Source organism: Martelella limonii (assembly GCF_013344475.1).
Classification (GTDB): domain Bacteria; phylum Pseudomonadota; class Alphaproteobacteria; order Rhizobiales; family Rhizobiaceae; genus Martelella; species Martelella limonii.
Window position 1 is genome coordinate 144,408 of record NZ_JABUOU010000005.1, and the last position, 112,854, is coordinate 257,261.

General features: G+C 63.9%; 107 protein-coding genes (2 of these 107 running past the window's edge). 56 read left to right on the forward strand and 51 right to left on the reverse strand.

Annotated elements, in window-relative coordinates; all coding sequences use genetic code 11:
• The 4 genes from HPQ62_RS12615 to HPQ62_RS12630 form a co-directional block, all read left to right on the forward strand.
• On the forward strand, positions 1 to 484 hold the 3' portion of the coding sequence (locus tag HPQ62_RS12615; protein ID WP_174802914.1) for a DUF1403 family protein. 464 nt of this gene lie to the left of the window's left edge; the window shows 484 of its 948 coding nt (coding positions 465–948); the start codon falls outside the window, past its left edge; its stop codon occupies positions 482 to 484.
• 2 nt (positions 485 to 486) lie between these two features.
• Entirely contained in the window at positions 487 to 1,167 is a 681-nt protein-coding gene (gene scpB, locus HPQ62_RS12620) for an SMC-Scp complex subunit ScpB (RefSeq protein WP_174802915.1), read from the forward strand.
• A gap of 297 nt (positions 1,168 to 1,464) precedes the next feature.
• Positions 1,465 to 3,180: a thiamine pyrophosphate-binding protein gene (locus tag HPQ62_RS12625; protein ID WP_174802916.1), complete on the forward strand. Its 1,716-nt coding sequence runs from the start codon at positions 1,465 to 1,467 to the stop codon at positions 3,178 to 3,180.
• Between the two features lie 68 nt (positions 3,181 to 3,248).
• Positions 3,249 to 4,100 carry an IclR family transcriptional regulator gene (locus HPQ62_RS12630; RefSeq protein ID WP_174802917.1) on the forward strand — a complete coding sequence of 284 codons (852 nt, stop codon included), beginning with the start codon at positions 3,249 to 3,251 and terminating at the stop codon, positions 4,098 to 4,100.
• A gap of 24 nt (positions 4,101 to 4,124) precedes the next feature.
• On the opposite strand, the gene HPQ62_RS12635 is transcribed toward HPQ62_RS12630, so the two are convergent.
• Together HPQ62_RS12635 and HPQ62_RS12640 are read right to left on the reverse strand one after the other, a co-directional pair.
• Positions 4,125 to 4,340 (reverse strand): helix-turn-helix domain-containing protein, encoded by a 216-nt coding sequence (locus HPQ62_RS12635; RefSeq protein WP_174802918.1) that lies wholly within the window; start codon positions 4,338 to 4,340, stop codon positions 4,125 to 4,127.
• 3 nt (positions 4,341 to 4,343) lie between these two features.
• Positions 4,344 to 4,850, reverse strand: a complete 507-nt coding sequence (locus HPQ62_RS12640) for a DUF2975 domain-containing protein (RefSeq protein ID WP_174802919.1) — start codon at positions 4,848 to 4,850, stop codon at positions 4,344 to 4,346.
• A gap of 118 nt (positions 4,851 to 4,968) precedes the next feature.
• Between HPQ62_RS12640 and HPQ62_RS12645 the strand changes: the two genes are divergently transcribed.
• Positions 4,969 to 5,535, forward strand: coding sequence for a hypothetical protein (locus HPQ62_RS12645; protein WP_174802920.1), 567 nt, complete (start codon positions 4,969 to 4,971; stop codon positions 5,533 to 5,535).
• Between the two features lie 3 nt (positions 5,536 to 5,538).
• On the opposite strand, the gene HPQ62_RS12650 is transcribed toward HPQ62_RS12645, so the two are convergent.
• The 3 genes from HPQ62_RS12650 to HPQ62_RS12660 form a co-directional block, all read right to left on the reverse strand.
• On the reverse strand, positions 5,539 to 7,023 hold the full coding sequence (locus HPQ62_RS12650) for a tripartite tricarboxylate transporter permease (RefSeq protein ID WP_174802921.1): 1,485 nt from the start codon (positions 7,021 to 7,023) through the stop codon (positions 5,539 to 5,541).
• Between the two features lie 30 nt (positions 7,024 to 7,053).
• A complete protein-coding gene (locus HPQ62_RS12655; protein WP_174802922.1) occupies positions 7,054 to 7,542 on the reverse strand; it encodes a tripartite tricarboxylate transporter TctB family protein in 489 nt (162 codons plus the stop codon).
• A gap of 89 nt (positions 7,543 to 7,631) precedes the next feature.
• Complete coding sequence (locus HPQ62_RS12660; RefSeq protein ID WP_174802923.1) at positions 7,632 to 8,600, reverse strand: Bug family tripartite tricarboxylate transporter substrate binding protein; 969 nt, start codon at positions 8,598 to 8,600, stop codon at positions 7,632 to 7,634.
• Between the two features lie 152 nt (positions 8,601 to 8,752).
• Between HPQ62_RS12660 and HPQ62_RS12665 the strand changes: the two genes are divergently transcribed.
• Together HPQ62_RS12665 and HPQ62_RS12670 are read left to right on the forward strand one after the other, a co-directional pair.
• Entirely contained in the window at positions 8,753 to 9,520 is a 768-nt protein-coding gene (locus HPQ62_RS12665) for an SDR family NAD(P)-dependent oxidoreductase (protein WP_174802924.1), read from the forward strand.
• Positions 9,517 to 10,422 carry an NAD-dependent epimerase/dehydratase family protein gene (locus HPQ62_RS12670; protein ID WP_174802925.1) on the forward strand — a complete coding sequence of 302 codons (906 nt, stop codon included), beginning with the start codon at positions 9,517 to 9,519 and terminating at the stop codon, positions 10,420 to 10,422. The genes HPQ62_RS12665 and HPQ62_RS12670 overlap by 4 nt, the downstream gene beginning before the upstream one ends.
• A gap of 22 nt (positions 10,423 to 10,444) precedes the next feature.
• On the opposite strand, the gene HPQ62_RS12675 is transcribed toward HPQ62_RS12670, so the two are convergent.
• Entirely contained in the window at positions 10,445 to 11,314 is an 870-nt protein-coding gene (locus HPQ62_RS12675) for a DMT family transporter (protein WP_174802926.1), read from the reverse strand.
• 146 nt (positions 11,315 to 11,460) lie between these two features.
• Positions 11,461 to 11,850: a DUF983 domain-containing protein gene (locus HPQ62_RS12680; RefSeq protein ID WP_174802927.1), complete on the reverse strand. Its 390-nt coding sequence runs from the start codon at positions 11,848 to 11,850 to the stop codon at positions 11,461 to 11,463.
• 302 nt (positions 11,851 to 12,152) lie between these two features.
• Between HPQ62_RS12680 and HPQ62_RS12685 the strand changes: the two genes are divergently transcribed.
• The 12 genes from HPQ62_RS12685 to trpA all read left to right on the forward strand — a co-directional run bounded on the left by HPQ62_RS12685 (position 12,153) and on the right by trpA (position 25,319).
• On the forward strand, positions 12,153 to 13,529 hold the full coding sequence (locus HPQ62_RS12685) for an aminotransferase-like domain-containing protein (RefSeq protein WP_174802928.1): 1,377 nt from the start codon (positions 12,153 to 12,155) through the stop codon (positions 13,527 to 13,529).
• Between the two features lie 217 nt (positions 13,530 to 13,746).
• Entirely contained in the window at positions 13,747 to 14,244 is a 498-nt protein-coding gene (locus HPQ62_RS12690) for a flavin reductase family protein (protein ID WP_174802929.1), read from the forward strand.
• A 27-nt stretch (positions 14,245 to 14,271) separates the two neighbouring features.
• Entirely contained in the window at positions 14,272 to 15,051 is a 780-nt protein-coding gene (locus HPQ62_RS12695) for an SDR family oxidoreductase (RefSeq protein ID WP_174802930.1), read from the forward strand.
• A 32-nt stretch (positions 15,052 to 15,083) separates the two neighbouring features.
• Positions 15,084 to 16,313 carry a styrene monooxygenase/indole monooxygenase family protein gene (locus HPQ62_RS12700; protein ID WP_174803030.1) on the forward strand — a complete coding sequence of 410 codons (1,230 nt, stop codon included), beginning with the start codon at positions 15,084 to 15,086 and terminating at the stop codon, positions 16,311 to 16,313.
• A gap of 177 nt (positions 16,314 to 16,490) precedes the next feature.
• Positions 16,491 to 17,438: an AraC family transcriptional regulator gene (locus tag HPQ62_RS12705; protein WP_174802931.1), complete on the forward strand. Its 948-nt coding sequence runs from the start codon at positions 16,491 to 16,493 to the stop codon at positions 17,436 to 17,438.
• 152 nt (positions 17,439 to 17,590) lie between these two features.
• On the forward strand, positions 17,591 to 18,364 hold the full coding sequence (locus HPQ62_RS12710; protein ID WP_174802932.1) for a tryptophan synthase subunit alpha: 774 nt from the start codon (positions 17,591 to 17,593) through the stop codon (positions 18,362 to 18,364).
• Complete coding sequence (locus tag HPQ62_RS12715) at positions 18,357 to 19,832, forward strand: xylulokinase (RefSeq protein WP_174802933.1); 1,476 nt, start codon at positions 18,357 to 18,359, stop codon at positions 19,830 to 19,832. The genes HPQ62_RS12710 and HPQ62_RS12715 overlap by 8 nt, the downstream gene beginning before the upstream one ends.
• Before the next feature lie 42 nt (positions 19,833 to 19,874).
• Positions 19,875 to 20,792, forward strand: coding sequence for a sugar ABC transporter substrate-binding protein (locus HPQ62_RS12720; RefSeq protein WP_174802934.1), 918 nt, complete (start codon positions 19,875 to 19,877; stop codon positions 20,790 to 20,792).
• Positions 20,793 to 20,868: 76 nt separating this feature from the next.
• A complete protein-coding gene (locus HPQ62_RS12725; RefSeq protein WP_174802935.1) occupies positions 20,869 to 22,383 on the forward strand; it encodes a sugar ABC transporter ATP-binding protein in 1,515 nt (504 codons plus the stop codon).
• Positions 22,380 to 23,306, forward strand: a complete 927-nt coding sequence (locus HPQ62_RS12730) for an ABC transporter permease (RefSeq protein ID WP_174802936.1) — start codon at positions 22,380 to 22,382, stop codon at positions 23,304 to 23,306. Before HPQ62_RS12725 ends, HPQ62_RS12730 begins: the two co-directional genes overlap by 4 nt.
• A gap of 2 nt (positions 23,307 to 23,308) precedes the next feature.
• Complete coding sequence (gene trpB, locus HPQ62_RS12735; protein ID WP_206678069.1) at positions 23,309 to 24,496, forward strand: tryptophan synthase subunit beta; 1,188 nt, start codon at positions 23,309 to 23,311, stop codon at positions 24,494 to 24,496.
• A gap of 1 nt (position 24,497) precedes the next feature.
• Positions 24,498 to 25,319 (forward strand): tryptophan synthase subunit alpha, encoded by an 822-nt coding sequence (gene trpA, locus HPQ62_RS12740; protein ID WP_174802938.1) that lies wholly within the window; start codon positions 24,498 to 24,500, stop codon positions 25,317 to 25,319.
• 46 nt (positions 25,320 to 25,365) lie between these two features.
• Here the strand turns inward: trpA and HPQ62_RS12745 are convergent, their stop codons facing one another.
• From HPQ62_RS12745 to HPQ62_RS12770, 6 genes are all read right to left on the reverse strand, one after another.
• On the reverse strand, positions 25,366 to 27,291 hold the full coding sequence (locus tag HPQ62_RS12745; RefSeq protein WP_174802939.1) for a 3-hydroxyacyl-CoA dehydrogenase NAD-binding domain-containing protein: 1,926 nt from the start codon (positions 27,289 to 27,291) through the stop codon (positions 25,366 to 25,368).
• Between the two features lies 1 nt (position 27,292).
• A complete protein-coding gene (locus HPQ62_RS12750) occupies positions 27,293 to 27,994 on the reverse strand; it encodes an ABC transporter ATP-binding protein (RefSeq protein ID WP_174802940.1) in 702 nt (233 codons plus the stop codon).
• Positions 27,981 to 28,766, reverse strand: coding sequence for an ABC transporter ATP-binding protein (locus HPQ62_RS12755; RefSeq protein ID WP_174802941.1), 786 nt, complete (start codon positions 28,764 to 28,766; stop codon positions 27,981 to 27,983). The genes HPQ62_RS12750 and HPQ62_RS12755 overlap by 14 nt, the downstream gene beginning before the upstream one ends.
• A complete protein-coding gene (locus tag HPQ62_RS12760; protein WP_174802942.1) occupies positions 28,763 to 29,719 on the reverse strand; it encodes a branched-chain amino acid ABC transporter permease in 957 nt (318 codons plus the stop codon). Before HPQ62_RS12760 ends, HPQ62_RS12755 begins: the two co-directional genes overlap by 4 nt.
• 4 nt (positions 29,720 to 29,723) lie before the next feature.
• Positions 29,724 to 30,596 (reverse strand): branched-chain amino acid ABC transporter permease, encoded by an 873-nt coding sequence (locus HPQ62_RS12765; RefSeq protein ID WP_174802943.1) that lies wholly within the window; start codon positions 30,594 to 30,596, stop codon positions 29,724 to 29,726.
• Positions 30,597 to 30,695: 99 nt separating this feature from the next.
• Complete coding sequence (locus HPQ62_RS12770) at positions 30,696 to 31,838, reverse strand: ABC transporter substrate-binding protein (protein WP_174802944.1); 1,143 nt, start codon at positions 31,836 to 31,838, stop codon at positions 30,696 to 30,698.
• A gap of 290 nt (positions 31,839 to 32,128) precedes the next feature.
• Between HPQ62_RS12770 and paaG the strand changes: the two genes are divergently transcribed.
• From paaG to HPQ62_RS12790, 4 genes are all read left to right on the forward strand, one after another.
• Complete coding sequence (paaG, locus tag HPQ62_RS12775) at positions 32,129 to 32,923, forward strand: 2-(1,2-epoxy-1,2-dihydrophenyl)acetyl-CoA isomerase PaaG (protein WP_174802945.1); 795 nt, start codon at positions 32,129 to 32,131, stop codon at positions 32,921 to 32,923.
• Positions 32,924 to 32,925: 2 nt separating this feature from the next.
• Entirely contained in the window at positions 32,926 to 33,372 is a 447-nt protein-coding gene (gene paaI, locus HPQ62_RS12780) for a hydroxyphenylacetyl-CoA thioesterase PaaI (protein WP_206678070.1), read from the forward strand.
• A 31-nt stretch (positions 33,373 to 33,403) separates the two neighbouring features.
• Positions 33,404 to 34,720, forward strand: a complete 1,317-nt coding sequence (gene paaK, locus HPQ62_RS12785) for a phenylacetate--CoA ligase PaaK (protein ID WP_174802946.1) — start codon at positions 33,404 to 33,406, stop codon at positions 34,718 to 34,720.
• Positions 34,721 to 34,934: 214 nt separating this feature from the next.
• A complete protein-coding gene (locus HPQ62_RS12790) occupies positions 34,935 to 35,534 on the forward strand; it encodes a TetR/AcrR family transcriptional regulator (RefSeq protein WP_174802947.1) in 600 nt (199 codons plus the stop codon).
• Between the two features lie 331 nt (positions 35,535 to 35,865).
• On the opposite strand, the gene paaZ is transcribed toward HPQ62_RS12790, so the two are convergent.
• The 10 genes from paaZ to HPQ62_RS12840 form a co-directional block, all read right to left on the reverse strand.
• Positions 35,866 to 37,938, reverse strand: coding sequence for a phenylacetic acid degradation bifunctional protein PaaZ (gene paaZ, locus HPQ62_RS12795; protein WP_174802948.1), 2,073 nt, complete (start codon positions 37,936 to 37,938; stop codon positions 35,866 to 35,868).
• Between the two features lie 75 nt (positions 37,939 to 38,013).
• Complete coding sequence (locus tag HPQ62_RS12800) at positions 38,014 to 38,778, reverse strand: Phenylacetic acid catabolic protein (protein WP_174802949.1); 765 nt, start codon at positions 38,776 to 38,778, stop codon at positions 38,014 to 38,016.
• Positions 38,768 to 39,844, reverse strand: a complete 1,077-nt coding sequence (gene paaE, locus HPQ62_RS12805; RefSeq protein ID WP_174802950.1) for a 1,2-phenylacetyl-CoA epoxidase subunit PaaE — start codon at positions 39,842 to 39,844, stop codon at positions 38,768 to 38,770. Before paaE ends, HPQ62_RS12800 begins: the two co-directional genes overlap by 11 nt.
• Positions 39,845 to 39,857: 13 nt before the next feature.
• Positions 39,858 to 40,391, reverse strand: a complete 534-nt coding sequence (gene paaD, locus HPQ62_RS12810) for a 1,2-phenylacetyl-CoA epoxidase subunit PaaD (RefSeq protein WP_174802951.1) — start codon at positions 40,389 to 40,391, stop codon at positions 39,858 to 39,860.
• On the reverse strand, positions 40,385 to 41,104 hold the full coding sequence (gene paaC / locus HPQ62_RS12815) for a 1,2-phenylacetyl-CoA epoxidase subunit PaaC (protein WP_244629686.1): 720 nt from the start codon (positions 41,102 to 41,104) through the stop codon (positions 40,385 to 40,387). Before paaC ends, paaD begins: the two co-directional genes overlap by 7 nt.
• A 110-nt stretch (positions 41,105 to 41,214) precedes the next feature.
• Complete coding sequence (gene paaB / locus HPQ62_RS12820; protein ID WP_174802953.1) at positions 41,215 to 41,499, reverse strand: 1,2-phenylacetyl-CoA epoxidase subunit PaaB; 285 nt, start codon at positions 41,497 to 41,499, stop codon at positions 41,215 to 41,217.
• A 27-nt stretch (positions 41,500 to 41,526) separates the two neighbouring features.
• Entirely contained in the window at positions 41,527 to 42,519 is a 993-nt protein-coding gene (paaA, locus tag HPQ62_RS12825) for a 1,2-phenylacetyl-CoA epoxidase subunit PaaA (RefSeq protein WP_174802954.1), read from the reverse strand.
• A gap of 193 nt (positions 42,520 to 42,712) precedes the next feature.
• The gene (locus tag HPQ62_RS12830) at positions 42,713 to 43,588 is read right to left on the reverse strand and encodes a PaaX family transcriptional regulator C-terminal domain-containing protein (protein WP_174802955.1); all 876 of its coding nucleotides are present in this window, start codon (positions 43,586 to 43,588) and stop codon (positions 42,713 to 42,715) included.
• Between the two features lie 145 nt (positions 43,589 to 43,733).
• Positions 43,734 to 44,033, reverse strand: coding sequence for a HigA family addiction module antitoxin (locus HPQ62_RS12835; RefSeq protein ID WP_174802956.1), 300 nt, complete (start codon positions 44,031 to 44,033; stop codon positions 43,734 to 43,736).
• A gap of 14 nt (positions 44,034 to 44,047) precedes the next feature.
• On the reverse strand, positions 44,048 to 44,323 hold the full coding sequence (locus tag HPQ62_RS12840) for a type II toxin-antitoxin system RelE/ParE family toxin (RefSeq protein WP_174802957.1): 276 nt from the start codon (positions 44,321 to 44,323) through the stop codon (positions 44,048 to 44,050).
• 304 nt (positions 44,324 to 44,627) lie between these two features.
• Here HPQ62_RS12840 and HPQ62_RS21095 point away from each other — a divergent pair, with 304 nt between their 5' ends.
• Entirely contained in the window at positions 44,628 to 45,791 is a 1,164-nt protein-coding gene (locus tag HPQ62_RS21095; protein ID WP_342343708.1) for an alpha/beta hydrolase, read from the forward strand.
• Positions 45,792 to 45,871: 80 nt separating this feature from the next.
• Entirely contained in the window at positions 45,872 to 46,825 is a 954-nt protein-coding gene (locus tag HPQ62_RS12850; protein ID WP_244629672.1) for a 2-hydroxyacid dehydrogenase, read from the forward strand.
• 2 nt (positions 46,826 to 46,827) lie between these two features.
• Here HPQ62_RS12850 and HPQ62_RS12855 read toward each other — a convergent pair whose 3' ends face one another.
• Complete coding sequence (locus HPQ62_RS12855) at positions 46,828 to 48,513, reverse strand: thiamine pyrophosphate-requiring protein (protein ID WP_174802958.1); 1,686 nt, start codon at positions 48,511 to 48,513, stop codon at positions 46,828 to 46,830.
• 224 nt (positions 48,514 to 48,737) lie between these two features.
• On the opposite strand from HPQ62_RS12855, the gene HPQ62_RS12860 reads away from it, so the two are divergent.
• Complete coding sequence (locus tag HPQ62_RS12860; protein WP_174802959.1) at positions 48,738 to 49,688, forward strand: TAXI family TRAP transporter solute-binding subunit; 951 nt, start codon at positions 48,738 to 48,740, stop codon at positions 49,686 to 49,688.
• 83 nt (positions 49,689 to 49,771) lie between these two features.
• On the opposite strand, the gene HPQ62_RS12865 is transcribed toward HPQ62_RS12860, so the two are convergent.
• Genes HPQ62_RS12865 through HPQ62_RS12890 form a run of 6 tightly spaced genes read right to left on the reverse strand, consistent with a single transcriptional unit; the run spans position 49,772 to position 56,309 of the window.
• Entirely contained in the window at positions 49,772 to 51,688 is a 1,917-nt protein-coding gene (locus HPQ62_RS12865) for a TRAP transporter permease (protein ID WP_174802960.1), read from the reverse strand.
• A 59-nt stretch (positions 51,689 to 51,747) separates the two neighbouring features.
• Entirely contained in the window at positions 51,748 to 52,932 is a 1,185-nt protein-coding gene (locus HPQ62_RS12870; RefSeq protein ID WP_174802961.1) for an ABC transporter substrate-binding protein, read from the reverse strand.
• A 31-nt stretch (positions 52,933 to 52,963) separates the two neighbouring features.
• Positions 52,964 to 53,698 carry an ABC transporter ATP-binding protein gene (locus tag HPQ62_RS12875; RefSeq protein WP_174802962.1) on the reverse strand — a complete coding sequence of 245 codons (735 nt, stop codon included), beginning with the start codon at positions 53,696 to 53,698 and terminating at the stop codon, positions 52,964 to 52,966.
• Entirely contained in the window at positions 53,691 to 54,470 is a 780-nt protein-coding gene (locus tag HPQ62_RS12880) for an ABC transporter ATP-binding protein (RefSeq protein ID WP_174802963.1), read from the reverse strand. The genes HPQ62_RS12875 and HPQ62_RS12880 overlap by 8 nt, the downstream gene beginning before the upstream one ends.
• Complete coding sequence (locus tag HPQ62_RS12885) at positions 54,467 to 55,390, reverse strand: ABC transporter permease subunit (protein WP_174802964.1); 924 nt, start codon at positions 55,388 to 55,390, stop codon at positions 54,467 to 54,469. Before HPQ62_RS12885 ends, HPQ62_RS12880 begins: the two co-directional genes overlap by 4 nt.
• 1 nt (position 55,391) lies before the next feature.
• Positions 55,392 to 56,309, reverse strand: a complete 918-nt coding sequence (locus tag HPQ62_RS12890; RefSeq protein ID WP_174802965.1) for a branched-chain amino acid ABC transporter permease — start codon at positions 56,307 to 56,309, stop codon at positions 55,392 to 55,394.
• A gap of 307 nt (positions 56,310 to 56,616) precedes the next feature.
• Between HPQ62_RS12890 and HPQ62_RS12895 the strand changes: the two genes are divergently transcribed.
• The 7 genes from HPQ62_RS12895 to HPQ62_RS12925 are packed head-to-tail and all read left to right on the forward strand — an operon-like array spanning position 56,617 to position 63,470.
• Positions 56,617 to 57,819 carry an FAD-dependent oxidoreductase gene (locus tag HPQ62_RS12895; protein WP_174802966.1) on the forward strand — a complete coding sequence of 401 codons (1,203 nt, stop codon included), beginning with the start codon at positions 56,617 to 56,619 and terminating at the stop codon, positions 57,817 to 57,819.
• A 30-nt stretch (positions 57,820 to 57,849) separates the two neighbouring features.
• On the forward strand, positions 57,850 to 58,596 hold the full coding sequence (locus tag HPQ62_RS12900; RefSeq protein WP_174802967.1) for a maleate cis-trans isomerase family protein: 747 nt from the start codon (positions 57,850 to 57,852) through the stop codon (positions 58,594 to 58,596).
• Positions 58,597 to 58,606: 10 nt separating this feature from the next.
• Entirely contained in the window at positions 58,607 to 59,518 is a 912-nt protein-coding gene (locus HPQ62_RS12905) for a polysaccharide deacetylase family protein (RefSeq protein WP_174802968.1), read from the forward strand.
• Positions 59,515 to 60,231: a GntR family transcriptional regulator gene (locus HPQ62_RS12910; protein ID WP_174802969.1), complete on the forward strand. Its 717-nt coding sequence runs from the start codon at positions 59,515 to 59,517 to the stop codon at positions 60,229 to 60,231. Before HPQ62_RS12905 ends, HPQ62_RS12910 begins: the two co-directional genes overlap by 4 nt.
• 28 nt (positions 60,232 to 60,259) lie before the next feature.
• Positions 60,260 to 61,768 carry an aldehyde dehydrogenase family protein gene (locus HPQ62_RS12915; protein ID WP_206678071.1) on the forward strand — a complete coding sequence of 503 codons (1,509 nt, stop codon included), beginning with the start codon at positions 60,260 to 60,262 and terminating at the stop codon, positions 61,766 to 61,768.
• Positions 61,765 to 62,586: an SDR family NAD(P)-dependent oxidoreductase gene (locus HPQ62_RS12920; RefSeq protein ID WP_174802971.1), complete on the forward strand. Its 822-nt coding sequence runs from the start codon at positions 61,765 to 61,767 to the stop codon at positions 62,584 to 62,586. Before HPQ62_RS12915 ends, HPQ62_RS12920 begins: the two co-directional genes overlap by 4 nt.
• Positions 62,583 to 63,470, forward strand: coding sequence for an MBL fold metallo-hydrolase (locus HPQ62_RS12925; protein ID WP_206678072.1), 888 nt, complete (start codon positions 62,583 to 62,585; stop codon positions 63,468 to 63,470). The genes HPQ62_RS12920 and HPQ62_RS12925 overlap by 4 nt, the downstream gene beginning before the upstream one ends.
• A gap of 2 nt (positions 63,471 to 63,472) precedes the next feature.
• On the opposite strand, the gene HPQ62_RS12930 is transcribed toward HPQ62_RS12925, so the two are convergent.
• The gene (locus HPQ62_RS12930) at positions 63,473 to 64,243 is read right to left on the reverse strand and encodes a GntR family transcriptional regulator (protein WP_174802972.1); all 771 of its coding nucleotides are present in this window, start codon (positions 64,241 to 64,243) and stop codon (positions 63,473 to 63,475) included.
• Between the two features lie 154 nt (positions 64,244 to 64,397).
• Here HPQ62_RS12930 and HPQ62_RS12935 point away from each other — a divergent pair, with 154 nt between their 5' ends.
• The 3 genes from HPQ62_RS12935 (at position 64,398) to HPQ62_RS12945 (ending at position 66,893) form a co-directional block, all read left to right on the forward strand.
• On the forward strand, positions 64,398 to 65,126 hold the full coding sequence (locus HPQ62_RS12935; RefSeq protein WP_174802973.1) for a maleate cis-trans isomerase family protein: 729 nt from the start codon (positions 64,398 to 64,400) through the stop codon (positions 65,124 to 65,126).
• Positions 65,127 to 65,183: 57 nt separating this feature from the next.
• A complete protein-coding gene (locus HPQ62_RS12940; RefSeq protein WP_174802974.1) occupies positions 65,184 to 66,044 on the forward strand; it encodes an isocitrate lyase/PEP mutase family protein in 861 nt (286 codons plus the stop codon).
• Positions 66,045 to 66,167: 123 nt separating this feature from the next.
• Positions 66,168 to 66,893 (forward strand): SDR family NAD(P)-dependent oxidoreductase, encoded by a 726-nt coding sequence (locus HPQ62_RS12945; protein ID WP_174802975.1) that lies wholly within the window; start codon positions 66,168 to 66,170, stop codon positions 66,891 to 66,893.
• A 146-nt stretch (positions 66,894 to 67,039) separates the two neighbouring features.
• On the opposite strand, the gene HPQ62_RS12950 is transcribed toward HPQ62_RS12945, so the two are convergent.
• Genes HPQ62_RS12950 through HPQ62_RS12960 form a run of 3 tightly spaced genes read right to left on the reverse strand, consistent with a single transcriptional unit; the run spans position 67,040 to position 70,744 of the window.
• On the reverse strand, positions 67,040 to 68,023 hold the full coding sequence (locus tag HPQ62_RS12950; RefSeq protein ID WP_174802976.1) for an ABC transporter permease: 984 nt from the start codon (positions 68,021 to 68,023) through the stop codon (positions 67,040 to 67,042).
• Positions 68,016 to 69,632, reverse strand: coding sequence for a sugar ABC transporter ATP-binding protein (locus HPQ62_RS12955; RefSeq protein ID WP_174802977.1), 1,617 nt, complete (start codon positions 69,630 to 69,632; stop codon positions 68,016 to 68,018). The genes HPQ62_RS12950 and HPQ62_RS12955 overlap by 8 nt, the downstream gene beginning before the upstream one ends.
• 5 nt (positions 69,633 to 69,637) lie before the next feature.
• The gene (locus tag HPQ62_RS12960) at positions 69,638 to 70,744 is read right to left on the reverse strand and encodes a sugar ABC transporter substrate-binding protein (protein WP_174802978.1); all 1,107 of its coding nucleotides are present in this window, start codon (positions 70,742 to 70,744) and stop codon (positions 69,638 to 69,640) included.
• Between the two features lie 222 nt (positions 70,745 to 70,966).
• Here HPQ62_RS12960 and HPQ62_RS12965 point away from each other — a divergent pair, with 222 nt between their 5' ends.
• Complete coding sequence (locus HPQ62_RS12965) at positions 70,967 to 71,998, forward strand: LacI family DNA-binding transcriptional regulator (RefSeq protein ID WP_174802979.1); 1,032 nt, start codon at positions 70,967 to 70,969, stop codon at positions 71,996 to 71,998.
• A 97-nt stretch (positions 71,999 to 72,095) separates the two neighbouring features.
• On the opposite strand, the gene HPQ62_RS12970 is transcribed toward HPQ62_RS12965, so the two are convergent.
• Both HPQ62_RS12970 and HPQ62_RS12975 read right to left on the reverse strand, forming a co-directional pair.
• Positions 72,096 to 73,868 (reverse strand): hydantoinase B/oxoprolinase family protein, encoded by a 1,773-nt coding sequence (locus HPQ62_RS12970; RefSeq protein ID WP_174802980.1) that lies wholly within the window; start codon positions 73,866 to 73,868, stop codon positions 72,096 to 72,098.
• A 3-nt stretch (positions 73,869 to 73,871) separates the two neighbouring features.
• Positions 73,872 to 75,929 (reverse strand): hydantoinase/oxoprolinase family protein, encoded by a 2,058-nt coding sequence (locus tag HPQ62_RS12975; protein ID WP_174802981.1) that lies wholly within the window; start codon positions 75,927 to 75,929, stop codon positions 73,872 to 73,874.
• A gap of 160 nt (positions 75,930 to 76,089) precedes the next feature.
• Here HPQ62_RS12975 and leuC point away from each other — a divergent pair, with 160 nt between their 5' ends.
• From leuC to HPQ62_RS13000, 5 genes are all read left to right on the forward strand, one after another.
• On the forward strand, positions 76,090 to 77,493 hold the full coding sequence (gene leuC, locus HPQ62_RS12980; RefSeq protein WP_174802982.1) for a 3-isopropylmalate dehydratase large subunit: 1,404 nt from the start codon (positions 76,090 to 76,092) through the stop codon (positions 77,491 to 77,493).
• A 3-nt stretch (positions 77,494 to 77,496) separates the two neighbouring features.
• Positions 77,497 to 78,138: a 3-isopropylmalate dehydratase small subunit gene (gene leuD, locus HPQ62_RS12985; RefSeq protein ID WP_244629673.1), complete on the forward strand. Its 642-nt coding sequence runs from the start codon at positions 77,497 to 77,499 to the stop codon at positions 78,136 to 78,138.
• 15 nt (positions 78,139 to 78,153) lie between these two features.
• Positions 78,154 to 79,029: an isocitrate lyase/PEP mutase family protein gene (locus HPQ62_RS12990; RefSeq protein ID WP_174802983.1), complete on the forward strand. Its 876-nt coding sequence runs from the start codon at positions 78,154 to 78,156 to the stop codon at positions 79,027 to 79,029.
• Entirely contained in the window at positions 79,022 to 79,657 is a 636-nt protein-coding gene (locus HPQ62_RS12995; protein ID WP_174802984.1) for an isochorismatase family protein, read from the forward strand. The genes HPQ62_RS12990 and HPQ62_RS12995 overlap by 8 nt, the downstream gene beginning before the upstream one ends.
• A 63-nt stretch (positions 79,658 to 79,720) precedes the next feature.
• A complete protein-coding gene (locus HPQ62_RS13000) occupies positions 79,721 to 80,848 on the forward strand; it encodes a zinc-dependent alcohol dehydrogenase family protein (RefSeq protein ID WP_174802985.1) in 1,128 nt (375 codons plus the stop codon).
• Positions 80,849 to 80,864: 16 nt separating this feature from the next.
• On the opposite strand, the gene HPQ62_RS13005 is transcribed toward HPQ62_RS13000, so the two are convergent.
• The 7 genes from HPQ62_RS13005 to HPQ62_RS13035 form a co-directional block, all read right to left on the reverse strand.
• The gene (locus HPQ62_RS13005; RefSeq protein WP_174802986.1) at positions 80,865 to 81,353 is read right to left on the reverse strand and encodes a MarR family winged helix-turn-helix transcriptional regulator; all 489 of its coding nucleotides are present in this window, start codon (positions 81,351 to 81,353) and stop codon (positions 80,865 to 80,867) included.
• A gap of 101 nt (positions 81,354 to 81,454) precedes the next feature.
• The gene (locus HPQ62_RS13010; protein WP_174802987.1) at positions 81,455 to 82,765 is read right to left on the reverse strand and encodes a TRAP transporter large permease; all 1,311 of its coding nucleotides are present in this window, start codon (positions 82,763 to 82,765) and stop codon (positions 81,455 to 81,457) included.
• The gene (locus HPQ62_RS13015; protein ID WP_174802988.1) at positions 82,762 to 83,277 is read right to left on the reverse strand and encodes a TRAP transporter small permease; all 516 of its coding nucleotides are present in this window, start codon (positions 83,275 to 83,277) and stop codon (positions 82,762 to 82,764) included. Before HPQ62_RS13015 ends, HPQ62_RS13010 begins: the two co-directional genes overlap by 4 nt.
• Entirely contained in the window at positions 83,274 to 84,278 is a 1,005-nt protein-coding gene (locus tag HPQ62_RS13020) for a TRAP transporter substrate-binding protein (RefSeq protein ID WP_174802989.1), read from the reverse strand. The genes HPQ62_RS13015 and HPQ62_RS13020 overlap by 4 nt, the downstream gene beginning before the upstream one ends.
• The gene (maiA, locus tag HPQ62_RS13025; protein ID WP_174803036.1) at positions 84,275 to 84,949 is read right to left on the reverse strand and encodes a maleylacetoacetate isomerase; all 675 of its coding nucleotides are present in this window, start codon (positions 84,947 to 84,949) and stop codon (positions 84,275 to 84,277) included. Before maiA ends, HPQ62_RS13020 begins: the two co-directional genes overlap by 4 nt.
• 2 nt (positions 84,950 to 84,951) lie before the next feature.
• Entirely contained in the window at positions 84,952 to 86,169 is a 1,218-nt protein-coding gene (fahA, locus tag HPQ62_RS13030) for a fumarylacetoacetase (RefSeq protein ID WP_244629675.1), read from the reverse strand.
• Between the two features lie 131 nt (positions 86,170 to 86,300).
• On the reverse strand, positions 86,301 to 87,041 hold the full coding sequence (locus HPQ62_RS13035; protein WP_174802990.1) for a helix-turn-helix transcriptional regulator: 741 nt from the start codon (positions 87,039 to 87,041) through the stop codon (positions 86,301 to 86,303).
• 120 nt (positions 87,042 to 87,161) lie between these two features.
• On the opposite strand from HPQ62_RS13035, the gene HPQ62_RS13040 reads away from it, so the two are divergent.
• Genes HPQ62_RS13040 through HPQ62_RS13050 form a run of 3 tightly spaced genes read left to right on the forward strand, consistent with a single transcriptional unit; the run spans position 87,162 to position 89,928 of the window.
• Positions 87,162 to 88,121, forward strand: a complete 960-nt coding sequence (locus HPQ62_RS13040) for an MBL fold metallo-hydrolase (RefSeq protein WP_174802991.1) — start codon at positions 87,162 to 87,164, stop codon at positions 88,119 to 88,121.
• A 32-nt stretch (positions 88,122 to 88,153) separates the two neighbouring features.
• A complete protein-coding gene (locus HPQ62_RS13045) occupies positions 88,154 to 89,731 on the forward strand; it encodes an FAD-dependent oxidoreductase (RefSeq protein ID WP_174802992.1) in 1,578 nt (525 codons plus the stop codon).
• Positions 89,719 to 89,928, forward strand: a complete 210-nt coding sequence (locus HPQ62_RS13050; protein WP_174802993.1) for a DUF2783 domain-containing protein — start codon at positions 89,719 to 89,721, stop codon at positions 89,926 to 89,928. Before HPQ62_RS13045 ends, HPQ62_RS13050 begins: the two co-directional genes overlap by 13 nt.
• 49 nt (positions 89,929 to 89,977) lie before the next feature.
• Here HPQ62_RS13050 and HPQ62_RS13055 read toward each other — a convergent pair whose 3' ends face one another.
• Entirely contained in the window at positions 89,978 to 90,409 is a 432-nt protein-coding gene (locus HPQ62_RS13055) for a MarR family winged helix-turn-helix transcriptional regulator (RefSeq protein WP_174802994.1), read from the reverse strand.
• A gap of 144 nt (positions 90,410 to 90,553) precedes the next feature.
• Here HPQ62_RS13055 and hmgA point away from each other — a divergent pair, with 144 nt between their 5' ends.
• The 6 genes from hmgA (at position 90,554) to HPQ62_RS13085 (ending at position 101,109) form a co-directional block, all read left to right on the forward strand.
• Complete coding sequence (hmgA, locus tag HPQ62_RS13060; RefSeq protein ID WP_174802995.1) at positions 90,554 to 91,933, forward strand: homogentisate 1,2-dioxygenase; 1,380 nt, start codon at positions 90,554 to 90,556, stop codon at positions 91,931 to 91,933.
• A gap of 358 nt (positions 91,934 to 92,291) precedes the next feature.
• Complete coding sequence (wecB, locus tag HPQ62_RS13065; protein WP_174802996.1) at positions 92,292 to 93,437, forward strand: non-hydrolyzing UDP-N-acetylglucosamine 2-epimerase; 1,146 nt, start codon at positions 92,292 to 92,294, stop codon at positions 93,435 to 93,437.
• Positions 93,438 to 93,486: 49 nt separating this feature from the next.
• The gene (locus HPQ62_RS13070) at positions 93,487 to 95,721 is read left to right on the forward strand and encodes a cellulose biosynthesis cyclic di-GMP-binding regulatory protein BcsB (RefSeq protein ID WP_174802997.1); all 2,235 of its coding nucleotides are present in this window, start codon (positions 93,487 to 93,489) and stop codon (positions 95,719 to 95,721) included.
• A gap of 14 nt (positions 95,722 to 95,735) precedes the next feature.
• Complete coding sequence (locus tag HPQ62_RS13075; RefSeq protein ID WP_174802998.1) at positions 95,736 to 97,904, forward strand: glycosyl transferase family protein; 2,169 nt, start codon at positions 95,736 to 95,738, stop codon at positions 97,902 to 97,904.
• Positions 97,904 to 100,249, forward strand: a complete 2,346-nt coding sequence (locus HPQ62_RS13080; RefSeq protein ID WP_174802999.1) for an NfrA family protein — start codon at positions 97,904 to 97,906, stop codon at positions 100,247 to 100,249. Before HPQ62_RS13075 ends, HPQ62_RS13080 begins: the two co-directional genes overlap by 1 nt.
• A complete protein-coding gene (locus HPQ62_RS13085; RefSeq protein WP_206678073.1) occupies positions 100,219 to 101,109 on the forward strand; it encodes an alpha-amylase family protein in 891 nt (296 codons plus the stop codon). The genes HPQ62_RS13080 and HPQ62_RS13085 overlap by 31 nt, the downstream gene beginning before the upstream one ends.
• 33 nt (positions 101,110 to 101,142) lie before the next feature.
• On the opposite strand, the gene HPQ62_RS13090 is transcribed toward HPQ62_RS13085, so the two are convergent.
• Positions 101,143 to 102,777, reverse strand: coding sequence for an LTA synthase family protein (locus HPQ62_RS13090; protein WP_174803000.1), 1,635 nt, complete (start codon positions 102,775 to 102,777; stop codon positions 101,143 to 101,145).
• A 55-nt stretch (positions 102,778 to 102,832) separates the two neighbouring features.
• Here HPQ62_RS13090 and HPQ62_RS13095 point away from each other — a divergent pair, with 55 nt between their 5' ends.
• Positions 102,833 to 103,750, forward strand: coding sequence for a lysylphosphatidylglycerol synthase transmembrane domain-containing protein (locus tag HPQ62_RS13095; RefSeq protein ID WP_244629677.1), 918 nt, complete (start codon positions 102,833 to 102,835; stop codon positions 103,748 to 103,750).
• Here the strand turns inward: HPQ62_RS13095 and HPQ62_RS13100 are convergent.
• Together HPQ62_RS13100 and ribA are read right to left on the reverse strand one after the other, a co-directional pair.
• Complete coding sequence (locus HPQ62_RS13100; protein WP_174803001.1) at positions 103,735 to 104,544, reverse strand: CDP-alcohol phosphatidyltransferase family protein; 810 nt, start codon at positions 104,542 to 104,544, stop codon at positions 103,735 to 103,737. The genes HPQ62_RS13095 and HPQ62_RS13100 overlap by 16 nt on opposite strands.
• Before the next feature lie 6 nt (positions 104,545 to 104,550).
• Positions 104,551 to 105,657, reverse strand: coding sequence for a GTP cyclohydrolase II RibA (gene ribA / locus HPQ62_RS13105; protein ID WP_174803002.1), 1,107 nt, complete (start codon positions 105,655 to 105,657; stop codon positions 104,551 to 104,553).
• Between the two features lie 310 nt (positions 105,658 to 105,967).
• Between ribA and HPQ62_RS13110 the strand changes: the two genes are divergently transcribed.
• The 4 genes from HPQ62_RS13110 to HPQ62_RS13125 are packed head-to-tail and all read left to right on the forward strand — an operon-like array spanning position 105,968 to position 109,115.
• Entirely contained in the window at positions 105,968 to 106,882 is a 915-nt protein-coding gene (locus HPQ62_RS13110; protein ID WP_244629678.1) for a zinc-dependent alcohol dehydrogenase, read from the forward strand.
• Positions 106,883 to 106,894: 12 nt separating this feature from the next.
• Complete coding sequence (locus HPQ62_RS13115) at positions 106,895 to 107,293, forward strand: 6-pyruvoyl trahydropterin synthase family protein (RefSeq protein WP_174803004.1); 399 nt, start codon at positions 106,895 to 106,897, stop codon at positions 107,291 to 107,293.
• Positions 107,290 to 108,324, forward strand: coding sequence for a glycosyltransferase family 4 protein (locus HPQ62_RS13120; protein ID WP_174803005.1), 1,035 nt, complete (start codon positions 107,290 to 107,292; stop codon positions 108,322 to 108,324). The genes HPQ62_RS13115 and HPQ62_RS13120 overlap by 4 nt, the downstream gene beginning before the upstream one ends.
• Positions 108,324 to 109,115: a class I SAM-dependent methyltransferase gene (locus HPQ62_RS13125; protein ID WP_244629679.1), complete on the forward strand. Its 792-nt coding sequence runs from the start codon at positions 108,324 to 108,326 to the stop codon at positions 109,113 to 109,115. Before HPQ62_RS13120 ends, HPQ62_RS13125 begins: the two co-directional genes overlap by 1 nt.
• Here HPQ62_RS13125 and HPQ62_RS13130 read toward each other — a convergent pair.
• The 4 genes from HPQ62_RS13130 to HPQ62_RS13145 form a co-directional block, all read right to left on the reverse strand.
• Positions 109,104 to 109,856 (reverse strand): RibD family protein, encoded by a 753-nt coding sequence (locus tag HPQ62_RS13130; RefSeq protein WP_174803007.1) that lies wholly within the window; start codon positions 109,854 to 109,856, stop codon positions 109,104 to 109,106. The two genes, HPQ62_RS13125 and HPQ62_RS13130, sit on opposite strands and share 12 nt — an antisense overlap.
• A gap of 3 nt (positions 109,857 to 109,859) precedes the next feature.
• Entirely contained in the window at positions 109,860 to 110,417 is a 558-nt protein-coding gene (locus HPQ62_RS13135) for a cytochrome b (RefSeq protein ID WP_244629680.1), read from the reverse strand.
• A gap of 197 nt (positions 110,418 to 110,614) precedes the next feature.
• Positions 110,615 to 111,265: a response regulator gene (locus tag HPQ62_RS13140; protein WP_174803009.1), complete on the reverse strand. Its 651-nt coding sequence runs from the start codon at positions 111,263 to 111,265 to the stop codon at positions 110,615 to 110,617.
• A protein-coding gene (locus HPQ62_RS13145) for an ATP-binding protein (protein ID WP_342343709.1) crosses the window boundary here: on the reverse strand, positions 111,262 to 112,854 show its 3' portion. The gene runs 555 nt beyond the window's last position; 1,593 of the gene's 2,148 nt are visible here — the last part of the coding sequence; its start codon lies beyond the right edge, outside the window; the stop codon is at positions 111,262 to 111,264. Before HPQ62_RS13145 ends, HPQ62_RS13140 begins: the two co-directional genes overlap by 4 nt.

Here is a 112,854-nt window from a genome sequence, read left to right on the forward strand (position 1 = left end):
GGTGGCGGAGCTCGTCACCGGCGTTCTGGCGGTCCGCCCGGACTGTGAGCCGCTCGCCTGGGCGATGGCCGATATGCTGATCGCCGCAAGGCTCAAATGGGACCGGCCCGTGCCGATGATGATGGCTGAGCGCTTCAGCCCCGCCTTCAGGACCATCGGCGGAAGGGGACGCGTGAGCGCCGGGGAGGCGGGCTTTCCTCGCGCGGTCTGCCTCGCGCTTGCAGAGGGCGCGGCGGCTGCGATCGGCGCGGCAGAGGCGGTGGCGCGGCGTGCCGACATCCTGGTCAGCGTCGCGCCGAAGGTCAGGACAAGGGGAGCCCGGCCCGTCATCGAAAGGCTGCTCTCGGAAGATGCGATGCCGGCAAGCGCGCCGGGCAGCAACCTGTCGCGCTGGGCGGCAACGCGGCTGTTCGAACGGCTTGAAAGCTTCAATGCCGTCAGTGAGCTGTCGGGCCGTTCCTCCTTCCGCATCTACGGGCTTTGACGATGGCCGGTTCATCAGCACCGCGCGGCAGAAAGCGCGCCGAAAAGGACGGCGAGCGTCTCTTTGACAGGGAGCTCGAGGCCCTTCCGCCCGAACTGCGCTGGCGCGAATGGATGATGCGGGCCGAGGCGGTGATCTTCGCCTCTGCCGAGCCTGTAACCCGCGACATGCTGGCGCGCGTGGTCGGCAAGGATTGCAGCATCGACCTCCTGATAGAGGATTTGCGGCTGGAACTTGCCGGCCGGCCCTACGAGCTGGTCTCGGTCGCCGGCGGATGGCAGCATCGCAGCCGTCCCGCTTATGCCGACGCGATCCGCGCCTCCGCCGCGCCGACGCGGGGTGTCCGCGCAGCGCTCTCGGAATTCGAGATGATGGTGCTGATGGCGGTCGGCTATTACCAGCCCATCACCCGCGCAGACCTTGGCAGGATCTTCGGCAAGGAGGTCAGCCGCGACACGATCGCGGCTGTGCGCAGCGCGGGTTTCATCGCCTCCGGTCCCCGCAGTCCGACGCCGGGCGCGCCCTACACCTATGTCACCACCCGGCATTTTCTATCGACCTTCGGCATGGAAACCCTGCGCGATCTGCCCGATATCGAAGCGCTGGAAGACGCCGGCCTTCTCGGCCCGGAACCGCTGCTGGACGATCCCTTTGCCGCGGACGCGGAAGCGGACGAAGAATAGGTGAGAGGCCGGGCTCGGCGTTTTGTCCGGATGCCGGTGTTGCGGCGCGGCCGCCGGTTCCCAATCACAGCGCCCTCTCGCCGTTCCGTTTGAGCACCGCCGCAGGTCGCCGTGCCGCCTTCCATCACCTTCATTGATCGTAATTGCCAGCTCAGGAAGGCTTGGGCGGGGATTGCTATGCGCAGAAATTAATGCGCACAGCAATACAAAATTGCGCTTGGCAGAATTAAATGGTTGTCCTAATGTCGCCTTCCGGGAGAGCACGCAGCGTTACCGGCTGCGACGGGAGGACACGCGATGAAAACCAATGAAGGTGTGATCAAGACGTTTATCGAGGCCGGGATCAAGCGCGGCTTCACGCTGCCGGGGCTCGGCATCACATGGTCCCTGCCGGCCTTTTTCGATCGAAAGGACGAATTCGAGCTGGTGCTCGCGCGTTCGGAGCAGTCGGCATCGGTGATGGCGCAGGTGGCGGGCAAGCTCACCGGAAAGCCCGGCCTGCTGATGGCGCAGGGGCCGTTTTCGACGACGACCGGCGCGTTCGGTATTCTGGAAGCCTATTTCTCGTCCACGCCCATGGTCGTTCTTACCGACACCTCCTGCTATGACGGCTTTGCCCAGTACGGCGTCTACCAGACCATGACCGGCGATTATGGCGCGGGCGATGCATTCGCCGTCCTGAAGACCATGACCAAATACGCAACCTATGCCACGACGCCCGCCGAGGCGATCTACGGCACCCAGCTTGCGGTGAAACACGCGATGACGCCGCGCCAGGGACCGGCAGCGGTTGTGATGCGCACCAATATCATTCGCGAAGAGGTGCCGGATCATCCGCGCGCGAAACTCTATCCGACAGAGGGTTATCTGCGCTCGACGCCGATGAAGCCCGATGGCGACGCGCTGCATGCGATTGTCGAGGCGCTGAAGAAGGCCGCGCGCCCCGTGATCATCGCCGGCAACGGCGTCTATATGAGCCGTTCGGGCGAGATGCTCTCGCGTTTTGCCAATCGCGAGGGGATCGCGGTCGCCTCGAGCTATCACGGCAAGGGCGTGATCGACGAAACCACACCGGTTGCCGTCGGCATGATGGGCAATTGGGCGGCGAAATCGGCCAACCGCATGGTTCAGGCCGCCGACGTCATCCTCGTTCTCGGCTGCAGCCTTGGCCCGGAATATACCCGCTTTCGGGACGAAAAGATGATGCGCCCGGGCGATCAGACGATCATCCAGGTCGATCTCGATCCGCTGAACGCCGGCTGGGTGGTGCCCGTTGACATGGCGGTGACGGCGGATGCCGCCGATGTGATCCGCTATCTGCTCGATGCCGAAGCGGGCGTTGATGCCGCCACGGCCAAGGCCCGCAAGGATTTCATCGGCAAGGTCAAGGCCGACAACCGTTACGGTGACCTGCCGCATTACAAGACCCGCCCCGGCACGGTGCATTACGCCGATATCATGCGTGGTCTCGACGGCTTCCTGACGGCGGATGATCTGCTGACGCTCGATGCCGGCACCAACCGGATCTGGGCAACCTCGTCGCTGCCGCTCAGAACGCCGCACCAGCTCGTGGCACCTGGCGGCATTGGCGGCATGGGCTGGTCGACGCCCGCCGCCACCGGCGCCAAGATCACCTGCCCGGAAAAACGGGTCACCGGCGTGATTGGCGATGGCGGTTTCGTCATGACGATGGACGCCATCGCCACGGCTGCCGAGCACAATCTCGATGTCGTCTATGTCGTTGCCAACAATGCCGGCCTCGGCATGGTGCGCGACAATCTCGGCAACAAGGCGATCGGCGTCAATTTCGCCGATCATGACTTTGCCAAGGTGGCCGAAGGCCTTGGCGGGTCCGGGATTACCGTGACGGAGGCCGACCAGATGGGCGATGCGCTCCGCGCCGCCCATGATCGCGGCGGCCCGGTCGTCATCGACGTCAAGGTCGATCCCGCCGCCAGCCACCGCGATTGCTCGGACTATGATGACCTGCCGGATCCTGCCGCGCTCAAATAGGAATTTTGTCCTCGCAGCCGCCTTCAAATCCAATGACAAGCGGGGTCTGATTGGGCTAAAAAAGGAATATGAGTGAGCATGATGATATCAATGAGCAGCCGGTGCGCCGGCGCGGCCGTCCGCGACAGGATATCGGGGCGGCAGCCCTGAACGAGGAGCGGCCCTTCGTCAGTTCGCTGGCGCGGGGCCTTTCGATTCTCCGTGCCTTCCGGGCGGAGGACAAGGTGCTCGGCACCCAGGCGCTTGCCGAGCGGACGGGCCTGCACAAGACCACCGTTTCACGCCTGCTCGGCACGCTGACAAAGCTCGGCTATCTGCGCTACATGCCGGAATACGGCAAGTATGCCGTTTCCAATCAGGTTCTGACCCTCGGCTATGCCGCGATCGGCCGGTTCGGGTTCGGAGAGCTTGTGCGCTCGCATATGGACCAGATTGCCGCGGAAGGCGATTGCGCCGTGGCGCTGTCGGTGCGCGACGGGCCGGACATGATGTTTGTCGAACTGGTGCGCCGGCCGACGGCGGTTGCGCTCAACCTCAATGTCGGCTCGCGCATTCCGCTTGCCGAAAGCGCCCCCGGACGGGCCTATCTGTTCGCCATGGGCGAAGACGAACGGGCGGATGCCTTCGCGCTGCTTGCCGATCTCCACGGCAAGGCCTGGGAGGCGGACAAGCGGCCCGCGCTGGAAGAGGCGCTGTCGCGGATGTCCGGCAATGGCTATTCGGATTCCTTCGGCGAGTGGAAGGCGGGGCACAATGCGGTCGGCGTGGTGCTGCGCGCGCCGATGACCGGCGACATCTACACGCTGAGCGTCGGCGGCAATGCCCGCAACCTGCCGCCGGAAAAGCTGAAATCGGTGCATCTGCCGATGCTGATGAAGGCCGCACAGGAAATCTCTGCCCTTTCCGTCAGCAATTTCTAGCGTGACGTCCCGCGCCTGACAGGATCAGCCGGTTTCTTCCGGCTGATACTCCAGAAGGTCGCCCGGCTGGCAGTCGAGCGCTTCGCAGATCTTCTCCAGCGTCTCGAACCGGACGCCCTTGACCTTGCCCGATCTGAGCAGGGAGATGTTCTGTTCGGTGATACCCACATGTTCGGCGAGCGTCTTGGCGCGCATCTTGCGGCACGCGAGCATGACATCGAGATTGACAATGATGGCCATGGTTCAGACGAACCGCTCATAGTCTTCGTTGATCGTGGTGGCGAGCACCATCACATGCCCCATCACGAACAGGAAGCCCGCAAGCAGGAACAGCATCAGCTGGTTGCTGCCGATCGCGATCGATATCGCACGGGCGCCGGGCGGATTGGCAAGCGTTGCAAGAAGCGTCGCGACAGGTGGAAGCGCGAGGCCCGCAATCGCGCCGGTGAGCGCGATCATGCCGGCCCGGCGCAGAAGCAGGGCGACGTCGGTTGAAAACGGATCGGCCCGCTCGAGCCGGTCGAAAAGCTGCCAGCCGGTCTGCAGCCCATACAGCACCAGGCCCGCGATGAGCGCTGCGATTGTAGCAAGCGCAAGGGCTGTCGCCGGCGTCAGGGTCACGGCTCTGGAAAGGTCAAGCGCTTCATGAAGCCAGATGGCCGCCAGCTCCGGATCAATCAGCGCTGTGAAAGCGGCATAGCCGACGCCTGCGACGACGCCGGCCTGTATCAGCCGCGTCAGTAACTTCATGCGCTTACACAGCCGGACGAGGGCGGGAGAATTTTTCGATGTCATTGCGAGGCCTCTTGCTTGACGATATAAAATTAATGTAAAACAATAATAAATAAACGTCAATCATGAGGTTCTCATGTATCGCTTTTGCAAGGCAGCCTGTTTCCTCGCTCTTCTTCTGCCGGTCGCCTGTTCCACGTTGGGAGACCCTTCCGAAGCCGTCAGGGCGCAATCGCCCCTCAGTGCCGACCCGCATGCGCTGCTCGTGGCGCTCACGAAACCCGCAGCCCTAGCCGTCGGTGATGGCGATCTCGCCCTTGCCCTCAGCTGGGCCGTACCCGGACGGAGCCTGATGCAAGAACAGGCCGGGCTCGAAGTCGCGCGCCGCATCGATGTCGCGCCCGGGCGGGACACGGTCGCGCTCGTGCTTGCGCCTGACGATGCGGACAGCATGTCCGCGCTGCTTGCAGAGATCCGGGATGACAGGCAGGCGGGCGTTGAGGGCAAGGGCGCGTTTTCGGTTTCATTCACGGCGCGCTGCGTTGAGGGCGGCGCGGACCTTTCCGATATGGCAGTGGATGTCACCCTGATGCTCAGGCCGGACGAACCGCCGATCGCGCTGATGAAGGGCGCCCCGTTCGGCGCGCTTCTCGCAGCCCGCGGCATTGACCGCCTGCCGGATTGCGCCGCCCTGAAGGGCTGAGGCTCAGCGCCTCATGCGGGCGCGCGCGGTGCGGATCAGCGGCCAGAAGAGTGTCAGCAGGGTGATCGCAAACAGCACCGCCGCGATCGGACGTTCGAAAAAGGCCCAGATATTGCCCTGGGTGAGGATCAGTCCCTGTCGCAGCGACATTTCGATCGTTGGCTGCAGCACCATGCCGATGACGATTGGAGCGACCGGGAAGCGGAAATGGCGCAGCACGACGCCGACCACGCCGGCGATGAACGCCACCCAGACATCGAACGGATTGCCGTTGACGCCGTAAGCGCCGACCGTGGCGATGATCAGGATCAGCCCGATCAGGATCGGCTCGGGAATGCGCAGCACGCGGGTAAACAGCGAAGCGCCGAGCGCGCCGATCGCAAACATCACCAGGTTGACGATGATCAGGCAGAAGAAGATCGCATAGATCAGGTCGAGATGGTTGGCGAAAAGCTGTGGTCCCGGCGCGATCCCCTGGATCACCAGCGCGCCGAGCATCACGGCGGTCACCGGATCGCCGGGAATGCCGAGCGAGAGCGTCGGCACCAGCGCCGAGCCTGTCACGGCATTGTTGGCGCTTTCGCAGGCCACCAGCCCGTCGGGCTCCCCATGACCGAAATTGTCGCGCCGCTTGGAGGCGCGGCGGGCTTCCGAATAGGCGATGAAGGCCGCGGTTGCAGCGCCCGTGCCGGGCAGCGCACCGACGAAGGAGCCGATCAGCGATCCCCTCAGCAGCATGCCGATGCGGCTTTTCCAGGCGGAGAACGGCGGCATCCGGAAACCCACGCGCATCTGTTCGGGCGGCGGACCGTCGCGGTCGAGCGTCAGCACCCGCAGGAACATCTCCGAAAATGCGAACAGGCCGACGATCACCGGGATCAGGCCGATGCCGGCGGAAAGCTGGAAATTGTCGAAGGTGAAGCGCAGATCGCCGGTGACCGGGTCATTGCCGACGGTGGCGAGCAGCACGCCGAAGGCGCCGGCGGTCAGGCCTTTCAGCAGGTTGCCGGAAGAAACGCCGGCGATGCAGGTCATCGCAAACAGGCCAAGCGCGAAATACTCGATCGGCGTGAATTGCAGGGAGAGGGCGGCAAGGGAAGGCCCGGCCAGCATGAACACCATCACCGAAAACAGGCCGCCGATGGTGGAGGCGGTGGTAACCCAGCCGATGGCGAGATCGGCTTCTCCGCGCTGGGCCATCGGAAAGCCCTCGATCGCGGTTGCCGCCGATTGCGGGGTTCCGGGCGTGTTCAGCACGATCGCCGTGATGGAGCCGCCATAGACCGAGCCGCAATAGACGCCGAGCATCAGCGCGATCGCCGGTATCTGCGGCATGGAGAAGGTGAAGGGCAGGACCATGGTGAGCCCGATCACCGAGCCGAGACCCGGCAGGACGCCGACGATGACGCCGACCAGCGTGCCCGCGAAGATGGCAAGCAGTGTCAGCGGCGTTGCGATCTGGCTTGCTGCTGTGAGGATAAGATCCATGAATGCGTCCCGCTCAACGATGTTTCAGCGTCACCACGGCCAGGAAAAGCCCGGCAGCAGGATCAGGAAAACCCGCTCGAACAGGAACCAGACGGCCAGCGAATAGCCGACCGCAACGGCGCCAAGCAGGAGGAAATCGCGCCGGCCCAGAATGAATGGGACGGCAAGGGCAAAGATCATGCTCGACCATAGGAAGCCGATCACCGGCATCAAGGCGCAATAGACCGCCGTTGCCGCCATCAGGGCCAGCATGCGAAGCGAAGGCCTCAGCGCCGGCAGCTCCGAGCCGCCATGCCGGGCGCCGGGCAGAAGCGCGATCAGGAGCGCCAGCAGAACCGCCATGATGCCAAGGACGAAGCGCGGAAAGAAGAACGGCCCGCGTCCCTGGCTTGCCTTTGCAAAAGCGCTGATTTCTTCGAAGGTCTGGATGAAAAAGACCAGCACGACGAGGACGAGCGCGCCGATCACGGCCGCCTCGCTCAGCCGCGCGGCCCGCGAAACCTGTCTCTCCTCGGTCATGCTTCCTCCAGGCTATCTTCGACCGCTTCCACAGTTGCCCTGGTCGGCCAAGGCGCCGGCGGCCGTCATGAACGGCCGCCGCAGTGCCATCAGTTCGCCAGAAGCCCTGCCTTTTCAAGCAGTTTGCGGTTGATGTCGTATGTCTCGCGAACGAAGGCTTCGAACTCGGCCGCACCCATGTATGCGGTTGGCTGGTTGAGAGACTTCATCCGGTCCTGATAGACGTCGGATTCGTTGGCGGCCTTGCAGGCGGCTTCGAGCTTTTCGACGGTTGCGGCATCCGTGCCCGCAGGGGCGACAAGGCCACCCCAGATCGGGAAGTCGAGATCATAGCCCTGTTCGGCGGCGGTTGCGAGATCCGGTTCCGATTCCAGCTTTTCATCGAGCAGCGCCAGAGACTTGATCTGCTCCTTGTTGCTGTTGAGGAAGGAAATCTGCGGAATGAACAGGTCTGCCGTGCCATCGAGCAGCGCCTTGAGCGCCGGGCCGTCGCCATCGACGGGCAGATATTTCATCTCGATCCCTGCCGCATCGGCAAGCGCGAGGCCTGCGATATGCGGAATGGAGCCGATCGCCTGCACAGCAAAGGTCAGCTCGCCCGGATGGGCCTTGGCATAGGTCACCAGCTCTTCGAGATTGTTGAATTCGGAATCGGCCTTCACGACGATCGCGGTCGAGGACGAATAGGCAAGGCAGATATAGGCAAAGCTGTCGATATCGTAGGGAAGCTTGCGCAGGTGCGGCTGGGTCGTCAATGGTCCGACGGGCGCCATGCCGATGGTTGTGCCATTGGGCCGCGCGCGTGCCACTTCACCGACGCCGATGGTGCCGCCGGCCCCGGCCGTGTTCTTGACCGCGACATCGGCGCCGAGCGAAGCCGACATGCCGCTCTGCATCGCGCGCGTCGTGATATCGGTCGATCCGCCGGCCGCAAACGGCACGACGATGGTGACCGGCCGGTTGGACTGCGCCGCGGCGCTTCCTGCCAGGGCCATGCCGGCCGCAGCGACCGCCAAGGCGGATATGAGGCGGCCTTTGGCCCACCGTGTTGAATGCATCATCAATCTCCTCCCAAATCTTGATGTTTTCCCGCCGGAGCGGCTTCGCAAAACAGGTTGGCATCCCCATCAAAGTTTTGCATAGTGGTATTATGTGCCATTTTTAATTAGCGTCAATCCCTCAATCAGAGGTTAGTCTTTCGGGAGGAATTATGGAACGTTTCAGGGGCAGGAGGGCATTGGTTACCGGTGCTGCCGATGGGCTGGGCGCGGCGATTGCAGCGCGGCTGGCAGCCGAAGGTGCCACTATCGCGATCATCGACCGCAGCGAGGAGGCGATCGAGAAGGCGCGGCAGAGCCCCGAACTCTCGGGTCACACCTTCATTGCCGGCGACCTGACTGATGGTGCTGACATCGCCCGCATGATGGAAGCGCTTGCCGGCCAGAACCTCACCTTCGACATTCTCATCAACAATGCCGGGGGATCGCTGCACACGCCGAAGGCCTTTCTTGAGGAAAACGACGAGGACTGGGACCGCGTCATGGCCCTGAATGTCACGGCGGCGGTGCGCGTCAGCCGCCATGTTCTGCCGGGCATGATCGAGCGCGGCTATGGCCGCGTGGTCAATCTGGGCTCGAAGGCCGGGCGCTATGGCAGCCTTTTTACCGGCGCCAATTATGTGGCCGCCAAGGGCGCGATCCAGTCCATGACGCTGCAGATGGCGCAGGAATTCGGCCCGCTCGGGATCACCTGCAATGCGGTCTGCCCGGGCGCGATCCTGACGCCGCGCGTCGAGCGGCTCCTTTCCGAAAGGATGACACCCGAGGAACGGCAAAAGGCGTTGGAGAGCATTCCGGTGCGCCGCAACGGCCGGGTGGAAGATGTGGCGGCGGCTGTCGCCTTCCTTGCCTCCGAGGAAGCGGGCTTCGTCACGGGCCAGCTTCTGGACGTCAATGGCGGGCAGGGAATGGCGTCATGAGCGCGATCCTGAAACCGCGCGCGCCGCTCAAGGTGCTGGTCACCGGCGGCTCTGGTTTTCTCGGCCGCGCCCTGACATCCGCCCTTGTCTGGCGCGGCGACCATGTTGTCGTGCTGGATCTCGGCCTGCCGGACGCTTCAGGCCGCGTGGACGGCGCGCATTACGTGGAAGGGGATATCCGCGACGGCGAAAGGCTTGAAACCGTCGTCGGGGAGCATCGCATCGATGCCATCCTTCATCTTGCAGCGCTTGTCATTCCAGCCTGCCGCGCAAACCCCGTGCTGGGCGCTGAGGTCAATGTCATCGGTCACATCAACATTCTCGAGGCGGCCTTGAAGGCCGGGATATCGCGGGTGGTCTATGCCAGTTCCCTCGCCGCACGTCCGCGCGCGCCGCTCAATTCGCCCGCCAATCTCTATGGGGTCTACAAGCATTGCTGCGAGGACATAGCCAAGGTCTACTACCTTGATCATGGCCTTGCGACGATCGGACTGAGGCCGAATGTAGTCTATGGTCCCGGAAGGATCAGCGGCGAGACGGCTGCGATCACCATGGCCATGAAGGCCGCAGCACATGGCGAACCCTTCGAGATCCCGTTTTCGGGCCGGATGTGTTTCCAGCATATCGATGAGGTGGTGGAGATCTTCACGCGGGCGCTCGATGCCAGTCCCTCAGGGCCGATCGCGAGCGATCTGACGACAGAGATCGCCTCCACGAGCGATGTGGTCCAGGCGATCAGGGCGTGCGTTCCGGAAGCGCGCGTGTCCGTGGCCGACAGCGCGCGCGCGGTTCCGGACCAGATGGACAATGCCGCGCTCAGCGCGCTCCTCGGCCAATGGCCAGCCGTCTCGCTGCTGGAGGGCACGCGCCGGACCATAGCCGCCTTCAGGCAAGAGGCCTGACCTGCCGCCTCGCCATCCGGCTTCATGTTAGCGGCGGCTGCCTGCGCTCGCGCAGCACGACAATGCCGCTTGCGACGATGATCGCGCTGCCGAGAAGCGAGAGCGCATCGGGGCGTTCGCCGAGCACGAGCACGCCGAGAACGAGCGCAAAAAGCAGGCGGGAATAGCGGAACGGCGAAACGCTTGCGATCCGTCCGGTCCGCATCGCAAGCGTCAGTCCGCAATAGCCCAGCATTCCAAACAGCAGCGCGGCGGCAAGAAAGCCCCATGTGACGGGATCTTGCGGCGCGCTGGCGCCACCGGAAAAGACGAGCAGGACGGCGCCCGCAAGCGCAAGCATGCTGAAGCCCAGCACGCCGATCTGCGCCGTGGTCATCGAAACCGGCGCTGCGCGCGTGGCGAGATCGCGGCCGGCAAAGCCGATCGTGCCAAGGACAGCGAAGATCGCGCTTGCGCGAAAGCCCTCAAGTCCGGGACGCAGGATCAGCAAGACCCCGATGAAGCCGGCGAGGATCGACAGCCATTTGCGGGTGGTCACGGTCTCCGAGAAAAACAGGATCGCGCCGAACGCCACGATTGCGGGGGCAGCCTGCAGGATCGCGGAGGCATTGGAAAGCGGCGTCAGGGCAAGCGCAAGGGCGTAAAACAGTCTGCCGCCGATTTCGAACACCGAGCGCAGCAGCATCAGTTTCGAGAAGATCGCCGGGTGCAGTGCCGGCTGGCCCCTGAGCCTTGCAAAAAGCGCGAAGACAAGCGCTCCGGCCAGTCCGTATAGAACAACGGCCTCGCCAACCGGGATGTCGGTCGCAGCCTGCTTGACCGCCAGATCCTCGAGCGCAAATGCCCCCATGCCGAATGTCATGTAGATGGCGCCCCGTGCTTCGGCGGACATGTGATCCGGGAACGCTAAGCGTCGGGCTCTGTGGGTTGCCATCAATCATCCCTGTGTGTCGGCGGAAAGCGCGCCTGCTGCAGCCCTTATCGGCGAGACCTGCGAGAATGTACACCATCAGTTATGCAAGACCGCGCGGCAGGCTCTCACTCCCCGCGCTTCACCAGCTTTCCCTCTTCGGCCTTGTGGTGAAACTGGCTTGCGACCAGCCACCCTTTCAGCGGCCGCAACAGTGGCACGCAGGACAGGAAGACCACCGGCGTGGAGACCACCAGGTGGAACCAGAATGGCGGCTGGAAGGTGATCTCCGCCCAGACGGCGAAGAATACGGAGGGAACGCAGCCGAAGCAGATCACGAAGAATGCAGGACCATCGGCCGGATCGGCGAAATCATATTCGAGCCCGCAAACGTCGCAACGCGGCGCGAGCTTGAGGAAACTCGAGAAGAGCTTGCCCTTGCCGCAGCGCGGGCACTTGCCGCGGATGCCGACGCGCCAGGGTTCAAGCCGGGGCCATTCTTCGTCACTGCTGGTCATTCCTGATCTTCTTTCGCGCTGGGCCTTTCTCCGTCCGGCAGCGGACGTTTCATCACGCGTCAAGTCCGGGGGCGAAGGTAGCCATACAATTTCCGTTTATTTAGTGCATATAGCCATACATTGCAATGATGTCTGGGTCGTGCGCTGCTTTAAAAAAACAGCATGAAACTGAGGGTGGAAATCAGATTCCGCCTTGAGTTTGCGATGCATCCGGTGAATACACGGGGATAGATACCCTGTTCGCTTTACAGATTTATCCGTACGCCATAGATATTGTATGTTTCAAAGTGAAGGCTGAACACATGTGGACACCGAGGCTGAGCGACGGCGCGAAGATGAAATATCTCGGCATTGTCGATGCGCTCGAAGCGGATATCCAGTCGGGCCGGGTGTCGCGCGGCGACCGGCTTCCCGCGCAGCGCGCCATTGCCGAGGCGCTGGACGTTGATCTCACCACCGTGACCCGGGCCTTCAACGAGGCCCGCCGGCGGGGCCTCGTCTCGGCGCAGGCCGGGCGGGGCACCTTCATTGCCGATGCCCCGCGGTCAGGGGTCGCCGGTCCCCAGAACCTGCTGATAGACCTCAGCATGAACATTCCGCCGCAGCCGCAGGATGCGGATCTGCAGCGGCTCATTCCCGATACGCTGAGAGACATTCTGGCAAGCCCGACCGGCATGCTGCACCTTCACTACCAGGAAAGCACGGGCGCCGAGCCGGACAGGGTCGCTGCCGTGCGCTGGCTCGGGGGCCGGATCGAGGGGCTGTCGCCCGAACGTCTCGTCGTCAGCGCCGGCGCCCAGTCCGCCCTATTTGCGATATCGGATCTGCTGCTTCGAAGGGGCGACGTCGTTGCCGCAGGGGCCATGACCTATCCGGGCCTGAAGGCGGTGGCGATCCAGAAGGGGCTTGCGATCGCGCCCCTCGCCATGGATGCCGACGGGATCTTGCCGGACGCCTTCGAAAAGGCCTGCCGCGACCGCAGCGTCAAGATGCTCTATGTGATCCCCAGCATCGACAATCCGACCACGGCGACGCTGCCGGAGGCGCGCCGGAGGGCGCTTGCCGATATCGCCCGGCGGCATGATGTCGTCATTGTCGAGGACGACCCCTACGCCGTGCTGCTGCCCGAGCCGGCCGTGACGCTTGCTGCGCTTGCGCCCGACATCACCTGGCACATCGCCACGCTTTCGAAATGCGTGACGCCGGCGCTTCGGGTTGCTTATGTTGCAGCCCCTTCCGCCCATGCGGCGCGCGCGCTTGCAAGCGTCCTGCGCGCAACCATGCTGATGGCGCCGCCGCTGATGTCGGCGCTCGCCAGCCGGTTTATCGCAACCGGCAGGCTTGATGCGATCGCGGCATCGATCCGGGGTGAGAACAGGGCACGCCAGGCGATTGCCGCGAAGATCCTCGGCCCGATGGACTATGCCGCAGATCCGAACGGGCACCACCTCTGGCTCAGCCTGCCTGCCCACTGGCGCGCCGCAGATCTCGCCGAACATGCCGACAGGGCGGGCGTATCGATCGTGCCTGCGCTTGCCTTCGCAACGCTTGCCCATCCCGCCGAGGCGGTGCGGATATCGCTCGGCGTCGCACCCGATCGCGAGGTGCTGGAGGAGGGGCTCTGCCTGCTCGCCGGCCTTATTGCACAACCCCTTCCGGGCACCCGCGCGGTCGTCTGAGCGCTCTTTCATTGCAAGCCCGGCTGTGCGGCCGATCGCGGCCATGCGCGTCGGCCCGTCCTTCCCGCACCTCCTTCGAAATCCCGCGAATACCAGGATCACCTGCCGAAAACGGACAATGCGCTGCGCAATCCGGATTGCGGATCGTCAAGTTCGGCTCATGATTGGTTTAAACATAAAGGAATGGGAAACCCATTCGCAATCGTGGGAACAAGATATGGAAAGCGCTCCTTTCCGCGACGGCATGCGACGACTTGCCGGCGGTGTCACCATCATCACATCCATCGATGCCGAGGGCCGGCGCTGCGGCATCACGGCCACTGCGGTCTGTTCGCTGTCAGCCGATCCGCCGGCGCTGATTGCCTGCGTCAACCGCGAGACATCGATCGCCGCCGTCGTCGAGCAGCGCGGGGTCTTTGCCGTCAATGTGCTCGCCACGGCCCAGCAGGCGGTTGCGGAAACCTTTGCCGGCCGCACCGGCCATGCCCGCGAGGAGCGGTTTTCGGTCGGCGACTGGATTGAGGCTGCAACGGGCGCGCCGGTTCTCGCGGGCGCTGCCGTCAGCTTCGATTGCCGCCTTGCCGAGCTGCACTGTTTTGCCACGCACATGATCCTGATCGGCAGCGTTGTCGAAACCCGCTGCGCCACGGCCGGCACGCCGCCGCTGATCTATGGCGACGGCGCGTTTCTGACGACCTGTCCGGCCGCGGCCTGAACTCATCTATAAAAAGGGGAATTCCTGATGAAGGGACTTGAAGGAAAGACGGCGATCATCTCCGGCGGCGCAACGCTGATCGGGCAGGGTGTTGCCGAGGTGCTGAAGGGTTACGGCGTCAGCGTCGTGATCGCAGACATCAATGCGGAGGCGGGCGAGAAGGCAGCCTCTGCCGCCGGTGCGCGGTTCATTGCCACCGACATCACCAGCGACGAACAGATCGCACATCTCGTTGAAGAGACCGTCAAGGCCACCGGACGGCTCGATTTCCTCGTCAACGTTGCCTGCACCTATCTCGATGAAGGCGCCGAGACGACCCGCACGGACTGGCTCAAGGCGCTCGATGTCAACATTGTCGGCTCCGTCATGCTGATGCAGGCCGCCCGCAAGCACCTTGCCGAAAACAAGGGCGCGATCGTCAATTTCGGCTCGATCTCGGCGCGCGTCGCCCAGACCGGGCGCTGGGTCTATCCGGTGTCCAAGGCCGCGATCCTCCAGCTGACCCGCAACCAGGCGATGGATCTTGCGCCGGAAGGCATCCGCGTCAACGCCGTGTCTCCCGGCTGGACCTGGTCCAACATCATGGCGGAACTCACCCATGACACCCGCGCCAAGGCCGACAGCGTCGCCAAGCCGTTCCACCTCCTGGGTCGCACCGGCAGCCCGGACGAGGTCGGCGAGGCCGTGGCCTTCCTGCTCTCCGACAGCGCCCGCTTCATCACCGGCACGGATATCCGCGTCGATGGTGGCTACACGGCCATGGGCCCGGAACAGGCCGCACCCGCCATCCCGCTGCTGATGGACTGAGAAACGACACCAACGAAAAGGGGAATGACATGATGAGACATTTCACAATCATCGGCGGCGGCCAGTCCGGCCTGCAGCTTGGCATCGGCCTCCTGAAGGCAGGTCACAAGGTGCGCATCGTCCAGAACCGCACCGGCGAGGAGATCGAAAAGGGCAAGGTGCTTTCCAGCCAGTGCATGTTCGATCAGGCGCTCCAGAACGAGCGCGATCTCGGCATCAACTTCTGGGAAAGCGAATGTCCGACGGTCGATTCGATCAACTTCACGGTCCCCTCGCCCGAGGTTGCCGGTGACAAGGCGATCGACTGGAACGGCAAGCTCGACAAGCCCGCCCAGAGCGTCGATCAGCGCGTCAAGGTTCCGCGCTGGATGAAGGAGTTTGCAAAGCTCGGCGGCGAGATGGTCATCCACGATGCCAGCATCGAGGATCTGGAAGCCTATCAGCAGGAAAGCGACCTCGTCATCGTTGCCGCCGGCAAGGGCGAGATCGCCCGCATGTTCGAGCGCGATGCAGAGCGCTCTCCCTTCGACCGACCCCAGCGCGCGCTGGCGCTCACCTATGTCACCGGCATGGAAGCGCGCCCCGATCACTCGGCCGTCAGCTTCAATCTCATCCCGACGGTCGGCGAATATTTCACCTTCCCGGCCCTGTCTGTCACGGGCCCCTGCGATATCATGGTGTTCGAAGGCATTCCCGGCGGTCCGATGGATTGCTGGAAGGATGTGAAGGGCCCGGAAGAGCATCTGGCGAAGTCGAAATGGATCCTCGACACCTTCCTGCCCTGGGAAGCGGAACGCTGCAAGGATGTCGCGCTGACCGACGACAACGGCATTCTTGCCGGCGCGTTCCCGCCCACGGTGCGCAAGCCCGTCGGCCGGCTGCCCTCCGGCGCGATCGTGCTCGGCATGGCGGATGCCGTCTGCCTCAACGACCCGATCACCGGCCAGGGATCGAACAATGCGTCCAAGGCCGCGAAATGCTACCTCGATGCCATTCTCGCCCATGGCGACAAGGAATTCGATGAAGCCTTCATGGTCTCAACCTTCGAGGCCTACTGGGCCTATGCACAGTTCGTCGTCGGCTGGACCAATGCGCTGCTTTCGCCGCCGCCGCCGCATGTGCTGAACATCATGAGGTCCGCCCAGGCCTATCCGGAGCTTGCCAAGCGCATCGCCAACGGGTTCAACGATCCGCGCGATTTCTTCCCCTGGTTTGCCGTGCCGGAAGAGGCCGATGCCTATCTGGCGAAGCTCGCCGCCTGATGAGCGAGCCGAGGGGCGGGCAAAGGCGCGCCCCTCGGCCATTCGGACCGCCCTTCAGGTCCGGCGGCCGCGCTTTTTAAAGGCGTTTGCCACGATTGCCCGAAACCGGGCTTGATGGCAGAAATTCTTAGCATATCCTTGGGAGAGGGCAGGGATGGGCCCTTGCGGGAGACAAACATGGCGGGTCCTGAACATCATGTCAGCTACAGGTCGAGCGATCCGCTCGATGCCGAGCACTACATGTCCCGCTCGTTTTGCGAACACCGTCTCGAAGTCTATACCGGCCGCAAGGTCAGCTTTCTCCACAATGCGCTGAAAACGGCAAACGGCGCCTTCAACCGTCTCGAATATGGTGCGGAGGTGGAAGTCAGCGCGCCGGGCTTCGAGCAATTCTACATGCTCGAAATGCCGCTTTCAGGCGGCGTCCGCCTCGATTTCGGCACATCGGAAATCATATCGACGCCGGGGCAGGCGCTGCTGCTGTCGCCGGGGCCGCGGTTCCGCTCGCGCTGGCATGCCGAAACCCGCCAGTGGATGCTGCAGATAGACCGGGTGCGGCTCGAACAGCGCATCGCACGGCTGACCCATGGCGCAAGCCGGCAGACGCCGATCTTCGATCCGGTGATCGACCTCAAGACCGCTCACGGCAAGCAGTTCGTCGAGGCGTTTCAGCTTCTGGCCTCGAATGTCGCCGAAGGCGACGAACCGCTGCGGGAAGGCGTCACCGACCGGATCATCGATCTGATTCTTGCCAATATTCCCTTCATGAATGGCGGGACCGTGGTGCCAGACCGGCTGGCCGCCTCGCCCCGGCATGTCAAGCGGGTGATGGACGCATTCCATGCCCGCTTTGCCGAACGGCTGTCGATGACGGAGATCGCATCCGAAACGGGCGTTTCCGAGCGCGCGCTCTACGAGGGCTTTCAGCGCCACTATCAGAGGACGCCGTTTGAAATGCTGACGCGGGTGCGGATGGACGAAGCGCGCCGGCTGATCGTCGATGAAGGCGTTACAGCCGGGGAGGCCGCGCGCCGCGTCGGCATCAGGCATCTCGGCCGTTTTTCCGCGAGCTACCGCGAGATCTTCGGTGTTCTGCCGTCGGAAGACCGCAACAGCCGGCACTGAGGCGCGCTGCCTATCCACATCCTGCATAAATCCGTCATCGACCGGCCTCGAAGCGCTCTCCCGGGATGACAATCCCATGACATTGCAGCATGTTTGCCTCTCCCGCAGGCCCGGCAGGCCTTGCGGCCCATGCAGACTGAGGCAGATTTGAAATGGATACTGGCGTGAAGGCGGATGCGATCGAACGATCTGCGTTGCCGACAACACCACTACTGAGTTGCTATTTCCCGCTCGGCGATGAGCGGGTTCCGGTGGAGCTTCTGGATGTCTATGCCGGTGAAGGCGTCGACATCATCGAAATCGGCATGGCTTCGCCCGATCCCTATCTCGATGGCGCCGATGTCCGGGCCTCGATGGCGCGTGCCGACCGCGCCCATTGGCGGGCCGATCTCGATGCCGTTCTGAACCGCCTCGCCGGCTACCGCAACCCGCCGCGCGCGCTTCTCATGACCTATGCCGATGCCGCCCATCCGGGCCTTGCCGCGCCGGATCTCTGGCGCGGGCTCGACAGCCTGCTGGTCGTCGCAGAACCCGGTGATGCAATGGCGAAGCGCCTCGAACAGCAGGCCGAAGCCCACGGTGTCCCGATATCGCCGTTCCTGGCGCTGCCGCTGGGAGACGATGCCCTTGCCCGGGCGCGGGCGGCGGGCTTCTACATCATGCTGCAGGCACATGACGGCCCGACCGGCCCGCGCGCCACGCTTGACCCCGCCAATCAGGGCCGGATCGCGAGGCTGCGCGAAGCGGGAGCGACAGCGCCGATCCTGCTTGGCTTCGGCATTTCCAGCGGGGCGCAGGCCCGCGCGGCGATGGCGCTCGGCGCCGATGGTGTGATCGTCGGGTCCAAGGTTCTGCAAAAAGCCCTTGAGGGCCGCGCCGCGCTTTCGACCCTTCTTTCCGATCTGAGGAGCGGTCTCGATGCGTGATGATGCCTATGTGATCGGCTTCGATATCGGGTCCACCGCCGTCAAGGCCGGGCTGTTCACGCTCGGCGGCGATGTGATCGATCACTGGAGCCGCAACTATCCGACGGAACGTCCGGGCCCCGGCATCGTCGAACAGAACCCGCAGCACTGGATCGATGGCGTCAACGATGCGATTGACGGGCTCCTTCAGGGCCGCGATCCCGACCGCGTTGCAGCCGTCGGGCTGTGCAGCCAGGTCAATACCGATGTGTTCGTGGATGCCGCCGGCGAGCCGCTGGCGCCCGCCATCGTTTGGCAGGATGTGCGCGCCGCCCGCGAGGCCGAGGCGCTTGACCGCTCGATTTCGCCGGAAGACAAGAAAGCCTGGTGGGGCGCTGAAATGCCGATCGGCGCAAGCCATGTGCTTGCCAAGATGATGTGGTTCCGCAAGCACCATCCGGCGCTTTACGACAGGACCCGCTACGTCCTTTCGCCCAAGGATTATTGCCTGCTGAAGCTGACGGGGAGGGCGGTTGCCGATCCGATCGCCGCCTTCGGTCATGTGGGTCTCGATCTCAGCTACATCGATCCGCTGATCGCCCGCGTGGAGGGTGCCGCCGAACGCCTGCCGCCGCTCGGCTTCTTTACCGATATCGCAGGCGAGATGCAGCTTGGCAGCCATGCCCGTCGCGTTCCGGTCGTGGTCGGCACGATGGATGCCTGGGGCAATCTTTTCGGCTGCGGCGTGTTTCGCCCCGGACAGGGCATGTATGTCTCCGGCACCAGCGAGATCCTGGCCCTTGCAGGCCAAAGGCGCATCGGCGCGCCGGGCGTCGTCACCTTCGCGACCGTCGACGATCTGGTCGTCAATGCCGGCCCGACCCAGAGCGGCGCGGATTCGCTCAGATGGTGGAGCCGAACCGTCGGTGTCGAACCGGGCGATGTCGCAGCCCTTGCCGCCAAGGCGGACCGCGACGGCCGGCCGGTGCTTTTCCTGCCGCATCTCGAAGGCGAGCGCGCGCCGCTCTGGGATGCCGATATCAGGGGCTCCTTCATCGGGCTCGACAGCCGTACGGCCGGGCCGGAATTTGCGCTCGCCGTTCTGGAGGGCGTTGCCCTTTCCGCACGGCAATTGTTTCATGCGCTCACCGATGCCGCAGGTTTCAAGCCCGACTGGCTGCTTTATGGCGGCGGCGGCGCGCGCTCCGATCTCTGGAGCCAGATCCGTGCGGATTGCCTTGGCGTTGCCCTGCACCGCTTCTCCTACAATGATGTCGGCTGCCTTGGCGCAGGCATCATGGCGGCCGTCGGCGTTGGTGCCTTCTCCACCATCGCCGAGGCCGTTCCGGCGATGACGTCGGTGCAGACGGTGTTCGAACCGGATCCGAAGCGCGCGAAGCGCTATGATCGCATGTTCGACGCCTATCTGAAGGCGATCGAAGCACTGAAGCCGATCGGAATCATAGAGACGGGCGACCCGCTCCGCTAACGGGTCACGCATGACAATCAAACAAGGAAGAGGAACAGTAGAATGAACATGATCAAGACCACACTGGCAGGTTTCGCGCTGGCGCTTGCCGGCTCGACCGCGGCACTTGCGACCGACGTCACCATCCTGACGCCCTATATCAGCTCGATCCCGACCAACGAGATGGCGCAGAGCTTCAAGGCGGAAGGCGAAAAGCGCGGCTGGGATGTCACCATCATCGACACCCGCAATGATTTCGGCCAGCTTGCCTCGCGCATGGAAGACACGGTCAACGCCAAGACCGATGCGATCGTGCTGATCTCCACCGATCCGGCCCAGGTCGGCGACCAGGTCGCCATGGCCGCTGAAGCCGGCATTCCGGTGATCTCGCTCGATGGTTCCAAGAACGAGAATGTCGACGTCAACATTACCTCGAACAATTTCGAGCTCGGCACCCAGCTTTCAAAAGCGCTGTTTGAGGCGATGGGCGGCAAGGGCAATATCGTCAAGTTCTACCACTCCGCCCATCCGGGCGTGCACCAGCGCGAACTCGGCCTCGACGCCACGCTGAAGGATTATCCCGACATCAAGGTGATCGCCGATCACTTCGTCAAGGTCCCCGGTCCCGTCGATGATGGCCGCATCGCCATGGAAAACATCCTGCGCCAGTATGGCGATCAGATCGACGGCGTCTGGGCGGCCTTCGACGATCCGGGCATCGGCGCGGAACTCGCCACCGAATCCGAACTGCCGGATTCCAAACTGATCATCATGGGCATTGACGGCAACGCCCAGGCGATCGACATGATCAAGTCCTGCACCCATTACAAGGGCACGTTCCGCCAGGACTTCCCCGGCATGGCGACCGCCGGTGCGGAACAGCTTGAGAAGATCCTCGATGGCGGCGCTGCCGACAGCGACGAGATCTATGTACCGGCCGTGCTGATCACGCCGGAATCGCTCGGCGTGACCTGCCCCTGAGGCATCGCTCCGGCCGGCCGCTTCCCGTTCCGGGGGCCGGCCGGCTCCGTCTTTCACCTTCTGCAGGACGACATCCATGTTGCTGAGCATCAAGGCGCTCGAGAAGCGCTTCAGCGGTGCGCGCGCGCTCGACGGCGCGTCCCTCGACGTAGAGGCTGGCTCCGTACACGGCCTTCTCGGCGAAAACGGCGCCGGAAAATCGACGCTGATCAAGACGCTGTCCGGGCTGCTGACCCCCGACGCCGGCGAAATCCGGATCGATGGCCAGGCCGTGACGATCGAAAGCGTGCGCCATGCCGAAGCGCTCGGCTTCCGCTTCATCCATCAGGAACTGAGCCTGGTGCCGCACTTCAATGCCGTCGAGAATGCGTTTGTCGGCAGGCATTATCCGAAGCGAGGTCCGTTCATCGACCGCCGCGCCATGGCCGAAGAAATCGCCGAGACCGCGCGCGACATCGCGCCGGACCTGCCGCTGGATGTTCCCGCGGCGCGGCTGACGACCGGCCAGAAACAGTTGGTCGAGATCATCCGCGCGCTGATCGGCGCCCCGGCGCGGCTGGTCGTGATGGACGAGCCGACGGCCTCGCTTTCGGATGGCGAGGCGCGCAGGCTCTACAAGGCCGTCAAGCGTCTCTCGGAGCGCGGCGTTGCCGTGATCTTCATTTCCCACCGGCTCGACGAGGTCATGGAGATCTGCGACCGGTTCACCGTTCTGAGAAACGGCGCGACCGCAGGCTCCGGCGCGATTTCCGAGATCGACAGGGCGGGTCTGGTGCGGCTGATGTCCGGCCGCGACGAGGTGCGGCTTGCGCAGCGGCCTTCGGAGGCCGGGAGCCCGGTCGTATTGCAGGTCCGCGAACTGCCCTTCGGCACCCATGGCTCGCAGGTAAACTTCGATATCAAGGCCGGTGAAATTCTGGGGCTTTACGGCCTTGTCGGCGCCGGCCGGTCCTCGCTGATGAAGATCGTCTGGGGCGCGACCTCCCATGACCGGGGCGAGATCACCCTTGACGGAAAAAGGCTCAAGCCCGGCCGGATCGGAGACCGGATTGCCGCAGGCGGCGCCTATGTTCCCGAAGACCGCCGCCACGAGGGCCTGATCACCAGCCGGTCGATCGCGGAAAATCTTGCCATCGCCCATCTCGCCTCCGTCCGCCCCGCCGCCCGTATCCCCTGGACCAGCGTCGCCGCGCTCAAGCGCCGCGCCGAAGAGGTGAAGGCGGCGCTTTCGGTCAAGATGGGCTCGCCCTTCGCCAGGCCGCTCACGCTTTCGGGCGGCAACCAGCAGAAGCTTCTGTTCGGCCGCTGGTTCGGCCGGCCGATCCGCCTTCTCATCCTCGATGAGCCGACGCGCGGCGTCGATGTCGGCGCCAAGGCCGAGATCCATGCGGTCGCCCGCCGTTTCGCCGATGAAGGCGCTGCGGTTCTGATGACCACATCCGACATGGATGAACTTCTCCAGCTTTCGTCGCGCGTCCTGGTGCTCGCCGGCGGCGAGGTGACCGCCACGCTTTCGGGCGAAGCGCTCACGCCGCCCGCCATCATCGATGCCGCATTTCAACATCAGTCACGGAAAGACCCCGCAGCATGACCGGTCTCGTCAGACGTTACGGCACGCTTGCCGCACTTGTCATCATCATCATCGCCTTCTCGATTGCCTCGCCCGAGGCGTTCGGCTCGGCCAACAACCTGATCAACATCACCCAGCAGATGACGCTGCTTGCGATCGTCGCCATCGGCGCGACCGTGGTGATGGCCGTCGGCGAATTCGACCTTTCCACCGCCTCGATCGTGTCCTTCGGCGGCATTCTGGTGGTCGTGCTGTTCAAGCTCGGCGTGCCTGCGCCGCTCGCCTGCCTGATCGTGCTGGCTGCGGCTTCGGTCTTCGGCGCCGTCTCCGGCTTCGTGGTGGCGCGGTTCGAGGTGCTGTCCTTCATCGCGACGCTCGCCGTCGGCACCATCATCGGCGGCATTACCTTCTGGCTCAGCGAGGGCGCGACGCTGTTCGGCGACATTCCCGCAGGCTTCCGCGATATCGGCCGAGGCCGCACTTTGGGCCTGCCGACGCTGACCTGGTGGCTGATCGGCATTGCCATCGTCGCCTGGCTGATCCTTGACAAGTTCGAGGTCGGCCGCAGGCTTTACGCGATCGGCGGCAACCGCGAGGCCGCCCGGCTTGCAGGCGTCCGGATCGTTTCCAACACCATGTTCGCCTTCATCGTTTCTGCGGTCTTCTCGGCGCTGGTCGGCATTCTGCTGACGGCCCGCATCGGCTCGGCGGGGCCGACCGGCGGCGGCGGCTATCTGCTGTCGGCCTATGCGGCGGTGTTTCTCGGCATGACAGCCTTTCGCGAAGGCGAGGCCAACGTGCCCGGCACGCTGGTGGGGGCGGCGATCATCGCGGTGATCGGCAACGGGCTGACGATCCTCGGCGTTTCGACCTTCCTTCAGGATATCATCACCGGCACCATCATTCTCGCCGCCGTTCTGGTGCGCCGCGTGGGAAGGGCATGAGCATGTCCGGCATCACGGAAGCACCGTCCCGCGCAGGCCGCTACGGCTCGTTTGGCGGCCAGTTCGTCGCCCCCGTCCTCCTGCCGGTGCTCGATCGGCTGGAGGCGGCCTACCGCAAGGCCTGGGCAGATCCGGCCTTTCATGCGGAGCTGAATGTCCTGCTGAACCGCTTCGTCGGCCGTCCGACCCCGCTTTTCGACGTGCCGGCCTATCTCGAGCGCAGCAGCGGCGCGCGGATCGTGCTGAAGCGCGACGACCTGACCTTCAACGGCGGCAATTATGCCAATTCCGCCGTCGGCCAGTGCCTGCTCGCCCGCCGCATGGGACTTTCCGCCGTCGTCACCGACACCGGCTCCGGGCAGAACGGCATTGCCGCCGCTGCCGCCGCCGCACGGTTTTCGATGCGCTGCACGATCTACATGGGCGCCCGCGATGCCGCGGCCCAGCCTGCAGCGGTCAAGAAGATGCGGCTCTTCGGCGCGCGCCTCGAAATCGTTGACGATGCCGACCGGGCGCTGAGTGCAGCCACCAGCGCCGCGATCCGCCACTGGATGGGCCATTCCGACACCGATGCCTATCTCGCCGGCGCGCCGATCGGCCCGCACCCCTTTCCGGAAATGGTGGCGGCCTTCCAGTCGGTCATCGGCAAGGAAGCCCGGCTTCAGTTGATCGAGGGCGGCATCTTTCCGGCGGCGCTGTTTTCCGCTGTCGGCGGCGGATCGTCGACCATCGGCCTGTTTTCAGCCTTCGTCAGCGATCCCGCGATCCGGTTGATCGCGGTGGAGGCCGCAGGCGCCGGTGGCGAAGGCTCTGTCGGCTCGGCGCGCCTCACCTACGGGCAGCGCGGCATTTTCCACGGCGCCGAAACACTGGTCCTTTCCGATGCGGAGGGGCAGATCCTGCCCGCCGCCTCGATCGCGCCAGGGCTTGCCTATCCGGGATCCGCGCCGCAGCTCGCCGATCTCGTGTCACGCGGCCGCATTGAAACCATGCGGATTACGGATGCGGAAGCGCAGAAGGCGGTGCGGCGGCTTGCCGAAAGCGAGGGCGTGCTGCTCTGCCTGGAGGCGGGCCATGCGCTTGCAGCCGCCGCCAAGGTTGCCCGCACCATGGAGCCGGACGAAACGGTGGTGGTGATGGCGCCGTCATCGGGCGACAAGGATATCGATATTCTCTGGCAGGATGACTGACATGGCAGACAGGACCAACCGCATCGATGCATTGTTCGACCGGCTGAAGAAACAGGGCCGCAAGGCGTTTGCGACCTTCACCGTGGGTGGCGATCCGACCCATGATGAAAGCCTCGCACGGCTGAAGGCCTTCGTGTCGTCCGGCATCGACCTGATCGAGATCGGCTATCCCTTTTCAGATCCGATCCTCGACGGCGCAACCATCCAGAAGGCCAACCGGCGGGCTATGGCGGCGGGCGGCAATCTCTCCGGCACGTTCGAGCTCTGCAGCACCTTCCGCAAGGACGACGACGAAACGCCGCTGGTGCTGATGGGCTATGCCAATCCGATCATCGCGCTCGGGGTCGATCGCTTTGCCGAGAAGGCGGCAGAAGCCGGGATCGACGGCATCATTGCCGCCGACCTGCCGCTGCGCGAGGCGGACGCCCTCATTGAGGCGCTGCACCGGCACGGGCTCTACATGATCCCGCTTGCCGCCCCGACGCTCGATGCCGCCGATTTCGCGGTGACGCGTCCGGGCCTTGGCGGTTTTCTCTATTGCATCCCGGTGGTCGGCCCGACGGGCGGCCCGTCCGCCCCGCAAGCCGCGATTGCCGAGGCCGTCGAGCGCTGCAGGCGGCAGAGCAAGCTGCCGGTAATGGTGGGCTTCGGGGTCAAGACGCCGGAAATGGCCGCTGGCGTGGCAAGCGTCGCCGATGGCGTGATCGTTGCCACCGCGCTGATCGATGTCTTCGACACGCTGCGCCAGCAATATCCGGACGGCGGAAAACGGATGGAAGAGCACATGGCGGAGACGATCGAAACCTTCCGGATCGCAATCTGAAAAATGACAGGCCGGCGCGCTCAATCAGCCGCGCCGGCCTCTGCCATCAGCTGGCAAACATCGGGCCGCCCCTGTGGCGAGGAAAGCCATAGCCGTGGATCTTGACGAGGTCGATGTCCTCCGGCTTTGCGGCGATGCCTTCGGCAAGGATCGCCCGGCCTTCATCCGCCATGGCGGCGATCAGGTGATCGGCAATGGCCGTGCGGTCAAGGGCGTCGCTGGCCTCGATCCGGGGCTGCAGCAACGCGGCAACCTCCGATGAGACGACAGGCTTGCGCTCGCCCTCACGGTAATCATACCAGCCGCCGCCGGTCTTCTGACCCTTTCGGCCCGCGCGCACCAGAATGTCGCCGAGCGTTTCCGGCACGTCCTGACCCTCGCTACGCGCGCCTTCGCGCTGCAGGTAGGCAATATCGAGGCCGCTGAGATCCTGGGTTTCGAACGGGCCCATCTTGAAGCCATAGTCGCGCATCGCACCGTCGATCTCGGCGATCGCAACGCCGCGCCTTACCAGTTGCTCGGCCTCCGCCCGGTAGCGCTTCAGGATCCGGTTGCCGATGAAGCCCTCGCAGATGCCGGAGGTCACCGGTATCTTGCCGAGCGCGCGGGCGAGCTGGAACCCGGTTGCGAGCACATCGTCTGCCGTTTCCGGCACGGGAATGATCTCGAGAAGCTTCATCACATGGGCGGGCGAGAAGAAATGCAGCCCGATGAAGCGTTCGGGATGGGAGAGCCCTTCGGCAATCCGGCGCGGATCGAGATAGGAGGTGTTGGTCGCCAGCACCGCATCCGCCCGGCAGACACGGTCGAGTTCGGCGAAGACGGCGCGCTTGACGGCGATCTCCTCGAACACCGCCTCGATCACCAGATCGCAAGCTGAAAGCGCCTGATAGTCGGTGGTGCCGGCAAGGCCTTCCAGCAGAAAGGCCTGCTTCGCCGCGGTGAGCTTTCCGCGCCGGACAGCACCCGCAAGCACCGCCTCGATCGCGGACAGGCCGCGCGCGACCGCCGCCTCGTCCCGCTCGATCAGCGTGAGCGGATAGCCCGCCATTAGCGCCGCAGCCCCGATGCCGGTGCCCATCGTGCCGCCGCCGACAATGCCGATCGATTTCAACGGCCGGGGCTCGACAGTCTTGAGCGCCGCCGGTCGGGCCGCACTGCGTTCGGCAAAGAACACATGGCGCAGTGCCGCCGCCTCATCGGACGCCCTCAGCTCCAGAAACAGTCCGCGCTCGTTCAGCATTGCCGCATCGAACGGATTTTCGGTCGCAAAGCGGATCGAAGAAAGCGCTGCAAGCGGCGCGCGGTAGCCGGGTTTCGCCTTATCCTTTTCTGCCTCCGACCAGAAGGCTTCGTCGATCGCGGCAATCGGTCGCGCGCTGGTCTTTGCCGGCAAGGGCTGTTGCAGCGCCTTTTCGGCAAATGCCACCGCTTCGGCAACGAGATCGCCCTCGACGATCGCATCGATCAGTCCTGCTTCAAGCGCCTTTCGCGCGCCCAGCGGCCTGCCGCCGACAGCAAGCTTCACCGCGGTTTCGACGCCCGCCAGTCTTGGCGTGCGGCAGGTGCCGCCAGCGCCCGGAATGATGCCGAGCGTCACCTCCGGCAATCCAACCGCAGCACTTTCCAGCGCAATCCTGAACCGGCATCCCATCGCCACCTCGAAGCCGCCGCCAAGCGCGGTTCCGTGAATGGCCGCGATCCAGGGCTTTTCGGCATTCTCGATCCGGGCGATCACGTCCGGCAGATGCGGCTCGAGCGGGGGAAGGTCGAATTCGCGCACATCCGCCCCGGCAATAAAGGTCCGGCCGGCGCAGGCAAGCACCACGGCCTTGACCGCATCGTCGCGATCGAGCGCATCGGCGGCTGAAAGAAGTGCGGCCCGCATGGCCTGCGACAGCGCGTTGACGGGCGGATTGTCGACCATGACGACGGCGATTTCGCCGCGACGGGTAATTTCGATCTCGTTCATGTCATATTCCCAGATAGGCTTCCCGGACCTGCGGATCGGCAATCAGGTTTGCCGCTGGTCCTTCCATGGCGATGCGGCCTGTCTCCATCACATAGCCGCGATCGGCGATCTTCAGCGCGCCGAAGGCGTTCTGTTCCACCAGAAGCACCGTGACGTCCCGCGCCTTCAGCGCCTTCACGACCTCGAAGATCTGGGCGACCAGAAGCGGTGCAAGGCCCATGGAGGGTTCGTCCAGCAGCAGGCAGGAGGGGCGGCCCATCAGTGCGCGGGCAATCGCGAGCATCTGCTGCTGGCCGCCGGAAAGGCCGCCTGCGACCAGATTGCGCTTCTCGCGCAGGATCGGAAACATCTCGTAGGCGTCTTCCATATCGCGGTCGACGCGGTCGTCGGAAAACAGGAAGGCGCCGAGCCGGAGGTTTTCCTCGACCGACAGATTGGTGAAGATCTGCCGGCCCTCGGGCGATTGGGCAAGGCCAAGTTTCAGCCGCCTGTAGGCCGGGACCGCCGTCATCACCGAACCGCGAAAGATGATCTCGCCGTCGGTGACCGGCTGCAGGCCGGACAGGCATTTGAGCAGCGTCGTCTTGCCTGCGCCATTGGCGCCGACCACCGTCACGATCTCGCCGGAGCGGACTTCAAGGTCGATGCCGTGCAGCACCTCGATCCGGCCATAGGCAGAGCGCAGCCCCTTAACCGTCAGCATCGGCGGCCTCCTCCTGTTCCGCGCCCAGATAGGCGGCAATCACCGCCTTGTTGCGGGCAACGTCCTCCGGACTGCCCTCGGCGATCTTCTCGCCGTGATCGAGCACCACGATATGGTTGGAAATCCGCATCACCATCTTCATGTCATGCTCGACCAGAAGGATTGCGATGCCCGATTTGGCAAGCTCGGCAATCAGCCGGTCGATTTCCTCGGTTTCGACCGCATTGCAGCCTGCCGCCGGTTCGTCGAGCAGCAGAACCCGGGGCGAGACGGCGAGCGCGCGGGCAATTTCCAGCCGTTTCAGCGCGCCATAGGAAAGATTTCCTGCCTGGCGCTCGGCGGCTTTGGCAAGACCCACCCGTTCGAGCAGCGAAAGCGCACCGGCGCGGGCTGCCGCAGAGCGCCGCTTTGAGCCCGGCAGGGCCAGCAGGTCTGCGAGAAGCGGTCCCTTTTCCTGAAGGTGAAATCCGGCGATGACATTCTCGAGCACTGACATTTCCTGAAAGATCTGCAGGTTCTGGAAGGTGCGGGTCAGGCCGAGCCGCGCCAGACGGTCGGGATTTGCGGCCGTGATGTCGCGCCCGTCGAGCATCACCTTGCCCGATCCCGGCAGATAGACGCCGGAGATCATGTTGAAGAGCGTCGTCTTGCCGGCGCCGTTCGGACCGATCACCGAAACGATCTCGCCGGCGCTGGCGGAAAAGCTGACATCGTTGACGGCCTTGAGGCCGCCGAAGGCAATGCCGAGGCCATGGACTTCGAGCAGGCTCATTCGTCCCTCCCTTTCAGCCTTGCGGCGATCGACGGCAGCAGGCCGCGCGGCAGGAAGATCATCACTGAAATCATGATCGCGCCGAGCACGAGCTGTTCGTATTCGGCAAAGACCGTCAGCACCTGCGGCAGAAGCGTCAGGATCGCGGCTCCCAGCATCGCGCCGAGGATCGAGCCGACGCCGCCAAGCACGGCCATCGACACCATCTCGATCGAATGCATGAAGCCCGCGACATCCGGCGTGATGAAACCGTTCTGGAGCGCGAGCAGCGAGCCCGCGACCGAGGCGTAGACGGCAGAGATGACGAAGGCCTGCAGCTTGACCCGGGCGACATCGATGCCGACCGTGCGGGCCGCCACTTCCGAACCATGGAGCGCGCGCATGGCCCGGCCCGTCGGGCTCGATGCCAGATTGAGGGCAATCCAGACGCCGATGACGAGCACGATGCCGCAGAACCCGTACCAGAACTCGCCGCCGGAGATCTTCCAGCCCAGGTCGCGCAGAAGTCCCCTGAGGCCGATATCCGGGACGGCCATGCCATCCGGCCCGCCGGTGAACTGGCGCTCATTGGTAAGCGCAAGCGTCACCAGAATGCCGAAACCGAGCGTTGCCACCGCCAGATAATAGCCCTTGAGCTTCAGGATCGGCCGGCCGATCAGCGCCGCCACGCCGCCGGAAATGACCGCGCCGAGAATGGCGGCAAGGGCCGGGTGCAGGCCCAGATATTCCGGCGCAAGCGCACAGCTATAGGCGCCGATGCCGGCAAACCCCGCATGGCCGAGCGAGATCTGCCCGGCATAACCGATCAGGATCACGAGCCCGATCACCGACAGGGCGTTGACGAAGATCAGCGCGCCGACGCGGTAGTAATAGCCGGAGGGAAAGAATACCGGCAGCACCGCGACAAGGGCGATGACGATCGCGATCTGGATCCACTTGGAACGTGTTGTCATCGCCTCACACCCTCTCGGTCGACTTGGCGCCGAACAGGCCCTGGGGCATGACGAACAGAACGGCGAGGATGACGACGAAGGCCACGGCCTCCTTGTATTGCGAGGAGATATAGCCCGCCGTCAGCGCTTCCATCAGGCCGAGCGCGATACCGCCGACAAGGGCGCCCTTGGGATTGCCCATGCCGCCGAGCATGGCGGCCGCAAAGCCCTTCAGCGCGAGCGCCACGCCAACATCATAGCTGACGAGCGTGATCGGCGTGATCAGGACGCCAGCAAGGGCCGCGATCGCGGCAGAAAGCGAGAACGACAGCGTCATCACCCAGTTGGTGTTGATGCCGACGAGCTGGGAGGCGAGCCGGTTGTTGGCAACAGCCAGCACGGCCTTGCCGGTCAGCGTCTTGGTGAAGAACGCCCAGAGCCCGAGAAACACCATGACCGCGCCACCGATCACCCAGAGGCTCTGCGGCAGGATGGTTGCGCCAAGCACATGGATCGGATCGTCGCCGGAAAAGGCGGGAAAGCGGTGGAGCTGCTTGTCGAAGACGAGCTGCGAAACGCCGCGGATGAAGATCGAGGCGCCGATGGTGATGATCACCAGCGAGACCACGGGCGCCCCGCGCGCCGGCTCGATTGCAAGCTTGTTGAGCGCAACGCCGGCGGCGGCCGTGATCACGATCGCGAGCAGCCCCGCAAGCGGCAGGGGAAGGCCCGCGGCATAGGTGAAGGCGGTGATCATGCCGCCCAGCATGACGAATTCCCCTTGCGCGAAATTCACCACATCGGAGGCGTTGTAGATGATCGTGAAGCCGAGCGCGACCAGCGCGTAGACCGCGCCGACGGTAATGCCCGACAGGATGAATTGCATCAATGCGTCCATGGAAGGGTCCCGAACGGTGACAACCAGCAAAAGGGTGCGGAGCCTCAGGCGCCCGCGCGATCAGCACCCCGCGCCAGGGACGCGGGGTGCCGTTCGTCATCAGTCGATCGATTTCCAGCCGCCATTGTCGATTTCGAGCATGCGGAAGGCGGAAAGGTCGAGGCCGAGATGGTTGTCGGGGCCCATGGTATAGACGCCGGTGGTACCGACGAGGCCATCGGTTGCCTCCAGCGCGTCGCGGATCGCATCCGGATCTTCGCCGCCGGCCTGTTCCATGGCGCTCATCATCAGCAGGAAGGCGTCATTGGCATAGCCGCCGAAGGTCGAGACGTTCTGGCCGTATTTGTCCTCATAGGCGGACTTGTAGGTCATGACCACGTCGCGCTGCACATCGTCTTCCGGCAGGATGTCGGCGATCAGGAGCGCGGTGCCCGGCAGGCGCACGCCCTGGGCAGCATCCGCTCCGACAAGCTCGATGAAGCTGTCGGAGGCGACGCCATGGCTCTGGTAGAAGGGCAGGTCGATGCCGAGCTGGCTGGCATTGCGGGTGACGATCGCCGGGCCCTGGCCGAAGCCGGGGTTGAGGATCGCCTGAACGCCCTCGGTGTTCTTGATCTTGGTCAGCTGCGGCGTCATGTCGGCGTCGCCCGGACCGTAAATCTCGTCAGCCAGAATCTCGATGCCGTAATCGCCCGCAACATCCTTGCACTGGGCCTGCATCGAAGCGCCGAAGCCGTCCGTGCCGGAAATCATGCCGACCTTGGTGATGCCGTTCTTCTTCATGTTGTCGAAGATCTTCTCGCAGGCCATGCGGTCGGTGTGCGGGGTCTTGAACACATATTCCTTGACCGGATCGACGATCTGGATCGCGCCGGCAAGCGAGATGAAGGGAATGCCTTCCTCTTCGGCCACGGCGAGGATCGACATCGACGTGCCGGTGGTGGTGCCGCCGATGATGGCCACCACTTCGTCATCCTCGGTCAGGCGGGTGGCGAAGGTGCGCGCCTTGTTGGGGTCGCCGCCATCGTCATAAAGGGTGAGGACGATTTCCTCGCCATTGATGCCGCCCTTGGCGTTAACCTCTTCGACCAGCATCTCGATGGTCTTGGCTTCCGGGTCGCCGAGAAAAGCGGCCGGGCCGGTCGCAGAAAGGCTGGCGCCGAGGCGGATTTCCGCGCTGGCACCCGTTGCCACGCCAAGCGTGGCAACAATCGCCAGAGCCGTTGTCGACATGAATTTCATTTGGATTCTCCTCCCTGATTTATCCAAACACGCTGCCTGAAAGGCCTCCCTCCACGCCGGCCCGCAGGCCTTCGGCATGGCGGTAGCCAGACGCGGCGAATTCCTTGAGGGGTGATGCGGACAAGCGTGTGCAAAGGGCGATAACGCCCACCGCCAGCGCTGAATGCGCAGCGGTTGCACAGGTCCTTCGGCACTCCTCCCAAATTCCGGTTAGTATTATTGACCGACCGGACGGTTTATGCAACAACAATTATCAGCCGCACTCGAGGAGGGTGCTGCGGGAGGCAAGAATGACTGATACCGAAAGCGTGCGCGCCGAGGTGGCGGATGGCGTTTTGACGCTGACCCTCAACCGGCCCGAAAAACTGAATTCCTTCAATGTCGACATGCACGAGGCGCTGCGCCGCGGCGTCGAGCGCGCCCATGAGGATGACGCCATCCGCGCGGTGCTGCTGACGGGCGCTGGCCGCGCGTTCTGCGCCGGTCAGGACCTCGGCGATCGCGACCCCCGCAAGGCAACCGAAAAGCCCGATCTCGGCGAAACGCTCGACACCTGGTACAATCCGACGCTGCGGCTGATCCGCGCGCTCGAAAAGCCGGTGATCTGCGCCGTCAACGGCGTGGCGGCCGGCGCCGGCGCCAACCTTGCGCTTGCCTGCGACATCGTTCTGGCGGCCCGCTCGGCGAAGTTCATCCAGGCATTCTCCAAGATCGGGCTCGTTCCCGATGCCGGCGGCAGCTGGTCGCTTGCCCGCGCGCTCGGCGAGCCGCGCGCCAAGGCCCTTGCCATGACCGCCGAACCGCTGATGGCCGAACAGGCGGCCGAATGGGGTCTGATCTGGAAAGCGGTCGATGACGCGGACCTGATGGCAGAGGCAAGCAGTCTCGCCGCCCGGTTTGCCAGCGGCCCCACCAAGGGCCTCGGCCTCACCAAACGGCTGATCCAGGCTGCCTCCGACAATGATTTTTCGACCCAGCTCGACATGGAGCGCGACCTGCAGCGCGAGGCCGGCCGCAGCGACGACTATGCCGAGGGCGTGACCGCGTTTCTCGAAAAGCGCGCGCCCGTCTTTTCGGGTCGATAGCCATGGCCCGGCAGATCGAAGACATGAGCGCCCAGGAACTGGCAGAGGCCTGCGCCACCGCCATGTGGGAGGGCGACAATGCCTCGCAGCGGCTCGGCATGACGATCGAGCATATCGCGCCCGGCGAGGCGCGGCTTTCGATGACGCTGACGGATGCGATGACAAACGGCCATGGCAATGCCCATGGCGGCTACCTGTTCACGCTCGCCGACAGCGCCTTCGCCTTTGCCTGCAACACCTACAACCAGCTGACCGTCGCCCAGCACTGCGCCATCACCTTCATCGCGCCCGGCAGGCTTGGCGACAGGCTGACGGCCGAGGCCCGCGAGATTTCGCGCACCGGCCGGTCCGGCATCTACGACATTACCGTGGCCAGGGAGGACGGAACCGTGATTGCCGCGTTCCGCGGCCACGCACGCACCGTCAAAGGCACACTGCTGTCGTCCTAGACGAAGCGCGCCGTTTTCGAGGAGGAAAATCATGAACGCCCTTCACAGTCTGAAACCGTCCCGCGAGATCCTCGACCCCATCGAGGTTGCAAGCCGCGACGAGATCTCCGGCCTGCAGCAGAAGCGCATGGCCTGGTCGCTCGCCCATGCCTATGAAAACTCGCCCTTCTATCGCAAGCGCTTCGATGAGGCGGGCGTCCATCCCGGCGATTTCCGCACGCTGTCCGATCTTGCGAAATTCCCGTTCACGCTCAAGACCGACCTGCGCGATACCTATCCTTTCGGCATGTTCGCGGTTCCGCGCGAAAAGCTGGTCCGCATTCACGCATCGTCCGGAACGACCGGCCGGCCGACCGTCGTCGGCTATACCAAGAACGATATCGATGTCTGGGCCGATGTCATGGCCCGCTCGATCCGGGCTTCGGGCGGCCGCGCCGGCGATATCTGTCATGTTGCCTATGGCTACGGGCTCTTTACCGGCGGCCTCGGCGCCCACTATGGGGCAGAACGTCTCGGCTGCACCGTGGTGCCGATTTCGGGCGGCATGACCGAGCGCCAGGTCACGCTGATTTCCGACTTCCAGCCGCAGATCATCATGGTGACGCCGTCCTACATGCTCTCGATCCTCGACGAGTTCCGCCGCCAGGGCATCGACCCGCGCAAGAGTTCGCTGAAGGTTGGCATCTTCGGCGCGGAACCCTGGACCAATGCGATGCGCGGCGAGATCGAGGAAGCCTTCGACATGCATGCCGTCGACATTTACGGCCTGTCGGAAATCATGGGGCCGGGTGTCGCCAATGAATGCGTGGAAACCAAGGACGGGCTCCATGTCTGGGAAGATCATTTCTATCCGGAAATCATCGATCCCGTGACCGGCGAAGTCCTGCCCGATGGCGAGATGGGCGAACTGGTGTTCACCACGCTGACCAAGGAAGGTCTGCCGATGGTGCGCTACCGCACCCGCGACCTCACCCGCATCCTGCCCGGCACGGCGCGCTCGATGCGCCGGATCGAGAAGATCACCGGCCGTTCCGACGACATGATCATCCTGCGCGGCGTCAACGTGTTTCCGACCCAGATCGAGGAGATGATCCTGAAATGCGCCGGCCTCAGCCCGCATTTCCAGATCGAGCTCAGCCGCAAGGACCGGATGGACGTGATGACCGTCCATGTCGAATGCGCGCCTGACCATGCGTCCGAAGAGGCGCGGGCCGCCTCGTCGCGCGAGCTTGCCCATCACATCAAGTCGGTGGTCGGCGTCTCGACGCGGATCGAGGTGCGTGATCCCGAAAGCGTTGCCCGCTCGGAAGGCAAGGCCAAACGCGTGGTCGACAACCGGCCAAAATAAAATCACCGGTCGGTTGGTCAATCGGCTGACCGGTGCTAGAGCATGTCGCAAAAGGGCGGATACACCGCTCGCCCGCGGCGATGCGCAAGGCATGAGAACGGAGCGTCTCGCGGAAACGCGGAACGCTCGGAGAAAGGGCGCGGTCGCGATGCTGACCGCCCCGATAGACAGAAACCGGCAGTTGGAGCAGGGCCTTCGGGCGCGTTGAAGCAGTATGGCGAGAACACGGGCCAATGATTTCGAGGAAAAGCGGCATGGCCTGCTGCTGAACGCCGCCCATGTCTTCGCCACACAGGGGATGGAAAAGGCCTCGATGTCGCAGATCGCGCGCGAGGCGGGCGTCTCCAAGGCGCTGCTCTACCATTACTACCCGTCCAAGGAGGCGCTGATCTTTGCGATCATCGCTTCCCATCTGGAAGCGCTCGATGCAGCGCTTGCGGAAGCCGACGATCCGACGCTCGACCACAAGCCTCGGCTTCAGAAACTGGTAATGACGGTGCTCAACGAATATCGCGGCGCCGACGACCAGCACAAGGTGCAGCTCAACGCAGCCCCCGCACTGTCCGAGGATCAGAAACGCCAGATCCGGGCGCTGGAGCGCAGCATCATCGGGCGTTTCTCGGCGATCATCCGCGACATCCATCCCGAGCTCGACCGTCCCGAGCGCCCGCTCCTGATGCCGGTCACCATGTCGCTGTTTGGCATGCTGAACTGGGTCTATATGTGGTTTCGCGAAGGCGGCGCCATCACACGCGAGGATTACGGCGTGATGGCAACGACCCTGCTGCTCGAAGGCGTCAAGGCGGTCCGATGACCGCATCCAGTTTGCTGACGAAGCTAGCAGGCCCGACGGTCATCGTCCCCGGACAAAGGACCTATCCAATACGGTTAGGCGTCGGGCGAAGATTGACATAAAACAGTGGCTTGAATCGCCTGGATGCTCGGATCAAGTCCGAGCATGACGCATCGGGCGGGGTTGGCGTAGGTGACAATCTCAGCGGCCGTGGCTTTGTCAGCCGCCTGAAGGCGGCCGGATAACCGCCCCTATCCGCCGGCCGCCTTGCGCTCTTGAGGAGCGCACCGTCACAGTGCGCGCGCTGCTCTCCAAAGTCCCGTGCGCCTGCGGCGCGGCACATATCGAGACATCAGCCCGAAGTCGCATCCTCAGCCGGCGGCCAGGTCTTGGCCACCATGGTCAGCACGTCGTATTGCGCGACGACCTCGTCCTTCTGGTTGGTCACGCGGCAATCCCAGCGCACCTCGCCATGGCCGGCATTTTCGCGCGGGTTGATCGCCTTGCAGGTCAGCCGCACCCTCAGGCTGTCGCCGAAATAGACCGGCGTGAGGAAGCGCAGATTGTCGACGCCGTAATTGGCAAGGACCGGACCCGGATCCGGATCGACGAAAAGGCCGGCGGCAAAGGACGCGATCAGATAGCCGTGGGCGACCCTATCTTCGAAGAACGGATTGGCCTTGGCCGCATCGCTGTCCATATGGGCGTAGAAGGTGTCGCCGGTAAATTCGGCGAAATGCTCGACATCCTCGCGGGTGATGGTGCGGGAAGCGGTCTCGACCTGATCCCCGATCCTGAGCTCTTCCAGCGACTTGCGGAAGGGGTGCCGGTCGTGCCGTGCGGCAGCGCCATCCACCCATTCGCCGGTGATGGCCGACAGCATGTCCGGCGTGCCCTGCACGGCGGTGCGCTGCATGAAATGCTTGACGCCGCGCATGCCCCCCATTTCCTCGCCGCCGCCGGCGCGGCCGGGGCCGCCATGGATGAGCGGCGCCAGCGGCGATCCGTGGCCGGTGGAAGACTTGGCGGAGCCGCGATTGCCGATCATCACGCGGCCATGATAGGCGGCAAGACCGGTGACGATCTCGGCCGCCACCGCGCCGTCATTGGTAAAGAGCGACGACACCAGCGACCCCTTGCCGCGCTCGGCAAGCGCCACGGCCTCTTCCGGCGTGTCATAGGCCATCACGGTTGCAACCGGTCCGAAGGCTTCGACGGCATGGACCGCTTCGGCATCGAACGGGTTAGCGCAGCGCAGCAGCACCGGGCTCATGAACGCGCCCTTTTCCGCATCGCCGGATACCAGCGACACATGGTCGGGATCGCCATGGACGATCTCGCCCTCGGCGGCAAGGGCCGCGATCTTCTCGCGCACGCCATCGCGCTCCCCGAGCGAGACCAGCGCGCCCATGCGGGTGTTCTGATCTTCCGGCAGGCCGATCGCGGCCTTTGAAAGCCGCGCCGACAGAGCCTCGACAACGGCCTGCTCATGCGCCTTCGGCACGAAGATACGGCGGATGGCGGTGCATTTCTGCCCGGCCTTGGAGGTCATCTCATTGGCGGCCTCGCGGATGAAGAGGTCGAATTCCGGCGTGCCCGGACCGGCATCCGGGCCGAGGATCGCCGCATTCAGGCTGTCGGCTTCCATGTTGAAGCGCACGGCATTGTTGACGACAGCCTTGTGGGTCTTCAGCTTGCGGCCGGTTTCGGCCGAGCCCGTGAATGTCACGATATCCTGACCGGTGACGTGGTCGAGCAGATCGCCGGCGCTGCCGCAGACGAGCTGCAGCGCGCCATCCGGCAACAGCCCGGTCTCGATCATCGCGCGGGTGACGCGTTCGGTGAGATAGGCGGTCTGCGAGGCGGGCTTCACCAGGCAGGGCATGCCCGCAATCAGCGCAGGGGCGATCTTCTCCAGCATGCCCCAGACGGGAAAGTTGAAGGCGTTGATGTGGATCGCCACGCCCTTCATCGGCGTCAGGATATGGCGCGCGACGAAGCTGCCATCCTTCGACAGCGGCTCGACCTCGCCTTCGGAGAGTACCTTTGTGTTCGGCAGTTCGCGCCGCGCCCTTGAGGCAAAGGTGAGCAGCGTGCCGATCCCGCCTTCTATGTCGACCCAGCCGTCGCGCCGCGTGGCGCCCGTCCAGGCATTCTCGGCATAGAATTCCTCCTTGCGCTCCATCAGCGCCATGCCGACCGCCTTCAGCATCAGCGCGCGCTCGTGGATCGTCATCGCCCGCAGCGCCCTGCCGCCCTTGTCGCGGCCATAGGCAAGCGCATCCTCGAAATCGAGCCCTTCGGCGCCGATGAAGGCAATGGTCTTGCCGGTTGCAGCATGGGCGAGCGGCTTGCCGGCGCCCGTTCCGGTTTGCCAGCTGCCGAGCAAGAAGCTTTCGACGCGGCGTGCTACCGTCTCAGTCATGGAAATGGTCCTTCCTGTCAGGCCTGCCGGTCGGATGACGCGGGGCAAGCCTCGATCTTGATCGGAAATCGATCGTCAGTGCGGTGCCTGAAGCCCGCATTCGTCGAGCACACGCTTTGCGGCCTCGCGCCAGCGCGTTCTCAGCACCTCGTTTTCGGTGTGGCGGAGCCCGAAGCGTTGCAACCGTGCAAACCGGTCGGAAACGGCGGGGCCGAAGGTCTCGGCCACCCGCGGGTACCAGTAGGCGACATCGGCCAAGACATCGGCGCGGGCCTCGTCGTTGTCGCAGAGCGCGTTCAGCCCCTCGACACCGAGTTCCATATGCCGGCGCTCGCGCGGCAGCACCGCGCGGATCACCTCGGCATAGGGCGCGTAGGAGGCGCCTGACATCTCCTCGAGCTGGATCACGGTCGCAATACCCATCAGCACATTCATCACCACCGCATCCATCCAGTCCTCGAGCGGATAGTGGAAGACGGAAAGGCGCATGTCGCCGCCCATGCGGCGCGGATCGACAAGCTGGTCGCGCGACAGCCGGGAGGACCAGCTATGGGCCCGGTTGTAGAGCGCGACATCGGTTCCGAAATCGGCCATCAGCGCCAGCACGCGCTCGGCGTGGTCGGCCTTTTCGAGCACGATGCGGCTAGCCGCGATCCGCTCGGAAATGCCGGGCGCCCAGTTGATCGCGGCCGCAAAGCCCGCGGAACCCGCAAGCTCGCTGTCGACGAAGGACGACATCATCCGCATCAGCTCCGCGCGGTAGAGCGCCGGCGCATTGTCGGGCGAGGACAGCTTGCCGCCTTCCGCCAGATAATCGGTGATCGACATGTCACTCGTCATAGCTGATCACCACCTTGTCGGAGAGCGGCAGGCACTGGCAGGAGAGCACATAGCCGGCCGTGACCTCGTAATCCTCGAGCGCATGATTGGTGATCATCTCGACCTCGCCCTCGATCACCTTCGCCCGGCAGGTCGAGCAGATGCCGCCCTTGCAGGAATAGGGGGCGTCGATATCGTGCGCGAGCGCCGCATCGAGCACCGCCGTGCCGTCGCGCGCCATGGTGAAGGAGCGGGTCGTGCCGTCGAGCTTGACCTGGATCTCGGCACGATCGCCGCTGCTTGCGGCGGCACTCGATACCGTCTTCTGCCGGGCCCGGCCGGGCTGGGAAGAGGCGAACAGTTCGAACTTGATCTGGTCGTCGTTCATGCCGTGCTTCTTCAGCGCCCCGGCAATGGTCAGCATCATCGGTTCCGGCCCGCAGATGAAGGCGGTGTCGATGGAGGCGATATCGATCCAGAGCCTGAAGAAGGTTTCCAGCTTCTCCTCGTCGATCCGGCCGGTGAAGAGATCGATCTCCTGGCTGTCGGATTCCAGCACATGGATCACCGAAAGCCGGCCGAGGTGAAGGTTCTTCAGATCCTCCAGCTCCTCGCGGAACATGATCGAGGCAATGTGGCGGTTGGCGTAGATCAGGGTGAAGCGCGACTGCGGTTCGCGCGCCAGCACGGTCTTGACGATCGACAGCAGCGGCGTGATGCCGGAGCCGCCGGCAAAGCCCAGATAGTCGCGGCTTGCGGCGGGATCGAGCGCGGTGAAGAACTTGCCCATCGGCGCCATCGCTTCCAGCACGTCGCCGGGCTTCAGTTCGTCATTGGCAAAGGTCGAAAAGGCGCCGCCCTCGACGCGCTTGACGCCGACCTTGATCAGGCCCTCGTCGAGGCCCGCGCAGATCGAATAGGACCGGCGCACCTCCTCGCCGTCGAACTTGCGGCGGAAGGTCAGATACTGACCCTGGGTAAAGCCGAATGCGCCCGCATCCTCGTCGCGGGGCTTCAGCGTCAGGACGACCGCATCGCGCGTTTCGCGGCGGATGTCGGTTACTTCCAGCGGATGAAACCGTGCCATCTGATACTCCTCCTCAGATACACTTGAAATAATCGAATGGCTCAAGACAGTCCCGGCAGCGATAGGATGCCTTGCAGGGGGTCGAGCCGAACTGGGATACTCTTTCGGTCTTGCCGGAGCCGCAGCGCGGGCATGCGATGACGAGATTGGAACCGCCGGCAAGCCGGTTCGCGCGCGCCATCAGCCGCCCGTCGGCCGCCGTTCCGTCGATCGGCGGGGCAATGCCATATTCCCTGAGCCTTTCGCGGGCCTCCGCCGACAGGAAGTCGGTGGTCCAGGGCGGCGACAGCTGCTGCTCGATCCGGAAATCGGCGATGCCCTTTTCGAGAAGCTTGGCCTCGATATCGAGATTGATCATCGAGACCGCCGGACAGCCCGAATAGGTCGGCGTGACCGTTACCACGAGGGTTTCGCCCTGGTGGCGTACCTTGCGCACGATCCCGAGCTCGGTGATCGAGATCACCGGGATTTCGGGATCCGGCACTTCGGAAAGCCAGGCCATCACCGTTTCCGGTTCCGGCAACAGGGCGGCCTCGGCGCTCACCATTCCGCTCCCGGATAGGCGCGCTGCAGAAACTGCATCTCCGCCAGAATGAAGCCCAGATGCTCGGTATGGCGCCCGGTTCTCCCGCCAAGATGCGCATAATCGCTCTCCGGCCGCTTAAGGGTTGCTTCCGACAGAACCGATGCAACGGTGCGGTCCCATTCCGTTCGCAGCGTCTCGGGGGAGGGCGCAATGCCGGCCTCAGTAATCGCGCGGTCGCAATCATCGGCGACGAACATCTCGCCCGCATAGGACCAGAGATAGTCGAGCGCTGCCTGCATGCGCCGGTGGCTTTCGTCGCTGCCGTCGCCAAGCCGGATCACCAGATCGGCGGAGCGTTCGATGTGATAGGCGGCCTCCTTGACGGCCTTGGCCGCGATCTCGGCGATGCGCGGGCTTTTCGAAGCCGTCAGCTTCTGCAACAGCGCGAAATGCCAGGCATCGAACAGGAACTGTCGCATCACGGTCACGGCCATGTCGCCCTTCGGCAGTTCGACGAGCAGCAGATTGCGGAAGCCTGCGGCATCGCGCAGATAGGCAAGGTCATCGGCGCTACGGCCCTTGCCCTCGACCTCGCCGGCAAGGCCGAGCCACATCTGGGTATGGCCGATGAGATCGAGCGCGGTGTTGGCAACCGCGATATCCTCTTCCAGCACCGGCGCGTGGCCGCACCATTCCGACATGCGATGGCCGAGCACCAGCGTGGTGTCGCCCATGCGACAGAGCCATTCGAACAAAGCGGGGCGAAGGGTCGCGTCTTCGATCAGCGGGTCGGAGGACGCGGTTTCCACAATCGGCGCGATGGTGTCGCTGGTTCCGGCGCTCATCACATATGCCCCACTTCGTCGGGAATATCGAAGAAGGTCGGATGGCGGTATGCCTTGCTTTCGGCAGGGTCGAACAGCGGTCCCTTTTCGGACGGCGAGGAGGCGGTGATATCGTTCGACTTCACCACCCAGATCGACACGCCCTCCTTGCGGCGGGTGTACACATCGCGCGCGTGGCGGATCGCCATTTCGGCATCCGGCGCGTGCAGGCTGCCGACATGGCGGTGGTTGAGGCCATGCTGTCCCCTGATGAAGACTTCATAGAGCGGCCATTCCTTGGACATGCTCTCCTCCCTTGAAAAGCTTTCTGATTATTCTGCGGCGGCGAGCGGAGCCCGGCGCGCCCGTTTTTCGGCATAGGCATTGAGGCCGTCGCGAAACCATGCGCCATCGTCCCAGGCCTTGCGGCGGGCGGCGATGCGTTCGCGGTTGCAGGGGCCATTGCCCTTCAGCACCTCGAAGAACTCCGTCCAGTCGGGCTCGGAGAAATCATAGCCGCCCTTTTCCTCGTTCCAGGCGAGCTTGTCGTCGGGAATGGTGAGGCCGAGATACTCCGCCTGCGGCACGGTCTGATCGACGAATTTCTGGCGCAACTCGTCATTGGTGTTCATCTTGATCTTCCACGCCATCGACTGCGCCGAGTGGACGCTGTCCTTGTCGGATGGGCCGAACATCATCAGCGAGGGGAACCAGAAGCGGTTCAGCGCATCCTGCGCCATCGCCTTCTGCTCCGGCGTGCCGGAGGCCATCTTCATCATCACCGCGAAGCCCTGGCGCTGGTGGAAGCTTTCTTCCTTGCAGATCCGGATCATCGCCCGCGAATACGGGCCGAAGGATGTGCGCTGCAGCGGAACCTGGTTCATGATCGCCGCGCCATCGACCAGCCAGCCGACCGCGCCCATATCCGCCCAGGTGAGCGTCGGGTAATTGAAGATGGAGGAATATTTCATCCGTCCGTCGTGGAGTTTTTCGATGAGCTCGTCGCGCGAGACGCCGAGCGTTTCGGCGGCGGAATAGAGGTAGAGACCGTGGCCGGCCTCGTCCTGAACCTTTGCAAGCAGGATCGCCTTGCGCTCCAGCGTCGGCGCGCGGGTGATCCAGTTGCCTTCGGGCAACTGGCCGACGATTTCGGAATGGGCATGCTGGCCGATCTGGCGCACCAGCGTCTTGCGGTAGCCGTCGGGCATCCAGTCCTTCGGCTCGATCTTGTCGCCGCGGTCGATCCGTTCCTGAAAGGCCTTTTCCTCAGGCGACATTTCCTCGCCGGATTTCATGCCTTCCGATTTCACCATCTGTGCATACATGGTCTGAAACCTCCTCTGCCTGTCGGTCCTGGCAACGGATGGCGGAAAACGCCTTCACGCCACGGGGCGCCTCCATTCGCCGACCGATCGGTCACTCATATATAGCGCACAAAGCATCACGCAAAAAGCGGTATTTCAAAAAAATCGTGATGTGTTGAGGCCGATCACCGTATCGTCTTGTTTTAAAGAGGAATTATTGTGCGCGTTCGTGCCTCAGCGCTGCGAGACGGGATGAGGTGTTCTCCGTCGTATCGGGCAGGAAGCCGTCGCTGTTGCGGAACACCAGGCCGATATGGCGATCGGCGGCGGCGGCAATTTTCAGATAGAGTTTCACGAAAAGCGCGCGGGCGGGGCCTGCCGGCCAATCCGCTCCCACGGCATCTGCCGGCAGGCGTGGATCGGCGAGGGCTGCCGCGCGGTAGAGATGCACAAGACGCAGCCTGAGCGCGAGTGCAGTGGCGCCGCCAAGGTTTTCGCCATCGGCAAGCGCCGTATCGATCTCAGCGAAGGTTGCAATGAAGGCGCGGTAGGCCTGTGCGACGTCTTCAAGCGGCCAGAGCCTTGCTGCAATGCCCGGCAGGTCTCCAACGCCTGCAAGGCCCTGTGTTGCCATCACCAAGCCGTCCGGGGGTGTCGTGCCTTCGGGGGCAAGGGCTGCTTCCGGCCCGATCCGCACCCAGCCTTCGGCAAGGTCGCGCTGGCCAAGCGCGAGCAGCATGCGCGCGGGCAGGGGCGGTGGCGCATAGAGCCGGTCGGCCGCCCGTGAGAACTCTGCTTCCGCCGCCTTTGTCAGCCGATAATAGCTGCGCCGCCCGATCCGCTCTCCCGCGAGCCGGCCGTTTTCGACAAGCCGCGACACCGCCGTGCGCACCAGGCTTTCGGAAATGCCATGGGCCGCGCAGCACTCGATCAGCGTTCCCATCCACAATATGCCGCCGCGCGGTGCGGCTACATCCCCGTAGATCGTGACGATGAAGGCGCTCGCGCGCGGGCTCTGCGCGGCAAGGAGATCGAGGATTTCGGCCGGCCGGTCATCCGTCAGGCCGTCAATGACAGTCGGTGTGCTCATGAAAGATCTCATACCGCATTTTCGCCCGCAGGCACCGCCCGTGCCGACATTTCCACGGGCAGATGCCCGATGATCCAGCCTCTGGCCGAAGGGCCCGGCGTGCCGGAGCGGCTGGAAGGCGGTCAGTGCCGCTCCGCAAGGACGGTCAGGCGGCCGCTTCGAGCGTTGGAATGCCCGACACATCGACCTCGCGCGAGGCATGCCACTCATCGAAGGCGGCCTGCATCCTGATCCAGAGCCCCGGACCATTGCCGAACAGCTTGCCGAGCCTCACCGCCATTTCCGGGCTGACCGGTTTCCTCTCTGCGAGGATGGCATGGAGATGCTGGCGCGACACGCCCAGAAGGCGCGCAATCTCGCTGACGGACTTGCCCGTTGCCGGGATGACATCGTCGCGCAGCATTTCGCCCGGATGTGTCGGGCAGCGATTGGGATCACGAGACATTGTGGATCTCCTGTTCAATGATATTGTTCGAAATCGACGACATGGGCATCGCCGTCCTCGAATTCGAAGGTGACGCACCAGGGCCCATTCACATGAACGGTGAACCGCATGGGCGTGTGACCGGTAAGCTGATGATAGTTGAAGCCGGGAATATTCATGTCCTCGGGCTTTCCTGCCGCATCGAGAGCATCGAGCCGCACCAGGATCCGCTTGTGCAGCCTGGCGTCAATTCTGGATTTCCCGGTTTCCCATAAAGCTCTCAGTTCCTTGTTTGCGAAGCTCTTGATCATTGCGGACTGTAGCCTGTTTGATTACATCTGTAAACAGATAGATGACAAGAATGGGAAGCGCCGTCAACCGCAATCGCTTTTTTCCGATGCGCCCTCATGGCTCTCGTGCCGTTTTGGGCTGCGACCGGGCCGGCGCCAAAAGGGCAGGGCAGATGCCGGAAAATGCACGGCAGAAAAGAACCGCCCGGAGCGCGAGAAGAATGCCTGAAGCCAGGGCAAGGCTTGCGTCTCGTCCTTGCGGGTCGTAAGACGTCAATTCAGGCAGGATTGCGGCAAACTTAGAAGACATCAAGGGGCAGTCGGGGTGGATCAGACCGTTTCAACCGGAACCACGGAAACTGCGGCGCGCGAGGCCGGAAATATTTTCCGCGGCCTTGTGCTTCTGTTGGCGCTGGCATTGCTCTCTGCATGCGGGGGCCGTCCCGAAACGCGGGTGATCTATCCGCATCCCCAGGCGCTCACCGATCAGAAGACGGTCACGGTCTATGTCGCGACCTCGCGCGAACAGGCGTCCCCGCCGGTCAAGGGCTTCACCACCGGCCGCTCGGGCGAGCTCAGCTATGCCGCCTTCACGATCGCCATTCCGCCCAATCATGTTCCCGGCCAAATCGAGTGGCCCTATTCGGCTATACCCCACCCCGAGACCGAATTCACCGTCGTCAAGCATGTCATGATGACGAGGGCTGCCTTCGACAGCGCGGTAAATGCCGAGGCCAAGGCGAGCGGCCGGGCGTCGCTTTTCGTCCATGGTTTCAATGTCAACTTTCAGGAAGGGGTGTTCCGACTGGCCCAGTTGACGGCTGACACCGATGTTTCGGGTGTGCCGGTGCTGTTTTCCTGGCCGTCGCAGGGGCGTCTGCTCGATTATGTGACCGACAAGGATTCCGCGACGTTTTCGCGCGATGGCTTGACCGATGTGCTGGGGCAGATGACGCGGCTTTCCAACGTCCGTTCCGTCACCCTGTTCGGCCACAGCATGGGCGGCTGGTTGACGATGGAGGCGTTGAGGCAACTCGCGCTCAAGGGCGACAGGGCCGCGCTGAAGAAGCTCAACGTCATCCTTGCCGCGCCCGATATCGACGAGGATGTGTTCAACGCCCAGCTCGATGTCGTCGGTCCGCTCAGCCCGCCGCTGCTGGTCATGGTCTCGGCGGATGACCGCGCGCTGCAGGCATCGAGCCTCATCCAGGGCAATCATGTGCGCGCCGGGCAGCTCGATATCACCGATCCCGAGGTGGTCGCCAAGGCGCGGGAGAAGAATGTCCTGCTGCTCGACATTTCCTCCGTCTCTTCCAGCGATGCGCTGAACCACAGCCGCTACGTCAACCTCGCGGCGATCTACCCGCAGCTCGAAGATGTCGACGAGGCGACGAGCCCGTTGCGCAGCGCAGGCGCGCTGATCTTCAACACTGTCGGCAACACCATTTCCGCGCCCTTCACATTGGCAGGCGAAGCGCTGTCGCAGTAAGACCTGCCGGCGCCTGAGCAGGCCGCGCGCCGTTGCCTTGGCGGCCATGAAAACATGTTCCAGCCCGATCCGGAGATCCGATGACCGTGCCCCACCCGATGATTGCCCTCGTCACCCGCCAGGCCGAGGCCGAAGAGCAACACTGGCTGGAAACGCTGCGGCAGGCCATGCCGGACGAGACGATCGTGCCGGTCGCCGCGATGAGCGCTGAAGCGCGTGCAGGGGCGGATATCGCAATCGTCGCCAATCCGGATCCGGCCGATCTGCGGCTGCTTCCGAATCTTCAATGGATGCACAGCCTCTGGGCCGGCGTCGAGCGGCTGGTGCTGGAGCTTGCCGACCTGCAACCGAAGATCGTCCGTCTCGTCGATCCGAGGCTGGGTGAGGCCATGGCCGAGGCGGTGCTTGCATGGTCGCTCTATCTTTCGCGCGACATGCCGGCCTATGCCGCGCAGCAGAGGCAGGGGCTCTGGCAGCCGCTTCCCTATCGCGCCGCGCGCGATACCAGGGTGGGCATCCTCGGCATGGGTGCACTTGGCATGGCTGCGGCAGGCTTGTTGCGGAAGGCGGGATTCCAGGTCAATGGCTGGAGCCGACGGCCGAAGGATGTGGACGGCATTACCGCCTTTTCCGGCAGGGACGGCCTGAAGCAGATGCTCGGACAAACCGATATCCTGGTCTGCCTTTTGCCGCTCACTACGGAGACGGATGGCCTTGTCGATCAGGCGCTCCTTTCGATGCTGCCGCGCGGCGCGGGGCTCATCAATTTCGCGCGCGGGCGCATCGTCGTGACCGGGGACCTCGTCGAAGCGCTTGATGCCGGGCAGATCGGCCATGCGGTTCTCGACGTCTTCGAAACCGAACCGCTTGCGCCTGAAAGCCCGCTCTGGTCGCATCAGAAGATCACGATTCTGCCTCATATCTCCGGCCCCACCAACCCCGAAACCGCCGCCGCCATCGTGGCTGCAAACATCGCGGCATATCGCTGTTCAGGCACCTTGCCGGACCTTGTCGATTTTGCCCGAGGCTATTGATCTCAGTCTGTCACGTTGAGGTCGAGCAGCGCCTGACGCCCGCCGGCTAGCGCTGCAAGCGCGGTGTCTATGGCTGCCGGAAGGGCTGCCGGGTCGCTGACGGTTTCGCCGTGGCCGCCATGGGCGCGGCAGATCGCGGCATAGTCCGGGCTCGGCGAAAGGTCGGCCAGGAACATGCCGTTGCCGGCCGCCGCCGCCCCTTGCGGGTACATGGCAAGCGTGGAATTGCGCACCGCACCCCAGCGCCGGTTGTTGAACACCACCGAAAGCACCGGCAGGTCATGGGCGGCGGAGGCCCAGTGGCAGGCAACCGGATTGTTGAACATGTAGGCGCCATCGCCAAGCATCGCGACCACGGCCTTGCCGCTTCCGGCGCGTTTTTCGGCTGCAGCAACCCCGAGTGCGGCGCCGAAGCCGAAGCCGAGACCGCCGGCGGGCGTGAAGCCGTAGAAGTCTCCCGGTTCGCGGAAACGGGCAAATTCCGTGCGGAACGAATATTCATTGACGATGATGGCCTGGCGACCGAGCCGTTCGGCGAGGATCGCGCTTGCCGTTTCCGCCGTCAGCCGTGACATGTCGAAGCCGTCGGCCGTCAGCCTGCGGCGGCGCAACGCTTCGGCCTCGCCCCGGCGCTTCTCGGCTGCGAGCTTTTCACCGCCAGCGGGAAGGCCGAGCGCATCGGCAAGGGCGGCAAGCGCTGCCGCCGGCGAGGCGGTGATCGACTCGACCGCCGGGAAGGAGCGCAGCGGATAGCGCTGGAACAGCGGGTCGCGATCGATTTCGTAAAGCGCCCCGGTCGGCAGCGGACGCGTTACCGCCGGGATCCACGGCACGTCGCAGGCGATCGACAGGATCAGGTCGGCATCGGCCAGCAGGTCGCGGGTATCGAAGCCGATCGCCATCGGATGGTCGAAGGGCAGATTGACGGAACGCGCGTTGAACTGGACCACCGGTATCGACCAGGCCTCGCTCAATGCCGCAAGCGTTGCCGCCGCTTCGGGCTCCCGGCCGGCATTGCTGGTGACGATCACCGGAAAGGCGGCAGTGCGGATCGCGCCGGCAAGCCGGTCGATGGCGTTGGCGTCCGGCGCGCCCTCGCTCATCCGGGTGCGCCTGCGGGGTGCGGCGCCCGCCGGAACCTCTTTGGCCAGCAATTCGCGCGGCAGCGACAGATAGACCGGCCCGGGCGGCGCGGCGCAGGCGATGTCCAGCGCGCGGATCGTGACGTCTTCGGTCTGGGCGGCGTCGCGAAGCTCGTAATCCCACTTCACCGCCTCGCGGATCATACCGCCCTGATCGAACATCTCCTGCGCCCAGTGAATGAACCGGGTGCGGGTGCCTGCCGCGCCGTGTTCGGTAAGCGGCGTGCGGCCGGCGGCAAGCACCAGCGGCACGCCATCACGGATCGCGTTCAGCGCGCCGCAGACCATGTTGGCGGTTCCGACACTGACATGCACCATCGCCGCCTGTGGATTGCCGCTGTGCAGGGCATCGCCATGCGCCATGGAGACAGCGAGGTTCTCGTGCGGCACGGTGAAAGGCTTTGGCAGCGGCGCGCCGGTCTTCTTTTCATAGGTCTCGATGATCGAGGGGAAATCGGTCCCGGCAACGGCATAAAGGGAATCGACCCCGCCCGCCGACAGCGCGCTCAGAAAGGCTTCGGCGGCAAGCCGTGTCTCGGATGTCATGATTATCTCTCTTAATTTGTACGGATAAGATGCCAGATGAACGGCGATTTGCAACGAAAAATTTGTCCATGGAAAGCGAAATTCCGACAGAAGCGTCTATTTAAAGCGAGTCTTGCAGGGACATTACGTTTCATATTTGTAATGACAATAACATCATAATGTACTAGAATAGTCCGTATAAAAATCAGGATGGGAACGCCTCTTCGGAGGCAAGAAAGGACGACATGAGACATTTCAGACTTTCCACCGGCGCGCTTGCCGCCGCCACTGCGCTGTGCGCCAGCGCCATGCCTGCAAGCGCCGAGGTCCTGGGTCTCGGCACCACCCAGGGCGGTGCCACCGGGCAGATCGGAACCGCGCTGTCGCAGATCATCTCGCTCAATTCCGACCTGCAGGTGATCCCGCAGATCAGTGCCAACACCTCGCAATACATTCCGCTCGTCAATGGTGGCCAGCTGGAGCTCGGCATCGCCAACTACCCGCAGACCTATTACGCGCTGAAGGGCACGGGCATGTCGACGGAGGCGGCTGAAAACCTGGAGCTGGTGGCGACTCTGATGCCATTCTACGCCGCGCTGGTAGCGACCGAGAAATCGGGGATCGAAGCCTATGCCGATATCAAGGGGCACACCGTGCCGCGCTATCCGGAAAACTCGCTCGGCGATTTCGTGGTGCGCGCGTTGCTTGCCTCCGGCGGCCTGACCTATGACGACGTGACCAGCGTTCCGATCGCCAACTTCCCGCAGCAGTACCAGGCCTTCAAGGACGGTCGCATCGATGTCTCGATCGCAACGGTCGGTTCGGAAGCCTCCTTCGATCTCGAAGCTTCCGCCGGCGACATCCAGTTCATTCCGGTGGATGAGGCATCTCTTCCCGCCGTCCAGGCGCTGATGCCGGGCGCCTATCTCCATGATGTCGCGGCGAGCGAAGCGCTTGCGGGCCTCGACAAGCCGACACGGGTGATGGCCTATGACTACATGCTGTTTACCAACGCCTCCGTTCCCGATGAGGCCGTCGGCAAGATCGCAAAGGCGATCTACGAGAATGCGGACGCGCTGAAGGCCACGAGCCCGGTCTGGGACGATTTCAACCCCGATGACCTCGGCAAGAAGGCCGACATTCCGTATCATCCGGGCGCAAAGGCCTACTACGAAACGATCGGCGTGGCGCAGTAGCAGGCCACGAACGGAAAAGGCGAAAGGCCGGTGCGCTTGAAGCGCACCGGCCTTTTTCCATGTCTGAACAAGGGGCAACCGGGTCATTTGGCCGAGGCCGTCGCGACCGGCTTTCCAGCATGTCTGGTGAGCGCAAAATAGCTGATCAGCAATGCTGCCCCGCAGGCGGAAACGCCAAATTCGAGCGCGGGCGGGCCGAACTGGCGCAACGGCGCGATCATCGCCAGTCCGATGGCGGCGAAGGCAAGGCGGAGCGGCAGCGACAGTCGGGTGGTGGCATGGCCGATCATGCCTGCCGAGATCAGCAGAAGCGCCACGACAGCACTTGCGAAGACATAGGCAATTTCGAGAAAGCTTCCCTCCATCAGGATGCCGGGCTTGTAGATGAACAGGAACGGCAGAAGATAGGCGATCCAGCCGAAGCGGAAGGCCTGCCAGCCTGTCGCAATCTGCGAGGCACCGGAGATCGAGGCGGCGGCGAAGGCGGCCAGCGCGATCGGCGGTGTGATCATCGAAAGCATGCCGTAATAGAACACGAACATGTGGGCTGCGAGTTGCGGCACGCCGATCTGCACCAGCGCCGGGGCGGCCATGGTGGCAAGCAGAAGATAGACGCCCGTGGTCGGCAGGCCGAGGCCCAGCACGATCCCGACAGCGCCCGTCATCAGCAACAGGCCGAACAGATTGTGCCCGCCGAAACCGATCAGGAAGAAGGAGAGCGAGAAGCCGAGGCCGGTCGCCGACAAGAGGCCGATGATGATGCCGGCGGCAGCGCAGATCAGGATCACGTCGCAGGTCTGGCCGCCGGTGGTGGCGATGCTTTTCAGCATTTCGCGCGGCCCGAGCGAAGTCCGGCCCATGGCCCAGGAAATCAGCGCCACCGCGACAAGGAGGCCGAGCGCCCAGATCGCCGCGACTTCCGCCGGCGTGTTCCAGGTAAAGATGCTGCCGATGAGGACGATGAAGGTTGCAAGCGGCAGCCAGCCCTTCTTCAGCACCGTGCCCATCGTTTCGGCATCAAGGAAATCCGCCACCCCGTGGCCGTCGCGCCTTGCGATGAAATGGATCTGGGCATAGAGCGAGAGATAATAAAGGAGCGCCGGCAGCACGGCGGCTGCCAGAATGCTGCGGTAGGACACCTGCAGGAGTTCCGCCATCAGGAATGCTGCCGCCCCCATGACCGGGGGCGCGAGCTGACCGCCGGTAGAGGCGACCGCCTCGATCGCGCCGGCCTGATCGGAGCGGAAGCCCGCGCGTTTCATCATCGGGATCGTCATCACCCCGGTCGACATCACGTTGGAAACCGCGCTGCCGGAGATCGATCCGAAGAGGCCGGAAGCGACCACCGCGATCTTGGCGGTATTGCCCGGCCCGCGGCCTGCAACCCGCATGGCGAGCTGGGTGAAGAAATCGCCGCCGCCGACGGCAAGCAGCAATCCGCCGAACAGCACGAACACGACGACGACGAAGGCCGCGATCTGCAGCGCCGGACCCCACACGGCGGCGCTGTCGGTGCCAACGAACCGCATCACTTGCTCGAAAGCCATGCCCCGGCCCCTCAGCGGGCCCGGCACGTAATTGCCCCAGAGCGCATAGGCGAACATGGCAAGCGTGATGATCACCAGCGTCCAGCCGACCACGCGGCGCAGCCCCTCGAGCACGAGCAGCGTCACCACGATGCCAAGCACCATGCCTTCGACGGGATAAAGATGCGCGCCCTCAGACAGAACCGGAAAGCGCACATAGACATAGATGCCGAGCGCGAGGCTTGAAAGCGCCAGCATGGCATCGATCAGGCTTCGGACCGGGCCGTTCTCGCCGACGCCACGGCAATAGACCACAGACAGGGCGGCGCCCAGCATCAGGGCTGCGACCTGTTCGGGATAGATCAGGAGGCCGAGGCGCTGGGGCACGGCAAGCACCCAGATCACCGCCATCAGCGGCACGGCGATGGCGAGAAAGGTGCCGAGCGCACCAAAGAGAAGGGAAGGGCGGTGCATCTCAATCTCCGATGGTCAGAAGCATAATGCCGCCCCCGAAGGGGCGGCGCGGTGGCGGACTATTCGCAAGGATCGGCAGCGCCTTCGGCAAACTTGGTCCACTGCCCGTCCTTGATCTCGATGATATAGCCGGGAAGCTCCGCATCGTGACCGGCAAAGCAGATGTCGTCGTCGAGAATGCCGGTAAAGGCAATGCCTTCCATGCCATCGACGATCGCCTGCCGCTCCTCTTCGAGTTTCGACGGATCGCCGGTGGTGCCGACGGCCTCCATCACCTGCTTGATCAGATAGACCGTGTCATAGGCCTGCGCATCGGAATGGTGGGCGCCGAGCTTGTGGATGCCGCGCGCTTCCGCCTTTTCCACGAACTTGGCATTGAAGGCGGCGGACTGTTCGGTGCGGTCCTTCCAGAAGCCGGCAACCAGCAGCGTGCCGTCGCCATCCGGGCCGAAGAGCTCGACCACATTCGGATCGGCAAAGATCTGCGAGCCGATGACGCGGCCCTGATAGCCCTGGCGGCGCAGCTCCGTGATCAGCTTGGAGGCGGAGTCGGGAAGGGCTGCGACGGCCACCACATCCGGATTGTCCTGCACGATCTTTGCGACCTGGGCCGACATGTCGAAGCTCTTGAGCTGGACCGGGATAAGCTCGCCGACCTTGACGCCGGCAGCTTCCAGGAGGCCCGGATAGAGCTTGGTGCCGGCGGTGTTGGAGACGACATCTTCCGAAATATAGACGATGTCCGCGGTTGCCATCGGAAGGCCCGCTTCCTTCATGGCCACGAGCAGGCGGGTGAACTGCTTGGATTCGTCCTCGGTCAGACGCCAGCCATATTCGAGGCCTTCCGTCAGGCCCGGCGCCGATGATGAAGTCGGCATCATCAGCAGCTTGTAGCGTTCGGCGACCGGTAGCGCGACCTTGGCCTCGCCGGAGGAGAACGGGCCGACGATCGCGAGCACGCCGTCATCCTGGGCAAGCGAGCGGGCAGCAACGGCGGCCTGTTTCGGGTCGGATGCGGATTCGTAGCGGATCAGCTCCACCGGCTTGCCGTTGATGCCGCCTGCGGCGTTGATTTCCTCCACCGCAATGTCGACCGCGACCACGGTCGGCTCGCCGGCGCTCTTCAGGAAGCCGGAGGTGGCAACGATGTTGCCGATCTTGATCGTGTCCTCGGCCAGCGCGCCGGTGACGCTGAATGCGAGCGTCGCCGTGGCGAGCAGGGCCTTTTTGAGATGTCGTTTCATGCCATTCCCTCTCTCTTGATGTTGATTGTCGTCAGATGTTGGGAGCCGCCGGGGCCTCGCCCGCGCCGCCTCCGAGATAGGCTTCCGTCAGCGCGGCATTCCTGGAGAGTGCCGCGGCACTGTCTGAAATCACCGTGCGCCCGAGTTCGAGGACATAGCCGCGGGTGGCGAGATCGAGCGCCATCGAGGTGTTCTGCTCGACGAGCAGGATCGCGATGCCGTCGCCGTTCAATTCGGCAAGCAGTCCAAACAGCCGGTCGACGAACAGCGGCGAGAGCCCGAGCGACGGCTCGTCCAGCATGATCAGGCGCGGGCGGCTGACGATCGCGCGGCCGATGGCGAGCATCTGCTGCTCGCCGCCGGAAAGCGAACTGGCGCTCGTGTTGCGCCGTGCCGCGAGATTGGGAAACCGGTCGTAGATCGCCTCGATATCGCGGGCCATGTCCTGGTCGTGGCGCAGATAGGCGCCCATCAGCAGGTTTTCGTGGACGGTCATCGACACGAAGATCTGCCGGCCCTCCGGCACCAGCACCATGCCCTCCCGCACCCGGGCCGCCGGCGTCAGCGCGGTCATGTCCCGGCCGTTGAGCAGGATGCGCCCGCCTGAGGGGCGGACCGCGCCCTGGAGCGCCCGCAAGAGCGATGTCTTGCCGGCGCCATTGGCGCCGAGCACGGTGACGACCTCGCCTTCGGAAACCGTGAGGCTCACGCCCTTGACCGCGCGGGTGCGGCCGTAATTCACCTCCAGCGCATCGACCTCAAGCATGGTTCTTCTCCTTGTGGTCGCCAGCGTGGCGGGTGCCGAGATAGGCCTCCAGCACCTGCTTGTCGTCCTGCACCGTCGCGGTCGGCCCGTCATAGATCTTGCGGCCGAAATTCAGCACCACGGCGTGGTCGCACAGGCTGCGCACCAGACCCATGTCGTGCTCGACGATCAGGATGGTGGTGCCGCGCGCCGAGATCTGCATCAGGAAATCGCGCAGCATCGCCGTTTCCGTCGGGTTGAGGCCAGCGGCGGGTTCATCGAGCATCAGAAGCTTCGGCCGGGCCGCAAGGGCGCGCACCACCTCGATCTTCTTGCGGATGCCGTACGGGAGCGTTGCCACCACCTCGCCGGGATAGGAATGCAATCCCATCTCCTCAAGCAGCGCTTCCGCTTCCCTGTACCAGCGTGAACGGACCGTCAGCGGCGACAGCATCGCGCCGAGACCGTTGGCATGCGATTGTTGGCCGAGCATGATGTTCTCGACCACGGAGAGATGCGGCATCAGGCGGATGTTCTGGAAGCTGCGGGCAAGGCCAAGGCCGATGCGCTTGCGCGACGGCAGGCCGGTGATCTCGTCGCCATTGAAGGCGATGCTGCCCGCGTCCGGGGTATAGGCCCCGGAAATCAGGTTGAAGATCGTGGTCTTGCCGGCGCCATTCGGCCCGATCAGCGCCATGCGCGCACCTTCCGGCACGGCAAACGACACATCGTCGATGACCTGGATGCCGCCGAAGCTCTTCGAAAGGGCGTTGATGGAAAGAAGCGGGGTCATTCGACAGCCTCCTTGGCAACCGCCGCAGGCCGGCGGAACCGGACCCGGTCGATCATGGTGCGGGTGATCAGCCCCTCCGGGCGGAACACCATCATCAGCACGGTCAGGACGCCGAGGATGACGAAGCGCCAGCTTTCATCCGGCGGGTTGAAGCTTCCGGTCATGCCGACCGTTTCCAGCACGAAGCCCTGCAGGGCGGGAAGCGAATCGCGCAACAGTTCAGGCAGCAGCGTGAAGAAGGCGACGCCCGCAATCGGGCCCCAGGGGGTCTGCGTGCCGCCGAGCAGCACATAGAGCAGCACGTAGATCGACAGCAGCGCGTTGAAATTCTGCGCCTCGACGAAGGAGAAGGTGTGGGCGTAGAGCGCGCCCGAAAGACCCGCCAGCGCAGCGCCGATCGCAAAGGCCGAGACCTTCACTGCGCGGATCGAAACGCCCATCAGGTCGGTGACCTCCGGATCGTCGTGGATTGCGCGGATCGTCAGCCCGAAGCGGGTCGACATCAGGTAGAACACGAAGAGCGTGACGATGATGGCGAGAATGACCGGCACCTGCCAGTCGATCCATGCCGGGACCGACAGGCCCATGGCGCCGCCGAGCGTATCGGAATTGAGGATCACGCCGGCCACCACCTCTGCAAAGGCGAAGGTGGCAAGCACCAGATAGACGCCCTTGGTGCGAAGGATCGGGAAGGCCAGTCCGGCGCCGAACAGGCCGGCGACCAGCGCCCCTGCCGCAATCGTTACCACCAGCGGCGCGTCGAGGCTTGCCGACAGCCAGCCGGCGGCATAGGCGCCGATCGCCTGGAAGCCCGCGCCGCCGAGGTTGAGCTGCCCGGAGGCAACCGAGAGGTAGATGCCGTAGGCAAAGATGAGATTGATCGAGAGGATCGCCAGGATCCCCGCCATATAACCGCTCACGTCAGAATTTCCCCTTGCCGATCGAATTGTGGCCCAGAAGTCCGTTCGGATAGGCAATGAGCGCCACCAGAAGCACGCCCCAGACCACGATCTGGACCGTGTCCGCGCCGATGAAATGCACCGTCATCATTTCCAGGATGCCGATGATCAGGCCGCCGATCACGGCACCCCAGATCGAGCCGAGGCCGCCGATCACCATGCCGGCAATCGCCTTGGTGCCGATATCCTCGCCCATCATCGGCGAGACCTCGCCGTAATTGACGGCAAAGAGCGCGCCGGCGAGGCCGCAGAGCAGGCCGGTGAGCATGAACACGACCGGCACCACCTTGCTGGTGTCGACGCCGAGAATGTTGGCCGCATCCGGATTTTCGGCGATGGCGCGAAGCCCCCGGCCGATGCGCGAGCGCTTCATCAGCATGGTCAGCCCGACCACGATCAGCACAGTGACGAACAAGCTCACGAGCTGCGGAACGCGCAGGAACAGGCCGAAGACGGTCACGGTCATGCTCCCGTCTGGTCCCGGAAACCGCTGGGCCTCTGTGCCGTAGCCGATCCGCACGAGGTTTTCGATGATCAGCAGGAAGCCGAGCGAGGACACCAGCGGGATCGCGTGCTCGGTGGAATCGCCGTATTTCATCGCGAGATAGCGAAAGGTGAACCGCTCGACCACGAGCGAGACCGCGATCGCCATCAGGATCGACAGCGAAAGCGCCAGCGGCCAGGGCATCGGGCCGGAAAGGCCGAAGGGCAGGCCCCAATAGGCAAAGGCCCAGCCCATCATGCCGGCAAGCATGAACAGCGTCGGGATCGTGAAATTCAGAAAGCTCAATATGCCGATCGTCAGCGTGAAGGCGACGGCAACCGTCACATAGACGCTGCCAAGCATGATGGCGTTGAGAAACTGCTGGAGTATCAGCATCCGTGCCTCCGGCAAAATTTGTACATATCTTTAAACACGCCAATCCTTTCAGCCAGCATCCGACGTCACGACGCACGCCTGCCATTCGCAGCGCTTGGCTGCGAATTCGGTTATAAAAATACCCGCATTTCCGGCGTTTCCGTTGAAATCGCTGGCAGTTCGCATGTTCCCTCAGAGATCTGGACCAGAAAGTCCGGCGTGTCGCTTGAGCGATCTTTCGCCAATCTTTTTGTTGATTTGTCCAAATCTTTTGTACACAATGATTTTCAAAATGACGCTTGTCAAGCATGTATGGGAACAGTTGACTATGAATGACACCAGCGAACGGGTTCTGATCGTGGGGGCCGGGCCGGTGGGCCTTGTTGCCGCCGCCTGCCTTGCCGAAAACGATATTCCGGTCACGCTCATCGAGCGCAGCGACGACCTGCCGAAAGACCTTCGCGCCTCGACATTTCACCCGCCAACGCTGGATATGCTCGACCGTTTCGGCATTTCAGAGAAGCTGATCGCCCGCGGGCTGGTCTGCCCGAACTGGCAGTTCCGCGACCGCTCCGAAGGCGTGATCGCCGATTTCGACCTCGGCATGCTCGAGGGTGAGACCAATCATCCCTACCGCCTGCAATGCGAGCAGTGGAAGCTGAGTGAGCACCTGCGCGAGCACCTGGATACGCTTGATTGTGTACAAATAATCTATGATGCGACCGGCGAGAGCGTTGTGCAGGACGAAAATGGCGTCCGGCTGACCATCAAGCGCAGCGACGGCAGCACCGAAACGCTCTCCGGACGCTATCTGATCGCCGCCGATGGCGCCCACAGCAATATCCGCCGCTCCCTCGATATCGAGTTCGAGGGACTGACGATCCCGGAAATCTTCCTGTCGATGTCGACCGCGTTCCGCTTCGATGAGGCGATCCCCGATCTCGCGCCGATCGCCTATCTGACCGACCCTTCCGAATGGGCGGTGCTGCTGCGCACGCCATCGCTCTGGCGCGTGCTGCTGCCGACGGATCCGTCGATGTCCGAAGCCGAAATCAAGGCGCCGGAGATGATGGAAAAGCGCCTGCAGAAGCTCTGCCCCAAGGATGGGCCCTATGAGGTCGCCCATGCCACGGCCTACCGGGTGCATCAGCGCGTGGCGAAGAAATATGTGATGGGACGCGTATTTCTGGCGGGCGATGCCGCCCACCTCAACAATCCGCTGGGCGGCATGGGGATGAATGGCGGCATTCATGACGCCGTCAACCTCACCGAGGGCCTTGTCGCGGTGTGGAACGGCGCGCCACTCGAAACGCTCGGCCGCTATGAGCGCCAGCGCCGCAAGGTGGCCATCGATACCGTGCAGGAGCAATCGCTGCGCAACCGCAAGATCATGGCCGAAAACGATCCGGCTGCCCGCAGCGCCTATCACGACGAACTCCGCGCGATCGTCGCCGATCCTGCCCGCCACAAGGACTATCTGATGCGCACCTCGATGCTCCAGTCCCTGAAGGACCTCGAAGCCATCGCCTGATCAACGACAAGAAAATACGGGAACGAAAAAATGACCGACAGCCTCGGCTACCGCATGAAGTTCGGCGTGATCGCGCCGTCCACCAATACCTCCGTCCAGCCCGAATTCGACGACATGCGACCGGTTGGCGTGACCAACCATTTCTCGCGCATCGTCATTCCGGACGATCCGGTCGCTTCGGACGAGGATTTCAACGAACTGGTGATGCGCATCCGCGCGGCCACCATGGATGCGATCGACGCGGTCAAGACCTGCTCGCCGGGCGCGATGATCATGGGCATGTCGGCCGAAACCTTCTGGGACGGCAAGGACCGCGCCGACACGCTGAAGGCCGAGGTCGAGGCGCGCGCGGGCATGCCGGTTGCCATGGGCTCCGACGCCTGCCAGCAGGCGCTCTCGAAATTCGGCAATATCAAGCGCATCGCCGTCGTCACCCCCTATATGCCGATCGGCGACGAGCAGGTGCGCCGGTTCTTCACCGATTGCGGCTACGAGGTGGTGACCGTCAAGGGCCTGAAATGCGCTTCCCCGATGCTGATCGCGCATGAGACGGAAAAGACGCTGCGCGACGCGCTGATCGAGGTCAACGACCCCTCCGTCGAGGCGATTGTCCAGGCCGGCACCAATCTTGCCATGGCCCGCGTCGGCGCGATGGCCGAGTTCTGGCTCGACAAGCCGGTGATCGCGATCAACACCGCGACCTACTGGCATGCGCTGCGCATGAACGGGATCGAGGACAAGGTTCAGGGCTTCGGCTCGCTGCTGTCGCATTATTGAGGCGCATGCCATGGATTATGATTTCGTACCGATGCCCGCGCGCCAGCCGCTGAAATGGCCGGACGGCAAGCGGCTCGCGGTGATCCTCACCACCAATCTCGAATATTGGGACAAGGTGCAGGAGAGCGACAAACCCTATTATCCGGGCGGCCCCGGCATTGTCGGCGGCAATCTCGCCGGCAATGTCTACGACAATCCGAACTACACCTGGCGCGAATACGGCCAGCGCGTCGGGGTGTGGCGGATGTTCGACATCTTTGCGGAGGAGGGCGTTTCCACCTCCTGCACGATGAACGCCAAGATGGCGCTCGAACGCCGCCCCGTCGTCGAGGCCGCGATCGAACGCGGCTACGAGATCGTGCCGCACAACTACGTGCAGGACGAGCTTCTGACCGACCACATGTTCGACGAGGCGAAGGAGCGCGACGTCATCCGCCGCACGCTCGACGTCTATGAAGAGGTCGTCGGAAAGAAGGCGAAGGGCTGGCTTTCGAGCTCCCTCCGCTCCACGCTCAACACCATCGACATCCTGTCGGAGGAAGGGCTGATCTTCATCACCGACCTTCTGAACGACGACCAGCCCTATCTGGTCAAGACCCGTTCGGGCCGGCCGATGGTGTCGGTCTCCTACACGTCCGAGGTCAACGACTTCAGCTTCCTGCGACAGGGACTGACGGTCGAGACCGGGTTTTCGATGTTCAAGGAACAGTTCGACTGGCTCTACGGTGAAAGCGAGAGCAGCGGGCGGTTCATGAACATTGGATTGCACCCGCATGTGATCGGTCAGCCATTCCGGATTCGGGCGCTGCGTGATTTCATACGCTATGCGAAGCAGTTCGAGGGCGTCTGGTTCGCGACACGGGAGGAGATCGCGACATGGTATCTGGAAAACCATCACCATCACATAGCGGTAAAGCCATGAGGCTTTCCGGCGGCAATACCAGCCTGCTCATCGAGCCCTCGGCGCTCAAGGGCGAACTCGATATAGAAAGCATCGAGAAACCGGTGGAGCGCGCCTATCAGGTGATCCGCAGGGCGATCCTGACCGGCGAGCTTCCGAGCGGTTCGCATCTGCGTGAGGAAGCGCTGGCGCAGATGACCGGCACCAGCCGCACGCCGGTGCGCGAGGCGCTTGGCCGGCTGACGGCGGAAGGACTGGCGCGGCCGGAAAACCGCTCGCGCTTCGTCGCCGATTTTTCCTTCGAGGAGGTGATCGTGATCTTCGACATCCGTACAAGGCTCGAGGGTTATGCCGCCCGCCTTGCCGCAACCCGGATCCGCGATGACGAGATCGCGCGGATGACGGAAATCGTCGACGCCATTGATGAACTCGGCGATGGGCAGAGCGAGGAAGCGGTGCTGCGCTTTGCCAATCTCAACGGTCTGTTCCACGCCGGCATCATCGAGGCGACGCATTCGACCCAGTTGCGCACGCTGTCCTCCCAGGCCGTCGCGTTGCCGCTCGAAATGATCAAGAAATTCGTCTGGGAGCAGCCCGTCAACATCAGGCGCTCCAATGCCCAGCACCGCGATATTCTCGGTGCGCTCGCCGCCCGCAACCCGGAATGGGCCGAGGCCAGCATGTCGGCGCATATCCTGTCGACCCGGCCGGTTCGAAAACCCTCCGGCATCTGAGATTGACCATTCAGGAAGGACCATTGTCGTGAAGCATGTCCGCGAACAGTTCATCGCCGCGCCCATCCATGTGACCGGCTATGTCGACGGCGCATTCGCCGCCGCCGATGGCGCGGACATTCCCGTCACCGATCCCGCCACCGGCAAGCAGGTCGCGATCCTGCATGAAAGCGATGCCGATACGGTCGACCGTGCGGTTCGGGCAGCGCGGCGCGCCATCACAAGCGGTCCATGGGCCGGCGCAAGCGTTGCCGCGCGCCAGAAGGCGCTGATCGCGGTGCATGACGCCATCCTCGAAAACGCTGACGAACTGGCAGCGCTCGAAACCCTCAACACCGGCATTCCCTACAGCCAGACCCGAAACATCCACATTCCGCGGGCGGCGCATAATTTCAAGTTCTTCGCCGAGTTCATCAATCAGGATGGCGGCGAGGTGTTCACCCAGGAACCGGGCTATATGAGCCTCGTCACCTACGAGCCGATCGGGGTGACGGCGCTGATCGGCCCGTGGAACATGCCGCTCGGGCTGACCGCGATGAAGATGGCCGGCGCACTCGCCTTCGGCAATAGCTGCGTCGTCAAGCCGTCGGAGCTGACGCCGCTGACGCTTTACCGCCTGTTCGAGATCATCGACCGGAAGGGCATTTTCCCGAAGGGCGTCGTCAATCTGGTCAACGGCAATGGCGCGGTGACAGGCAATGCGCTTTCCGCCCATCCCGATATCGACATGGTATCTTTCACCGGCGGCACGGAAACCGGCGCGCGCATTCTTTCCGCGCTTGCAAAGGGCATCAAGGGCGGCGCGATGGAGCTTGGCGGCAAGTCCGCCTCGATCGTTTTCGACGATGCGGATTTCGATCGCGCGCTTGATGGCGCGCTGCTCGGCAGCTTCATGAACAACGGCCAGATGTGCCTCGCGGGCAGCCGCCTGTTCGTGCATGAGAGCTTCGCCGATCGCTTCCTCGAAGCCTTCACGCGGCGGGTCAAGGCGCTGAAGGTCGGTGACCCCTTCGATCCGGCAACGGAAATCGGCCCGATGATCAACCGCGCCCAGATGGACCGCGTGATCCGCTATGCCGAAAGCGGCCTTGGCGAAGGCGCGACCCTTCTTGCCGGCGGTAGGGCGCATGACGGGCTGAAGGACGGCTTCTTCATCGAGCCGACGGCGATGCTCGCCACCTCCAACGCGCTTTCGATCTGCCAGGACGAGATCTTCGCGCCGTTTGCCACGATCCAGACCTTCCGCGACGAGGACGATGTGGTGGCCCGCGCCAATGACAGTCGCTTCGGCCTGGTCGGCTACCTCTGGACGCAAAATCTCGAACGCGCGCTCCGCGTCGCAGCCGGCATCAAGACCGGCACGGTGCTGATCAACACACCGATCATGCGCGACCTGCGCACCGGCTTCGGCGGCATCCGCCAGTCCGGCATCGGTCGCGAGGGTGCCAAGGGCTCGCGTGCCATGTTCACCGAGATGAAATCGACCATCATCGCGCTTGAGGCGCCGAAGATGCCAAAGCTGGGAGCAGGCGCATGAGCTTCCGCCACCCCTCGCTTGAGGGCCGGGTCGTGATCGTCACCGGCGCCTCGCGCGGGCTCGGCCGCGAGATGGCGCTGGAGCTTGCGGAGACCGGGGCCAGTCTGGTCATCACCGGAGCACGCGAAACGCCAGAACTCGATGCCGTCGCAGCCCTCATTCCCGAGGCGCTGAAGGTCATTGCAGATGTCACCGATCCGGCCGCCTGCACGCAGGTGGCGCAGGAAACCATCGCCCGCTTCGGCCGCATCGACGTGCTGGTCAACAATGCCGGGCGCGGCATGCGGCTCGTCAGCGAGACCTTCAACACTGAGCCGACGAAATTCTGGGAAACGCGACCCGAGGACTGGGCGGCGATCATCAACACCAATGTCAACGGCGCCTTCAACATGGCCCGCGCGGTCGCTCCGCCGATGATCGCGCAGGGTTTCGGCAAGATCATCAACATCTCGACCTCGGACCAGACCATGGTGCGGCGTGGCTATGCGCCCTATGGCCCCTCCAAGGCAGCGCTTGAGGCGGCGTCACGGGTGTTTGCCCAGGACCTTTCGGGCACCGGTGTCGACGTCAACGTCTACCTGCCGGGCGGTGCGGCTGATACCGACCTCTTGCCGCCGGGACCTTCCAGGACGGGCGCGGACGGCAACCTGCTGTCGCCCTCGATCATGCGCCGGGCGATCGGCTGGCTTGCCTCCGACCTTTCCAACGGCGTTACAGGTGCGCGCTTCATCGCGCGGCTCTGGGATGACGGTCTGCCGCCGGAGCAGGCCGCAGACGCCGCGCGCTCTGCACCCGTCGCGCGCCCGGCGATCATGTGAGGTCAGGGACGATGCGGCTTGGCGGCGGATATCTCGAAAAGATCGTGGATCTCGATCCCTTCGTGCTCCCCTTCGACCTGATCCTGCCGGGGCGGGACCCGAACGCGCTTCTGCCGCATGCCGATCTGCTTTCTCCCGATCATGTCGATTTCGAAGGCGGCAACCTGCTGTTGAGCCTGCACAGCTTTCTCCTGAAGATCGGCGGGCTGACGATCCTGATCGACACATGCGTCGGCGAGCACAAGCCGCGCCCGCGCCGGGCCGACTGGAACGCGCGAACCGACACAGCCTATCTCGCAGGGCTTGCGGCGGCGGGTGTCCGCCCCGAGGACGTCGATATCGTGATGTGCACTCATCTCCATGCTGACCATGTGGGATGGAACACGCGGCTTGAGGGCGGGCGATGGGTGCCGACCTTTCCAAAGGCGCGCTATCTGATCGGCGCGGCAGAACTCGCCCACTGGCAGGCAGAGGAAGCGCGGGCGCCGGGGGCGGCCAATCACGGCGCCTATACAGACAGCGTGCTGCCGGTCATCGAGGCGGGGCTGGTGGAGCGCGTGGAAGACGGGTTTTCTCTGGGACGCGGCATGGCGATCACCGGTCTTGCCGGCCATGCGCCGGGCCAGATCGGCCTCGATCTTGATTGCGGAAACGGCAGCCACGCACATTTCTGCGGCGATGCGTTTCACAGCCCGGTGCAGGTCTATCATCCCGACTGGAGCAGCCGGTTCTGCCACGATCCCGCTTTGGCTGCCGCACTGCGGACGCGGCTTCTGGCGGAGGCTGCCGAAAACGACACGCTGTTGCTGCCCGCGCATCTGCGCAATGCCTTCGGCATGCGGATCAGGCGCGCCGGCGCCGGCTTCCGCCCGGCGCTCTCATGACATCAGTCCTGAGTGTGCCGCTCGCGTCGGATGCGCATCTTGTAGGTCATCTGATTGGCCGGGTGCCAGTTGAAGGTCGCAATCAGCGTGCCGCGGGTGGTGATGTAGCGGCGCAGAAGCTGCAGCGAATAGGAACCGGCAGCAAGGCCGAGCTGGCGGGAAATCTCGCCCGGCATCGCCACGGCCTGGATATCCTGCTGCACCTCCTCGATCGTCTCGCGCGAGCGCTCTTCCAGAAGCGCGAAGAACGGCCCCTGACAATCGGCAAATTCCGGCACGAGTTCCGCAAACCGCATCGGCACAAAGCTCTGGATGAAGCAGAGTGGCCGGCCGCCCGGTGCGGTCCAGCGCATGCCGTCGACCCTGATCCAGCGTTCGCCGGCAGCGCCGCCGACATGGGCGGCAAGCTCGGCGTCAAGCACCACCTCCTGATGGCCGAGAACCACGAGAAACGTGTCGAGTGCGATCTGGAGCAGTTCCTGAAGCGATTCAAAGCTCTGGGCATAGCCGCCTTGCGGGCGCATCGACAGCACCCGCGTGCCCATGCCCTGGCGGCGCTCGACATAGCCCTCATCGGTCAGCGTGCGCAGCGCCTCGCGCACCGTGAACCGGCTGGTCTCGAACTCGCCCGCAAGCTCGGCTTCGGTCGGCATCAGGCTTCCGACCGGATAGAGCCCGGCGGCGATCCGGCCGACGAGTTCCTTGTGAACCCGCGCGTAAAGCGGCTCGGCGGCACTCGTGGTCCCGGTCTTCTTGGCGGCCGCTTCGTTCATGTTTTCGGGCTCTCCGGTCAAATTTGATGCTTCCGTCTGTCACAACTGGACCATTCAGTAAAGCAGATCGCGACTAAATGGTGATGCCGTTCGAAATGGCATGGACATGAAGTGACAGTTGTATAAATTGATATGGACAAATAAAAGGCCTTTCATGACCCATCAATCCGCCTATGCCACCCGCGCCCGGCTCGGCCTGATCGTGCCGCCGACCAACACCGTCAACGAGCAGGAATGGCAGCGGATGATGCCGGAGGGCGTCAGCTTCCACACCCATCGCATGAGGCTTCACGGGCCTGGCCAACAGGAGGCGCTGATGCGCGACCTCGATGCGGCGGTCGCCATGCTTGCGGAGGTCAACCCGGATGCGATCGCCTATGCCTGCACCGCCGGCTCGATGACGATCCCGGCAAACGCGATGCCGGAGGCCGTCTCGGCGCGCACCGGCAAACGGGTGCTGACCACCTCGGCGTCCCTGATCGCGGCGCTGAAGGCGCTCGGCGCAGACCGCATCTCGGTCGCAACCCCCTATACCGACACCGTCAACGCGCATGAGGTGGACTTCCTGAAAGCCCACGGCATGGACGTCGCGGCAATCGAAGGCCTCGGCATCGGTGCGGGCGGCCCTGCGGAATTCGTTTGCATTGCCCGGACCTCGCTTGCAGAGGTCGAGGCGCATGCGCGCAAGGTCTTCGTGCCCGGCAGCGATGCGCTGCTGATCGCCTGCACCGATTTCCCGACCCTGCCGCTGATCGAAAGGCTGGAAGCCGATCTCGGTGTGCCGGTCGTTACGTCCAACCAGGCAACGCTCTGGGCCATGCTGAGGCAGGCCGGGATTGCCGACAGCGTTGAAGGCGGCGGAACGCTGTTTTCACGCGCGTGAAAAAACTGCAAGAAACGTCGCCTCACCGGCGGCGATGACAAGAAAGAGGAAACAGAAATGGCTCATCCTTCCCTGAAACAAGCCATCAAGGCTGGCGAACTCATTCTCGCGCCCGGCGTGTTCGAGGCAATCTCGGCTCTGATTGCCGACCGAAAGGGTTTTCCCGCGCTTTACGTCACCGGCTACGGCACGGTTGCCTCCGCGCTCGGCCTGCCGGATGCGGGCCTTGCGACCTATTCCGACATGCTGGACCGCGTTGCCACCATCTGCGCGCGCACTGAAACGCCGGTGATCGCGGATGCCGACACCGGCTATGGCGGCCTTCTGAACGTACGCCACACCGTGCGCGGCTATGAACAGGCCGGCGTTACCGCGATGCAGATGGAAGACCAGGAATTTCCGAAGAAGTGCGGCCACACCCCGAACCGCCGCGTGATCCCGCTTGAGGACATGCTGCGCAAGATCGAGGTCGCCGTCGACAGCCGGGCGAGCGACGATTTCCTGCTGATTGCCCGCACCGACGCACGCACCGGCCTTGGTCTCGACGAGGCGATCCGGCGCGGCAAGGCCTTCGCCAAGGCCGGCGCCGATATCGTGTTTGTGGAATCGCCCGAGACCGAGGACGAGATGAAGCGCATCTGCGACGAGATCGATGCGCCGCTGATGGCCAACATGGTCAATGGCGGGCGCACGCCGCTCTTGTCGGCGGACCGGCTGAAGGCGCTCGGCTTCTCGGTTGCGATCCATCCAGCGCTCGGCTTCCTCGCCATGGGTGCCGCGCTCGATGCCGCCTTCGACGACCTGAAGGCCCATGGCGAGACGACGTCCGCCGTCCCGCTCAGCGATTTTGCAGCCTTCAACGAACTGCTCGGCTTCCCGGATGTCTGGGCGTTCGAGAAGAAATACGCGGAAGGCTGAGATTGCGGGAGATCCCGCTTTAGTTTGATGCCCCGATGCTCGCCCGAGCACCGGGGCGCAAGGGCGATCCGGCTTTAACGCATACGGTTGCCCTCAGGCATTTTGGGAACGGAAGGAAACGGCATGGCAAGACGGATTGCCCTCATCGGCGGCGCGGGCGGCATTGGCCGTGTTCTCGCCCGCGAACTTTCGGCTGCAGGCCATGATGTGACCGTGCTCGATCTCGAGGCATCGCTGGCCCGGCACGGCATGGAGGGGATTGCGATCGACCTGAAGAGCGAGGCTTCGGTCGAGGAAGCCTTCGCGCAACTGGCGTCAGGCGGCCCGCTTGCCGGCTTCGTCAATCTGGCGGGCTACAACGCGGAGCTGATACCGCTTGCCCAGACCCCGACTGACTATTTCGACGACATCATTGCCGGCAATCTGCGCGGGGCGTTTCTCGCTGCGCGCGCGGCAATTCCGCTTCTTACCGCGCCGGGGGCTGCGATGGTGATGGTCGCCTCCGGTCTCGCCCATCATGTCCGCCCCGGCTATACCGGATATTCCGCCTCCAAGGCCGCGCTGATCGCCATGACCAAGACGCTCGCGCTCGAATGCGCGCCGTCGTTGCGGGTCAATGCCGTCGCTCCCGGCCTCGTCGATACCGCTTTCGTGCGCGGTGGCACCGGCCGCTCGGATGAGAGCGCGGCTCCCGTGGTCGATCTTTCCGCCTATGGCGCAATGACCCCGCTCGGCCGTGTCGCAACGCCCAGGGACGTGACGGGGCCGATCCGCTTCCTGCTCGGTCCCGATAGCGGTTTCATGACGGGTCAGGTCCTGTGGATCAATGGCGGCGGCTATATGCCGTAAGGGCCGGCCTGCGCTTCCCCAAGGGTTTCCGGCAGCAATCGTCCGCCTGAGCGCGATCAACGCTCAAAGGGTCGTCGCGGCAGGTCATGGCTTCACGCTTTCCTTGGAGAAGACGCGGCCGAGAAACCCGGCCGCAACGGCGCCTATCACCCGATATCGGTCGCCTCGCGTCCACGGGTAAGCTGGGAAATCGTGACGGCGAGGATCAGGGCGCCGCCGTTGAAGACATTGGTGACCCAGAGCGGGATGCCGAACATGGTGAGCCCGGTGATGCCGGTTCCCAGAAAATAGACCGCGACCATCGCGCCCCACGGATTGAACCGGCCCGGCATCAGCGTGGTCGAGCCAAGGAAGGCGGCGGCAAAGGCCGGCAGCAGATAGTTGAGGCCGGAATAGGGATCGGCAGAGCCGAGCACCCCGGCGTAAAGCACACCGGCCGCAGACGCGATCACCGAGGAAGTGACCAGCGCGCCGATCCGCACATGTTCGACCGCGATCCCGTTCAGCCGCGCCACTTCCCGGCCGCGGCCAACGAACAGCAGGCGGCGGCCAAGCGGCGTGAAGTCGAAGACGTAGCCCATCACGACGGCTGCGGCGAGCGCGTAGTAAAACGCGTAGGGAACGCCGAACAGCCTTCCGCCGACGACCGCCATGATCAGCGCATTGTCGATGCCGCCGATGGTGGAAGAATTGGTGATGAGCTGGACGAGGCCGGACATCAGCGATGTCGAGCCGAGCGTCACCACCAGCGAGGGGATGCGGAAATAGACGATGAACAGCGAATGAAACAGGCCGACCACCACGCCGGCGCCAAGCGCGATCACGATGCAGCCGAGGATCGGGATGCCGTACCAGACATTGAGGACGCCGACGAGGCAGGAGGAAAGCGTCATCGTCGCGCCGACGGCAAGATCGTAATCGCCCGCCGTCAGCGGCACGATGATGCCGAGCGCCAGCAGCGCCGCCGGTGCATAGGAGGCGAACATGATCGAGAAATTCCCCCAGCGCAGGAAGGAATTCGGCATGGCGATCGAAAAGCCGATGATCAGCAAGGCCCAGACGAGAATGAGGGCATAGCGCTCGAACAGCCGCATGTAGCGGCCGCTGTGATGGGGGTTGGCGTTACGCATGGTCTGGTCCTGTGGCTTCGGCGGCTTTGGTTTTGTCGAGGGAGGCGTAGCAGGCAGCGGCAATCCGGTCCTTGGTGACGTCGGGGCCCTTCAGTTCACCGACCACGCGGCCGCGGGCGAAGACAAGCACGCGGTCGCAGATCTCGGCGAGCTGTTCTGCATCCGAGCTGGCGCAGACCACAGCCATGCCGTGGCTCGCGGCTTCCTTCAGCGCTTCGAAAATGTTGGCGCGGGTGCCGACATCGACGCCCTGGGTCGGCTCGTCGAGCAGCAGCAGCCTGGGCTTGCGCTTCATCCAGCGCGCAATCAGCACCTTCTGGGCGTTGCCGCCGGACAGCGCGCCGAGATTGAGATCGGGATTGTTGGGGCGGACCTCGAACACCTCGCCGAGGCGATGGGCCTCGCGCCGCATCGCGCCGCTGCGCAGAAAACCGCCGCGATAGTAACTGCCGATGTCCGGCAGCAGCATGTTTTCAAAGATCGAGATGGCCGAGACACCGCTCTGGCGCGGGCGATCGCCCGGCAGAAGCGCGAAATTGGCGGCAATTGCCTTGGCGGGCGTCATCGAAGGCAGCGAATGCGTCTCGGCTCCGTCGATCGCCATTTCGCCGGCCGTCGTCTTTTCGGCGCCGAACAGGAGATAGGGAACCTGGTCATAACCGGCGCCGATCAGCCCGGTGAGGCCAACGATCTCGCCACGGCCGATGACGATGTCGAGCGGCGGAATACCGCCGCCGGCAAGGCCGCTGACCTTGGCAAAGGGCTTGAAATCGCGGGTCTGGCGCGCCGCCTCGTCCTTCCTCAGCGAGCGGCCGATGATCATCTCGATCATTTCGTCGCGGCTGGTCCCGGCGGTGACGATTTCGCCCGAGACCTTGCCATCGCGCAGGATCGTGGCGCGGTCGGTGATCTCCATCACCTCGTCGATATCGTGGGAGATGAAGGTCACGGCCGAGCCGGAATCGGCGATCTGGCGCATCAGCCGGAAAAGCTTGGCAACGCCTTCCTTCGGCAGGAACGGCGTCGGCTCGTCGAGAAGGACAAGGCCGGGTTTGCCGGTGCGCTCGCATTCGGCGCGGATCTCCTCGAAGGCGCGCACGATCGCCAGCAGCGCGCGGTTGACGGCGGAAAGCTCGTCCACACGGCGCCAATGCGGAAAGTCGAGCTCGTAGCGCTCCAGGATCTCAGCGGCTGCCCGCCGTTCGGCGCGCCAGTTGATCACCGGGCGGTGGCCGAGCGCGATATGGGAGAGGCGCAGGTTCTCAAGCACCGTCAGCGATGGCACCAGGCCCAGGTTCTGGTGCACGAAGCTCATGCCGAGACGGCGGAAATCGCTGGCCGACAGCGGCAGGTTCACCGCCTCGCCGTTGAACAGCATCGTTCCGCCCGGATCAGGCGCGTGAAAGCCTGCGAGGATCTTGATCAGCGTCGACTTGCCGGAGCCATTGGTGCCGAGCAGGCCGTGGACCTCGCCCGGCATGATCGACAGCGAGACGTCGTCAAGCGCCCGGGTGGAGCGGAAGGTCTTCGAAATATGTTCGACACGAAGTGTCGGCGGCGCTCCTTCAAGCGTCGCCGACCGGATCGCGCGGAGCGCCGGTTCTGCCATGGGCCTTAGTTCATGCCCCAGAGTTCATGGAAACCGGAGATGTACGCATCGCCATAACCGGTATCGAACTGCGCCGGCGTTCCGGCTTCCGAGACGTTTTCGGCATCGAAGATGTAGAACGGCACGTTGAGCTTTTCAGGCACGTCGAGGCCGCAGAGATCGCGCATATGGGCGTCGATCGTGGCATAGGCGATCCAGTCGAGGCTTTCGCCGATATCCATGGAGACGGCGCCCTGCTGGATGAAATCGAGCACGAAGGGCGTGCCGTTGAAGGTCGCAACCTTGACGTCGCCGAGGCGCCCGGTGAGGCGGAGTGCCGGCACCACGAATTGCGACATGGAGTCGTAGATCGGGATGATCACGTCGATATCCGGATGCGCCTGGAGGGCGGACTGGACGGAGGGCTGGATCTTGGTGCCCCATTCGGCGACGCCGACATTGATCTCCTGCACGATCTCGCAATCCGGGCAGTTTTCCTTGAGCTCGCTTTCAAAGCCGTCGACCAGCGGGATCGTCGGCGGTACCTCGCGCGAGACGATGGTGAGCACCTTGCCCTTGCCGTCGGTGTTCACGGTGACCCAGTTGGCGAGGATCTTGCCGATTTCGTTGAAGCCGACAGGCAGCGTGCTCGAAAGCAGGGGGTTCGGTTCGAAGGACGGATCGTAGAAATGCGAGGTCATCACCTTCACGCCCGCCTCGTTCGCCGCCTTGATCTGCGGCTCGACGGTATCCGGCGAAATGCCCGAAATAAGGTCGATGACGTCGAACTTGTCGCGGATCGCGAAATCGAAGCCCTGCACCCACTGGCTCGGCTGGCCCTGGTTTTCCCACTCGACCACTTCAAGGCCGATGTCGTCGCCCACAGCCTTCATCCGGTCGATGATCCCCTTCAGGAAGGGGTTGGCGCTGTTGTTCGGAATCGACAGCATCTTTTTGCCGGATGCGCATTCACGAATATTGAAGGGCTCGCCCGGCGCGGTGAAAACCGGCTTTTCCGAATAGACGGAAAGCCGCTCCTTGGCGGTATCGATGCCTGCGGCAAGCGCCGTCGAGGCTGTAAGCGAAAGAAGGACGCCGCACATGATCGTGCTGGCTTTGCTGATGCCTGACATGGTTTCTCCTGTTCCCCATCCGGTGTTTTCCGGTGATGCGCATCGCTTGTTGTTTTTGTTGAATACGCATTCACATACTTCCCTCAATTTCGTGCGCTGTCAATCGCGCTCTTGAAAATTCGGGCCAAGACTTGAATTTTGGGGAAATCTCCTGAAAGGGAGAGACATTGCCTGCATTGATCGCCGTATGCGCGGAGCTTTCGCCCGCCTTTGGAAGTAACCATGCCGCCCAGAAAATCCCGCGCCACCTCCTTCCAAGTTGCCCGCCTTGCCGGCGTTTCGCAGCCGTCGGTGTCGCGTGCCTTCACGCCGGGGGCAAGCATATCGAAGGAAAAGCGGGACAAGATCCTGGCAGCAGCGAAAGAGCTGAACTACGTGCCGAACGTGTTCGCCTCCTCGTTGTCATCGGCGCGCTCCAACATGGTGGCGGTCATCAGCGGCAGCCTCAGCAATCCGTTCTACTCGGAAAGCATGCAGGTGTTCATCGAACAGTTCCAGGATGCCGGGCGGCAGGTGCTGGCGTTTTCGGTGGAGGCGAACCGCGACTGTGACGAGGCGCTGATGCTGGCGATGCGCTATCCCGTGGACGGTATCGTGGTCACCTCGGCCAGCATGTCGTCGGAGGTGGTGCGCATGAGCGAGGGCCTCGGCATTCCGATCGTGATGTATAACCGGCGCGTGGTCGGCTCCAATCTTGCCAATGTGCGCTGCGACCATGAAGAGGGCGGCGCGCGCATCGGCCGCTTCATGCATGCCGCCGGCGCCCGCTCCTTCCTGATCGTGCGCGGCGATCCGCAGGGCTCGTCGAGCGGCGACCGCGAGCGCGGCTTCCGCGAAGCGGTGGAGCGGCTCGGCACCCGCGGCATCGAGGATCTCGCGGGCGGTTCATCCTATTCCGGTGCGCGCAATGCGATGATCCGTTATTTCGGCGGACCCGCTCCGCATTTCCCGGACGCGATCTTCGCGGTCAACGACATCATGGCGATCGCCTGCGCCGACGTGCTGCGGGAGATCCACGGCCTGCGCATTCCCGAAGATATCATGCTCGCCGGCTTCGACGGGATCCGCGAGGGCCAGCGCCCGGCCTATGGCCTCACCACCGTGCGTCAGCCGATCGAGCGCATGGTCCGGGAGACGCTTGAGCTCCTGGCGCTCGATGGCGGTCCGATTCCCAACGGCGATCGCAAGGCACGGCTCATTCCGGGCGATTTCATACCGGGCAAGACCGTGCCGGGTTTGGCGGCCGGGACATGATGACGGGTTCGCCGGGATGGCCCTGCGGTCATCGTTTGAAACGCGGCTGAAGCTCTGAATGAAAAGGCCCCGGCGTTGCCGCCGGAGCCTTTTTTGTTCACTGACCCGTAATGCCGGGAATGAAGCCGAAATCGAAGGGCGCCGGCGCGCCGCGTTCGGTGCGCATCGCGCTCCGCAGCGTTTCGGTGGCACCGGTATCGAGCTTCAGATCGCTGCCGATGACGACGCCGTAGTCGCTCCTCGCCTTCTCGGGCGAGACGAGGTCGGCCTTGACGTCCTTAAGTACCTTGTCAGCCGGACGGTCCAGCGGATCGCCCCAGCCGCCGGAGCCGGCGGTGATGAAGATGATCCGGTCGCCGGGCTCGACCTTCAGATTGTCGAGCTTGGAAGCGATGCGTTCCGGCTCGGCAGCGCCGGCGCGGTGCAGCCACTTGCTGGAGGTACCGCCATGCAGGCCGCCATTGATGCCCCATGGCGGCACCTTTTCGCGGTCGTCATGGATCGAGACCGAGCCCTTTTCGAGCACGCGGTAGACCTTTTCGATGCCCGCGCCGCCGCGGTGAAGCCCGGCGCCGCCGGCATCCTTCACCGGCCGGTAGCTTTCCACGATCACCGGATAGTAGTTCTCGATGTATTCGATCGGGGTTGCCGAAAACAGCGGCCACCAGGCATGGCCGTCGAGCCCGTCGCCGCGCGGCCGGCCCGGAACGCCGCCGAAAAGGAGTTCCATCAACTGGAAATACTTGCCGTTGCCGTCCTGCCCGGTGAAGATGAAGTGCGGGCTGGTGCCGTAGCCGGCGGCCATCGACAGATGCGGCGCCCGCTGGCCGAGCGCGCCGGCCTGGCAGTCGAAAAAGCGGGTGTGGGTGTTGAGGCGGTTCGACAGGGCGGCGGGGAAGCGCGGGTTGAGCAGGCTCCCCTCCGGCAGCACGACTTCGAACAGGTCGTAGAAGCCCTCGTTGAACATGATCTTCGGATCGAAGGCCATGATCATGTAGACCCCGAAGAACAGCTTGCAGAGCCCTTCATGGATGTGGAAGTTGATCGGGCCCTCGGCCTGATCGTCCGTGCCGGTCCAGTCGAACACGGCGATATCGCCGCGTCGGTAGATCGACAGGTGCATCTTGAACGGGCCGTTGCCAACGCCGTCATCATCGACATAGTCGGTGAAGGTGACGGGCTCTTCCGGGATATACTTGTTGATCAGAACCCGCATCGCTTCCTTGGTGCGGTCGAGCAGCAGGCCGCAGGCTTCGAGATAGGTCTCGCGGCCGAAGCGGTCGCAGATCTCGATCACGCGCTTGGAGGCGGTCCGGCATCCGGCGATCAGCGCCATCAGGTCGGCGCGGTTCATGTCGGGGGTGCGGGTGTTGTTGAGCATGATCTGCAGCACGCCCTCGTTCATCACGCCCTTCTCGAAGATCTTGACCGGCGGCACGCGCAGGCCCTCTTCCCAGATCGAATAGGCATCCGACGGCATCGAGCCCGGCACCTTGCCGCCGACATCGACCATATGGCCGAAGATCGAGGAGAAGCCGACATGGACGCCCTCGTGGAAGATCGGCAGCATCACGCACCAGTCATTGTTGTGCGAGATCGAGCCCTTGCAGGCGTAGGGATCGTTCCAGACGAAGATATCGCCCTCGTGGATATTGTCCTTGTACTGGTCGACGATCGCCGGGATGTAGGAGCCGAACTGGCCGACGATCATCTGTCCCGCCGGGTTGCAGATCATCGGGAATTCGTCGTGCTGCTCGCGGATGACCGGCGACAGCGCAACGCGGACCACGACGCTGTCCATCTCGAAACGGGCGTTCAGCAGCGCGTTTTCGATGAGGTCGAGGGTAATCGGATCAATGGTTCTGGTCATGTCTCATTCCCCCTTGTTTTCGGGCCAGATCATCAGATTGCCGAGGTCGTCGACATCGGCGTAGTGGCCGGGCAGGAGCACGGTCGTGGTGTCGTACTGGCGAATGATCGCGGGGCCGGTGACGCGGGCGCCGGCGGCCAGCCGGTCGCGGTCGATATGGGGCGTGTCGACCCACGCGCCGTTGAAATAGCCCGGCAGCGTCTCGATCACGGCATCCGCCGGATCGGTGGTGCCCGAGGCGGGGGCCGCGATCTCGACCGGCGGCGTCGCACCGGTCGCGACCACGCGCAGCGCCACCAGTTCGATCGGCAGATCGAAGCGGACGCCGTAGAGCCGCTCATGGGTGCCATGGAAATCGGCGAGCACGGTCTCAAGGCTGCCGCCCTTGGCGATCAGGTCTTCCGGAACGCTGATCGTCACCTCGAAACCCTGCTGCTCGTAGCGCAGGTCGAGCGAATAGGCGATGCCGCGATCGGCCTCGGCGACTTCCTGTTCGTCGAGCCAAGCAAGCGCCCGGGACTTCAGCTCGGAGAACTGCTCGAACACATGGGCGTCGTCCATGCCGGCGATCGAGCCGATCAGGGTGCGCACGAACTCGTTCTTGAACTCGGCCTCGAGGAAGCCGAGTGCCGAGAGTACGCCCGGATTGTTGGGCACGACCACGGGGTAGCAGCCGAGAAGTGCGGCCATCGCATTGGCGTGCAGCGGGCCGGCGCCGCCGAAGGCGACGATGCCGAAATCGCGCGGGTCGAGACCGCGCTGGACGGTGATGACGCGCAGCGCGCCGAGCATCACCTCGTTGGCGATGTCGAGAATGCCCTGGGCTGCGGCTTCCGGCGAAAGGCCGATCGCCTTGCCGATGCCGGCAACCGCTTTGCGCGCGCCCTGGATATCCAGGCTCATGTCGCCGCCAAGGAGTTTTGGCGGCAGGTAGCCGAGAACCACATTGGCATCGGAGACGGTCGGCTCCGTGCCGCCGCGGCCGTAGGCGACCGGTCCCGGCATGGCGCCGGCCGAACGCGGGCCGACCCGCAGCGAACTGGTGAGTTCCGAGACTTCGGCAATTGAGCCGCCCCCCGCGCCGACGGAGCGGACGTCGAGCGTCGGCACCTTGGCGGGGAAGAAGCCGACCTCGGTGGAACGCGAAATCGTCGGCTCGCCGTCGATGATGACGGAAACGTCTGTCGAGGTGCCGCCCATGTCGAAGGCGAGCAGCTTGTTGAGGCCGGTGCGCCGCGCCGTCATCGCGGTCGCGGTGACGCCGCCTGCCGGACCCGAAAGCACGGTGTGGACCGGGCGCTGGGCTGCGGCCTCCGCGCTCATCAGCCCGCCATCGGAACGCACGATGTGGAGCTTCGCCTTGACGCCGCCTTCCGCCAGCCGGTTTTCGATGCGCGAGAGATAGCGCGTCATGATCGGGCGGACGTAATCGTTCATCACCGTGGTGATCGCGCGGTCATATTCGCGAAACTCCGGCAGGATGTCGGAGGAGAGCGACACATGCATGTCGGGGAAGCGCTCGAGCACCATCGCGCGCAGGCGCTGCTCATGGGCCGGATTGGCATAGGAGTGCATCAGCGAGATCGTCAGCGCTTCGATGCCGGAGCCGCAGAGATCCTCGATCAGCGCGGCGGCTGCCGCCTCATCGAGCGGCGTCACGACATTGCCACGGGCATCCATGCGCTCGGGAATGCCGCGCGTGTCTTCAAGGGCCGCGAGCGGATCGGGCTTGTCCATCACGATCCAGCCGAACAGCGGACCGGGCGTCCAGGACTTGGCGAGATGCAGGACATGCTCGAAGCCCTTTGTCGTCAGAAGACCGACGCGGGCGCCCTTGCCTTCCAGCACCGCATTGGTGGCGACCGTGGTGCCGTGGAGGACGAGCGCGATGTCCTCCGGCTTCACGCCGGCCTTCTCGCAGATCAGGCGCACGCCTTCGGCAACGCCGATCGACTGGTCCTGCGGTGTCGACGGGGTCTTGGCCCGCCAGGTGGTTCCAGTGGTGTCGTCTTGAAGCAGCAGGTCGGTAAAGGTACCGCCCACATCAACGCCTAACCTCATTGTTGTTCTCCAGTTCCCCATCATCCGTTGCCCGGACGATTTGATGTTGAATGCGTATTCATAAAATAGTATGTTCGGACATATTGCAAGCGGGGATCGATCGTCATCTTGCGTTGGTCCCCTGCCCCATCCTGTAATTCAGCATCACGAAGGCACGTCCATGGCCGGGCTCTCCCTCTATGACAAACTCTGGAACGCCCATGTGGTGGCAACCGCCGAGACCGGTGAAAACCTGCTCTATGTCGACCGCCACCTGGTCCACGAGGTTTCGACCCCGCAATCCTTCGCCATGCTTGACCAGACCGGCCGAACCGTGCGTGTTCCCGAAGCCCAGCTTGCCGTGGCCGACCATGCCGTGCCGACGCGGCGCGCCGGCCACGCCTTTCCCGATGGACCGGCGCTGAAGCAGGTCGAGCGGCTGAAGCGCAACGTCTCCCACTACGGCATCACCTATCTGCCGCTCGACGGGCCGCATCACGGCATCGTCCATGTCGCGGGCCCGGAACTCGGCTTTACGCTGCCGGGCGCGCTGCTCGTCTGTGGCGACAGCCACACATCCACGCACGGCGCCTTCGGCGCGCTTTCCTTCGGCATCGGCGCCAGCGAATGCGGCACGGTGCTTGCCACCCAGACCATCTGGCAGAAGAAGCAGAAGACCATGCGGATCCGGATCACCGGCACGCTTTCGCGCGGGGTGACGGTCAAGGATGTGGTGCTCGGCCTGATCGCCGAGATTGGCACGGGCGGAGGGGTCGGCTACGCGCTGGAATTTGCAGGACCCGTGGTCGAGGCATTGTCGATGGAACAGCGCATGACGCTCTGCAACATGGCCATCGAAGCCGGCAGCCGCGTCGGTCTGGTCGCACCCGACGAGACCACGATCGCCTATCTCAAGGGCCGGCCGCTCGCGCCTGAAGGCGCGCTCTGGGAAGTAGCCGTTGAAGCCTGGCGGGCGCTGCCGAGCGACCCGGACGCCGTGTTCGACCGCGAGATCACATTCGACGTCACCAATCTCGGCCCGCAGGTCTCCTGGGGCACGACGCCGGAGCAGACGATCTCTATCGGCGCCATGGTGCCGGAGCCCGCCGCATTCGAAGATCCTGTCCGCCGCAACAAGGCTGCAGAAGCCCAGCGCTACATGGGCCTTGAGGGCGGCAGGCCAATTGCCGGCACCCAAATCGACCGGGTGTTCATCGGTTCCTGCACCAACAGCCGGATCGAGGACCTGCGCGCCGCCGCCGCCGTGCTCGATGGCCGCAAGGTCGCGCCCAATGTCGTCGCTATCGCCGTGCCCGGCTCCATGCAGGTGCGCCGTCAGGCCGAACATGAAGGCCTCGACGCGATCTTCCGCGCCGCCGGTTTCGAATGGCGGGAATCCGGCTGCTCGATGTGCGTCGGCATGAATGACGACCGGCTTGAGGCCGGCGAGCGCTGCGCCTCCACCTCCAACCGCAATTTCGAGGGCCGGCAGGGCAAGGGCGGGCGCACCCACCTCGTCAGCCCGCAAATGGCCGCAGCCGCCGCGATTGCCGGCTGTCTTACCGATGTCCGGGAGTATCTCTGATCCATGATGCGTGCATTCAGTTCCGTCACCAGCGTTGCAGCCCCGCTTCTCGAAAACGCGATCGACACCGATGTCATTTTCCCGGCCCGCTTCCTGCTTCTCATGGACCGCGACGGGCTTGGCCAGTATGCTTTCAAAGAGCGCCGCAGCAACACGTCTGCGCCCTTCATTCTCGACACGCCCCCCTATGACAAGGCCGAGATCCTCGTCACCGGCGAGACCTTCGGCACGGGCTCCTCGCGCGAGCAGGCGGTCTGGGCGATTGCCGGTCTCGGCATCCGCGTGGTGATTGCCCGCTCATTCGGCGAGATCTTCGAAAACAACTGCTTCAAGAACGGCGTGCTCGCGATCACGCTTGCCGACGCCGCCATGGCTGCCGTCGAACGGGCAGCGATTGCCGGTGAACCGGTGACCGTCGATCTCGAAACCCAGAAGGTTCTGGTCGCCAATGGCGAGGCCTTCGCCTTCGACGTCGATCCGGCGCGGCGCACGGCGCTCTTGAAGGGCCTCGACGAGGTCGGCCTCATTCTCGAGCTGCATGAACAGGACATCGCCGCCTTCGAGGCGAAACGATCGGAAACCGCCCCGTGGCTTGCCATCGACCCGGCCCGGCTCGCTGCGGTCGCCGCTGACGATACCGTATAAAAAAGGAACACACATTTGACCACCAGACCAAACCTCAGGGCCGCACTGGACGAGGGCCGGTTCATTCTCGCGCCCGGTCTCCACGACATGATCTCCGCCGTGGTGGCGAACAAGGTCGGCTTCGAGTTCGTCTATTCCTCGGGCTACTGGGGCACCGCCTCGGCCGAAGGCCTGCCGGATGCCGGCATCACCACCTATACGGAGATGCGTCAGCGCCTCGAAATCCTGTGCCGCACCGTCAATGCCGGCGTGATTGCCGATGCCGACACCGGCTATGGCGGGCTTTTGAATGTCGATCACACCGTGCGCGGCTATGAGGCGGCCGGCGCGATCGCGATCCAGATCGAGGACCAGGAGTTTCCGAAGAAATGCGGCCACACGCCCTACAAGCGCGTGATTGCCCGCAAGGACATGGAGAACAAGATCCGGGTTGCCGTTGCGGCCCGAGAAAATCCCGATACGCTGATCATCGCCCGCACCGATGCCCGCCAGGTGGAGGGTTTCGACGGCGCGCTTGCCCGAGGCCTTGCCTTTCGCGAGGCCGGCGCGGATATCGTGTTCATCGAGGCGCTCGAGAGCGAAGAGGAAATGCGCCGCGCCTGCGAGGCGGTGGACGCGCCGATGATGGCCAACATGGCCGATGGCGGGCGTACCCCGATCCGCTCGGCCGACGAGATGAAGGATATCGGCTACCAGATGGCGATCTTCCCGGCGACGACCGCCCTTGCCGCCGCAGCTGCGGTGGAAAAGGCGCTGATGACGCTGAAGCATGACGGGACGTCGCTGTCGCCGGACGTGCCGCTGTTTTCATTTGCGGAATTCAACGAGCTGATCGGCTTCCCGCGGGTGTGGGAATTCGACAGGAAATGGAACGAGGTGAAAGATGACTGAGGATCTCGGCGAGAATTACAGCAAGGCCTATGGCAACAGCGTCGGTTTCGGTAAGCGGCCCGCGCTGGTGATGATCGATTTCGCCGAAGCCTATTTTGACAGGGACTGCGAGCTTTATGCCGGCGTCGAGGACGCGCTTGCTTCCGCCTTGCGCGTGCGCGAAGCCGCCCACGCGGCCGGCGTTCCGGTGATCCTGACCGAGGTTGCCTACCAGCCGGGGCTTGGCGGGTGCGATGGCGGACGCTTCTATGAGAAGGCGCTGCCGCTCAAGAACTTCGTGCGCGGCAAGAAGACCGCCGGCTTCGCCAAGGGGCTGACGCCGCGCGAAGACGAGCTGATCGTCACCAAGCAATACCCCTCCGCCTTCTTCGGCACCTCGCTCGCCTCGACGCTGACGGCCGCTGGCCACGACAGCGTGATCCTCACGGGGCTGACGACGTCGGGGTGCGTGCGCGCAAGCTGCGTCGACGCCATGTCCTACGGCTTCCGCACCACCGTGGTCGCGGAAGCCTGCGGCGACCGCCACCCGGCGCCCCACGAGGCGAACCTGTTCGACATGAACGCCAAATATGCCGACGTCGTCTCCGAAGCGGCGATCCTTGACTATCTGGCGGGGTTGAAGGCCTGAGACGGCGCCTTCATAAACCACGAAAGTGCATGTAGAAAAACCGAGACGAAGGGGAGGAATGCCATGAAAACGAGGATCGCATTGCTGCGGGAAATGGGCGCGGCGCGGCCTTATGGTGAAAGCCGGCCGCTGGAGATTGTCGAGGCCGAGCTCGCGCCCCCCGGTCCGGGCGAGGTTCTGGTGAAGCTTGCCGCCGCCGGTATCTGCCACTCCGATCTCTCCACCATCAATGGCGACCGCCCGCGCGACATGCCGGTGGCGCTCGGGCATGAGGCATCGGGCGTGATCGAGGCCGTGGGGCCGGGCGTCACAAGGTTTCAGCCGGGCGATCACGCGGTCATGGTGTTCGTCGCCTCCTGCGGCCATTGCGTGCCCTGCGCGGAAGGCCGGCCGGCGCTCTGCGAGCCGGCGGCGGTTGCGGCAGGGGCTGGAACGTTGATCTCCGGTGCGCGGCGGATCACCCTTGATGGCGCGACAGTCCATCATCACCTCGGCGTTTCCGCCTTTTCCACCCATGCCGTCATGTCGGAAAATTCCTGCGTCAAGATCGACAAGTCGATCCCGCTCGACCGGGCAGCACTGCTCGGCTGCGCTGTGCTGACGGGGGTCGGCGCGGTGCTGAATTCCGGCGCGCTGAAGATGGGCCAGACGGCCGCGATCATCGGGCTCGGCGGCGTTGGCCTTGCCGGCCTCCTGGGCGCGGTCGCCGCCGGTGCGCGCACCATCGTTGCCGTGGATCTTTCCAAGGAAAAGCGTGACTTCGCGCTTGAACTCGGCGCAACCCATGCGATCGATCCGAGCGAGGAAGGCGCCATCGACAAGGTGAAAGCCTGGACTGGCGGCGGCGTCGATCTCGCCGTCGAGCTTGCGGGTGCGGTGCCCGCCCTCGAATTCGCCTTCGAGATCACGCGCCGCGGCGGCACCACGGTGACCGCCGGGCTTCCGAACCCGGCCGCCCGCCTCTCCTACGCGCCGGTGCGGCTGACGGCGGAAGAGCGCACGTTGAAGGGCTCCTATGTCGGCTCCTGCGTGCCGGTGCGCGACATTCCGCGCTTCGCCGACATGATGATGAAAGGCAAGCTCCCGATCGAGAAGCTGATGACCCATCGCCTGTCGCTCGACGAGATCAACGAAGGCTTCGAGCGGCTCGCCGCGGGAGACGCCATCCGCCAGGTCATCGTGTTCGACTGACCGGCGTCGCCGGCCTTCAGCTGTCCTGATAGCGATCGGGGCGCGGGAACGAGGTCCCGTGGCCCGTGGCCGGTTCGGTCACGCGGGCAATCGCCCGGTCGAGGGCTGCGACACCCTGTTCCAGCGCCGCGCGCTCCTCATCCGTCATCGCGTTCAGAATTTCGTCGGCCCGCAGCCGGACATTGCCGAAGGCCGCCTGAAACAGGTCCCGGCCTGCGGGCGTGATCGCGTAATTGCGCTTGCGCCGGTCGGCACCCAGCACTTCGCGCTCGATCAGTCCCTTGCCTTCAAGTCTTGCGGCGGCGCGGCTCACCTGCACCTTGTCCAGCGAGGTGCGCTGGGACAGGCGGTGGGAGTCGAGCGCGCCGGCATCTTCCAGCAGGAAGAGCAGCCGCCACTCTTCGCGCGTCAGCCCATATCCCCGCCCGTAGACATCGACGAGTTGGCGCGAGAAGGCCTCGGCAACGACGGCAAGACGGTAGGGGAAGAATGTTTCAAGACGCATATTCGCTGTTTTCTGCTGGAATTTTAAAGTGATGGGAAAATCCTACAATGCCTTCCGGGTGACCGGAAGGCAAGCGGGCTGCAAGGACGCGGCCGCGACGCTCACAGCACCAGATAGAGTGACAGGATCGGCAGGGCTATGATCAGCCCCAGCCGCACGATATCCGCCATCCAGAAGACCAGCACGCCGCTGAAGATCGTGCGCAGCGATACATCCGGCTGCACCGAGCGCAGCACGAAGACGTTCATGCCGATCGGCGGCGTGATCAGGCTGATCTCGGTGACCACCACCACGATGATCGCAAACCAGATGACCAGCGCATCGGGATCCTGAAGGATCTCGAGGCCGAAATCGAGACCCGAGATCAGCGGATAGAATACCGGAACCGTCAGCAGGATCATCGACAGGCTTTCCAGGAAGCAGCCGAGCACCATGTAGATCGCGACGATCAGAAGCATCACCGTCCAGGCGGAAAGCCCGTGATTTTCGACGATATCGGCAAGCGCATCCGGCAGGCCGGCAAAGGTCACGAAATTGCTGAAGATCTCGGCGCCGATCACGATCGCGAAGATCATGGCCGAGGCGGTGGCGCTGTCGATGAAAGAGCGCCAGAGCACGGCGTGGTTCAGCCGGCCGACGGCGAAGGCGATGACCACGGCGGCAGCGGCCCCCATGCCTGCGGCCTCCACCGGGGTGAACAGCCCGCCATAGATGCCCACCATGATGAACAGGAAGAGTGCGAGAACCGCCGCGACGCTCACCATGTCGGGCCGGCTGATCGGCTGCACTTCCTTGACCTTGGGCGCGAGCGAAGGTTTGATCCGGACGGCCACCATGACGGCGATCAGGTAGCCGATGATGCCGAGAATGCCGGGAATGATGCCTGCAAGAAAAAGCTTGCCGATATCGGCCTCGGTCAGAAGGCCGAAGATGATCAGCACCACGGAAGGCGGGATCAGGATGCCGAGCGTGCCGCCGGCGGCAATCGCGCCGGTGGCGAGACTGTCGGAATAGCCGAAGCGCCGCATCGAGGGCATTGCGACCTTCGACATGGTGGCAGCCGTTGCGAGCGACGACCCGCAGACCGCCGAAAATCCGCCGCAGGAGAGGATCGCGGCCATGGCAAGCCCGCCGCGCATGCGTCCGAAAATCCGGTCGCCGGCGGCAAAAAGGCCATGGGCGATGCCGGACCCGGCGAGCACATTGCCCATGAAGATGAACAGCGGCACGACCGAAAGGGAATAGTTGAGGCCCGTCTCGAACACCGCATTGCCGATCATGGCGCCGGCGGGCGCCACGCCCCTGAGCAGGGCAAAGCCGGCCCCGCCAACGAGCGCCATGGCAAAGGCAATCGGCACGCGGATGAACACGAGGATTAGAAGAACCGCAAGGGCAATCAGGGAGATGGTCATGGAGCCTCCCGGCGCAGAAGAACGGCGATGCTCGACACGAGGCAGCTTGCCGCGGCCAGAAAGGCAAGCGGCGCCATCGGGAGGGCAAGCGATGCGCTGCGCGTGCCGGCATGCAACTGGTCGAGGCCGATCAGGACGAGCCGATAGGCGAAATAGCAGAGCACCAGCGCAGAGATGATCCCTGCAACGCGGGCAAGCACGCTCTGCATCCGGGCTGAAAACAGATGAAGCGCCAGATCGACCTCCACATGGCCGCCGTCGCGGCTGGTAAGCGGCAAGGCGACAAAGACGAGCGCCGCGAGCAGGATCTGCGTCAGCTCATAGGCGCCGCCGAAAGGGCGGTTGAACAGATAGCGCCCGACCACATCGATACAGGTCACGCCGATGAGCATGATGATCAACAGGGCGGAGGCCGCGGCCAGCAGGCGGTACCAGACCGCCTGCCGATGTTGATGATGCCCACGCTCGGGCTCCGCTGCGGAGCCCTCATGCGTGTTCTCCGGGTGGCTCATTGCAGGTTCACGCCGGTGGTTTCGCGGAACTTGGCAAGCGCTGCAGCGCCGTCATATTCGCTGCCGAGCGTTTCGATCCAGGACTGTTCGAGGACCTCGGCCTTTTCGCGCATGGCCGCAACCACTTCCGGGCTTGCGGAGTAGAACTCCACCCGGTCGCCGACTTCCTGCTTGGCGGCGTCATCGGCGTCGTTCCAGGCCTTGCCCACGCGCTCTGCGAAGGCTTCGCCCGAGATCGCGTCGATGGCGGCGCGGTCTTCTTCCGACAGGTTGTTCCACTTGTCTTCGTTGATCACGAAGAACCAGGTCGTGTTGTAGATGCCGCCCGGCACGGTCATGGAATACTTGATGTAGTCCACGAGGTTGAAGGCGGTCATCGCCTCGTAGGTGAAGGCGACGCCGTCGATCACGCCGCGCGACAGCTTTTCATAGACTTCCGGCGACGACATGAACAGCGGGGTGGCGCCGAGGGCAGACACGAGATCACCCACATAGCCGCCCGGAACGCGGATCTTCAGTCCCTCCATATCGGCGGGCGTCTCGATCTTGCGGACATTGTTGTGCAACAGGCCGGGGCCATGCATGAACAGGCCGAGCAGATGCGTGCCCTTGTGCTCGTCGGCAGCATCGAGGTCGCCGCCATAGATCGTCCAGTAGGCCTTGGAATCGGCAATCGCGTCATCGCCGAGGAAGCTGAACTGGCCGAGGCGGGCACGGTTGAACCGGTCATCCTCGGTGAAGGAATGCAGGCCGTAGGTGATATCGGCAATGCCGTCACGCGCCATGTCGAAATGCGCCGGCGGGCTGCCGAGCGGTTTGCGGGTGATGCGCACCGTCACGCGCCCGTCCGTCACCTTCTCCACCTCTTCGGCCCAGGGCTCGAAGGCGTTGACAACGATCGGATGCTTGGGCGGCAGCCAGGATGACATGACCAGCTCTTCGGCCAGCATCGGCTTTGCAGACACGAGCAGCGCTGCAATCGCATATTTCACGTACTTCATCGTCTTTCCTCCTCGGTTACCCTCGCCTCCAGCGAGGGATCAAAATGATCGGGGTGCGCCGCCATGAAGGCCGGGTGCGCGGCACAGGTGCGCGCCACCGCCGAAATGCGCGGCAAATGGGTGTAGTCAACCTCCCAGCGGGTGGCGTTGTAAAGCTGGGGAACAAGCGCGCAGTCCGCCATGGTGGGCGTGTCGCCATGCGCGTAGCGTCCGGTGAAGGCCGGCCGGTCGAGCATGATCTCAACCGCCTCGAGCCCGGAGGCGATGTTGTCGCGGTTCCAGGCCGCGCGGGCGTCCTGACCGGCGAGCGCCTCGATCCGGGCCAGCACATGGAGGTTCGATACCGGGTGGATCTCGCAGGCGATGGCCTGCGCTATCGCCCTGATTTCCGCCCGCGCCTCAGCATCGCCCGGCAGAAGCTTCGGCCCGGCAACCGTCTCGTCGAGATATTCGATGATCGCCAGGGATTGCGTGAGGCGGAGGCCGCCGCATTCGAAAACCGGCACCAGACCTTGCGGATTGCGTGCGAGATGGGCCTCGCCGCGCTGCGCGCCAGAGACGAGATCCACCGTCCGGCGCTCATAGGCGAGGCCCTTGAGCGCCAGTGCGATGCGCACCCGGTAGGATGCCGAAGAGCGCCAGTAATCGTAGAGAACGCAGCTTGCCGTCATCTTCATGCCTTCGCCGGGAGGATCTTGCCGGCGCAGGGGCCGAAGCCGATGCGGTAGCCTTCGCCCTCGGCATAGGCATAAAGGCTCACCTCGTCGCCATCCTCGATGAAGGTGCGGCGCGCGCCGTTGACGGTAAGCGGCTTCTTGCCGCCTTCCGTCATCTCGAGCAGCGCGCCCGTCTCTGCGGAAGAAGGACCGGAAATCGTGCCGGACCCCAGAAGATCGCCGACGCGCATCGGGCAGCCCGAAACGGTGTGATGCGCCAGCTGCTGGGCGCTCGAATAATACATGACGTTGTAATTGGTCTCGCCCATCTTCTGGCCGTTCATCTTCCAGCCGATCGTCATGTCATAAAAGCCGGGGCGTTCCTCCTGCAGATAGGGCAGCAGCGGCACATCGCGGGCAGCGCCTTCGCAGCGGAAGGGCTCGAGCGCGGCCTGGGTCACGATCCAGGGGCTGATCGTGGTGCCGAGCGCCTTCGCCTGAAACGGGCCGAGCGGCTGATATTCCCAGGCCTGGATGTCGCGCGCCGACCAGTCATTGAGGAGCACATAGCCGAAGATCATGCTTTCGGCGTCGGCAACGCTGACGCGCTCTCCCATCTCGCTGTCGGCGCCGACGATCGCGCCAAGCTCAAGCTCGAGATCGAGCCGGCGGCAGGCGGTCCACTCAGGACCGTTTTCGCCCTTCACCTGGCCCATGGGGCGGCGGATGTCCGTGCCGGAAACCACCACGGACGACGCCCGTCCATTATAGCCGATCGGCATATGCGTCCATTGCGGCGGCAGCGCGTTTTCCGGCCCGCGGAACAGGACGCCGACATTGAAGGCATGGTTCTTCGAGGCATAGAAATCGGTAAACTCGGTCACGCGGACCGGCAGGTGCAGCCGGGCCTTTTCCATCGCCACGAGCGGGACCGTCTCGTCGCCGCCTTCGCCGAGGAGCTCGGTCAGCCGTGTGCGGACCTTCTCCCAGGTGTCGCGGCCAAGCGCGATGAAATCGTTGAGCTGCGGCGCGGAAAACGTGCCTTTCGCATCGACAAGGCCGCGCGCCTCGCAGGCGGCAAGATCGACGATCATGTCGCCGATCGCCACCCCGCATCGGGGCGCGCCGCCATCAATCGAAAAAATGCCATAGGGAAGGTTCTCGAGCGGAAAGTCACAGTCCTTCCGGTTCGCCGAAGCAACGAAGCTCCGGCGCGGCATGCCTGCCTGCACCATTGAATGTCTCCTCTTTTCCGGCTTCTCCCGAGGCCCTCAACGGCTGCGGGACGAAACCGGTTTTTCCGGAAACTGGCACGTAATCGTTTCATATGCAACCATTATCGTTGCAAGTGAAACTATTTTCTTCATCAATTCACGACCGCGGAAAGCAGGTCCGAAGCCTTGGAAAAGCCGAGCTTCTGATAGGCCCGCTGCCGGTAGGTGAGCACGGTGGCGTGGCCAACCCCCAGTTCCGTGGCGATCTCCTGGGCGGTTTCCCCGGCCATCGTCCGGGCGCAGATCTGGCGTTCCCTTCCACTCAGCACCGGAAACGAATTGGCAAGCCGGCTTTCGAATTCCGCTGCAAGGGACAGTGGCGCGCGTTCCCGTCGGGCCAGCCGCGTCAGTCCGGTGATCGCCAGCTGCGCCAGCGCGCCAAGCGCCACCATGTCGATATCGGCTTGCGGGCGCGAGCGATGATAGAAGGTGACGACGATCGCGTGATCGTCGAAGCGCCAGCCGAAGCAGATCTTCTCGGAAAAGCGGGGGCGTTCGAAGCAAAGGTCGCGATAGGCCGCAAGCGCAATGCTCTCGGCCGGAAACCGGCGCAAGAACCCGCTGCCGGGGGCCGTCGCCTGGAGTGCGGCAAGGGCCGGGTCGCTCTTGTGAAAGCGGCGGGCATGGGCGGCAGCGCGCTCGCGCGCGTCACCCCTCTCCCCCGACGAGGCCAGCATCCGGGGCGGCCCGCTTTCCGTTCGATAGGCATAGAGTTCCTCGACGCCGGCGACGCCGTATGCCGCTTCCAGCAGCCGCCCGGAAAAGACGCCGGGATCGCGCGCATCGAGCAATGCGGCCGCGCATTCCGGATCGATCAAACCCACGGATGTCATCTGCGCTCCTCCACAAATTCCTCCATCCTTGTCCATACGCCTAATGACAGACAGGTCAAGATGGTTTCATTAGAAACGAAATTGAACGGGTTGAACTCGGTTTTCAAGGGAGAGAACACAATGTCGAAACCTTTCGCATCCTCGGCAGATACGAGCCAAAAGACCGATACGCTGGAAATTCTGGGCGATGGCGTCTACGCGCTGACCGCGGAAGGCGACCCCAATGTGGGCGCCGTCGAAGGCGAGAATTTCGTGGTCGCGATCGAATCCCGCGCCACGCCAGCCGCCTCGCGCGACTGGCTCAAGGTGTTGCGCGAACATACCGACAAGCCGGTCCGCTACCTTGTGCTGACCCACTACCACGCGGTGCGCGTTCTCGGCGCATCGGCCTTCGAGGCCGGCGATATCATCATGTCCGAAGCCTCCCGCGATCTCGTGGAAGAGCGCGGCGAGCAGGACTGGAAAAGCGAATTCGGCCGCATGCCGCGCCTTGCGAAGAACGCCGAGGAAGTGCCCGGCCTCACCTGGCCGACCATCACCTTCGAAAATTCCTACGAAATCCCACTCGGCGGCCACCGGGGCAAGCTTGAGCTGCGCTTCGTCGGCCGTGGTCACACCGGCGGCGATATCGTGGTCTGGCATGACAAGACCCGCACGCTTTATGCCGGGGACCTCGTGGAATCCAAGGCTGCGCTCTACACCGGCGACGCCTATCACTTCGACTGGGCGACGAAGACCCTCGACAATGTGAAGGCCTTCAAAAGCGAAAACCTGATCGGCGGTCGCGGCCCGGTCTCGCGCGGCGTTGCCGAGACCGATGCGGCGGTCGAGCAGACGCGCAAGTTCCTGAACGGCATGATCGAGAATGTCGGCCGCGTGCACAAGGCGGGCGGCACGCTGAGGGAAGCGTTCGAGGCCACCCGCGACGCCCTTGCCCCGGAATTCGGCGCATGGCCGATCTTCGAACACTGCCTGCCCTTCGATGTCCAGAGGCTCTGGGACGAGTGCGACGGCATCGAGCATCCGCGCATCTGGACCGCCGAGCGCGACCGCGAGGTCTGGGCGAAGCTTCAGGACTGACAGGCCAAAGGCAAGGAGAAAGGGAGGAGCCCATGGCAAATGTTGAAGGCATCCGGGTCTACAGGGAGATAGGCGCGAAGCCCGCTCCGGCGACCGCAGAGGACGAGGCGCGGGTGGTGGTGGTCGGCGCCGGTCCGGTGGGCCTTGCCATGGCGCTCGATCTTGGACGGCGGGGGCATGATGTAATCGTGCTCACCCGGCTCGATTTCATCGCCCACGCCTCCAAGGCGATCTGCTTTTCGAAGCGTTCGCTCGATATTCTCGACCGTCTCGGCGTCGCCGATCGGGCGATCGAGAAGGGCGTGACCTGGAACACCGGCAAGGTGTTCTGGGGCAGCGACGACAAGCCGGTCTATCAGTTCGACATGCTGCCGGTGAAGGATCAGAAGCACCCCGGCTTCATCAACATCCAGCAATATTACATCGAGGAATATCTGGTCGAAGCCTGCGATGCCCTGCCCAATGTCGACCTGCGCTGGGGGCATTGCGTCGATGCGGTGAGGCAGCGTCCCGATGGCGTGGACCTTTCCGTCTCGACCAGGGACGGGGACTATCTGCTCAAGGCGGAGTGGCTGATTGCCTGCGACGGCTCGCGCTCCTCGATCCGCGAGAAGCTCGGCCTCGATTTCGATGGCCGGGTATTCGAGGACAATTTCCTGATTGCCGACATCCGCATGAAGAAGGAGATGCCCTCCGAACGCTGGTTCTGGTTTGACCCGCCCTTCAACCCCGGCCGGTCGGCGCTGATGCACAAGCAGCCCGACGATGTCTGGCGGCTCGATTTCCAGCTCGGCTGGAACATCGACCGGGCGGCGGCGACCCGTCCGGAAAATGTCGAGCCCTTCATTCGTGCCATGCTCGGCGATATCGCCTTCGAGCGCGAATGGTATTCGGTCTACACCTTCCAGTGCCGCCGGATGGCGCGTTTCGTCCACGGCCACACGATCTTTGCCGGCGACAGCGCCCATCTCGTTTCGCCCTTCGGGGCCCGCGGCTGCAATGGCGGCTTTGCCGATATCGACAATCTCGGCTGGAAACTCGACCTCGTGCTCCGTGGCGAAGCGGATGAAACGCTGATCGAGACCTATAACGCTGAGGCCATCGCCACGGCGGACGAGAACATTCTGAACTCGACCCGCTCGACCGACTTCCTCACGCCGAAATCAGAAGCGAGCCGCGCGTTGCGCAATGCCGTCCTTGAACTGGCGCAGAACCACGCCTTTGCCCGGCCGTTCGTCAATTCGGGCCGGCTTTCGACGGCGGTGCGCTATCCGGAAAGCCCGCTCTCGACGCCTGACGAGGACGAATGGGATGGCGGCGTCGCCCCCGGCGCGCCGATCCTCGATTCGCCTCACGGCGATGGCTGGCTGCTCGAGCAGCTGGGCGAGGAATTCGTGCTGCTGACACATGGCTGGACGGGCACTGTTTGTTCGGGGCTCAAATGCATCGCGGTGGAAGGGCCCGCAGCAGACAGGCTCGCGCTAGCGAGAGGTTCCGCCTGCCTTGTCCGTCCCGACCAGTATGTCGCAGCACGATGGCACAATCCCGATCCGGCACGGATCGAAGCGGCGCTCTTGCGCGCAAGGGGAGGCGCGAAATGGCTCAACTGAACACCAAGCCGAACCTCACCTGTCATGACGACATCTACGAGGCGTTGATCCGGCTGCATGATGGCCTTAGCGATGCGGAGAGCCTCGCCGCCTGGTCGCGGCTGACCCTGCTCCTGATCAACCATATTGGAGACCGGGAGGCGATCGACGAGGCGATTGCTCTGGCGCGTAGCCCGGAGCGGAAAGGCAAGGTCTGACGCGCAATGTCCACGTCCGGAAACTCCGGCCGTGGACATTGCATCCCGTTCAAGGCTTTTCCAACCCGTCCGTCAGGCGCAAAAGCGCTTCATCGAGCACACCAGCACTTTCGCCAAGCTCGGCGATCAGTTCCGCCTGAAAGGCCTCGGCGATCCGGCCGAGACGCTCCATCAGCGCGGTACCGTCCGGCGTCAGCTCCAGCACGACGAGCCGGCGATCATTCTCGTCCACGGCCTTGCGGACCAGCCCGCCCTCCTCCAGCCGGACGGCGGCGCGGCTGATCATCGATTTGTCGAGGTTTACCCGCGCATGGATTTCGCGCACGCTCACCTTTCCCGAATGGTTGAGATGCGCCATCACGCGCCATTCCGGGTTGGTCAGGCCGGCTTCGGCGGCGTAGCGCTCGGCAAAGCGGCGGCTGACCTGGGCGGCGGCAACCGACAGGCGGTAGGGCAGGAAATCGTCGAGTTGAAAGGTCATCATGGGCTCCTTCCGCCCAGAAAGCAGGATTTCATTGCTTTCACAACAAAAATCCACCCGCTTCCATCCGGCGCATTGACTTCATTGCATATGCAACGATATATTTGTTGCTAGAGCAACAATTTCGGGTGAGGAGACATCGACATGACCGCTCACGACCTGCCGAAGGGCATGATCCGCGCGACCGCAACGACCGGCACGCATGCAGGCTACATGCCCGGCTTCGGCAATGATTTCGAGACCGAAGCGCTTCCGGGCTCCCTGCCCCAGGGCCAGAACAGCCCGCAGAAATGCAATTACGGCCTCTACGCCGAACAGCTTTCGGGTACCGCCTTTACCGCGCCGCGCGGCCAGAACGAGCGCACATGGTGCTACCGCATCCGCCCGTCGGTGCATCACACCGGCCGCTTCAGTCCGATCGACATGCCTTACTGGAGGACGGCGCCGAACGTGCTGCCGCATGATCCGAACCGGCAGAACATCACCAGCCTCGGCCAGTATCGCTGGGACCCGATCCCGGTGCCCGAGGAGGATCTCACCTGGATCACCGGCATGCGCACGATCACCACGGCGGGCGACGTTAATATCCAGGTCGGCATGGCAAGCCATGTCTATCTCGTGACCCGCTCGATGGAGGACGAGTATTTCTTCTCCGCCGACAGCGAGCTTCTGGTCGTGCCGCAGGAGGGTCGCCTCAGGTTCTGCACCGAGCTCGGCATCATCGATCTCGAACCGCGCGAGATCGCCATTCTGCCGCGCGGCCTGGTCTACAGGGTGGAAGTGCTCGAAGGCCCGTGCCGCGGTTTCGTCTGCGAAAATTACGGGCAGAAATTCGACCTGCCCGGCCGCGGACCGATCGGCGCCAACTGCCTTGCCAATCCGCGCGACTTCAAGTGCCCGGTGGCAGCCTATGAGGACAAGGAAACCCGCTCGCGCGTGGTCATCAAGTGGTGCGGCCAGTTCCACGAGACCTATATCGGGCATTCGCCGCTCGATGTCGTCGCCTGGCACGGCAATTACTGCGCCTATAAATACGACCTCAACACCTATTCGCCGGTGGGCGCGATCCTTTTCGACCATCCCGATCCGTCGATCTTCACCGTGCTGACGGCCCCTTCCGGCCAGGAAGGCACGGCCAACATCGATTTCGTGCTGTTCCGCGAGCGCTGGATGGTTGCCGAACACAGCTTCCGCCCGCCCTGGTACCACAAGAACATCATGTCCGAGTTGATGGGCAATATCTACGGCGTCTATGACGCAAAGCCGCAGGGCTTCGCGCCGGGCGGCATCAGCCTGCACAATTGCATGCTGCCCCATGGTCCCGATCGGGATGCGTTCGAAGGGGCGTCCAACAGCGCATTGAAACCCGAAAAGCTCGACAACACCATGTCGTTCATGTTCGAGACCCGCTTCCCCCAGCACCTGACGGAATTTGCCGCCAAGGAAGCGCCGATGCAGCAGGAATATATCGAGGTCTGGCAGCATCTGGAAAAGAAGTTCGACGGCACGCCGGGCGAAAAATAGCATCTGCGCCTGACGGTCACTGAGCGTCATTTACCGTCGTTGACCGAAATCGCGCCGTTCCCGGCTCTATGCCCGGAGCGGCGTTTTTGTCAGGCCGACCCTTGCCGCGACGAAACTGCCACACCGCAGCGCATGCGTTACAACATATCAAAACTTAAAAGAGTGTTAACTATAATTAACGCAATCAGGAATTGATTTTGTTATTTTAGACTTGATGTAAGTTGAAACTGCGCGTATCCGTCGCGGAATGGTGGCGCTATGCCGCGTGGGAGAGAGTTCGCTACCCCGTCAAGAATCTCCAGCCTGTCGCTTTCAGACTGGGCCGGGGCGCGCTGGGAACACTTACGAAAGCTTTGCTGTGAAAATCCTTTCTGTTTTCGGCACAAGGCCGGAAGCCATCAAAATGGCACCTTTTATACGCTTTGCGCAAAATGATAGCGCTATCACGTCTTTGACGTGTGTCACCGGACAGCATCGCGCAATGCTTGATCAGGTGCTGGATCTGTTCTCCATCGTGCCGGATTACGACCTGTCGGTCATGGCGCCGAATCAGACGCTGAACAGCCTCACCTGCCGCGTCATTGCCGGGCTGGATGAGGTTCTAGAGAAGGTTCGGCCGGATTATGTGCTCGTGCACGGCGACACGACGTCGGCCATGGCAGCCAGCCTCGCTGCGTTCCACAGGGGCCTCAAGGTTGGCCATGTGGAAGCGGGCCTTCGGACCTACGACCTTGCCAAGCCCTGGCCGGAAGAAATGAACCGGCGGGTGATCGATGTGGTTTCGGCGCTGAAATTCGCCCCGACCGCCACCAGTGCCAGCAATCTGGAACAGGAGCATCTCGGCGGACGCGTGATCGTCACGGGCAATACCGTGATCGATGCCCTGAAGCATACGGTGGAGCGCATCGGCGCCGATGAGGCGCTCGGCGCTTCTCTGGCCGACCGGTTCTCCTTCATCGACCCGGCGCGACGGCTGTTGCTCGTCACCGGCCACCGGCGCGAAAGTTTCGGCGACGGTTTCGTCAATATCTGCAAGGCGCTCGCACGGCTTGCCGAACGCGACGATCTCGAGATCGTCTATCCGGTTCACCTCAATCCCAATGTTTCCGGCCCTGTACACGCATTGCTCGGCGATCTCGGCAATGTCCATCTGATCGACCCCCAGGCCTATCTGGAATTCGTCTATCTGATGCAGCGCGCCGATATCATCCTGACGGATTCCGGCGGGGTGCAGGAGGAGGCGCCCTATCTCGCAAAGCCGGTTCTGGTGATGCGGGATGTGACGGAACGGCCGGAAGCCGTTGCGGCCGGCGCCGTCAAGCTTGTCGGCACGGAGCCGGACCGGATCGTCTCGGAAACGGCACGGCTTCTCGATGACAGGGCCTATTACGCAAGCTTTGCCCGCATCGTGAACCCTTACGGCGATGGCCATGCGGCTGAGCGGATCGCCGATGCCATCATGGGGCGTGCCTTCACCCCATTTCAGCCGAACCTGCAAGATTAATGCGCCTCAGAACGGCCACCAGCAATTGTGCCCATCAGGAGTTAGAACAATGAACAAGACCGCCCTCATGGCATCACTCGGCCTGAGCCTGCCCTTGCTGATCGCACAGGGTGGACTGGAAGCCGCGCGGGCAGGCGCGATCGCCGATCAGCTGCAGGCGCTCGCCGGGAACGACGTCATCACCCGCAAGGTCTCGCTCGCCGATCTCGGCATGACCGAGCCGCTGGCGCTTTCCTCGTCTGCGGCAACCCGCAACATCTACATCCCCGTGCCCGCCGGCGTCGCGCTGATCGCGCCGACGCTTTCCTTCGACGGCAGCTATCTGCGCGCCGATGGCGGTACCACCACCTACGTGTTGTCGCTGGATGGCTACGCGGTGGCGGCGCGCTCGCCCGAAGATGAGCGCGGCGAGTCAAGGCTCGAGCTCGGCGTCGATGGCACGCCCCGCGACAATGGCTTCGTCAACCTCGGCATCGAGTGGTCGTCCGCAACCGGACAATTCTACTGTGACGATGCCCGCCCGATCGGCAACCAGCTTCTGGTTCAGCCCGACACCTATCTCGAATACAGCTTTGATGCGGGCGATGTGACGACGGTTGCCAGCGCCTATGCGGCGCTGCCGCAGACCGTGACGCTGCTGGTCGGGGGCAACGCCCTTGAGCAGGACAGCTATGATGCCGCCTGGAGGCTTGGCGTGGCGCTGGAGCGGACCGGCAAGATGGTCGAGATCGTGACGCTGCCTGCAATCGGCGACACGGTGGATGTCACCGGGCTGAATGTTCCGGCGGCTTTGCAGGCGATCCCGGCCTTCGCCGCCCTCGCCGGCGCCGAAACGGTCAAGATCGAAGATGCGGCAGAAGTCGGCGCGCTTCTGCTTCTCGGCGGATCGATCGGCAAGGCCGATGTCGCTGTGGCCGGAAGTGGCCTGACGCAGGCAATCGACGCCGCGCTGAAGGCGCTTTCGACCGAGGTCACGGCGGCCGATCCTGATGCGCAGCAGGCATTCGAAGCGCTTGCCGCAAGCAGGGTTTCGCTCACCACACCGCTTGCACCCGGTGCGGTCAGTGTCGTGCGGATCGGTGGCAAGCCGGTGATCGCCGTTGCACCCGACGGCGCCAGCGAAGCCGCCGGGATGTTCTCCACCATCTGGCGCAAGTCGGCCGTTTCCGGGAACATGATCGTCAAGTCCGCCCAGCCGCCGGTGATCGACGGCGATACCGTGCCGCTGACATCGCTCGGCAATGCCGGCGGCAATCTCGATGTCGTCTCGCGCGGCGACTGGTCGACCACATTCGATCTCGGCAGCGACATTCCGGCGGGCAAGGTGCCGACCGCGTTCAACCTCAATGTCTCCGCAGCGCCCGGCGCGACGGACACGAGGCCGGTCGCCTCGGTCTTCATCAACGGCACGCTGCTCGGCGCCAAGCAGCTGCGCGCCGATGGCACGCCGGAAAACATTTCGGTCGCCGTGCCCGCCTATACGCTGCAGCCACGCAACACGATTGTCGTGCGCTTCCAGCGCCAGCCCGCCAGCGACCATTGCCGGGAGGTGCCGCAGGGCTATCCCGTCTCGGTCCTGCCCGGCAGCTCGATCCGGCTTGGACCAGCGCCGAAGCCTGATGATTTCGGCACGATCGCCCCGAGCCTTGCCGGAGACAGCACGGTCGTGGTCGCAGCCGGCTGGCTCGAGAATGCAGCCCTTACCTTGCCGGGCCTGATCGATATCGCCAATGCCAGCGGCATCTCGCCCGAGAAGGCTGCCTTCGCCGTGGCCGAGACCGCAACGATCGCCGTTCCCGAAACGCCCTTCCTGTTCCTTGGCGTCGGCGTCGAGGGCGGCCGTGAACGTGCTAGGATCGAGGGCGACACGATCACGATCACGACGGACAAGGACACGTCTCTGTTCGATGCATCCGGCCTTGACGGTGTTGCCGTGCTGTCGGCCGAAACCGGCGGAAAGCAGCCTGGCCTCGTCTATCAGACGAGTGGCGCTGGCCCGATGATTGAAAAGCCGATCCTTCTCGGACGCGGCGATGTCGCGGTGATCGGCGCGAGCGGCGTGCTGAGCGAGGTCAATACCAGCGGCAGAACGCCGCCCGTGGACAAGACGACGGACAGGCTGTCGCAGGAAGACCACGGCTTCTCGCTCCGTCTCCTCACCAGCAGCGATTTCTGGCTGCATCAGGTTCCGGGCATGCTGACGGCGGCGATCATCGGTGCGTTCGTGCTGCTCATTCTGCTTGCCCGCTCCGCACGGCGTCGCCACCGCGATGACAAGAGCTGATCGGGACAGGACAGATGCAGCTTTATTGGCCCTATCTGCTAGCCGACTATTACCGGCTGTTGGAATACATGACCGTCATCGTGGCGGTCGTGATCCTGATTTCCTGCATCGACGACCTGTTCGTCGATGCGGTCTTCTACATCCGGGCGATCAAGCGGCGACTGACGGCGGAGCGGCGCTATAGTCCCCTCACCCCGGAACAGCTCAAGAACCGGCCTGAACAGCATATCGCGATCATGGTTCCGGCCTGGCTCGAAAGCGATGTCATCGCCGCGATGATCGAGGGCATGGTGCACACGCTCGACTATCGCAACTACACGGTCTTCGTCGGTACCTACCGCAACGATGCGGCGACAATCAACGAGGTCGAACGCATGCGCAGGCGCTACCGCCAGCTGGTGCGCGTCGAGGTGCCGCATGACGGGCCGACCTGCAAGGCAGACTGTCTGAACTGGGTGGTGCAGGCGATCTTCGCGCATGAGGAAAAGCACGGGATCGCCTTTGCCGGCACGATCCTGCATGACAGCGAGGATGTGCTGCACCCGCTGGAGCTGCGCTTCTTCAACTACCTTCTGCCGCGGATCGACCTGATCCAGATTCCGGTCAATTCGCTGGAGCGCAACTGGTACGATCTCGTCGCCGGCGTCTACATGGACGAATTCGCCGAATGGCACGGCAAGGATATCGTGGTGCGCGAGGCGCTTGCCGGCATGGTGCCGTCAGCCGGTGTCGGCACCTGCTTTTCGCGCAAGGCGCTGCTGACGCTGTCCGCGGAGAACGACAATCAGCCCTTCAATACCCAGACGCTGACCGAAGACTACGACATCGGGGTGCGGCTTGCCGAGCACGGCATGCGCTCGATCCTTGCCCGCTTCCCGGTCGAGTACAAGGTCAAGCGCAAGACCTGGTTCGGCTTCGGCCGGGACAAGGACATGACCATCACCATGCCGCTCTGCGTGCAGGAATATTTTCCCAATACGCTGCTGACATCCTACCGTCAGAAGGCGCGGTGGTCGCTCGGCATCTGCTTTCAGGGCTGGGCCTATTTCGGCTGGCACGGCTCGCTGATCGATCGCTATTTCCTGCTGCGCGACCGCAAAGGCATGGTCACTGTGTTCGTGACGGTGTTCGCCTATGTTCTGGCGCTGCAATACATCCTGTTCCGGCTCGGCTTTTCGTTCGGGCTCCTGCCGCAGAACTATCCGCCTCTGCTCTCTCTCGATGGCTGGATCGGAACGGTTCTGATCCTGAACGCGATCGCGCTGATGCTGCGGGTGGTGCAACGCTTCTATTTCACCAGCCGCACCTTCGGCTGGGAGCACGGCCTCCTCGCCATTCCCAGGATGATTATCGGCAATCTGGTGAACTTTCTGGCGATGTCGCGGGCGTGGAAGCAGTATCTGGTCCATCTCGCGACCGGCAAGCGGCTCGTCTGGGACAAGACCATGCACGACTTTCCAACCGCCGAAGGCCTGGTCGAAGGACAGGCGAAGCTCGGCGAGCTGCTGGTGTCGTGGCACGCGATCGACGAAAGCCAGCTCGGCGATTCCCTGAAGGCGCAGGAAGCGAGAGATCTGCCACTCGGCCGCATCCTTCTCGACAGGGGCTGGCTCGAAGAGGACGTGCTTGCCGAAGCCGTTGCGTTCCAGTCGGGACTGGACATGATCCAGGTGAGCGAGGAGGAGGTGATCAGCGCCTATGATCGCTTCAGGCCGGATTTCTGCTTCCGTTTCCGGGTGCTGGCGATTGCCGATGGCGACAGCGACAGGCTTGCCCTTGCCACCGCCTTTCCGCTTACGCCAACGGCGCTGCAAGTCATCGCGGAAGAGCTTGGCTACCAGCCGCGCCAATATATCGTTCTCGACCGGGCCGTGGCGCGGGGCCTCAATCTCCTTGGCGCACACCTGCGTGGCGGCACCCGTGAGCGCGCGCTTGGCGAAGGCGTGCCGCTGCTTGGCGAAATGCTTGTGAACAAGGGTCTGATTTCCACCGAGGCGCTGCAGCATGCGCTTGCGGATTATGATCCCCAGCGCGATGGTCAGATTGGCGCCTATCTCGTTTCCCACGACATCGTCTTCAAGAGCGCCGTCGATCAGACTGTGGAGGAGCAGCGGGCGCGAATGGATAAGTGGGTCCATGAAATCACCGCTGCGGCGGATGACAACAGGAAGGCGCCGGCATAATGGCCACCGTTCTGCACCTATCGAAGCATTCGATTGCCGCGATCCTGATGGCAACGGCCGGAATTCTGCCGTTTTCAGGCCATGCCTTTTCCCAGGAGGAGGCCGATCCGCAGCCTGGGGTCGAGGTCGATGCGCTTCCGCTCTCCGGGCCGGCGCTTCTTCTTTACCGCAATGCCGAGCTCGCGATCACCGATGGCAATCCCGGAAAGGCCGTCTCCGACCTCACCGAGGCGGTTCGCCAGCGGCCGGATTGCGCGAAGCTGCGTGCAGCCCTGGTCTCGGCCCTGCGCAAGGGGGGCCGCGATGGCGAGGCGACGGCTGCAGCTGGCGCGGCTGCCAGCGATGACCGGCTTCCCGCAGACGGCCGGCAGCGCCTGCAGGCCATGGCAGCCGGCGCGGAGCTGCGCGATGGCGCATCTGTGGACGCCTGCCAGATAGAGGTGCAGCCGGGAGCCCCGGCAGTCGCCGAAAGGCCTGTCGCAGTGCCTGGCCCTGCCGGCCCGCCGGCGAGCACCGAGGCCGCGTCTGCGGTTGCCGAAACCGATCCGGCCTACGAGGCGGCGGATGCCGCCTACCGCGCCTATGCCCGCGCCGATTATCAGGGCGCCGTGGCCGATGCCGAAAGGGCGGTCGCGCTTGCCCCCGACAATGGTGATTACCAGACGCTTCTGGCAAATGCGCGCGCCGCGCTGAAACGAAGCGAGGCAAAGCCCCCACCGCCGGATCCGGCCTTTGGAGCGGCGAGCGTCGCCTATGCGGCGCTGCGCGACAATGATCTCGACAAGGCTCTGAGCGCCGCGCGCCGCGCCGCAAGTCTTGCTCCGTCGAACCGCGCCTATCAGCTGCTTCTGATCGATGTCTTGAACCGCTCCGGCCGGCGCGATGAGGCGCTGGCGGCCGTCGACCGCACGATTGCCCGTTTCGGCGCCGATCGCGCCCTTTTGAGCCAGCGCGGCGTGTTGCATCAGGAGGCAGGCGATCAGGCTCTTGCAAAGGCGGATTTCGCCCGCGCGTTGACGCTTCCCGGCAGAACGCCTTCCGAGGCCGATCTGCGCCTCGACCTTGCGACCACCGCCATGGCGCTTGATGCGCCTCAGGAAGCCTATCAGGCGCTGCAGCCGCTCGGCGACAGCCGCAATGCAGCCGTCTGGCTGCTGCGCGGCCGGGCGCTCACCGCAACCGAAAACTACACCGCCGCCGCGACCGCGCTTCAACAGGCCGCGGCACTCTCCCAAACCGATCGCCAGCGCGCCGATATTACCGTCGCCCGGCTCGACCTGATCGACGCCGAGAGCGGCGAGCGGAGCGCGCGCGCGGCCTTTGGCGCTGCCGAGCAGGACGGTTCGCTCTCCGCCCTTTCGGCGACGGACACGGCCTATCTTGCGGCAAGGCTCGGCGATCGTTCGATTGCCTACGATGCCTTTGCCGAGGCCTATGGCGCGGGCCAGCTCGGCGACCGGCAGCTGATCGATGCTGCCTATGCGGCGCGGCGGGACTATCAGAACGATGCGGCCATCGCCTGGCTGAAACAGGTCATCGACGCGGCCGACGCCGGACGGCTGCAGCTTTCGCCGGAAGAACTCTATGGGCTCAGGCGCCAGGTGTCGGATATTACGCGGCGCTGGGGCGCCAATATCGGCCTGTTCTACGGCAGCAGCGGCATTGGCGACGGCTATCTGACGCCGCCGGCGTCTGCCGGGCGGACCATGCAGCTTGGCACCGAGTTCTACTGGCGGCCGGAAGCATTCGGCTACCGCGACGGCCGCACCGTCGATTTCTTCATCCGCCAGTTCACCACGCTTTACGATTCACTCGATGGCGCGATCGGCGCTTCCACCATGCAGGGAGCGGCAGGCGTGCGCGTCAAGCCGTTCACCAATCTCAACGTCATTGTCGAAGCCGCGCAATATTTCAAGATCGGGCGAGACAGCCGCGACGACTTCTTGCTGCGCGCGGCCATTTCCGGCGGCTTCAACAATGATCTCATGCCCTGGAAAGACCAGTGGTGGTCCGGCCAGTATTATGCCGAGGCCGGCAGCTATCTGGTAAGCGGCGAGAATTTCTGGGATGCCAATGCCAGTCTTGGCCGCAGCTACAGGCTGGGTGGCGACGGCGGCCGGCTGGTGGTCACGCCCTTTGTCGGTGTTTCCGCCGATTTCGACAATCTGGATGCAAACACATTCGCGCTTGGCGCGGGCCCCGGCGTGAACGTTCGTTACTGGTTCCGCGAGACCAAGTACCAAGCGCCGATGTCGCATCTGGATTTCAACGTCCAGTACCGGGCGCGGCTTGGCGGTGATGACAGGGCGCGCGGATGGTTCGCCACTCTCAACCTCGCACTGTAACCCGCCGCAGCGTGATCGTCGGCCTGGCGCTTCTGGGGCTTGTCTCGGTGCTGGGCGTGTTGGCCGTCCTGCGCAATGCCCTGCCCCGCTGGCTCGGCGGCGGAGGCGTTGCCGGGATCGTCTGGCAGCTCGACACGTCGACCACGGCCCCGGAGGGAAACTGGCAGCGGCTCGGTGTCGACCATCTTCTGATCCAGTGGAGCGAGGTTGATGGCATCGGCTTTGCTCCGGGGCTCGGCAAACGACCCGCAGAAAAGATGCCGGACTGGGCGCGGATCGGCCAAGAGCCCTGGGCGCGCTCCGTCATATTGGGCCTTGCCGGCAATTTTTCGGAAAGGGCATCGCGTGACAATGTCCTTGCGCTGGCGGATGCGTCTGCGGTGGCGGCGAAGGCAGAGCTGCCGCTGAATGTCGTTGGCTATTATTTCCCCGTCGAGGTGGACCCGACATGGAAGGAGGCGCCGGCCGTGATGCCCGAGGCGCTCGCCCGCCTGCCGCGGCCGTTGTGGATCAGCGTCTATGACAGCGCCAATATCGGCGGCGCGGCGCTTGCCGGGTGGCTTGCGGAATGGCTGCCGGATGATGTCGGTATTTTCTTTCAGGATGGCGTGGGCGTCGAGGCCCGCACCCCTCGAACGGCGCGCGATTATGCCGATCAACTTGCCGCCCGCTTCGGCAAGCATCGCGTGCGCGTCATCGCCGAGGCGTTCCGCCCGCTGGGAAAAGGCCGTTTCCGCCCCGCCACCGCCGCGGAACTGGTGCCCCAGATCAGGGCGCTTTCCGGCTATCAGCTCTACCTCTTCGACGGTCCGCATTATGTCGATGACGCGCTTGTCGACGCGCTGGCTGAGAGGCTTTGAACGCCCCCAGAGGGGCCTTCCGCGCGCCGGACGTTAATCTTCAACGCCCGAGAAGAACCGGATCACCCTGTCGCGCATCGTGTCCATGGTCGGATCGGGTTCATCGGCGGCAGGGATCATGCCGGGGGTGAACCATTCGGTTTCAAACCTTTCGACGAGATTCCGATCGCGGCTGATGATATGGACCGGCACATCGCGCGAGGCATCCGGACCGGTGATGATGGGGGCCGGCTGGTGATCGCCGAGCACGATGAAGACGCCGTCGTCCCCGAAGCGGGCAATATAGTCGCCGACCGTCTGCAGCGCGTAATCGATGGTGCCGATATACTGCCGCTGCACCCGTTCCCGGTCAGCCCAGACCACTGCGGGCGGATCGCCGCTCGTTGCCTGGGCGTCGAACACGCTGCCATCGCCGACATCGGCCCAGTCGATGAGGGTCGGAACGGGCGTCCAGGGCGCATGGCTGGAGATCAGGGCGATCTCCGCCATCACCGGGCGCGGGTCGCCGTCATGGCGGACCAGCCGGTCGAAGGCCGACAGCGTGTACTGGTCGGGCATCGTCACCCAGTTGAACGGCTTGCCCTTGTAGCCGAGGTCCTTGGCGGCGAAGATCGTCTCGTAGCCGTAATAGGCGCTCTCCGGCCAGTCCATGGTGATCGCCGGCATCACGGCGGCGGTGCGCCAGCCGTTTTCATGAAACAGCCGGTTCAGGCTCTTGCGACCGCTGATCATCAGACGGTCGTACCGCGCCTGGTTGTCGACCCAGAGGCCGGAAAGGAAGGTGCCATGGGCAAGCCAGCTCAGGCCCCCCATGGTCGGAGACCGGCTCCAGCCGCTTGCCGTGGCAAAGCCCGCCTTGGTCAATTCCTGTTCGATCGCGCCGAGCCGTGGATCGATCAGCGGCGCGTAAAGCGGGTCCTCGATCGCGCTCCGGCCATAGGATTCGATGAAGATCAGAACGACATCGCGGCCCTTGACCGCCGAGAACAGGCTGTCGGTCTCTGCCGCAGGATCGTCTCCGGCAAGCGACTGGTCGAAGAGCTGCATGTCCTTGACGGAGCGCGCAACCGCCTCGACACGGTGAACGATATAGACGGAGCTGCCCGCATCCGCATAGGCGCGCGTTCCCGTGGCAGCGCCGGTGCCCCAGAGCACGATCCCCAGCGCGAGCAGGGCGGCGAAGCCGAAGCCGGCCGTCTTTTCCGCCCGGCCTGAAAGCCGCGCGAGTGCAGAAGCGGCGCGGAAAAAGACGGCAAGCACGGCAAGGAAGGCGAGGATCGTCAGGGCTACGGCAAGGCCCGCGCCAAGCGCGCCGACAGCGCCGGAAAACACGTTCCAGCCATCGGCAAAGATCCGGAGGTCGAGATAGGGGTTGAACGGGCGCTGAAACGCCGATTGCACGCCGATATCGCCGAGCCGAAGAAACAGAACGATGCCCAGCGCAAGCGTCGCAAGCATCGCGAGCAGGCGCGCCAGCCGCGCGGGCAGCAGCACCAGAGCAAGGCCCAGGATCGGGACTTCGATCGGCAGGTGCAGGAATGCTTTCGCCGAAAACGCATGCGGATGGTCCGGCAGGTTCAGCACGAAAACCGCGATGACGAGGAAGACAAGCGCGGCCACGAATGCCCGTGCCTGCCGGTTTTGCTTGCAAGCAACCCGATCAGCCATCATGACTTGCCTTCTCTAAGCGGCCGATGGGCTGCGACTTGGAAAGGAGCGGCTCTTGTCCGCATATGCAGTCCTCGCGGTGGTTTTCTGTCTGGCAATCATTGCCGGACTGGTCATGGCTGTCGATCCCGCCGATGTCCTGGCGGCGTTCGAAAACGTGTCGCTTCCACCCGTCCTTGCCGCGCTTGCCATCGTCCAGGCCCAGGTCGTCCTGTCGGCGCTGCGCTGGCGGTTTACGGCCGGCAGGCTTGGGCATGCAATCCCGATCGGCCTTGCGATCCGGGAATATTACATTGCAAGCTTGGTCAACCAGGTCCTGCCCGGTGGCATGGCGGGCGATGCGATCCGCGGCTATCGCGCCCGTACGGCGGATGACTGGAAACGCCCGGCGGCGGCGATCGTGCTGGAGCGGCTTTCCGGTCAGCTTGCCTTCTTCCTGCTGGCGGGTGTCGGGTTGTTTGTCTGGCCTCTGGTGCTGGCCGAAAGCCTGCCGCCCGGCTTCGGCCGTCTCGTTCTCATCTGCGCGGGGATATTGGCCGTTTTCGCCTGTCTCGGGCTCGTCATCGCCCGTTCGCGGCTGATGGCGCGGTTTGCCACGTTGAAGCCGGATCTCGCCGCCGTCTTCTGGCATCGCGGTGCATTTGCCGTGCAGTTCGGCCTCAGCATGCTGACGGTGCTGTCCTATATCGCCGTGTTCATGATCGCGGCGGCGGCCACGGGGGCGGCCCTGCCGCCGGTTGCAGCGATCACCATCATCCCGCTCTGCCTGATGACGATGCTGATCCCGGCAGGCATCGGCGGCTGGGGAACGCGCGAGGCTGCCGCCGCGGCGCTCTGGCCGCTTCTCGGGCTGACCAGCGCCGAGGGGCTTTCGGCGAGCCTGCTTTACGGTCTGCTCTCGCTCCTGGGTGTCGCGCCGCAAGGTCTCCTGTTTCTGGCGATCACGTTTCGGCGCGGTCATGGCCGGCGGTAACGCCGGCGGGCAAGGCCGAAGACATCGACGCCGAAGGAATAGGTGATCAGGATAAGTGCCGTTGCGGCAATCGCCGTCGAAACCGGCGGCGCGATCGCCGGCGCGAGGATCAGACAGAGTGCCGCCACCTGAACGACGCAGATCAGCTTGCGGAGGAACGATGGCGGCAACGGCGCGGTGAGAAACGGCAGACATATCTGCCCCAGAACGAAGCCATAGCGCATCAGTCCGATCGCGAGCACCCAGATGCCGGCCTTGCCGAGAAGGAAGGCGGCGACGGACAGAAGCAGGATCAGCAGCGCATCGACCTCCATGTCGAAGCGGGTGCCGAGCGAAGACTGAAGCCCCGTGCGTCGCGCCAGGTTGCCGTCGATCCCGTCAAGCGCAAGCGCAAGGATCACGATCACGATCAGCCAGGTCAGCAGAGGATCGGCCTCTGCCGCCGGTTCTGCAAACAGGATTGCCGCGCCGAAAAAGCTCGTCAGGGATGCGCGGATGGCGGTGATGATGTTGGCGGGCCCGAACCGTTCATGCGGGTGGCCCGGCAGCGAGCGGATCACGATCGCGAAGATCGCAAGCAGCAGCAGCGCCGCCGCGATCGGGGTCGCAAGGCCTGTCTCGAAGTGATAGGCAAGCAGGCCGAACGCAGCAAGCGATACGGCGTAGACTGCGCCGAGCGCCAGCGCCGCATTCTTCAACCGGCGCCACGCCGCATCCCGGTCGCCATGACGGGCAGCAAGCGCGATGCGGTGAAGCTCTCCCGACCCGGCTGTCGGCGGTCCAAACGTGCTCATGGCGCCCTATTCTGCCGCAACCAGGCTCTCGAGCGTCAGGAGGTGCCCAGCCCTGATCGCCTTGGTCCGCAGGTAATTGACGTTTTCGCGGGTGACTTCGCCGGTCACCGTGACCTGCCCGACGACATCTATGCCGTTCTTCAGCAAGCCGTCGATCTTGGTCGGGTTGTTGGTATGAAGCACCACGCGCTGCATGCCGAGAAGCCGCAGCATGGCGGCCGCTGCCTCGTAGCGGCGATGATCGCTGGCAAGACCGAGTTCGGCATCGGCGTCGATGGTATCGAGGCCCTGGTGCTGATAGCCATAGGCGCGCATCTTCGCGCCGATCCCCGTGCCGCGCCCTTCCTGATCGAGATAGAGGAGCACGCCGCCGCCTGCAGCTTTCAGCTGCTTCAGCCCGTTGCGAAGCTGATCGCCGCAGTCGCATTTGAGCGAGCCGCAGAGGTCGCCGGTCAGGCAGGAGGAATGGATGCGCACCGCTACGGGTTTGGAAAGGTCCGGCTTGCCGACGATGATGGCGACCTGATCCTTCTGGGCGAGACCGCCCCGGAAGACCGCGAAATCCGCGTCTCCGATCTCCTTCAGCGGCACGCGCGTGCGAACCACGGGCTGGAATTCCTGCCGCGCGGCATCGCTTCTTCCGAATGCAGTGACATCCAGGCTCTCGCAGGCCGCGAACCGGCTGTCGCCGGCCGAAAGCTCATGCGTCACCATGGCGGGCAGCAGCAATGCCAGCCGCGCGAGATTGGCCGATGAAGCCATCAGCGCTTCGGCCTGTAGAAAGGTCCCGGGCTTTTTCTCGCCGAGCGCATAGGCAAGGCGCGCGGCATCGTCGAAGCTCTTGCCCGCAAGCGGGACAGCGATCCCGCCTTTTGACGCGATGCCGAGCCGCTCGGCCCGCTCGTCCGTCAGAAACAGGCTGTGACGGTTTTCCGATGCGCGTGCGAAGCGGTCAAAGACCGCCGGTGTCACGCAGTCGAGCGCCAGTGTCGCAAGCCGCCGGTCGCCGTCGCGAAGGATCACCGGGCGTCCAAACCTCAGTTCGGCCACAGCCCTTTCCACCGCAATCTCGGGCGTAACCGACTGGAAATCGCTGAAATCATCATTTGTCATGTCGTTTCCTCCGCGTCGTTCGCCCCGCCTGGCACCCATTAAAAGATGTGTCGGGGCAAACCGGATCATTGTGACGTCCGTTATAGAAACGTCTGATCTCTTTAAGTGGTTTAGTCTGCTCCACAAAAAAGATCATTGGAAGCTGAACTTTATGTGAGCCGGAACAATGCGCGTGCCATAAGCGTCTTTGGATTCACGGGGTTTGGCGAGACAAATGGAGAAGAGCGTGCAGGAAAAAATACTGTCTGGAAGCCCGTCCTTTCCCTGTTCCGCGACCGCTCTCTGGTTTCAGCAAGCCGGACAATGCGTCTTGCGCGAGGAGAAAATCGCCGCGCCCTCCGATGACGAGGCGCTGGTCGAGACACTGTTTACGGGCATCAGCCGGGGCACGGAAAAAGTTGTCTTTCATGGACAGGTGCCTCAAAGCGAACAGGGCCGCATGCGCGGACCGAACATGGAAGGCGATTTTTCCTTTCCCGTAAAATATGGCTATGCCGCCGTCGGCCGGGTGATCGCGGGCCCGGCGGACCTTGCCGGTCGCTCCGTCTTCTGTCTCCACCCCCATCAGGACCGGTTCGTGGCCCCTGCCGCGATGATGACGCCGCTTCCCGATGCCCTGCCGCCGGAGCGTGCGGTTCTTGCGGCCAATATGGAAACCGCACTCAACATCGTCTGGGATGCAGGCATCCAGCCCGGAGACACCGTTGCCGTTTTCGGCGCCGGCACGGTGGGCGCGCTGGTTGCCTATCTCTCCAGCCGGATACCGGGCACCGAGACGACGCTGATCGATCCGAACGAGAGCCGCGCCGGGCTGGCAGAAAAACTCGGGATCTCGTTCAGCACCGGCGCGTTTTCCGGACCTTTCGATGTCGCGGTCAATGCCTCGGGTTCGGAGCAGGCGCTTGCAAGCGCGCTCGGCGCTGCCGGCAAGGAAGCGCGGATCGTCGAGGCAAGCTGGCACGGCGAGGGAGAAACCACCATCCCGCTTGGCGGTTCGTTTCATGCCATGCGGCTTTCGATCGTCAGTTCGCAGGTCGGCACATTGCCGCCATCGCACCGCGCCCGCTGGACTTTTTCCCGGCGCATGGCCAAGGCGCTCGCGCTTCTTTCAGATCCGCGCCTTGACGCCCTGATCTCGGGGCACACTTCATTCGGGGACATTGTTTCGGCCTATCCCGGCATCCTGTCATCGCCCGACACGCTCTGCCATCGCATCTACTACTGAGGAAAAGAATTCATGTTTGCAGTCGAGGTTCGCGATCACATCATGATCGCACATTCGCTTCCGCGTCCGGTATTCGGACCCGCCCAGGCCATGCACGGCGCCACGTTCGTCACCGACGCGGCGTTCTTCACGCGCGATCTCGACGAGGACGGGCTTGCGGTCGATATCGGCGCGGCGACCACGGTTCTGGGCGAGGTGCTGAAGCCGCTCAACTATCAGAATCTCGATGAGGTCGAGGCGTTGAATGGCAAGGTAACGACGACCGAGGTGATCGCAAAGTTCATCTTCGACCGGCTCGCCGAAGCGGTTGCCGACGGCCGGCTCGGGCCTGGCAGCCACAGGATCTGCAAGATCCGCGTGACCCTCCATGAAAGCCATGCCGCGCGCGGCTGGTACGAGGCCGAGCTTTGAAACTCGTCTTTGCCTATCCCGGCAACCTCCAGCTTCGAACCGGCGGCTATGGCTATGACCGGCGGTTGATCGCAGCGCTTGAGGATGCGGGATGGCAAGTCGAGCGTCTGCCGCTCGGCGATGGTTTTCCAGCCCCGGCGGCAAACGTGAAACGGGCGGCGGAACAGGCGCTTTCATCGCTCGCCGATGGCACGCTGGTGATGATCGACGGTCTGGCCTTCGGCGTGCTCGACGACTTTGCCGCGCGCGAGGCAAAAAGGCTGAGGCTCGTCGCCCTGGTTCATCACCCGCTATCGCTTGAGACCGGCATATCCGCGACGGAAGCGTCGCGCCTGCGCGACAGCGAACGCCGCGCACTGTCCCATGTCCGCCATATCGTCGTCACCTCTCCGGAGACTGCGCGGGAGCTTTCAGCCGGTTTCGGCGTGACGCCGGAGAGCATCACGGTTGCCGTGCCGGGCACCGATGCGGCCCCTGCGGCAACGGGAAACGCGCGCGGGCCGCACATCCTCTCGATCGGGTCGCTGACCGCGCGCAAGGGACATGATGTGCTGATTTCCGCGCTGAAGATGATCGAGGACCGCGACTGGACGGCGACGATTGCGGGGGGCCGCGATCTCGATCCGGCCACCGCTGCCGCACTTGAGCGGCAGATTGCCGACAGCGGCCTTGCGGAACGGATTTTGCTGCCAGGATCGGTTGACGATACCGGCCCGCTTTACGCCGGCGCGGACATCTTCGCCCTTGCAAGCCGCTATGAAGGCTATGGCATGGTGTTCGCCGAGGCGCTGGCCCGCGGCCTCCCCATCGTCGCCTGCCGCGCGGGTGCGGTGCCCGATGTGGTGCCGGAGACCGCCGGCATGCTGGTGCCGGTGGATGATACCGCGGCCTTCGCCGATGCGCTGCGGCGCCTCATCACTGATCCGCAGCTGCGCCGGGAAAAGGCTGCGGGCGCGAGACAGGCCGGAAGCCGCCTGCCCGACTGGGCCGAAACGGGCCGGATCGTTGCAAACATGCTGGAGACAATTTGATGAGCTTTGACGCAGACTGGCTGAGCCTCAGGGAACCTGCGGACAGGGCCGCACGCCATCAGGGGCTGATGGAGACATGCGCGCGCCACCTCGCGCCGGTCGCCGATCCCCTGATCATCGATATCGGCTGCGGTACCGGCTCGACACTTCGCAGCCTTTCGAATGTCATGCCCGGCGACGCCCGGTGGCTGCTGGTCGATAATGATCCGCGCCTGCTCGATCGCGCGGCGGAACTCTCCGGGGATAAGGCCCGTGCCGACTACCAGCAGCTCGATCTCAACGCACTCGATCGGCTTCCGCTCGAGAGTGCAGCCATGGTGACGGCCTCCGCGCTTTTCGATCTCTGCTCCGAGGCTTTCACCTCGGCCTTTTCCGACGTGCTCTCACGCCATCGCATCGGACTTTACGCCGCCCTGAACTATAATGGCCGGATCGGCTGGTCCGTATCCCATCCGCTGGATGAAAGCGTGGTCGAAAGTTTCAACCGGCACCAGCAGACCGACAAGGGGTTCGGCGTGGCGCTCGGCCCGGCAGCGGCGGAGCGGCTTGAAGCTCTTTTGGAAAGCCGCGGCTTCAAGGTTGAAACCGGCGACAGTCCCTGGCGTCTGTCCGGGGAGAGCGCTGCCCTTCAAAAGGCCTTCGTCGAGGGCTTCCGCCAGCCGCTGCAGGAGATCGGCGGGCTGTCATCGGGTGAAATCGAGGACTGGATTGCCTTCAGGATCGCAGCGACCGCGCTTCAGGACAGCCATTGCACCGTCGGCCACACCGATATCATCGCATTACCTGCCTGAGAGCGCGCAGTCGAACAGGATATCGCTGCCGAGATTGTAGATGTCGGCCTTTGGGCGTGGTGCGTCCACAAGCCGCGCAACGGGTGAAAGATTGAGCCCGCTCGGGCCCGCACCGATGATCAGCGGAGAAATCGCGACATGCAGCCGGTCGACGTTGTTCTCTTCGATGAACCGGGCAATGGTGCGTGATCCGCCTTCCACGAGAATGCGGGAAAGGCCGCGCGCGGTGAGGACGTTGACGATATCGCGGGTCGCAAGCCCTTTGCCGGAGGGCGCGAGGCGAATGATCTCGGCGTTCGGCAGGATCCGCGTGTCCGTGGCCGTGCTTTCGATCACGATCACCGGCGCGCCGCCATCATGAAACAGGCCCTCGCTGCCATCCAGCGCGCCGTTGCAATCGATCACCACGCGCACGGGTGACGGACCCTCGACCAGCCGGACGGACAGACGCGGATTGTCGGCCTTCACGGTGTTGAGGCCGACGATCACGGCATCGACCAGCGCCCGGCAGCGATGCAGATGGAGAAGGCCGTCAGGGCCCGAGACATCCATGGCATCGCCGGAAGGCGTCGCGATCCGGCCGTCGAGCGACTGGCCGACCTGGGCAAGAACGAAGGGCCGCTTGGCGCCGGCAATCTTGCCGTAGAGCACTGTCGCTGGATCATCGCCCGATAAGGGCGCGCCACCGCGCACCGCCAGCAGACGTTCCCAGACGGAAGCGTTCAGTTCGATGGCTTTCATGCGCTACAGGATCCGGTAGAGGGTGAAATCGCGGCGGATCACATGATGCATCAGCACCGCACCGATATGGAGCACGAACAGGACGGCGAGGATCCACGCGGTCACCAGATGGATGGCGGACAGGGTTCCGGCAATATCGGGCGCTTTGCCGATCGGGCTCCAGATCGGCAGGACGCCGAACCAGGTGAACGGAAAGCCGTGTGCGTTCGTGGCCAGAAAGCCGCTCAGCGGCATGATGATCAGGAAAAGATAAAACATGCCGTGGACGGAAGCGGCCACGATCTGTTCGATCCGTGGTCCATCTTCTTCCGGCTTGCGCGTCAGAAGCCGGTTGCCGACCCGCAGCAGCATCAGCCACAGGACCAGAAAGCCAAGGCTTTCGTGGATCATGTAGAAATCGAGCGAGACTTCGTTCTTCACGAATTTGATGACCATGCCGAGCGGCCATGTCAGCAGCACGAGAACGGCGATCACCCAGTGAAGGATGCGCGAGGTCGCGGGATAGCGCTCGACCTCTATTGCAAGCCGCGACGGCGTGCCCGGTCCTGTCTTTTCGTTCAATTCTTTCTCCCGATCTGCCGGCCGGCACGAATACAAGGCGCAATGCGCAGGCCGATCTGTCACGCGAAGATAGCAGTGCATGGTATCAGGGTAAATCAGACAGGTGGTAAAGTCTGTGCACAGTCGCGCAGAAGGCAAACCGTCCGCCCTCCGGCTTCATGCCGGAGCGCTGCGCGTAGCACCGGCCGACCGCCGGACTATTCCGCCTTGCCCGGTGCAAGCCCCATCATGGCCGCATACCAGGATGCCTCGGCCCGCGAGGAGATGCCGAGCTTGCGATAGATCGACTTGATGTGGGTCGCGACGGTATTGCCCGAGAGGCCAAGCTGCTCGGAAACATCGACATTGCGCAGACCGCGACTGATGAGCGCCAGCACCTCCCGCTCGCGTTCGGTAAGGGCGCTCTCCGGTTCCGCCGCAGGTCCGGTCAGCTGAAAATGCTCCATGATCCGCCTTGCGATTGCCGGCGACAGCGCCGGAATGCCCTCCGCAAGCTGCTGCAGCTGCCTGACGATCATGTCGGATGGCTGCTCCTTCAAGAGATAGCCATTGGCGCCGGCCGAAAGCGCCGAGACGATATGGGCATCGTCTCCCATCGCGGTGGTGATCACGCAAAGCGTCTGCGCGTTCCGCGACCTCAGCGCCCTGAGGACCTCGATCCCGGTGCCATCCGGCAGGCTGAGATCGATCAGCGCCACGTCGTAATCATACTCAGCCGCGGCTGCGAGCCCGGCTTTCATCGTGGTCGCGGCATCAACAGCATGCGGCGCGGGGAAGGCTTTCTTCGCAATGGCCGTCAGCCATGTCCGCGCCTCTCCCAGGTCCTCGACAATCAAGATGCGTGTCATGGCTGGTGGTCCTCCGTCAGCGGAAAGCGGGCGCGAACGGAAAGGCCAGGCTGTCCATCGCAGAGATGCAGCGTGCCATGAAGCGCGACAAGGCGGGCTTCCAGATTGGCGAGGCCATTGCCGGTCCGCTCCGTCTGCGCGGAAAGCCCCCGGCCATTGTCGCTGACGTCGAGTTCTACGATGCCGTCTTTGACGCCAAAGCGCACCCGCATCCGCCCTGCCCCGGAGTGGCGGATGGTGTTGCTGATGATTTCGCGCAGAATGGAACGCAACGCATAGGCGACGTTCGGCGCGAGCATGACATCGCCATCGTCGCTGGCATCCTGCCAGTCGAGCGTGATATCGGCCGCCGCCAGCCGTTCCAGCGCCTCGATCCTGAGATCGGCGAGCAGCTCGTCCAGCCTCTTGCCGCCGCGCGCTGCATTGTTGACGATATCGCGCAGGTCCGAAATCGTTTCGCGGATCAGCGTGTCCTTGCGTTCGGGAGTCTGGCTGTGAAGGGCGGAAAGCAGCTGTGCGCCCATATTGTCGTGCATGTCGCGGGCTATGCGCATGCGCTCCTCGCTCGCCCCCCTCTCGCGCGCATCGCGGCTCATGATGGCATGGCCGAGCATCGCACATATGTCGGCGGCAAAGCGGCGGTCCCGCGGGCTGAACAGCCGCCTGCCCCGATGGGCGTAGGTCAATTTCAGCGGAGAAAGCCCGGCAATGGCCGGCAGGCGAAGCGACAGCCCGTCATCGGCGATGGATGGTTCGGTTTCATGAGAATAGCTGTCGACGGAGATCTGCAGCGGCTGAAACGCGTCCTGAAGGATCTGCCGCCAGCGTTCCTCCTGCACCCTGTTTTCGGCAAGGGCGATGTCGACGATCCGTCCGAACAATGTTTCGCGGTCGAATGCGTGCCGCGCCATCAGCCGCCTTGCCATCCAGTCGCGGAAGGGCAGATAGACCAGCGCGACGACCAGCAGCGATAGCGCGAAGGCTTCCGACCGGTCGATGGCCATGAAATAGATCAGCGTCGCATCAAGCAGAAGCAGAAGAGCAAAGGCGCCGAGATAGGTCAGAACCGCAAAGGCCCAGCCTTCAAGCTCGAACAGCCGATAGCGGGCAACGCCCACGGCAACGCAAACGAACAGGAGGCCGAACAACACGAAGGCATAGCCCTGCTCGATCGTCGGGCGAACGCCGAACAGGTTTGGAAGGATGATGACCGAAACGAAGCTCCCCGCGCAAAGGCCGACGGACAGCGCAAACCAGCGGATCGCAGCACGGCCCGCGGGGTCCCGGCGGCTCACCGCATATTGCACGGCAGCGCTGACAAGAATGCCAGCCATGAGGATCACCACGGAGACAAAGACGCCCTCGGTCGGGCTCGGGAACACGCGCTGCAGGCAGTCCAGTACCCAGACGGCCCCGAACAGGAGTGCCAGGACCAGGATAAGCCGGTTTGAAGCCAGCCTCCTCGGATAGACGAGGAAGAGCCCGAGCAGGGCAACGCCGAAAGAGAGCGTTCCGAAGTGATTGAGCGCGGACAGCGCATGGAAGAGATCGCCGGGTAGCGCCAGTTCGCGCGTCGAATAGATGGCCGC

Coding starts and splice junctions, on each gene's coding strand:
- scpB (WP_174802915.1), top strand. CDS start 487: ATGGCCGGTTCATCAGCACCGCGCGGCAGAAAGCGCGCCGAAAAGGAC.
- HPQ62_RS12625 (WP_174802916.1), top strand. CDS start 1,465: ATGAAAACCAATGAAGGTGTGATCAAGACGTTTATCGAGGCCGGGATC.
- HPQ62_RS12630 (WP_174802917.1), top strand. CDS start 3,249: ATGAGTGAGCATGATGATATCAATGAGCAGCCGGTGCGCCGGCGCGGC.
- HPQ62_RS12635 (WP_174802918.1), bottom strand. CDS start 4,340: ATGGCCATCATTGTCAATCTCGATGTCATGCTCGCGTGCCGCAAGATG.
- HPQ62_RS12640 (WP_174802919.1), bottom strand. CDS start 4,850: ATGAAGTTACTGACGCGGCTGATACAGGCCGGCGTCGTCGCAGGCGTC.
- HPQ62_RS12645 (WP_174802920.1), top strand. CDS start 4,969: ATGTATCGCTTTTGCAAGGCAGCCTGTTTCCTCGCTCTTCTTCTGCCG.
- HPQ62_RS12650 (WP_174802921.1), bottom strand. CDS start 7,023: ATGGATCTTATCCTCACAGCAGCAAGCCAGATCGCAACGCCGCTGACA.
- HPQ62_RS12655 (WP_174802922.1), bottom strand. CDS start 7,542: ATGACCGAGGAGAGACAGGTTTCGCGGGCCGCGCGGCTGAGCGAGGCG.
- HPQ62_RS12660 (WP_174802923.1), bottom strand. CDS start 8,600: ATGCATTCAACACGGTGGGCCAAAGGCCGCCTCATATCCGCCTTGGCG.
- HPQ62_RS12665 (WP_174802924.1), top strand. CDS start 8,753: ATGGAACGTTTCAGGGGCAGGAGGGCATTGGTTACCGGTGCTGCCGAT.
- HPQ62_RS12670 (WP_174802925.1), top strand. CDS start 9,517: ATGAGCGCGATCCTGAAACCGCGCGCGCCGCTCAAGGTGCTGGTCACC.
- HPQ62_RS12675 (WP_174802926.1), bottom strand. CDS start 11,314: ATGTCCGCCGAAGCACGGGGCGCCATCTACATGACATTCGGCATGGGG.
- HPQ62_RS12680 (WP_174802927.1), bottom strand. CDS start 11,850: ATGACCAGCAGTGACGAAGAATGGCCCCGGCTTGAACCCTGGCGCGTC.
- HPQ62_RS12685 (WP_174802928.1), top strand. CDS start 12,153: ATGTGGACACCGAGGCTGAGCGACGGCGCGAAGATGAAATATCTCGGC.
- HPQ62_RS12690 (WP_174802929.1), top strand. CDS start 13,747: ATGGAAAGCGCTCCTTTCCGCGACGGCATGCGACGACTTGCCGGCGGT.
- HPQ62_RS12695 (WP_174802930.1), top strand. CDS start 14,272: ATGAAGGGACTTGAAGGAAAGACGGCGATCATCTCCGGCGGCGCAACG.
- HPQ62_RS12700 (WP_174803030.1), top strand. CDS start 15,084: ATGAGACATTTCACAATCATCGGCGGCGGCCAGTCCGGCCTGCAGCTT.
- HPQ62_RS12705 (WP_174802931.1), top strand. CDS start 16,491: ATGGCGGGTCCTGAACATCATGTCAGCTACAGGTCGAGCGATCCGCTC.
- HPQ62_RS12710 (WP_174802932.1), top strand. CDS start 17,591: ATGGATACTGGCGTGAAGGCGGATGCGATCGAACGATCTGCGTTGCCG.
- HPQ62_RS12715 (WP_174802933.1), top strand. CDS start 18,357: ATGCGTGATGATGCCTATGTGATCGGCTTCGATATCGGGTCCACCGCC.
- HPQ62_RS12720 (WP_174802934.1), top strand. CDS start 19,875: ATGAACATGATCAAGACCACACTGGCAGGTTTCGCGCTGGCGCTTGCC.
- HPQ62_RS12725 (WP_174802935.1), top strand. CDS start 20,869: ATGTTGCTGAGCATCAAGGCGCTCGAGAAGCGCTTCAGCGGTGCGCGC.
- HPQ62_RS12730 (WP_174802936.1), top strand. CDS start 22,380: ATGACCGGTCTCGTCAGACGTTACGGCACGCTTGCCGCACTTGTCATC.
- trpB (WP_206678069.1), top strand. CDS start 23,309: ATGTCCGGCATCACGGAAGCACCGTCCCGCGCAGGCCGCTACGGCTCG.
- trpA (WP_174802938.1), top strand. CDS start 24,498: ATGGCAGACAGGACCAACCGCATCGATGCATTGTTCGACCGGCTGAAG.
- HPQ62_RS12745 (WP_174802939.1), bottom strand. CDS start 27,291: ATGAACGAGATCGAAATTACCCGTCGCGGCGAAATCGCCGTCGTCATG.
- HPQ62_RS12750 (WP_174802940.1), bottom strand. CDS start 27,994: ATGCTGACGGTTAAGGGGCTGCGCTCTGCCTATGGCCGGATCGAGGTG.
- HPQ62_RS12755 (WP_174802941.1), bottom strand. CDS start 28,766: ATGAGCCTGCTCGAAGTCCATGGCCTCGGCATTGCCTTCGGCGGCCTC.
- HPQ62_RS12760 (WP_174802942.1), bottom strand. CDS start 29,719: ATGACAACACGTTCCAAGTGGATCCAGATCGCGATCGTCATCGCCCTT.
- HPQ62_RS12765 (WP_174802943.1), bottom strand. CDS start 30,596: ATGGACGCATTGATGCAATTCATCCTGTCGGGCATTACCGTCGGCGCG.
- HPQ62_RS12770 (WP_174802944.1), bottom strand. CDS start 31,838: ATGAAATTCATGTCGACAACGGCTCTGGCGATTGTTGCCACGCTTGGC.
- paaG (WP_174802945.1), top strand. CDS start 32,129: ATGACTGATACCGAAAGCGTGCGCGCCGAGGTGGCGGATGGCGTTTTG.
- paaI (WP_206678070.1), top strand. CDS start 32,926: ATGGCCCGGCAGATCGAAGACATGAGCGCCCAGGAACTGGCAGAGGCC.
- paaK (WP_174802946.1), top strand. CDS start 33,404: ATGAACGCCCTTCACAGTCTGAAACCGTCCCGCGAGATCCTCGACCCC.
- HPQ62_RS12790 (WP_174802947.1), top strand. CDS start 34,935: ATGGCGAGAACACGGGCCAATGATTTCGAGGAAAAGCGGCATGGCCTG.
- paaZ (WP_174802948.1), bottom strand. CDS start 37,938: ATGACTGAGACGGTAGCACGCCGCGTCGAAAGCTTCTTGCTCGGCAGC.
- HPQ62_RS12800 (WP_174802949.1), bottom strand. CDS start 38,778: ATGACGAGTGACATGTCGATCACCGATTATCTGGCGGAAGGCGGCAAG.
- paaE (WP_174802950.1), bottom strand. CDS start 39,844: ATGGCACGGTTTCATCCGCTGGAAGTAACCGACATCCGCCGCGAAACG.
- paaD (WP_174802951.1), bottom strand. CDS start 40,391: ATGGTGAGCGCCGAGGCCGCCCTGTTGCCGGAACCGGAAACGGTGATG.
- paaC (WP_244629686.1), bottom strand. CDS start 41,104: ATGGGCGACACCACGCTGGTGCTCGGCCATCGCATGTCGGAATGGTGC.
- paaB (WP_174802953.1), bottom strand. CDS start 41,499: ATGTCCAAGGAATGGCCGCTCTATGAAGTCTTCATCAGGGGACAGCAT.
- paaA (WP_174802954.1), bottom strand. CDS start 42,519: ATGTATGCACAGATGGTGAAATCGGAAGGCATGAAATCCGGCGAGGAA.
- HPQ62_RS12830 (WP_174802955.1), bottom strand. CDS start 43,588: ATGAGCACACCGACTGTCATTGACGGCCTGACGGATGACCGGCCGGCC.
- HPQ62_RS12835 (WP_174802956.1), bottom strand. CDS start 44,033: ATGTCTCGTGATCCCAATCGCTGCCCGACACATCCGGGCGAAATGCTG.
- HPQ62_RS12840 (WP_174802957.1), bottom strand. CDS start 44,323: ATGATCAAGAGCTTCGCAAACAAGGAACTGAGAGCTTTATGGGAAACC.
- HPQ62_RS12850 (WP_244629672.1), top strand. CDS start 45,872: ATGACCGTGCCCCACCCGATGATTGCCCTCGTCACCCGCCAGGCCGAG.
- HPQ62_RS12855 (WP_174802958.1), bottom strand. CDS start 48,513: ATGACATCCGAGACACGGCTTGCCGCCGAAGCCTTTCTGAGCGCGCTG.
- HPQ62_RS12860 (WP_174802959.1), top strand. CDS start 48,738: ATGAGACATTTCAGACTTTCCACCGGCGCGCTTGCCGCCGCCACTGCG.
- HPQ62_RS12865 (WP_174802960.1), bottom strand. CDS start 51,688: ATGCACCGCCCTTCCCTTCTCTTTGGTGCGCTCGGCACCTTTCTCGCC.
- HPQ62_RS12870 (WP_174802961.1), bottom strand. CDS start 52,932: ATGAAACGACATCTCAAAAAGGCCCTGCTCGCCACGGCGACGCTCGCA.
- HPQ62_RS12875 (WP_174802962.1), bottom strand. CDS start 53,698: ATGCTTGAGGTCGATGCGCTGGAGGTGAATTACGGCCGCACCCGCGCG.
- HPQ62_RS12880 (WP_174802963.1), bottom strand. CDS start 54,470: ATGACCCCGCTTCTTTCCATCAACGCCCTTTCGAAGAGCTTCGGCGGC.
- HPQ62_RS12890 (WP_174802965.1), bottom strand. CDS start 56,309: ATGCTGATACTCCAGCAGTTTCTCAACGCCATCATGCTTGGCAGCGTC.
- HPQ62_RS12895 (WP_174802966.1), top strand. CDS start 56,617: ATGAATGACACCAGCGAACGGGTTCTGATCGTGGGGGCCGGGCCGGTG.
- HPQ62_RS12900 (WP_174802967.1), top strand. CDS start 57,850: ATGACCGACAGCCTCGGCTACCGCATGAAGTTCGGCGTGATCGCGCCG.
- HPQ62_RS12905 (WP_174802968.1), top strand. CDS start 58,607: ATGGATTATGATTTCGTACCGATGCCCGCGCGCCAGCCGCTGAAATGG.
- HPQ62_RS12910 (WP_174802969.1), top strand. CDS start 59,515: ATGAGGCTTTCCGGCGGCAATACCAGCCTGCTCATCGAGCCCTCGGCG.
- HPQ62_RS12920 (WP_174802971.1), top strand. CDS start 61,765: ATGAGCTTCCGCCACCCCTCGCTTGAGGGCCGGGTCGTGATCGTCACC.
- HPQ62_RS12930 (WP_174802972.1), bottom strand. CDS start 64,243: ATGAACGAAGCGGCCGCCAAGAAGACCGGGACCACGAGTGCCGCCGAG.
- HPQ62_RS12935 (WP_174802973.1), top strand. CDS start 64,398: ATGACCCATCAATCCGCCTATGCCACCCGCGCCCGGCTCGGCCTGATC.
- HPQ62_RS12940 (WP_174802974.1), top strand. CDS start 65,184: ATGGCTCATCCTTCCCTGAAACAAGCCATCAAGGCTGGCGAACTCATT.
- HPQ62_RS12945 (WP_174802975.1), top strand. CDS start 66,168: ATGGCAAGACGGATTGCCCTCATCGGCGGCGCGGGCGGCATTGGCCGT.
- HPQ62_RS12950 (WP_174802976.1), bottom strand. CDS start 68,023: ATGCGTAACGCCAACCCCCATCACAGCGGCCGCTACATGCGGCTGTTC.
- HPQ62_RS12955 (WP_174802977.1), bottom strand. CDS start 69,632: ATGGCAGAACCGGCGCTCCGCGCGATCCGGTCGGCGACGCTTGAAGGA.
- HPQ62_RS12960 (WP_174802978.1), bottom strand. CDS start 70,744: ATGTCAGGCATCAGCAAAGCCAGCACGATCATGTGCGGCGTCCTTCTT.
- HPQ62_RS12965 (WP_174802979.1), top strand. CDS start 70,967: ATGCCGCCCAGAAAATCCCGCGCCACCTCCTTCCAAGTTGCCCGCCTT.
- HPQ62_RS12970 (WP_174802980.1), bottom strand. CDS start 73,868: ATGACCAGAACCATTGATCCGATTACCCTCGACCTCATCGAAAACGCG.
- HPQ62_RS12975 (WP_174802981.1), bottom strand. CDS start 75,929: ATGAGGTTAGGCGTTGATGTGGGCGGTACCTTTACCGACCTGCTGCTT.
- leuC (WP_174802982.1), top strand. CDS start 76,090: ATGGCCGGGCTCTCCCTCTATGACAAACTCTGGAACGCCCATGTGGTG.
- leuD (WP_244629673.1), top strand. CDS start 77,497: ATGATGCGTGCATTCAGTTCCGTCACCAGCGTTGCAGCCCCGCTTCTC.
- HPQ62_RS12995 (WP_174802984.1), top strand. CDS start 79,022: ATGACTGAGGATCTCGGCGAGAATTACAGCAAGGCCTATGGCAACAGC.
- HPQ62_RS13000 (WP_174802985.1), top strand. CDS start 79,721: ATGAAAACGAGGATCGCATTGCTGCGGGAAATGGGCGCGGCGCGGCCT.
- HPQ62_RS13005 (WP_174802986.1), bottom strand. CDS start 81,353: ATGCGTCTTGAAACATTCTTCCCCTACCGTCTTGCCGTCGTTGCCGAG.
- HPQ62_RS13010 (WP_174802987.1), bottom strand. CDS start 82,765: ATGACCATCTCCCTGATTGCCCTTGCGGTTCTTCTAATCCTCGTGTTC.
- HPQ62_RS13015 (WP_174802988.1), bottom strand. CDS start 83,277: ATGAGCCACCCGGAGAACACGCATGAGGGCTCCGCAGCGGAGCCCGAG.
- HPQ62_RS13020 (WP_174802989.1), bottom strand. CDS start 84,278: ATGAAGTACGTGAAATATGCGATTGCAGCGCTGCTCGTGTCTGCAAAG.
- maiA (WP_174803036.1), bottom strand. CDS start 84,949: ATGACGGCAAGCTGCGTTCTCTACGATTACTGGCGCTCTTCGGCATCC.
- fahA (WP_244629675.1), bottom strand. CDS start 86,169: ATGGTGCAGGCAGGCATGCCGCGCCGGAGCTTCGTTGCTTCGGCGAAC.
- HPQ62_RS13035 (WP_174802990.1), bottom strand. CDS start 87,041: ATGACATCCGTGGGTTTGATCGATCCGGAATGCGCGGCCGCATTGCTC.
- HPQ62_RS13040 (WP_174802991.1), top strand. CDS start 87,162: ATGTCGAAACCTTTCGCATCCTCGGCAGATACGAGCCAAAAGACCGAT.
- HPQ62_RS13045 (WP_174802992.1), top strand. CDS start 88,154: ATGGCAAATGTTGAAGGCATCCGGGTCTACAGGGAGATAGGCGCGAAG.
- HPQ62_RS13050 (WP_174802993.1), top strand. CDS start 89,719: ATGGCTCAACTGAACACCAAGCCGAACCTCACCTGTCATGACGACATC.
- HPQ62_RS13055 (WP_174802994.1), bottom strand. CDS start 90,409: ATGACCTTTCAACTCGACGATTTCCTGCCCTACCGCCTGTCGGTTGCC.
- hmgA (WP_174802995.1), top strand. CDS start 90,554: ATGACCGCTCACGACCTGCCGAAGGGCATGATCCGCGCGACCGCAACG.
- HPQ62_RS13070 (WP_174802997.1), top strand. CDS start 93,487: ATGAACAAGACCGCCCTCATGGCATCACTCGGCCTGAGCCTGCCCTTG.
- HPQ62_RS13075 (WP_174802998.1), top strand. CDS start 95,736: ATGCAGCTTTATTGGCCCTATCTGCTAGCCGACTATTACCGGCTGTTG.
- HPQ62_RS13080 (WP_174802999.1), top strand. CDS start 97,904: ATGGCCACCGTTCTGCACCTATCGAAGCATTCGATTGCCGCGATCCTG.
- HPQ62_RS13085 (WP_206678073.1), top strand. CDS start 100,219: ATGGTTCGCCACTCTCAACCTCGCACTGTAACCCGCCGCAGCGTGATC.
- HPQ62_RS13090 (WP_174803000.1), bottom strand. CDS start 102,777: ATGGCTGATCGGGTTGCTTGCAAGCAAAACCGGCAGGCACGGGCATTC.
- HPQ62_RS13100 (WP_174803001.1), bottom strand. CDS start 104,544: ATGAGCACGTTTGGACCGCCGACAGCCGGGTCGGGAGAGCTTCACCGC.
- ribA (WP_174803002.1), bottom strand. CDS start 105,657: ATGACAAATGATGATTTCAGCGATTTCCAGTCGGTTACGCCCGAGATT.
- HPQ62_RS13115 (WP_174803004.1), top strand. CDS start 106,895: ATGTTTGCAGTCGAGGTTCGCGATCACATCATGATCGCACATTCGCTT.
- HPQ62_RS13125 (WP_244629679.1), top strand. CDS start 108,324: ATGAGCTTTGACGCAGACTGGCTGAGCCTCAGGGAACCTGCGGACAGG.
- HPQ62_RS13130 (WP_174803007.1), bottom strand. CDS start 109,856: ATGAAAGCCATCGAACTGAACGCTTCCGTCTGGGAACGTCTGCTGGCG.
- HPQ62_RS13140 (WP_174803009.1), bottom strand. CDS start 111,265: ATGACACGCATCTTGATTGTCGAGGACCTGGGAGAGGCGCGGACATGG.